The sequence below is a fragment of the Rhodanobacter sp. G2-10 genome, from assembly GCF_055809185.1.
This window is the reverse complement of the sequence record NZ_CM147900.1, coordinates 287,672-402,173: the sequence shown is the minus strand read 5'-3', so window position 1 is coordinate 402,173 and position 114,502 is coordinate 287,672. Positions and strand designations below refer to the sequence as shown.

Below are 114,502 nucleotides of genomic sequence, written 5' to 3'. Positions count from 1 at the left end.
GCGAAAAATCAATCGGAACCAGGATCCTTGAAAGCTTGCCCATGGTTTTGCACCTGACCAGAAGGAGGAACCCACAAGGTCCGAGTGTACGTTGCCCGGGCGACAATCTCGCCCCACGAGTTTTGCTCTCGATGGACGACAACGAAAAGTCGATTCTGACGCCGCTGCCGGTTCGCCGTGGCAAGTCGAATCCATTCGCTGTTCCCCGTCAGTGCGGAAGCAACTCAAGCATGGGCAGTGGTTCGTGCTCCGCTCGCGTCGCAATATCCGGTGCTGGCGCTTCCCAAAGCCCCCGACGCCCGGACAGCCGTTCGGCTTCGCGGTAGCGAATCGCCCTCGTCAGCGCAGCAGCCATGCCTCCTCGCGCGCCGCGCACTGGCCCTTGAGGCCACCGACTACTTCATGGCTTGCGATCAAGCTGATGGCGTGCCGATCGCCGTAGTGTCGACGGACCTCGTCACCGCTCACTGAAAACGGCGCTCCGCTCATCAAACACTGGTCGTAGAAGAACGTCAGCAGCAACTGCGGCGCCGCGCCAGTCAGTGCGGTCAGACGAGCCGCATACCGTTCACGCATGGCTTGCGGCAATGCCACGAGAGCGGCGCGGTCATACACCGCATCGACTGCGCCAAGAGCATCGGCTGACAGGGCAAACAGGTCGCCGACAAAGATATCCAACCCCGCCGCGCTGTAGCGGCGCCCTGTCCGCTCCGGGGCAATGACCGGCGCGACGCCCAATTCGTCGAACAATTGCTCCACCGCCGTCTCCACCAGCTCGGCACCGCATACGCGATAACCCTGGGTGAGCAACCAGGCAATATCCCTGGTCTTTCCGCACAGCGGCAGGAACACCCGACTGCCCGGCGGCAATTCCAGCCTCGCCATGTGCTCGACCAGAAGCGGATTGGCTTCCCTCTGGTGAAAGGCAGTCTCGCCTTTCGCCCATTTCTCGCGCCAGAAATTCGGCTCCATGGGTCGTCCCGTGATGCATGCGATACGCAGTCTGTCGGATTATGCGGGCGCGACGCCGCGGCGTCGCCTCCTTGAGCGCGCGCGAGGCCGCGCGGCAGTCATCCGGAAGTCACGCGTCGCTCGCGCCGACGCCTCTACCCATGGGCGCGGCGCCCGATCCCGAGGTGCTCACCTCGGAGCGCTGCTCTGGGCGCGATTGCGCCCGCCCTGCTTGGCAGCATACAAAGCCATGTCGGCGCGATGAAACAGGCTCTCGACGGTGTCGTCGGGAGTCACGCATGCCACCCCGCAACTGATGCTGAGCAACAGGTCGTTGATGAGTGGCGTCGCGACCACGTGCGCACACAAGGCCCGGGCCTTGCGCAGGGCATCGTCGAGCGCCGCCTCGGGAAGCACGATCACGAACTCCTCGCCGCCCCAGCGGCCCAGCGTGTCGCCATCGCGCAAGGTCTCGCCCGCGCGCACCGCCAGCGCCTTCAACGCGACGCGCTTGCGATTCCGCCCAGCGTAAGGGCCTTCTGCCCGGCCTGGGTTCCGTGGCTGCAATGGAGCGTCCGGCGTCAGCTCCATCGCGGCAGCCCCGCAGCGCGGACCCCCGGCATGCGCACCGGCGATCGTCGGCGATGGCGCGATATCGCCGCTTGCGCCATGGCCTGCTTCATGATCATGCCCCCGATGAATATGGACGACCGCGCAGCCGGGAGGCGTCAGCGGTCATGGCCAAAGCATGCCTTGACCGGACCCAAAAAAGATACTGCCCGGTCATTGCCTGCCAGCCGCACCCTGACCGGCCGAACGCGCCTTGCCAACCAGTGTCCTGAACGCCGTTCCGATTTGCTGGTCGGTAAATTCGCAATGCCCGTCGCCAACGGGCGGGAGGACAGTCAACCACTTGCCGTTGCCAACTGCACGCACCTGATCCGGATAGACAGGATGAAAGCGTGCGGGAATCGTCGGGTCGAAAGCGTTCCACTGCATCACCAGCGGTACGTCAACCCGGCCGGTCAACGTCACGTTGCGCCGGGCGTAGGCCATCGCGGAAGGCGATCCGGTGTAACGATGCACCCGACTGTTGAACCAGGCGTCATCGCCGAACCCGTGATAGATCGTTTTGCGGTTGTCCACCGGCATGCCGCCCGCACGATGGTCGAGCTCACGCAGCACCATGTAGTAGAGCATCAGCGCACCGGGCAGTCGCTCGGGGGTCTCCTGCAGCCGCTTGTCCAGCAGCGCCTCCTGATGCGGGTGTGCCTGCAACGCCTTGGCAAAGACCTCGCGCGGAATGAATGGTGGAGCATCGGTGGCGGCAAGGTCTGGCAGCACACCGGGAATCAGTACATCGAACGCCACCAGCGGCGTGAGCACGGCGCGCGACAGGATTTCGGGTGTCGATACGGTGGCGCCGCACATCACCAGGGCCCCGGTATAGGCGTGGCGGTAGCGCTCGACGCTGGCCACGGTTTCCATGCCGCCCAGCGAGAAACCAACGATATATGTGTGGGCCGGGTTTTTGAACGTCTTGCTGAATTGCTTTCGAAGATGCTCATTGTCCTTGATGGCATCACCGACCGCCCAGCCTTTCGACGCATAGGCGCTCTGCGCCACGGCATAGCCCTGCTCCAGGAAAACGTGGGTGGCGTCCCCCGGACGCATCGGCAGCTTGCGCTGGGAGAACGCAGGCTCGTATCCATGCATCAGCATCACCAGATCGCCGTTCCAACGTGCCGGAATATCCATGCGGTAAGGGGCTCGGTCCAGCACGCCGACACGAACCGTGGGCGCCGCGTCCGTCGCGTCCGCCGGCGAGAAACTGGTCGCCAGGCACCCTGCCATGGCCAGCCACAGCGCGACTGGTCCAAATATCCTGGTTTGCTGACGCATGATGCCACCTCCGCGTTGATGATCCGACAATGCCAACGTGCCGCAACCCGGCTGGCTAATGGTCCCTGACGCCATCGGCTGCGTGAATATCCAGCGAGCTCGGGGTGGTGTTTACCAACGGCACGAAATTGTCGTCCGGGGTCACTTCGCGTTTGCGGTGGATGAAGCGATAGAACGCATAGGCGGCGATCATTCCGTCGAGCACCGCGAACCAGCCAAACAGCAGGCGCGGGCTCAGCAAACTCATGATGGCGCCAGCCAGCAGTGGTCCGATTGCCGAACCCACACCGTTGACCAGCAACACGGTGCTGGATGCCGACAGCAGCTCGTCCCGGTGAACGTAATCCACCAGATGCGCCACCGCAATCGGATACAGCGTAAAGCTCATGCCACCGAACACGAAGATCACCACCATCGCCGCGACACCCCCGGCGCCGGGAAGGAGCAAGTTGATCAGCGCCGCCAGCGCCGCCGTTGCAGCAATCAACGAAAGCGCCATGCGGCGATCGATGCGGTCGGAAAATCGACCCAGTGGCCATTGCAACACCACGCCGCCGGCAATGGCGACGCTCATGTAGGTACCAATGCCGTCAACGCCGAGGCCGCGAGACGCTGCATACAACGGCAGCAGCCCCCAGAAAGCACCGAGCACCAGTCCGGAAAGCAGTGCAGTGAACAGCGCCGTGGGCGCCAGTCTGAACAGGCGCCGGATCTGTACCTGCGGTACCGAACGGATGTGTGGTTGCGGCTGCCGGCTCGCCACCACCGGCAGGCTGGCCGCGCAAAACAGGATCGCCACCACGCAGAACAGCACGAAGCCTTCACCGGGAATGCGCAGCAACTGCTGCGCCGCGGCGCTGGCGCCAAGATTCAGCATCATGTAGATCGCGAACACCGAGCTGCGATGCGACGGCTCCGCAGCAGCGTTCAGCCAGCTTTCGATGATCGCGTACAAGCCGACCAGCAGCAGCCCCTGCAGCACGCGCAAAACAAACCACACGCCATAGGCGGGATCGAGCGCCTGCACCAATACCACCAAGGTCACCAGCGCCGTGCAAAACGCAAAGGTGCGGATGTGGCCGATGCGGTGGGTCAGCCGCGGAATCGTGTAGGTGCCGACCAGGAACCCGGCGTAATAGGCCGACGTCAACACGCCGATCATGCCCACCGAAAATCCGAGCGTCCGCCCCTGCAACGCGATATGCGTATGCAGCAGGCCGACACCCATCAACAGGAATACCGTGCTCAGCAGCAGTGGCGTCGAGGAGCGGAGACTGGTGAGCATGGGGAGTCGGGCAACCAAAGCGCCATTCTACCGCCGTGGCCTCCACGGTTCCGCATGGCAAGGGCCTGACGCCTTGTTTGCATGTCGACTTTCTTGATCACCCAGGCCGGCTCGCCTGAGTTCGGCGATCCCCGGCGCCAATCGTTCAGGCAGACAAACGTGACGGAGGGGGCGGAGGGCTCCATGAACTCACGTCCGTCGCCAGGTCACCGCCGACGGATGAAGACCAAACGCGGCGGTTCCATGGTGCCCATGTCATCCGACAAGCGTCATTGGCCTGCGGTTGCCGATCCCGCGGATCATCCATCGACGGCGAAAACCGGATTGCCGTTCGGCGAAGTTGCACCACACAGAACCAGCACGGTGCAAGCTGACCGCCGGCCGCAGCCCTACTCAGTCCCTGGGCGCGATGCCGTCACCGGTGATGACACCACACGCGATGCGCGGGCCGGCGTTGCCGGAGGGCTGGCTCTTGTAATCGTCCGGCTGCTCGTGAACGATCAGCGCGCGACCGACGACATTCCCGCCGCTGCCGGCATCAAGCGAAATATCGTTCACCAGCACATTCACGTCCGCCACACCTTCAGCATCTGCATGCAGGTTGGGCATGTCGCCGGCGTGGTGCGCATCGGCGCCCATGCTGCCATGGGGCTGTGCAGTCGGGTTGAAATGACCGCCGGCGCTGGTCGCGTCGGGGGCGCTGCAATCGCCATTTTCGTGGATATGAAAACCGTGTTCGCTGTCGGGCTTCAATCCGGTGAGCTCACCTCGGATGCGAACCCCGCCAGCCTCGGCACGCAGCGTCATGGTGCCGGCAGCCGTGTGCCCCTGGGTGGGTTTGAGCACAACTCGCGCTTCGGACACATTCTGGCCGGAGGCGACGGCAGCAGAAGCCGTCGGCGCCGGCGTTGGAGCGGTGGACACGGTGCGTGGTGGCGCGGCACCTTCCGTTGGCGCTGGTGGCGGTGGGGACGAGTTGCACGCCGCCAGCGCCATCGCGGCGGAGGTCAGGGCGGATAGCGCAACAGACAATCGAACAGCAGACATGAGTTGCTCCAGAGCGGGTGAGTGCGTGCGCAAGATAACCGGTGTACTCGTAATCATTCCGTGATATTCGCGAGCGCAGGCGATGCCATTCAGTTGGGGCCGGTCGCGGCCCAGGGAAGAGTCCCTTCACCGCTTCGATCTCGGCGTGGGAACCCTCGCGCAAGGTAGACTCGCGCAAAGCCCGTCTTGTCGCTGGTCGTGATCGTCGTCGTGATCCATCCGCAACATTACGCCGCGTTCCCATTGCTTCCCCGCCAGACACCAGGTTTGAATACAGCCCTCAGGACCCCCATGACCCCTCTCGTCGAAGTACCCCTCTGGATCTGGCTCGCCACGATGGCGGGCGTGGTCGCGCTGCTGGCGCTCAGTTTCTTCACGCACATTCGCAATACCCACGAGCCGTCGACCAGGGAGGCTGGAGCCTGGACCGCGTTTTTCGTGTCGTTGTCGATCCTGTTCGGCTGCGGGCTGACCCTGGTATGGGGCTGGGATCGCGGCCTGGAGTTCTTTGCCGGCTACATCACGGAGTACAGCTTGTCGATCGACAACCTGTTCGTGTTCGTGATCATCATGTCGAGCTTCGCCGTGCCCAGGGCCCTGCAGCAGAAGGTGCTGCTGGTCGGCGTCATCGTCGCGCTGATCCTGCGCACGATCTTCATCCTGCTTGGCGCGGCGGCGATTGCCCACTTCAGCTGGGTGTTCTACATCTTCGGGCTGATCCTGATCCTCACCGCGCTCAAGCTCGCGTTCGAAAAGCACGACAACAACGAAACCTACGAACCCAACTTCATGGTGCGCGTGATGCAGAGAATCCTGCCGGCCACCGATGCCTACGATGGCGCAAGGATGACCACGGTCATCGCGGGCAAGCGCTACATGACGCCGATGATGATGGTGATGCTGGCCATCGGCATGACCGACATCCTGTTTGCGCTGGATTCGATTCCCGCCATCTACGGCCTGACCAATGTGCCCTACATCGTTTTCACCACCAACGCCTTCGCCCTGCTCGGCCTGATCGAGCTGTACTTCCTCATCGGCGGCCTGCTCAAGAAGCTGGTCTACCTGAGCCTGGGACTGGCCGTGGTGCTGGGCTTCATCGGCGTCAAACTGGTGATCGAGGCCATGCACACGAACAGCCTGCCGTTCCTCAATGGCGGCGAGCCGATCCACCTGCTTCCGGCCATCTCCACCTGGTTGTCGCTGGTCATCATCATCTCGATCCTCGCCGTCACCACCATCGCCAGCCTGCTCAAAGGCCGCCGGGACGCGAACGCTTCTGCAAGCGGCTGAGAGCTGTTACAACGATGCCCGCCAAACCCGGGGCGGCTCTCCCTTTGTTCCGCGCCAACGCGAGAGCTGGCGATTTGCATAGCGATTGAGGCCAATCAGCCAAGTTCCCACCACCAGTTCGGCGGTGCGATGGCTATCGATCAATATCGGCCACGTACCCCTTCGTGCGGCGCCTGGCGAGGCCCATCAAGCCTGGCACACCAAGACCGAAGAACCACATGGAGGACGACTCCGGCTGCGACGCCTTGAGCCCACTAGTGCTGAAATTGTCGAAATCTCGTCCGGTGTTCTTCGTCTTGGTACCCGTAAACCAGGGCCGGATCTGGCGGGAGCCACCGCCGCTCGACAGGGCGAAGGTTCATGGATGGCCATTCGGCGTGCTCGCCGAGCACTTCGTGCCCTTCGGGCTGAGGCTGGACGCGACTGAGCGCCGTTCAAGTAGGCCACCACACTCCATTGCTACGAGCCTGCATGGGAACCATGGATGCGCCGGATCTGGCCCGACGTCGCGGAAACGGAATCATTTAACCCACGGCCAAGTAAGGGCCTGGACCACCTCGATCGATGACTTCACCGCCGCTACGCAGAAACCAGATGCCGAGCCCCAGCCCCTTTGGGCCGGATCAGATCGCTCCGGTGGCCAGCGCAGGCCCATGGACAGTTCGATCAGGGGCGACCGGTGAACTGCACCGTGCTGGTAGCGCAAAGTTCGACGAGGCTGTCAGTGAACTGCCTTGACGTTCACGCCATCCGTCGTCAACACGGCCACCGCGGGCGCGTCGGTCGAATCCGTCACGCGCTCCATCGTCGCCGCTGCCCCGGCCGTAGCATCCGCACGGCGCCGCGGCATGAAGGGGTTCAACAATTGGCCGCCAAGCGAGGATGGCATGGCCTCGTCGATGCCGTAGCTGGCAGGCCATTGCTGCGGCGAATGGTAGGTGCCGAACAGATGGTCGATGAACGGAAACATCGCCGCATAGTTGCCGTCACGCCGGCCATCATTGGTGTGATGCCACCGATGGAAGAACGGCGTGGCAATGACGTGCTCCAGCAATCCGAAGCGCCAACGCACATTGGCGTGGATGAAGAAGCCCCAAAGCGTGCCGATCACCAGAACCAGGGCGGTGACCGTCGGGCCACCACCCGTCAGTCCGAACGCGAGCACCGGAATGAAACCGCACATCCGGGTGAACACCATGTCCACCGGGTGCGCCCTGGTGTTGGTCAGAAAATCGATATCCCGAGCGCTGTGGTGAATCGAGTGGAAACGCCAGAGCAAGGGGGTTCGATGGGTGAGGCGATGAGCCCAATAGAAGCCTATTTCCCCGACCAGCAGGGCCAGGGCAAGCCGTGCCCCCCCGGGCAGAGCTGCGACGGCATCCAGCGCCGCTGACGGCAGGAGTTGATGAATGGCGGCACCGATGAAAACCAGCGGTGTACCCAGGACCAGACCCACGAACAGCGAGTTGAGCGCGTAGTAGCCCAAGTCCGTGAGGAATTCCCGGCGGAAGAACGCTTGTCGCCTGACGCCGGCCAGTCGCTCGAGCGGAACGAAAATCGCGCACAGGAGCAATAGCCAGACCGAGAGGTGAAAGGCCTCGACAATCAGCGCATTCACGATGGGTGGACCCCCGAACCGTGATCCGGACGCTTGCACGCCCGGACCACGACTGAATGCTTATCCGATATCGCTGTCACCATCTGCACCGTGACGGCGACGACGCGAATACATGGCCAGCAGCCCCAAGCCCAGCAGACCGCCACCAAACATGGCCAGCACCGGCGGTTCGGGAACCTTGCGGACCACGGACACGTCGCTCAGCAGCGCGAACGGGGGCAAGTTTGCCGGCGTGCCGATCGAAAGGAATTGCAGGATCGGATTGGTCGAGTCGGCCGTGAAGGTCATTGACTCCGCCGTCCAACCAGACCAGCCGTGGGTACCGATATTCTTGGTTCCGGTCAGGAACGACTGGCCACCGAGGGAAACCTTGAACTTTTCCGTGGTATCACCGGTCCGGCTCATCTCCTGGGTGGAGGCCCAGTAGAAGTTGACGGTGTACTTGTCGCCGACGGTCACGTTCGTGAGCGTCTGCTGGATCCAGGTATTGAGATTCGATTGACCATCGAGCCCAACGAAGGTCGATGTACCGGTCGGCGCCGCCGTCACCGCGGGCGGCAGAAACTGGTTCCCGGTGTTGCCGTAGCGTGTGCAGGCCTGAACACCCGATGCCGCCGCCGCGCTGGGATACCAAATCGCGTAGCCGCCGGTGTTCGTGGTCCAGCCGCTGACGAACTCCCCGCCCCAGCTGTTGTTGCCCGATATGCCGCAGGTCCCGGATTGGTTGTTGAACTGTGCCGGCGCGGTGTGGCCCGGCGAGGTCGCACTGAAGTCGCCGTTGGTGACCAAATTCGCATGGGCAAGGCCGATCGAGCCAACGACCAGCGCTGCCGCGAAGCCAAGTGTGATGATTTTCATTGGAACCCCTGTTTGTGTTGGGTGACCGCTTCTGAAGAATTTGCGACCATCGGACAATGCACATTTTGAGCCAAAAGCCTACGTGTAAATGAATCAATATGTTGCATCCTGGCAGCTGCCCTCCACGCGCCGGAAACGTAAAGAAAGTCGACACTTTGCAGCAGAGGCATCAAAGGCCACGCACACACGGCCTGCCGGTCATCGACAATGGCGAGCCGCCCCCATCCGGTTCCAGCTCTCTTTCCGGTTGTCGCTGGCACCGACACTCGCCATCACTGGCCCGGCCGCGCACGAGTCGGCGTGATGCGAATCCTTCCGTGAATGACCGGGAGCCATGGCAAGGCAGGGTTCACTGGCGTCTGCAGGCCAGGGGCCTCGTTCCGCAATCATTTGCCCGGGCCCATCGACTTCCGGCACTGTTTCGTACCCGATCCCGCGCCCACGATAGTCTGCCGCGGTGGGCAGAATGGCCACGACTTGCACCGCGAGCCCGCCCGGAGAGCGAGTGATGCGATTTTGCTGGATTGCCTGCCTGTTTCTGCTCGTGGCGTTGCCACCTGCGTACGCCGACCTGCCGGCAGATTCATTCCATCTGCTCGAACCCGTTCGCGACGCTGCTGGCCATGCGCTGGAGCAGAAGGCGCCGGATGGACGACTGGTGCCTGTGGCCAGGCCGTATCACGGCAACTTCGAACCTGGCCTGCGGGTCGTGCTGAATCAGGGCGCACCCGCGCTGCTGCCGGCCATCGATGCGCAGGCGCGACAGGCCAGTGGTCATCGGATGGATTGTCCGGTGCTCGGCAACGGCATCGCCGTCTATCTCTCCGACGAAGATGGTGGCTTTGCGCGCAAGGATCTCTACGTCGAAACCTCGCCGGGCCACCGCGTATTCTGCGCGGACTATTTCATCGACATCACGCTGGACCTGGCCTCGCTCCAAGACGGCACGTTCGAGGAGGTGCTGTCACATGAATACGGCCACGTGCTGCTGCGTCGTCTGCTCGGCCCCATTCCGCCCACACCGTCCCGGCAGGCGCACTCGGTGCTCACGGTGACTGATCCGGTCACCGCATTCGACGAGGGCTTCGGCATCCAGATGCAGCCGTTGGCAGCGCGATGGTCGGCAACGCCGGGGTTTCGCGCACGGGCGGAGGGGCGTGCCAAGCCTTCGGCTGCGGATTTCTGGCTGAGTCGGCGCGAAACCTGGCTGCGCGAAACCGCCGTGCCGCACAATGATTTCGTTTTCGAATCCACGCCACCCGGCGACGATGACGATGCGTACGCGCGCTGGCTGGACAGCAACACGTCGTTGCCCGCCGACCTGTGCCACCTGAAGTCCGGCAACGCGATGATGGCATCGGAGGGCGTCGCCGCGGCTTTTCTTTATCGGCTGCTGAGCACCGGCGCCGATGCGCGCGCGGTGGAACATCGTTACGCGCAGCTGGTGCGGGTACTCGCGCGCATCGGCCAGTGGCCGGCGCGGGCGCCGCTGGTCACGCTGGCGCAACGCTGGGGCGAAGTATTTCCGCAGGAGCGGAGCGAAGTAAACGGACTGTTTCTCGACATCACCCATGGCGCGACCGCTTCGATGGAGGCGCGTGAGCAGGCCCAGCGCTTGTCCTGCCTGGGCGCGCGCGGATCACTGGCGACCTTTGTTCCAGCGCTGAAGAACTATCGCCACACCATCGCCACCCTGGCAGCGCAAATTCTGGACGGCCAGACGGCCATCGATGCGGCGCTCGGCCCTTCACTGTGGCTGGCCAGTCCGGCGGTAAAGATCGCGGAGCAGCCCGGATCGGATGCACGCACCCAGCCTCTGGTGGTGGATCTCAACACCGCAAGCGAGCCCGCACTCAGCCTGTTGCTGGGGGACCGCTCACTGGCTACGCGCCTGATCGACGCCCGGCGCCAGGGCGTATTCGCCAGCCTTGACGATGCATCCCGACGCGCCGCATTGAGTCGCGCGCAGGCGGCGTTGCTGCGGCAGCTGGCAAGGTCCCGGGCAAGGCTGCCCGCCTTTGTGCGCCGCTGAGCCGAAGAGTCGCCGATGTCAGGCTGCGCTGCGTTGAACATTCCGCAGGAGTCGGGCGATTACGCCAGTGCGGCCACCACGGAATCCGTCGTCGCCACGGTCGCAAACTCCGCGTGCAGCGTGGCCAGATGCGCCCGATGGAGGTCGGCAGCCGGGATCGCGCGCCCAGCCGCATCAACCAGGTCGAAACAGGCGGTGGCGTCGCCCACCACGATCGTGCGATAGCCGAGATTCGCCGCGACCCGCGCGGTGGTCGACACGCACATGTCCGTGGTCAGGCCGAACAGCACCAGTTGCAGGACGCCGAGGCGACGCAGACGCAAGTCGAGGTCGGTGCCGATGAAGGCCGCATTGACCGACTTCGTCACCAATGGCTCGTACTCCACCGGTTCGAATCCCGGTCGCAGGGCATTGCCAGGCAGACCGGGGGCAAACGGCGAGCCTGCTTGAACCGAGTCGTGCCGGACATGGATCAGCGGCAGACCGGCTCGGCGCCAGGCGGCTAGCAAGCGCAATCCGTTGGCTTCCATCGCGGGATTGCTGCTGGCAGGGAGATCGAAGGCCTGCTGCACGTCGATCGGAATCAGGGCGCTGTGCAAATCGAAGGCAAGGGTCATGATGTGTACTCCGGGGGCGGGACGCCACGATGCGCGCTCGCGCGCGCCGGCCTCAACCCGGCAAAATGACGGGTGCACCATCCATCTGCCGGACACCACGTCTGATGAAGACTCTCGACGCTATCGATCGCAAACTGGTCGCCTTGCTGCAGGACAACGCGCGCACCTCGACCGTCGCCCTGGCAAAATCGGTGGGGTTGTCGCGCAGCACGGTGCAGGAGCGTTTGCGCCGACTCGAGGACGCAGGCGTCATCGCGCAGTACACGGTGCGTCTTGGGCAGGGCGGAGATCCGCTGCAAGCCTGGCTTCTGCTGCGCTACGCCGATGGCTTCAGCTGCGATGACGTCATGCCCCTGCTCGAAGCACTGCCTGCCGTGCAACTGTGTCACAGCGTGGCCGGGGACATCGACCTCATGGTGCTGGTGCATGTGGATACGCCAAACGCCCTCGCCGACCTGCGCGAACACATTGCCATGTTCAAGGGTGTGGACGATGTCACCACGGTGCCCGTATTGAGGGTGACACTGGACCGGCGCTAGCAGGATTGCCCATCGATACCTTGGTCGACGCACCCGGCAGCATCCCGCGGTGACGCTCGCGACGCCGCTGACCCACCTAGCCGGAGACCATTGCTGCAAGTCAACGTCGCTCTGACGGGACCTTGCTCGATCAGCCCATCCCAGGTCGGCACGACATGGGCGAAGGTTCAAACCAGCGCGTGCGCATTTCCGGTAACGATGTCGCCAATGAGCGCGCTTGCCCAGGCGATATGCGGGTTGCGCCGGACCTCCGGGTGTATGGCCAGCCACAGCGCGCGTCGCAGGTCGCAAGCAGGCGCCAGGGAAACCAGCCGGGGATCCGTCCGGGCCAGAAAATGAGGCAACAGCGCGATGCCCAATCCCACACAGGCGGCCTCGCGCAGCACAAGCAGGTCGTTGCTCGCAAACGCGACGGCCCGCCCGCGGGCAAACTCCTTGAGCCACCGCGCCGCCTCGCTCTGGCTGTCCGCCTCGCCATGGCGCAGGAAGCGCCATTCCCCCTCCGGCACGTTCTGCCAGCGCGGATGGGCATAGAGTCCGTAACCGAGTTCCGCCAGTGGCCGCCCCGCCAGTCGCGGATCGGCTGGACGCCCCAAGCGCAAGGCAACATCGGCTTCGCGACGAACCAGATCCGCCTCGCGCGCCTCACCCACCAGCTGCAGCTCGATCGCCGACGACTGCAGCAATTTTGGCGCCAGCCTGGGGACCAGAAAGCAGCTTGCGAAGACAGGAGGCGCCGAGATCCGCACCGGTCCGGACGGCGCGCCATGCGAGCGTGCTGCCTGGGCAAGGGCGAGCGCCTCCTCTTCCAGGCGGCGCGCATGAGGGAGCAGCGATGCGCCCTCGTCGGTCAGTTGCCATCCGTTGGGGAGACGGTCGAACAAGTGCAGTTGCAGCCGCCGTTCCAACGCGGCAACCCGCCGCGCCACCGTCGTGTGCTCCACCGACAGCACACGGGCAGCCGCACTCAAACTGCCCAGTCGCGCGAGCTCCAGAAAATAGCGGATGTCGTCCCAATCGGGGATCGACGGAGGCGTCGCCGTGGCCTGGATTGTGTTTTTTTGCACAATCGCTGTGCCCTGATGAGAGTTGTCGCGAATATTCGCACAAGTAAGCTTTCGACAACTCATCACGCGGAACCCACGATGTTCGAGTCCACCACCGAACGCCGCATCGGCCTGACCGGCTACGGCGGTCCCGACCGGCTGCAAATCATTGAGTCCACCTTGCCGCCGCCTGGCCCGGGCGAGGTGCGCATTCGCCAACGCGCCATTGGCGTCAACTTCGCCGACATCTACTTTCGCACCGGCATTTACCAGGTCCCGGCGTTTCCCGGCGGCTTGGGTGTCGAAGCCGCCGGAACCATCGAAGCGGTGGGCGATGGCGTGGATCAATCGTGGTGCGGACGCCGCGTCGCCTACGCGGGTCTGCCGGTGGGCGCCTACGCCAGCGCGCGCAACCTGCCGCTCGCCCGGGTCATGTCGTTGCCGGACGAGGTCGGCGAAGACACGGCTGCGGCCGTGCTGTTGCGCGGACTGACTGCGCACATGCTGTTTGCCCATGTTCGCCCACTTCGAGCCGGTGACATCGTGCTGGTACACGCGGCCGCGGGAGGCCTCGGACTGGTGCTGGCGCAATGGGCGCGCGCGCTCGGCGCACGGGTGATCGGCACCGTGGGGTCGGCGCAGAAGGCCGAGCTCGCGCTTGCCCACGGCGTCGAGCGCGCGGTGGTCCACAGCCGCGAGGATTTTGTCGCCGCCACACGCGAGTTCACCAACGGCCGCGGCGCGGACTTCGTGATCGACGGAATCGGGGGCGACACCTTTGACCGCTCGCTGGATGCCCTGGCCCCATTCGGAATGGCGGCCTCCATCGGCCAGGTCGCTGGGGAAGTCACCAGGATTGATCTGACCCGGCTGCACGCGTCACGCTCCATCGCGGTCTCGCGTCCTGGCGTATTCCGGTTCATCGAGGATGCCGCCCGTTACCAGGAAGCTTGCAAGGCCGTATTGGATCGCCTCGCCGCCGGTCTGCGTGTGCGCATCGGCGAACGCATGCCGCTGGAATGCGCCGCCGACGCGCACAATCTTCTCGAATCCGGACGCAGCGTCGGCTCCCTGCTTCTCGTCCCGTAAAGGTGCCTCATGCTCTACATCATCTTGCTCGCCTACAAGCAACCCCTTCACATCATCGACCGCCATCTCGGCGCGCACCGGACCTACCTTGCCCACCACTACCGCACTGGGCATTTCCTGCTGTCCGGCCCCCTGGAGCCGCGCGACGGTGGTGCGATCCTCGCCCGCGCACCCGATCGCGCAACACTTGACGCCTGGCTCCACGACGATCCCTTTCACGCAAATGACGTTGCGAGCTACACCGTCATCGCATGGACACCCACCTTGCGGGCCGACGACATCGCCGCGCACATTGCACCGCAGGCAGCGACCGTTCCGGCCGCAAGCTGAAGAAGCGGCCAGCGGCAAGGAGTCAGGCCAGCATCCAGTCCACGGCCGCCTGGCAATGCAGCTCGGTGGTGTCCACGCGCGGGATATCCGGCGCGTCGTCGGCCCGCAGCAGCATGCCGAACTCGGTGCAGCCGAGAATCACCGCCTGCGCGCCGGCGTCGTGCATCCGGCGCATGATGGCGATGAAGGTTTCCCGCGACGCCGGCTCCACCCGACCCTTCACCAGCTCGTCGAAGATGATCTGGTGCAGCGCGTCCTGTTCTTCGGGTGTCGGCACGCTGATGGCAAGTCCGTGGTCTTGCAGTCGTTCGCGGTAGAACGGCTGGGCCATGGTGAAGCGGGTGCCGAGCAGTGCGGCGCGTTGGTGACCCGCGGCCAGCAAGGCGTCGGCGGTGATGTCGGCGAGGTGCAGCAGCGGAATGTCGACGGCCGTTTCCACGGCAGGCGCCACCCGATGCATGGTGTTGGCGCAGATCAGCAGCGCTTCGGCGCCGGCCTGTTCGAGGCGCTGCGCGGCATCGGCGAGGATGCGCCCGGCCGCATCCCAGTCGTCGGCGTGCTGCAGGTGCGCGATCTCGGCGAACTCCACGTTCCACAGCAACAGCCTGGCCGAGTGCAACCCGCCGAGGCGTGCGGCGACCAGCTGGTTCAGACGCTGGTAGTAGTGGGCGGTGGATTCCCAGCTCATGCCGCCGATCAGGCCGATGGTTTTCATGGTGCGCGATGCCTCATGGGGAAACGATGTCAGGTTTCGTTGCGGACGACCAGGCAGTGAACCTGATCCTCCCTTCTTCGTTCACGGGTCCTGGGTGTAGCCAAAGGACTTTGCAAAACTCAGGAAGTTGGAATAGTCCGGCTCCCCCTTCGCGGGAAATACCTGGGACACATGGATGTCGATGCACTTTCCATCGCGGAAGCCGTAGTAATTGGTATTGACCGCGACCAATGAAAGCCCTTGATCGCTGCCCTCAATCGCATACGAGACCACTTCGAACTTGTCGTGCCTGGTGGCGAAAATAACGGATTCGCGCACAATCGCCGGATTCCTGAGCGCCCGCTTCCAGTAGTAGTCCTTGCACGCTGCAGCGCTGGTGCCTTTGCCTTCGGCGGGTTCGACGAAGCCGGAGACGATGAAGCCATCCTTTGTCATCCCTTCGAACCGGAAATTTCCGGCGAACGAGCCGGCCTTGCGCGTTTGCGTGATGGTTGGATCGAATTTGAACCCCCAGGTCGCGCCGTCAACCATCACCACGCTGGACGCGAACGACGGGCCTGCGAACAAGAGTGAAATCAGGAACAGTTTCGATCTCATGAATCCCCCAAAGAATCCCATGGAAACGGCGTCGGGTCCGGCTATGCAGCATCGGGAAACGAACCCGACCCCGCTCCTGCACGCAATCGGCCCCGTCGAATTCATCAGAAAACAGCCCCGATCGCGAAGAGCCACGATTGTCGCCCACGCGACGCCGCGAAGAGTGCGTTGCCACCCATAACCAATGACACGATAGCGGTCACCAGCGCAAGCGCGTCGGGCGTACCGTCAATTATCACGTACAACCCCATACCAACGAACACCAGACCCACCGCGGCCTGCAGCAGCCGATAGCCAGCCGTGGCGAGGTACGAATCGTGTTGCGAGCTGTCATCCGGGGCATCGCCCTGATCCGCGTTTCCCCATTTCGCGAGCAGCAAGCCGATCGCGCCGGCCAGAAACGCCCACCAGCTCGCGATACCCAGCGTGGCATGAACAAGCCACAGCACGATCCCCGCAACAAGCAAAAGCAGCCCCGCCACCTCGACCCCGCCGAGCCGCCTGTTGCGGCCACGGCGCGACCCATCGGCACGCCGGTTGATCCGCTGACGAAGCTTGGCGAATGCTTTCATGTTGGTCCTGGCCGCAATGGAATCGCCCTGCCTTTTCGGAAGAGCGTGATGTCGAAACGTGGCGAACGAAGCAAGGTAGAAGCGTTCGAAAGCAGGGTCAGGTCCAGTTACGGAGCACCGGAACGTGGACCTGACGCTGCTCCTTGGCTTCCGCCTGCGCCACCAGCGGCTACCTCTCGCAACGCTTGCTCGGCTGCATTGGCTTCGCGGTGAAATGACCAGACGACAATCGCGACGGGAAAAATGAGACCGCAGGCCAACAGCCAGTGCACCGCGGGCGTGTTCGCCGGCCCAAAAAAGGACAGAGCCAGCGCAGCCGACACAGCCACCGCGTAGATGCCCAGAAACGCGAGGACAAAAAGGGGTGGGCGAAGGTGAACCTGCAGCGAATTTCCCTCAAGCCTGCCAAGAATGACGACGACACTGCCTCTGCGCCGAACGCTTGCACCACGCTCCTGCAAGAGGCCGAGCTTGAAACGCTGGCCGTCGATGCTTCCAACAAAACGCTTGCCCTCGACACCAGCAACCCAATCCGCCATGCGAACAGACGGGAATGGTGTGAAGGCTGCGGCAGGCAAAACCACTGCCACGAGGCGGGAGCCAGGAGTCCCGCCAGGCTCACTCGTCATGATGCGGAACGATCTGCGAAGAAGCATGAGCAAGCCAAGTGTGGATGAAAGATTATGCAGCCTGAGCGCGCGGAGTCTGTGACCTGGGGCAGCGCCTGTCAGGGCACTTGGGCGCGCCGGTAGTGCATGGCGACCGCACCACTGCGGAGCGGCTGCGCCGAAACCAGTTCGAGCCGTCGCGTGCCGGGCAACCCGTCCTGGTACAGGATCGGGCCGTGGCCCGCGATCAGGGGGTGGACGAGGAACCTGTATTCGTCGATCAGATCCAGCCGGTCCAGCGCGGTCGCGAGCTTGCCGCTACCGAGCAGCACGCCGGCCGGGGTCGCGTCCTTCAGCGCCTGCACGCCCGTGCGCAGATCGCCGGCGATGTGATGGCTGTTGCTCCACGAAAACCTCGTTCGCGTCGACGACACCACGTATTTCGGCTTTGTCTCCAGTTTGACCGCCCACTCGCGCATCGCTGCCGGCGCCTCCTCATCGCCGCGAGCGACCGCCGGCCAGTAGCTCTCCATCATCTCGTAGGTGACGCGGCCCCACAGCATCGCCCCGCTTTCGTCCATGAGGCGGGTGAAGAAAGCATGTGTCTCGTCGTCGACGATGCCTTCCCGGTGGTCGACGCAACCGTCGAGAGTGACGTTGATGCTGAAGGTCAAGATTCCCATGGCGGCGCGCCTGTTCCGAGTTGCGGTTCGAAAAGTGCACTCTGATCCTGCGGTTTCTTCACGGTTGTTACATCACTTTTCCTTATGACTAAGGCGTTTCGTCACGAGCCTATCGCCCGAACGGTATCCTTCGACTTAACTAGCCACGTCACCATGAATTGCACGCGGTTACTGAGAGATGGCGGCCTTGATCTTGTCCTTGTCTATGTACTTGTCCAGTTCAGACATGCCTTTCGCCACCTCGGGATTGGAAAAGAGCTCCCGGCCAGCCACTTGTCCGAGTACGTTGAAGCTTGCCGCAAGCGCACCATCCCCCTCATATTTGACAGCGAGTTGCATCTCCGGTTTGCAAGTCACTGTTATGAGGGACTCGAACAACTTGGCCATATTGACATTGAATTCCTTGCGCTTAGCTTCAGGGATCGAAACGTAGCTCGCAACTGACGGATTCAACGACATTGCCGCAAACATCCAATTGACGAGAGTTGCCTTCTGCTCGGAGGTCGTCTTGGAAACCAGACACTTGGACAGGTCATCCGTGTACACGCCTGCGGTTGCAGACGGCGACACAATGGCGCAGAGAATCATTAGTGTCGCAGAAAAAGAGGCAGCGCCATATCGGGTTTTCATGTTCATGGGTGTTGGGTGCTCGCGGTTGGAATATGTAACAAATCGAGTTCCGGAAAGTCGAAAACGGGCTCGGGTTCACTTCCAGATCCTTCATAACTGAACCGGACCCCGTTTCTGGTTTAACTTCTTCCGTCCCGGTTTACGGTCCCGGTTTACGCGAATCTACGCGAATCGGCCTGATCGACGTTGCCGGTGGGATAGAGCATCCATCTCCAGCCATGTTGGCGCAGCCGCCTCACCGGTCATCGCCTGAGAGGCTAAGCCAGCTTCAATCGAGATGCTACGATGATAGACCTGACCCCATGCTCCCAGCCTCTCGGCCACCCTTTTCGTGGTCGACTCAACATGCTCCCAGCCTCCCGGCCACCCTTTCCGTGGTCGACTCAATGTGCGAGCCCTACCTCACCCGCACTTCGAATACCCACAATTCAAGCAAGTCTGGCAGCTATCCATCAACACCAGCGCCTTGGTATTGCACTTGTCACACATCATCGACCCGGCCGGAAACGTCAGCGCCTCGCCTTCCCCCGCATCAGCTTCCGCCGAGCCAGCCTCACCACCGTTCTTCGCCCCAAGCGCCTCATACGCCTTGCGCTTCTCCGCAATCAGCTTCCGCGTCGCCTCATCCATCTCCGGATCATGGATCAGCCCGATGTTCTTCATGTGCTGCTCCACCACCGAGCCGATCTCGGCCACGATGCTGGGCATGTACACGCCGCCGGACTTGAAGTAGCCGCCGCGCGGGTCGAACACCGCTTTCAGCTCTTCGACGATGAAGGTGACGTCGCCGCCCTTGCGGAACACCCAAAACCCAAAACGGGGACGGAGGAAGTTAAACGCAACCAACGAGCCACGAGTCATTTAACTTCCTCCGTCCCGGTTTCCGGGATTCGGAACTCGCGCAGCAGGTGGCCGCCGTGTGCCAGGCCATTGGCCTCACGCTGCCACCCGAACCGCCGCACGTGGTCGGCTGGCAGCTCACGTTATGCACCGAGGGCAACGCGATCGAGCAGCGCGATTTCGACGGCGCCGAGCACGGCTTCGATGACGCGCAGCGCGTCGACGCCGCCTGGCTGGCCCAGCACGGTCAGGACAGCATTAGCCAATGGCTCGCCGCTGCCGCGCAATCGTCGCGGCGCATGGCGTGGGATGACACCTACCGCCGCGCCCTCACCCGGCGCGGATTCTGAGCCGCACCAACAAAAAGCCCCGCGATGCGGGGCTCATTGTCGATTACATGGCGAGGCTTCTATCTCATTTTGCTGGCCACTCTTGCCCAGTACCGGAGCGCATCGATTCGACGTAAATGCCAGGACCACCATCGCACACGCCGAGCGCGAGTTTTCGATCTTTCTCGGTATACCAAAGCACTACCATCCCACCGCCGTCATCAAACTTCGGCTGCTGGAAGGCTCGCCCAGCCACACGCACCTTTTTCCCGTTCCAAAGTTGCGCGTCGGAATAAAAGCTTTCAGGAAGTGCAAGCTTGGCGCACGAATCCCCGTTTTCCACGAGCGCGGCCCACGCCGGTTCTCCTGCTTGTAAATTCAATTTGCCCTCGACAATGCACTCCTCACCAAGAACACAAGCACTGAACCGCTCTGAGCTTCTTTGGTGCGCACAAGCCGAAAGAGTCAAAATTACCGCCGCAGCTAGGACTAGCACTGTGTTGGACTGCATGCGACTCCAGAGCCTCCCTGATTTTGGTTCCACCCGTTGATAGTCGTCTTGATCTCCGATCGCTCCTTGGAATCGAGCCGTACACCATCGATCTGTCTGACCCTGTAACCAACATCGGTCTTTTCTATGCTGAACGCGCCACGTGGGGAAATTACGTACGCAGATTTGCCCGTTACACTCGCCAAGCGCCCATCCTCCGGACCAGGCAAGGGAGAAGTTCTTTCTGTATGCGTGTGACCGCCGCTATCACCAGGGCCAAGAGCTTCGACATTGAATGATCCAACCTCGCGCGTTGAACCATCACTGCATTTCATGCAGCTTGTCTGCATGGGATTCGACGACGTGCCATCCGCCGACGCCTTAAACCCTTGCTCTTTCCCCGAGGGATCAATTTTCGTTCCGTCAGAAAGGCGATCATTTCTAGATGCCGAATGAACTTGGCCATCAACGGCTCGCTGCTGACTTGAAATCGGCGCCTGCTGTGTTGTCCCCGACTCTGTCCTCGGCGAATCGATACAACCGCTCTCCTTCGGCGGACATGCCGCACGTCCATCGGGATCGGTAAACTTGTAGGGATTGTTGTTGGCGTACGCATACCGATTGAAGTTGAACGGATTCCCCGCACTTGGCCCCACTGGATCGGCACTGATGAAGCGCCCCGTACTCGGATCGTAATAGCGCGCCTGCATATACACCAACCCGGTATCCGGATCGTTCACATGCCCGGTATACCCCGGGCCGCTCGGCGGCGTACCCAGCGCCTGACTGCCGTAGGGCGCATAGTCGTAGGTCGCAATGACATTACCCGTCGCGTCCGCCTTGGCCAGCACCGTGCCCTGCGGATCGGTGTAGTAGTAGTGCACGGTGTCCTCGGCGTGCAGCTGGCCGGCGGTCAGCATCAACACGGCCAGCGCGATCTTCTGCCAGATATTCATGGTGCGCCTCCAAACTGGAGCGGCATGGGATTCACGATTTGCGGTGCCCCCTTGCGACTTAATTAGCCACGTCCCCATTAATTCCAAACTCCGCCTGCAACACCTGGCCCGATCCGACATAGGCTGTTGCCACGAGAACATATAGCGAACTGAGGTTGGAAGAGCGAGTGGAGATCCAACGACGACTGGAGTGTGGCGACAGCCTGCGTGCCATCGGACGGTCGCTGGGGCGACGGCGGGCGGATGCGTCACCGCCAGAGTGCTGCTGCCGGCTTAATTAGCCACGTCCCCATTAGTTGATGTATTAGATGAAGTGTCATGCCCATCATTCGGCATTGACAAACTAATTCCGAAGACCCACAAAAATGGAATGCCAATAAATGGCAATATAAGAGTAAACAATATCGCTTTCGATCTATCTCCTTGTGGTATACGGCACCTTATAAACACAACTATCGAAGATATGAATATGACCAATATCAAAAAACAGTAAGAGAAAAACAATACATACAATATATACAACGAAATGTAATGCACATAAAAAAACCGTAAAGCATCGCCATCAGCGATGATAATGCTACAAACAAAGAGGTAGATGGTCGAAGCACCCAAAAGGGCCATGCTCAACTTTGACAGCTTTTTTAATAAGACAGTTTTTTTATTATTTTCTACCATTATCATGGTGACGCACCCTCATTGGGATTGACGCTACTATCTCCCCAGTAGCCAATAGATACAGCCGCCGCGCCCAAATTCAAGTTAGCTGAAAGATGAACTAAAATAATATTAACGTCAAAGCCAACCTTACCACTCTCAAGTTCGGCGTCCCTAAATTGGGCAACGCCATGCCAGGATGGACTATGAGTTTCTGTGTATGGGGCCTCCATACCTAACGGCACCCTTGTCTCCCAGCCACCCCCCTCGGCTCCAATGCCAATTTTACCCATCATCAGTGACCCGGAAGGCCCTTTGCCTGCCATAACAAAATTCAAGTGGCCAGCCGCGTCCACACGAATCGAATCTCCAAGATAGCCAGTACCCAACTTGATCTGGGCAGGTCCTACACGCACCTTGGCGTTGAGCCCCAAGCGCACGCCACCCTCCAACTCAACTGCCTGACCAAGCCAGCCCAAATTTCTCTTAATTTTTTGTGCGATTGTCTTTTCTGAATCCTTGCCTTTTGTACTTATGCAAACGTACAGGCACCTACTAATTCCTGGGACCCTTGAATATATGTCACAATACGAGCCAGCGCAAGGATACTTGCCATCCGGATCCGTATTAACTATTGGATTATTATTGGCGTAATCATACCGATTGAAGCTGAATGCTTTACCCGGTGAAGGCCTCACTGGATCAGCGCTGAGAAACCGTCCGACGCTTGGATCGTAATACCGCGCCTGCATATACACCAATCCGGTATCCGGATCATTCACATGTCCGGTATACCCCGGACCGCTCGGCGGCATCCCCAGCGCCTGACTGCCGTAGGGCGCATAGTCGTAGGTCGCAATGACATTGCCCGTCGCGTCGGCCTTGGCCAGCACGGTGCCCTGCGGATCGGTGTAGTAGTAGTGCACGGTGTCCTCGGCGTGCAGCTGGCCGGCGATCAGCATCAGCACGGCCAGCGCGATCTTCTGCCAGGTATTCATGGCGTGCCTCCCAGCTGGAGCGGCACGGGATTCACGATTTGCGGTGCCCCCTTGCGATCGGTGTAAGTGGTGTTGGGGGCGTTTGTGAAGCCCGAGCAGCCGTTGGCGTTGCAGGCCTGCACCGCGTACTGCAAGGTCTGGCTGGAGGTGGGCGCGGCGATGCCGACGTTGGTCGCCGCAGTACTGGCAATGATGGCCGACCCACCGGTGTCGGTGTTGGTGCGACGCACGTTGTAGGACGTGCTGCCGGACGAGGCACTCCAGCTGACGGTGTAAGCCGTGCCGTGCACGTAGGACGGTGCCGTCACCGATGATGGCGGGGCCGGTGGCTGCGCCACCGCAATGGTGCCGACCGCGCTCCAGGGACCGCAGCCACCGGCATTGCAGCCTTGCACGCGATAGCCGTAGTACCCGGTACTCTTGCCGCTGAACGCGTCACTGGTGGCTCCGCTGCTCTGTGTGGTGCTCCAGCCGCCGCCATTGACCTGCTCCTGCAGGACGTATGTCGTGGCACCATTGATGGCGCTCCAACTGACCGTGTAGCTGCCGTTGGCACTGCTCGTCGGCACGCTCAGGCTCGGTGCGCTGGCCGGCGGTATCGTCACCGCCACCCCGCTGCTGACGCGGAAGGCGCTGCATCCGCTCGCGTTACACGCCTGCACCTGATAAATCCAGGAGCCCGTAGTGGTCTCGCTCCGAAAAATAGGGTCAGAGTCGACTTTCTCCAAGCCTTGCACATTTAAAGTGCACTCTGACCCCTGTTTTCGATTGAAGCGGGCGTGGATCTGCTGCAGGTCCAGCACTGCCTCGGCCACCACTCGATCCTGACCACAGCCAAGTACACCCACCTGACCGAGCGCACCGGCCAGCGCGCGATGGAGCGCATCGACGCCTTGATGGCCGGCTTTGAGATCCGCTGGGGCGCGGTCCGATGATCCCGATGGCCTCGATCATCCGCACCTTCGAGTCTGACCTGTTGGCTCGCCACGGCCGCCAGTTGCTGCCCAGCCAGCACCGCGCCCTACACGCGATGGCGCACTGCCGTACCGCGCGCAGCCCGCGCATGCAGGTGCAATGCGAAGCGTGCGAGGAGCGCCAGTATGTGCCGCACTCGTGCGGCCATCGCGCGTGTCCGCATTGCCAGCATCACGAGAGTGAGCAATGGCTGCAGCGGCAACTCAAACGTCAGGTGCCCGGTGGGTACTTCCTGCTCACCTTCACCGTGCCGGCCGAGCTACGCGCCCTGGCGTGGGCGCATCAGCGCCAGGTGTATGACGCGATGATGACCTGCAGCTGGGAAACCTTGCGCCGCTTCAGCGAAAACGACACACAACTCAAAGGCACGCCCGGCGCCATCGCCGTGCTGCACACCCACTCGCGCCGGCTGGACTATCACCCGCATGTCCACGTGGTGATGCCGGCGGCGGCGATCGATCGCAAGCGGCGACTGTGGCGGGTCAAACGCAGCCGCGGCACGTCGCCGTATCTGTTCTCCCACAAAGCGCTGGCCACCGTGTTTCGGGCTATGTTGCTCAAGGCACTCACCCAGGCCGGGCTGAGCTTGCCCGCGCATTATCCGAAAACGTGGGTGGTGGACTGCAAGGCCGTCGGCAGCGGCACCAAGGCGCTGGTGTATCTGGGCCGCTATCTGTATCGCGGTGTGATCCGCGAGCAAGACATCTTGGCGTGTCGCGACGGCCAGGTCACCTTCCGCTACCTCGACAGCAAAACCCGGCAGTGGCAAACCCGCACCTTGCCCGGGGCCGACTTCCTGTGGCTGGTGTTGCGTCACGTGCTGCCCCGACGCTTCCGGCGAGCGCGCAACTTTGGTTTCCTGCACCCCAACAGCAAGCGTTTGATCCAACTGCTGCAACTGCTACTCAAGGTTAACCTGGCCGCCGCCGCTTACTTCAAGCCGCGCCCCCTACTCACGTGCGCATGCTGCGGCGGTGCCATGAGGGTCATCCACACGCGTCTTGCACCACGACAAACCACGCGTGATCGACCGCCCGATGGAGTCATGGAATGCCCGGTGATGTAACCGCTATAGCCACCGTCAGCGCAGGGAACATCGGCATCCGCAAGCCGCGAAACGCGCGTGCTCGCAAAAGACCGTCGGGCAGCGTGAAAGGGCACGAAAACAGCGTGGCGCATCCGCGCAACCGACTGCCACGCATGTTTCCGCCACCATGGCCGCGTGATCACCGGCCGCTGCGGCTGATCGGCAAATAGCTATCTGCATAGCGTTACTACGGGGACCGGGCTCGTCCAACAAACGGTTCAGATCGCGGCTCGCTTCGCGATCACGATCTAACCTTTCTCGTTGGACAAGCGAAGAACGATGAGCAACCGACCCCCACAAACTACCAGCTCTGAAAGCTGAGGACTTGCCGCGATGCTGCGTGAAATGCTGTTGCGGCGACGGACGACAAGCCAGCGCGAAGCTGGGCGAAACACACCACACGAAGAACCAACACGAGCTACCGACTAACGCCTGAGCTCAGCCGCCGGCAGACCGCGTAGCGGTATGACGGTCGGCTGCAGCGAAATGTTATGCCCCATACCGCAACCTCACATGCAGCCCATGAACGAGGCGCTCAATGTCTTGAGGTATGTGAGCAATGTGCAGGGCACCAAGAATCGACTCCTCGCGTACGATTGCGAACCGAAGCCCGTCGGATCGAGTGAATACCAAGCCAGCGTCGTAGGTTACAGACTCCGCGACGCCGACCTCCCGGCTCTCTAGCAGTTCAATCTTGGCAACTGGTGCGCTTGCGCCAAGTGCTAAATGCACGTGATCAAACTGGTAGTTCGCACCACCCTTCGGAGGCTTGGGGTTGTACTTGATGTCTTTCGGTGACCCTGCGGTACGGACCGACAAACAGTGATAGTCCAAATACTCTTGAGCCGTGTCTTCCCAGTCACTCTCGATGACGACAAAACGCTTCTTACCCAACTGTATCGACACCGACACAACCTGAAGGACAGACTGACCAACCTCGATAGTTGCGCTCTTGCTCAGAAGCTCCTGTACCTCGCAGCCAACAAGGGACTCCAGAGCTTTTTCGGAGTCATGGTCAATTCGCTGAATCGTCTCATTCATGGGGCATAACGCTAAGTAGATTTCAGAATGCAGTCTAATACAGCAGCCTAATCCCGACATCCGGATGTCAGCTCACGCAGCCACCGCAAAAGAATCAAGCACTTGCCCTTCTTCGCGCAGCCTAATCCGTCAATCTAATCACGCCATGTGTTTCACCGGCCCCAAAAACCAAAAAGGGCAGCCTCTCGGCCACCCTTTCCGTGGTCGACTCAATGTGCGAGCCCTACCTCACCCGCACTTCGAATACCCACAATTCAAGCAAGTCTGGCAGTTATCCATCAACACCAGCGCCTTGGTATTGCACTTGTCACACATCATCGACCCGGCCGGAAACGTCAGCGCCTCGCCTTCCCCCGCTTCAGCTTCCGCCGAACCAGCCTCACCACCCTTCTTCGCCCCAAGCGCCTCATACGCCTTGCGCTTCTCCGCAATCAGCTTCCGCGTCGCCTCATCCATTTCCGGATCATGGATCAGCCCGATGTTCTTCATGTGCTGCTCCACCACCGAGCCGATCTCGGCCACGATGCTGGGCATGTACACGCCGCCGGACTTGAAGTAGCCGCCGCGCGGATCGAACACGGCTTTGAGCTCTTCGACGATGAAGGTGACGTCGCCGCCCTTGCGGAACACGGCGGAGAGGATGCGGGTGAGCGCCACGATCCACTGGAAGTGGTCCATGTTCTTCGAGTTGATGAAGATCTCGAACGGACGGCGCTGTTCGTACTTGGTACCGGCGTTGAGCACGATGTCGTTGATGGTGACGTACAGGGCGTGCTCGAACAGCGGCGACTTGACCTTGAAGGTGGAGCCGACCAGGGTTTCCGGGCGCTCGACACTTTCGTGCATCTGGATCACTTCGGCCTGCTTGGGCGCCGCAGGACCCGCCTGCTTCGCCGCGTTGCTGGCCGCGTCGGCGGCAACCTTGTCTTCGGGCTTGACCACGTTGTAGCCGGTGATCTTCTTGTTGATCTTGATTGCCATGGGGTTCGCTTCTTGTTTTCGTGATGGTCCGCGGGGAGCGCGGTGTGTTGCGTGAAAAGCATCCGGCCCGGCACGTCGCCGGGCCGGATGGGTGTGGCTCACTTCTTGTTGCGGGCAGCCTTCTTCTTGCTCGCAGACGCGGCCTTCTTTGCAGCAGGCCGGGCTGCCTTGACGGCTGCCTTCTTGCTGGCAGTGGACCTCTTGGCCGTCGCGCCTGTTTTCCTGACGACGGCTTTCTTGCTGGCGGACTTCTTCACCGCCGCCTTCTTCTTCGGCGCGGCCTTCTTGCCGGCCGCCTTCTTTGCCACTTTCCCGGTGGTCTTCTTCACCGCCTTTTTCGCAGCGGCTTTCTTCTTGGGCGCAGCCTTCTTTGCTGCGGCCTTCTTCTTGGGAGCGGCCTTCTTCGCCGCAGCCTTCTTCTTCGGCGCAGCCTTCTTCGCGGCAGCCTTCTTCTTGGGCGCGGCCTTCTTCGCAGCTGCCTTCTTCTTCGGCGCAGCCTTCTTGGCGGCGGCCTTCTTCCTGGGTGCAGCTTTCTTCGCCGGCGCGGGCGGCGCTACCTCGGGCAGGACCGGCAGCACCACGGCCGGTGCCTCGCCGGCGACGGGATCGTTGCTCGCTTCTACTTCGTTGTCGATGGACATGACTGGTGTTCCCCTCCGATGATTGTCAGTACGTGCCTTGGCCCACGGGGTTCTGCGGCAGTCAGAACTTGCCGTAGTACCCCTCCTTCAAGGCATCGAAAAGGTTGGCGGCCGAGTGCATTTCGCCGTCGTACTCCACCTGCTCATTGCCTTTCAGTTCGACAACACTACCGTCCTCCAGCTCGAAGCGGTAGAGGGTGTTTTCAAGGTCGGAATCCTTGACCAGCACACCCTGGAAAGCGGCCGGGTTGAAGCGGAAGGTGGTGCATCCCTTCAGGCCCTGTTTGTAGGCGTAAAAGTAGATGTCCTTGAAGTCTTCGTAGGGGTAGTCGGTGGGCACGTTGGCGGTCTTGGAGATCGAGGAGTCGATCCACTTCTGCGAGGCGGCCTGGATGTCCACGTGCTGTTTCGGGGTGATGTCGTCGGCGGCCACGAAGTAGTCCGGAAGCTTGTGGGCTGCCTCTTCGGTGAACGCCTGCGCCTGGGCATTGATCAGGGCGCGGTAGGCCAGCAGCTCGAAGCTGAGCACCTCGACTTTTTCCTTGGACTTCTTGCCTTCGCGGATCACGTTGCGCGAGTAGCTGTGCGCGAAGCTGGGCTCGATGCCGTTGCTGGCGTTGTTGGCCAGGCTCAGGCTGATGGTGCCAGTGGGCGCGATCGAGGTGTGGTGGGTGAAGCGCGCGCCGGTTTCGGCCAGCTGCTCGACCAGCTCCGGCGCCACCGTGGCGATGCGCTGCATGTAGCGGCTGTATTTGGCGTGCAGCACGCGGCCGGGGATGCTGTCGCCCAGCTTGTAGCCATCGGCCGCCATTTCCGGACGCTTGCGCAGCATGTCGCCGGTGACTTTGTAGTCGCGCGCCAGCACGGGGGCGGCGCCCTTCTCCTTGGCCAGCTCCAGTGCCACTTCCCAGCCGGCGACCGCCATTTCACGCGAGACCTGCTCGGTGAAGGCGATGGCCTCCTCGCTGCCGTAACGGGTTTTCAGCATGGTCACGGTGGAACCCAGGCCGAGAAAGCCCATGCCGTGGCGGCGTTTGCCCATGATCTCGGTGCGCTGCTGTTCCAGCGGCAGGCCGTTGATCTCGACCACGTTGTCGAGCATGCGGGTGAACACCTTGACCACCTCGCGGTACTCGTCCCAGTCGAAACGCGCCTTGGGGCCGAACGCGTCGCGCACGAACTTGGTCAGGTTGACCGAACCGAGCAGGCAGGAGCCGTAGGGCGGTAACGGTTGTTCGCCGCAGTTGTGTGCGTGCAGGCCGTTGCCGTCGAAAGTGTTGATGCCGGGTACCTGCACGTCGTAGACATCCTCGACGCCATCGGCCTGCAACGAAGCGACGGTGGCGACGAAACGTGCGCGGTTGAGCGTGCGCTTGTAGCTGGCCAGGGCGGACTTGAGGCGTGCCGCCTTGTCGCTGTCGGCAAACCCGATCAGCTCGGCGAAGCGCGCCAGCGACTCGCCGGCAATCACCAGCTCATGCTGGGCCTGGGTGGCGTACGCGCGCGTGCCGCCGTGACCATCGGGCAGACGGGTTTCACCAGCGACGCGACGATCACGATAGATGCGCGAGGGCATGCCCAGGCGTAGCAGCATGCGCTGCACCGCTTCCAGCCGCGGCAGGTCCGATTGGGCCAGGCGTACGGACACGCCCTTGGTCTGACTGCCCTGCACCGAGCCGTCGGCATCGAAGAAGCCGCGCAGGAAGCCACGATACGCATCGCTCGAAGCACGCTCCAGCGCCGGAGTGATGGCCTTGTCACCCACGCGCATGCCGAGCTCGAAAGCCAGATCACGCAGCGCGGAGGATTTCATGCGGAACTCGCCGCGACCGACCACTTCGGACCAGCCGGCAAAATCGGCGCGATGGGGCAGGCTCTGCGCGCACCGCAATGCTTCACTCATCAGAGCAGTAGCGGCGCCTTCGGCCACACCGTTGACGGCAGCGGCATGCGGCCAAACCGACAACACGGCGGCTTCATGCTTCAGCGTGCCGTCGCCGACCAGCATGCCGAGCAGATAACCCTGCTCGGCGGTCAGCGCGCCGGACCATTGCGCATTGGCGCGATGATCGTTGAGCAACACTTTGTCGCCGGGTTGCAGCGCACTGGCGGCGCACCACTCGGTGTCCACGCTCCAACGGGTGAGGCGCGAGACACGGCGCACGCGATGGTCCTCGGTGAGGCGCAGGCGGTGACCTTCTTCCGTCTGCAAAGCCAGCACCGGCTTGGTCGCCGTGCGGAAGAAACCTTCAGCGCCGGTAGCGTGGTCTTTGCCGTCCACGCGAGCCATGAAGCCGTGGCCGAGCAAGTCGCTGACCTGGCGCGGACCTTCGGCGGTCTGCACCCAGGTATCGGCAGTGACGCACGGGTTGGTCGCGCGAATATGCTCGCACCACCAGTTGTTGTTCATCTCGTTGACCTTGTCGATCAGGATGAAACCCGGCTCGGCATAGTCGTAGGTGGACACCATGATCATGTCCCACAGGTGCCGCGCGCGGATCTGGCTGTAGATCTTGCAGGCGACCAGGCCGTCTTCGCGGTCGATGTAGTTCTCGTGGGTGGGCCATTCGCGCCACACGACCTGGGTCGGGTCGTCGAGGTCGATCTCGTCCTTTTCCTTGATGTGCACCGGGAACACCAGCGGCCAGTCCTGGTCGTGCTCGACCGCTTCCATGAAGCCGTCGGTGATCAGCAGGCTGAGGTTGAACTGGCGCAGGCGCCCATCCTCGCGCTTGGCGCGGATGAACTCCTTGGCGTCGGGATGGCTGATGTCGAAGGTGCCCATCTGCGCGCCGCGGCGACCGCCGGCGGAGGACACGGTGAAACACATCTTGTCGTAGATATCCATGAACGACAGCGGGCCGGAGGTATACGCACCGGCGCCGGAGACGTAGGCGTTGCGCGGACGCAGCGTGGAGAATTCATAACCGATGCCGCAACCGGCCTTCAGCGTGAGGCCGGCCTCGTGCACCTTCTCCAGGATGTCGTCCATCGAATCGTGGATGGTGCCCGAGACGGTGCAGTTGATCGTGCTGGTGGCCGGCTTGTGCGCCAGCGCGCCGGCGTTGGAGGTGATCCGCCCAGCCGGGATCGCGCCGCGGCGCAGCGCCCACAGGAAACGCTCGTACCAGTGGCCGCGCAGCTCGTCTGTGGCTTCCACGTCCGAGAGCGCACGTGCCACGCGCTGGTAGGTCTCGTCGATGGTGGCGTCGACCGGTTCGCCGTTCTTGGCTTTCAGTCGGTATTTCTTGTCCCAGATGTCTTGCGACGCGGGTTGCAGCGGAATGTCCACGTTGGCATCACGATCGGTGGATGAAGGGGTGGCTGGGGCACGCGCTGTGCTCATCTTTTGACTGACCTCTCGGTGTGGCCTTGCGGCCCCCGTTGATTTTTATTGGGATGCGACGAATTGGCTGGCGTTGCAGCGGCGCTGCTGATGGTTGGCGGGAGGGCCTCCCAGCCCGCTTGCCACAGGGTTTCCGACAACATTGAATCCCCTCAAGAGTACCGCGATCGGCACCAGTGCTAGTCTCGGCGTTGGTGCTGAAACACAAGATGTTGTGGTTGCTACCGAAGAGGGAAGTTAACCCTGCCGCCGCGGGAAGTAAAGTCCCCATGGCAGGCTTTCGACCACATGGAACCCATGAGTGCCGGATCGGTCGAACCAGCGCCGCCATCACCTTGCCAAGGAGCCTTTCCATGTCGCCACGCCACCTCCGCCTGCCTTCCTGGCTGACCGGTTCGCTGGCCGCCATCGTGCTTGCCTGCGCCCTGTGGCCGGCCCCCGGTCGCGCGGGCAGCCTGCCGGCCGCGGTCGACGGTCAACCGATGCCGTCGCTGGCCCCGATGCTGACCCGGGTGACCCCGGCGGTGGTGAACATCTCCAGCACCACGCGAGTGCCCGTGCGCGACGCCTACTTCGGCGACCCGATGATGCGCCAGTTCTTCGGCCTGCCCCCGACGCCGCGCGAACGGGTGCAGCAGAGCCTGGGCTCGGGTGTGATCGTGGACGCGGCCAAGGGCTACATCCTGACCAACAACCACGTGGTGGCCGGCGCCGACGACATCAGCGTGACGACGGAAGACGGCCGCACCTTCAAGGGCAAGCTGGTCGGCACCGACCCGGCCACCGACGTGGCGGTGGTGCAGATCCACGCCGACAACCTGCATGCGCTGCCGATGGCCGATTCCTCCACCCTGCGCGTGGGCGACTACGTGGTGGCCGTGGGCGAGCCGTTCGGTTTGGGCCAGACGGTGACGGCGGGCATCGTCTCGGCACTGGGCCGCTCGGGCCTGGGCGACTCGAGCTACCAGAATTTCATCCAGACCGATGCCTCGATCAACCCGGGCAATTCCGGCGGCCCGCTGGTCAATCTGCGCGGCGAACTGGTCGGCATCAACACGATGATCTTCTCGCCCTCGGGCGGCAACGTGGGCATCGGCTTCGCGATCCCCAGCAACCTCACCAGCGAGGTGATGAAACAGCTGATCGCCCACGGCAAGGTCGAACGCGGCACCCTGGGGCTGCAGGCGCAGGCGATCACCCCGCGCATCGCCCAGGCACTGAACCTGAAGAACAGCAGCGGCGTGGTGGTGACCAGCGTCAGCGACGACTCGGCCGCCGCGCGCGCCGGCCTGCAGGCCGGTGACGTGCTGACCTCGCTGAACAACAAGCCGCTGCACAGCGTGCAACAACTGCGCAACGCCGAAGGACTGCTGCCGCTGGGCAGCACGCTGCAGATCGGCATCGTGCGCAACGGTCAGCCGCGCCAGGTCAACGCCACGCTCTCGCCGGAAAAACTGGCCACGCTTGATGGCGGCCAGCTCGATCCACGCCTGGCCGGGGTGCGCTTCAGCGAACTGAGCCAGGCCCAGCGCAACCAGGGCTGGTATGGCGCGGGCATCAGCACCGTGCAGCCCGGCAGCCGCGCGGCGCAGGCGGGGCTGAGCCCCGGCGACGTGGTGATCGGCATCGGCAACCAGCGCATCACCAGCCTGCGCATGCTGCGTGGCCTGGCCCGCGTGCACCTGCGGCAACTGGTGCTGGTGGTGGCCGACGCCGACGGCAGCCACTACGTGTTGATCAACTGAGGCGGAACAAACGACGGGCCTGCCGGGGCTGAACCTGAATGGAAAACCGGACCTGGATCGCTGCGCAGACGTGTTCCGGTGCACAACCTGCGCCGGAACATGACTCAAATGCATGAAAGAGCTTGATGTTGTGGGTTCAGGCCGTTGAAATACCCTGTACCGTCTGCGGTGCTGTCGCACCAACGCGCATGCGCCTGTTCCGTGTCACTGTTCATCTTGCTCCGGGGTTGTCCACCATCATGTCTGTACGTCTTGTCCGTTTGCTTTGCGTTGCCCTGGTCGGGGCCTGTCTTTCCACGGGGGTGCTGGCCAAGACCCATGCCGCCACGTCCAAGGGCGGCAACCTGGTCTGGCGTGGCGACGATGCCACCGCCAACGCCGTGATGAGTGAAGTGGCCAAGGCCTGGACCAAGGCCGGCCACGGCCGCATCGAACTGCAGCCGTTCAATACCGCCTCGGGGATCGACGCGGTGAGCAACGGCACCGCCGACCTGGCCGGCAGCGCGCGACCTTCCGATGGCAGTGCGCAGAACGCGCGGCTTACCTTCACCCCGGTGGCCTGGGGCGGCCTGGTGATCATCACCCAGGCTTCCAACCCGATCAGCAACCTCACGCTGAAGCAGGTGCATGACATCTACTACGGCAAGATCCACAACTGGAGCGAGGTCGGCGGCCGCAATGCGCCGATCGACGTGTACGCCGTGGCCAGCCCCGGCGACGGCCTGGAATACAGCCTGCGCAGCCTGCTGTTCGGCCGCGGCAACCAGCCGGTGGCGGCGCCGCGCCTGTACGTCAATACACGCAAGCTGGAGGAAGGCATCGCGTTGAACCCGAACGGCTTCGGCCTGGCCATGCTTAACGGCATCACCGGCAACCCCAAGCTCAAGGCGATTCCGATCAACGGCCGTGCCGCCACTCCGGCCAACATCGCCAACGGCAGCTACCCGTTGTTCATTCCGCTGTATCTGGTGACCAACCCGAACAGCCCGAAGGCGGCCCAGGCGCAGGCCTTTGTCGACTTCCTGCAGAGCGAGCCGGCCAAGGCCGCCTTGCGCCGGCATCAGGTACTGCCCTACCAGGACGGCATGCGCCTGGCCAGCATGGACGCCGAGCGCCGCAGCACCATCCTCGCCGAGGTGGGCGCACGCCGCGCCAGCCAAACCACGCCGCTTTCGGCCCCGGGCGCCACCTACGCCTCGCGCTCGGCGATCGCCCCGACCTCGCCCCGCACCATGGAGGCCAGGGAGGCACTGGAAAATCGCCGCGCCAAGGACAGGAATGACGCCCGATTGAGCAGGGTGCAGGGCAGCATCAGCCACGCCGAGGTCAGCAGCGTGGCGGATGCGAACGGCAGCGCCGTCACCGTCAACCAGACCCAGGGCAAGGACTTCGGGCACGTCACGGCAAGCAGCCACCGTGCTTCCACCACGTACAAGGTGGCTCGCGGCGATACGCTGTCCTCGATCGCACGCCAGTACTCCGTCGACGTGGCCCAGCTGCGCGCATGGAACAAGCTGAAAAGCGACGATATCCAGCTGGGCCAGGAGCTGCGGGTCAGTAACCAGTAAGTGGTCGGCGACGTGTCGATTCGCGCAGTCACGCTGGACCTGGACGATACGCTGTGGCCGGTGCGCCCGGCGCTGGAGCTTGCCGACCATGCAGTGGATGCGTGGTTGCAGCAGCATCATCCGAAGGTGGCTCACGCATGGCCGATCACGGCCATGCGTGAATTGCGCACGCAAGTCGCCGCCGAGCGACTCGACCTGGCGCACGATTTCACCACCCAGCGCCAGCTCACCCTGCAGCATGCGTTCGACACCAGCGGTATCGCCGAGCCTCCGGTCGACACGCTGTGGGAAATCTACTTCGCGGCGCGCAACCAGGTGGAGCTGTACCCGGACAGCCTGCCCGCGCTTGAGCGGATCGCCGCGCGCTGGCCGCTGGCCAGCCTGACCAATGGCAATGCCGATCTCGCGCGCATCGGCATCAAGCAACACTTTGTCCATCACGTATGCGCCCGCGACCATGGCGCAGGCAAGCCCGACCCCGGCATCTTCCTGGCCGCCGTGGACTTGCTCGGGGTCGCTCCCGAGGCCGTGCTGCATGTCGGTGACGACCCGGCGATGGACGTGCGCGGCGCCCGCGAGGCGGGCCTGCGCAGCGCCTGGATCAATCGCGAACGGCGGCCCTGGCCGGCCGACATGGGGCCGCCGCCCGAACTGGACCTGCCCGACATGACCGCGCTGGCCGACTGGCTGGAGGCACATGCGGACGAGCGCTGACCGGCCCGAGTGATTGTGCCGGCGGCGCCACGCGCTCATCATGGGCAATCCATTCTGCAAGGAGCCCGCATGTCCGCCCTGATCGAACGCCGTCCCGGCCAGCGCCATGGCATCGCCATCGAAACCACCGACGCCGCGCATCTCGCCGCGAGTCGCCGACGGCTCAGCGCCGCCCAACGCCGCTGGCTCGGCGAGAGCGGATTCACGGCCGCGCCGGGCGCATTCGCCCTGCTGCCGGACAGCACCGGCAAACTGGCGCGCGTGCTGGTCGGCGTTGGCGCGGATGACGCTCTGGCCGCGCTGGCAGGCCTGCCCTTCAGCCTGCCCGAGGGCAACTACCAGCTGGCCAGCGAAGGCGTGCTGGCCGACCGCTCGCTGGCCATCCTGGGCTGGGCGCTGGGCGCCTACCAGTTCACCCGCTACCGGCAGCCGAAACGCGCCCCGGCGAACCTGATGCTGGAGGCAGACGAGCTGGCCCGGGTGGCGCCGCTGGTCGAGGCCACCGATCGGGTGCGCGATCTGGTCAACACGCCGACCGAGGACATGGGACCCGAGCAGCTCGGTGACGCGATCAAGGCACTAGGCAAGACGCACAAGGCCAAGGTGCGCGACTGGGTCGGCGACGAACTGCTCAAGGCGAACTTCCCGACGATCCACGCGGTAGGTCGCGCCAGTCACCGCGAGCCGCGGCTGATCGAACTGACCTGGGGCAGGAACGACGACCCGAAACTGGTCGTGATCGGCAAGGGCGTGTGCTTCGACACCGGCGGCCTGGACCTCAAGGGCAGCGACGGCATGCGCTGGATGAAAAAGGACATGGGCGGCGCCGCCCACGCGATCGCGCTGGCCGGGCTGATCATGCAGGCGAAACTGCCGGTACGGCTGACCCTGCTGGTGCCGGCGGTGGAGAACTCGGTGGCTGGCAACGCGATGCGCCCCGGCGAGGTGATCACCACCCGCGCCGGCCACACCGTGGAGGTGCACAACACCGACGCCGAGGGCCGGCTGATCCTGTGCGATGCACTGGCCTACGCCGCCGAACAGCAGCCCGGGCTGATCGTCGATTTTGCCACCCTCACCGGCGCGGCACGGGTGGCTTTGGGGCCGGACTTGCCCGCACTCTTCGCCAGTGACGACGCGCTGGCCGCCGCTGCCCTGAAGGCCGGCACCGAGGTGGCCGACCCGCTTTGGCGCCTGCCGTTGTGGCGGCCGTACCGGCGCATGCTGGATTCCTACCTGGCCGACTTCGCCAACGCCGGCAGTTCGCGCCACGCCGGCGCGATCACCGCCGCGCTGTACCTGGAACGCTTCGTGCCGGACGGCGTGCCCTGGCTGCACCTGGACACCTACGCCTGGAATGATGCCGACCGTCCCGGCCGTCCACGCGGCGGCGAGGCGATGGGGCTGCGCGCGATCTTTGCGCTGCTGCAGCAGCGCCACGGCCGCTGAGGTGATCGCACGGTACTGAAGCAACAGTGGGCAACACCCATGACATGTGACCCTGTTTTTTTTCCTGGCCGCGTGTGATGCTTTGACTCGATTCGAGCGTGCCTGCCCGAAGCCCCGCTCCACCGTGATGGTGGACAGGGCGACCCGCAGGACACGGGCGAATGAAAGGCCTGCCTCGGCAGGCAATTACGGAAGTCGGTTCCTGGCGACAGGTGTGCCCGGGGGGGAGGCCATGCTGGTGAGCTGTTTTGACTGCTGCTGGATGCAAAGCGCCGTCGCCTGAAGTGCCGATGCCATCCATCATTGGGGAGAACTTCATGCATTTGGTCATACCTCGCAATCGCCTCGCACTGGCCCTGACCAGCGCCCTCGCCGTCACCCTCTCACTCGGCGCCACCTCCGCACAGGCACAGGATCAGTCGGGCACCCAGAACCAGCCCGACACCAAGACCACCACCAACCTGCAGGCGGTCGAGGTAACCGGCTCGCGCATCAAGGGCGCCGACATGGCGACCCAGGTGCCGGTCATCACCATCACCGCCCAGGACATCGCCAACACGGGCCTGACCAGCATCGGCGACATCCTGCAGCAGCTGAGCTCATCGGGCTCGGCGCTCAACACCAAGTTCAACTCGGCCGGCAATTTCGGCTTCCCGCCGGACGGCAGCGGCGTGGGCTCGGGCTCGGCCACGCTGGATCTGCGCAACCTGGGCGCCAAGCGCGTGCTGATCCTGGTCGACGGCATGCGCTGGGTGAACGAGAGTTCGGCCTCGGGCGTGTCGGCCGCGGTGGATCTGAACACGATCCCGGCCAGCATCATCGAGCGCATCGAGATCCTGCAGGACGGCGCCTCGTCGCTGTACGGCTCCGACGCGATCGCCGGCGTGGTCAACATCATCACCAAGCGCTCGCAGCAAGGCGCGGCGGCAAATTTCTACTATGGCAACTACGCCAACCTGTCCGGCGGCAACACCAAGAACGCCGACATCTCGCTGGGCGGCAAGGGGGATCGCTACGAGTTCTTCGTCGATGTCAGCCATATCGAGCAGGACACGATCAGCGCCAGCGCCTGGGGCCAGGCGAGCAATGAATGCGTACCGGGCACCGGGCTCGACAACTGCAGCTCCGGCACGCCGACCGGCCGCTTCATCTTCACCGACCCGAACACCAACGTCACCCAGGACATCACGCCGAACGGCAGCTTCAGCGGCAAACCGGCCTACCCCGCCGACTACCATGATTTCAGCGGGGCCGACCGCTTCAACTTCGCCCCGTACAACATGCTGCTGACGCCGAGCAAGCGCAGCGCGATCTTTGCGCACACGCGCTACAACGTCACCGACAACATCACCTGGTACATGCGCGGCATCTACAACACGCGCAAGTCGGTCAACCAGGCCGCACCGGAACCGATCTTCCTCGGCCCGGGCGCCGGCACCGGCGGGCTGGCCGACAGCGTCGGCGTGGATGCCACCAATCCGTACAACCCGTTCGGTTTCAGCCTCAACGCCGATCCGGCCACCGGCAACCTGATCCTGATCGGACGACGTCCGGTCGAGGGCGGGCCGCGCGTCTACACGCAGGACGTTGACACCAGCTACCTCGCCACCGGCCTGCAAGGCTCCTTCGGCATGGGCGAGCGCGACTTCTACTGGGACGCGAACCTGGCCCATGGCGACAACAAGGCCACCCAGAGCGTGCATGGCACCTACAACATCGCGCACATCCAGCGTGCGCTGGGGCCTATTGCCGACTGCACCGGCAGTTGCGTACCGCTGAACATTTTCAGTGGTCCGGGTGGCATCACCCCCGAAATGCTGCAGTACATCCAGTACATCGAGCATGACCGCAGCGAGAACTCGATCAACATCGCCTCGGCCAACATCTCCGGCGGCCTGTTCGACCTGCCGGGCGGCGAGTTCAATTTCGCGGCCGGCTATGAGCATCGCAACTACCGTGGCTCCTACGAGCCCGACGCGGTGGTGGTGGCGGGCGAGTCCAACGGCGTGCCTTCGTTGCCCACCTCGGGCAGCTACTCGATCAACGAGTATTACGTGGAGTTGAATGCGCCGCTGCTGAAGGACCTGCCGGGCATCAAGGCGCTGGATCTGTCCGGAGCCACGCGCTACTCGGATTACTCCACCTTTGGCGGCACGACGAACAGCAAGCTGGGCCTGCGCTGGCAGGTGTTCGATGATCTGACCTTGCGCAGCACCGTGGCGCAGGGCTTCCGCGCGCCGTCGATCGGCGAGCTGTACGGCGCACCGGCACGCTTCGATGCCACCTTGCAGGATCCCTGCTCGGCGCCGATCGGCGATCCGCAAACCGCCAGCAACTGCGCGGCGCTCGGCGTTCCGGCCGGCTACGCACAGCCCAATCCGCAGATCTCGGTACGCACCGGCGGCAACCTCAACCTGCAACCGGAAACCTCGCGCAGCTTCACCGCGGGCGCGGTCTACAGCCCGAGCTGGGCCAGCAACGCCGCCTGGGCCAGCCGGCTCGACCTGACCGCCGGCTACTACCGGGTGAAGATCGACAACGCGATCCAGGCCCTCGATGCGCAGACCAAGCTCAATCGCTGCGTGGCAAGCGGCGACAACGGCTCGACCTTCTGCAGCGGCATCCACCGCAACGCCACCGGCAACATCGACGGTTTCGACGCGACCTTGCAGAATCTCGGCACGGTCGACACCAGCGGCTGGGACTTCGGCGTCAACTGGCGTGGGCCGCAATCGTCGTTCGGCGCGTTCAACGTGAACCTGCAGAGCACCTACGTCGACAAGTACAAGGCGGGCAACAAGGCCGGCAGCTTCGAACCGCGCACCATCGGGCTGGAGCTGAATGACAGCGCGATTCCGCGGCTCACCTCGAACCTGACCCTGGGTTGGACCTACCAGGCATGGAAGGTCGACTACACCCTGCGCTACCTCAGCAGCCTCAAGGAAGACTGCGCGGCAGCGGCGGGGTATGCGATCTGCGATCGTCCGAACGAGATCACGCCGACCCGGCCCGACGGCACGCACTACATGGGCTCCACCGTCTACCAGGACATCCGCGGCAGCTGGAAACTGCCGACCAGCCTGGATCTGACCCTGACCGCGGGCATCAACAATCTGTGGAACAAGCAGCCACCGATCTGTGTCTCGTGCTCATTGAACGGCTACGACGCGTCAACCTACGACACGCCCAGCCGCTTCATGTACGTCCAGGCCAGCGTGAAGTTCTGAGAACCACTACGGCACGGGTTGCCTGAGTGACCCGTGCCGCCGTCCCACTCGCCGGCAACACATCGCCGGATAGAAAAAGGCAGCGCCTCGGCGCTGCCTTTTTCTATCGCGGGTGACGCCATCACGCGGAGCGTGACGCAACCGCCTGGCTCAATGTCCTATCGCCGGCGCCACCACCGGGTGCTCGGGTTCGGCCGGCACATCGGCGCTGGCCACGACGCTGAACTTGCCGCCGTAAGGCAGCACCTGGCTGGCCACCTTGGGATCGGCCTTGATCAGGCCGATCGCATCGAACAGGATGTGCGCGGTTTCGTCGAGCTCGACGTCCTTGGCCTTCTTGGCATCCTTTTCTGCCTTCAGCTCACTCTTGATGCTGCGCTCATTCGCGTTCAGGCCGTCGTCCAGGGTCTTGTCCACGTCGATCAGGGCCGCGTCGCTGCCATCGATGGCCACGTGTCTGGCCCGGAAATCAGCCTGGATCTTCTCCTGCTCCTTGCGTTCGGCCTCGCGCGTGGCCAGGTTCAGGGAGATCGTGGTCTTGTTGCGCATCTTCTTGTACTGCGTTAGCTCGTCCAGCATCAGCTTCCACGCCGGCGACTTCGCCACGCGATCGACATGCATTTTCACCAGCTGCGCCAGATAGGCGTTGAGGTTCGCCACCGGCGTGTAGTTCGCCGGGGCGATCCGGGTCCATGGCAGGGCGTTGTCGTAGGTGGACTCGCCGAAATCCTTCTCGTCGCCGTTCTTCGGGTAGTTGATGTCCGGGGTCACGCCCTTGAGCTGGGTGGAACCGCCGTTGATGCGGAAGAATTCCTGGATGGTCATCTTCAACTCGCCAAGCTCGGGCTTCTCGCTGTCGGTCTGCGCAAACTTGTCGAGGTCGACCAGGGTCTGCACCGTGCCCTTGCCGAAGGTGGGTTCGCCGATGATCAGGCCGCGGTGGTAGTCCTGGATCGCCGCGGAGAAGATCTCCGACGCGGAAGCCGTGCCACGATTGACCAGTACCGCCAGCGGACCGCTCCAGGCCATGCCCGGGTCGTCGTCGCCCTGCACCTGGACCTCGCCGTGCGAGCCGCGCACCTGCACGACCGGGCCCTTGTCGATGAACAGGCCGGTCATCGAATCGGCTTCGGCCAGCGAACCGCCACCGTTGTTGCGCAGATCCACCACGATGCCCTGCACGCCTTCCTGCTTCAGCTCGCCGATCAGCTTGGCCACGTCGCGAGTGGTGCTGCGGTAGTCCTTGTCGCCAGCGCTGCGCGCGCCGAAATCGGAATAGAACGAAGGCAGGTCGATCACGCCGATCTTGCGGCTGACATCGCCATCCTTGATGTCGATGACCTTCTTGCTGGCCGCGGCGTCCTCGAGATTGATCTTGTCACGCACCAGGGTGACCAGTTCATGCTTGCCATCCGGGCCGACATCGGCCGGCAGGACCTCCAGCCGCACCACGGTGCCCTTCTTGCCGCGGATCAGCGCGGTCACGTCATCGATGCGCCAGCCGACCACGTCGACCATCGGGCCCTTGTCGCCCTGGCCCACCGCCACGATGCGGTCACCGGGCTTGAACTTGTGCGACTTCATCGCCGGGCCGCCGGGAATCAGCTTCACGATCATGGTGTAGTCGTCGCGCGACTGCAGCTGGGCGCCGATGCCCTGCAGCGACAGGCTCATCGCGATGTCGAAATTCGCCGCCGCCTCCGGGCCGAGATAGTCCGTATGCGGATCGGTGGATTCGGCATAGGCATTCATGAAGGTCTGGAATGCATCGGCGCTGTTGAGCTGCTTGATCCGGTCGATGTAGCCGCTGTAGCGCTTGTCCAGCGTCTTGCGGATGTCGGCATCGTCCTTGCCGGCCAGCTTCAGGCGCAACCAGTCGTTCTTGGTGCGCTTGCGCCACAGGTCTTCGGCCGCGGCCTGGTCCTTCGGCCAGGCGGCATCCTTGCGATCGACGTCGTAGGTTTCGTCGCGCGTCAGGTCGAAGCCGTCTTTCAGCAGGCTGCGCGCATAGGTCATGCGCTGGACCGCACGCTGCAGGTAGAGATTGAAGATCGAGAATGGCGCGGACAGGTCGCTGTTCCAGATCGCGTCGTCAAGCTTGGTCTTCAGCGGCGCGAACTTGTCCATGTCCTGCTGGGTGAAGAACACCTTGTCGCTGTCCAGCATCTTGAAGTAGGCCTTGTAGATGCGCTCCGACATCGCATCGTCCAGCGGCTGCGCGTCGTAGTGGAAGCGGGTCAGGAAGCGCGCGGACAACTGCGCGGCCTGGGTTTGCGCATTGGTGGGCTCAAGCGGCCAGGTGGCCGCCTTGCGCGCCTTGGGGCCGACACCGAGGTCGGCCGCCGACTGCGCGAACACGCAGCTGGCGGAGAGGGCAAACAGCAGGACCAGCGCGGGACGAAATTTCATGGAGGTTCTCAGACTGACTCGGTGACGCCGGCTGCGTGGGCCTGCAGGTCGGCATGATAGGACGATCGCACCAGCGGACCGGAGGCAACGTGATGGAAGCCCATGGCCTCGCCGGCGACGCGCAAGGCATCGAATTCCTCGGGCGTCCAGTACCGCACCACCGGATGATGGTGCGGCGTGGGCTGCAGGTACTGGCCGATGGTGATCATCTCCACGTCATGGGCGCGTAAATCCCGCAACGTTTCCAGCACCTGTTCCTGCGTCTCGCCCAGTCCAAGCATGATGCCGGACTTGGTCGGCACCTCCGGGTGCTGCGCCTTGAAGCGCTTGAGCAGGTCCAGCGACCACTGGTAATCGGCGCCGGGGCGTACCTCGCGGTACAGGTGCGGCACGGTTTCCAGATTGTGGTTGAACACATCCGGCGGGTAGGCCTTGAGCACTTCCAGCGCACGTTCCATGCGGCCCTTGCCGCGGAAATCAGGGGTGAGGATCTCGATCCGGATGTTCGGACTGGAGTGCCGCACCGCGCGGATGCAGCTGGCGAAGTGGGCGGCGCCGCCGTCGCGCAGGTCGTCGCGGTCGACCGAGGTGATCACCACGTACTTCAGGCGCATGTCGGCAATGGTCTGCGCCAGCCGCGCCGGCTCCAGCTCGTCCGGCGGTTGCGGCCGGCCGTGGGCCACGTCGCAGAACGAGCAGCGCCGGGTGCACACTTCGCCGAGGATCATGAAGGTGGCGGTGCCGTGGCTGAAGCACTCGTGGATGTTCGGGCAGGAGGCTTCCTCGCACACGGTGACCAGCGAGTTTTCGCGCAGACGGGCCTTCAGCTGCTGCACCGCGTTGCCTTGCGGCAGGCGCACCCGGATCCAGCTCGGCTTGCGCAGGATCGGCACGTCGGTATCGAAACCGGCACGATTGCGCGCGATCTTGTCGTTGCCAAGCTGCTTTTCGGCAGCCGGCGTACCAGCCACGACCTGGATCGGGATGGACTTGGAGGAAGCGGTGCTTGTTTCACTCATGTAGACAGCTCAGACCGCCGCGCGCGCGGGGAGTTCAGGAATCAGGGGAGCGGCCGGCTCGGCGTCGAAACCGAACTGTCGGCAAAACTCGCCGATCAGCACATCCTCGACCTCCGCCAACCGCGACGGACCGCCCAAGTCTAGCAGCTGCGTGACCGCCAAACCCTTGTAACCGCAAGGGTTGATGCGCTGAAACGGCTCCAGATCCATGGCCACGTTGAAGGCCAGGCCATGGAAACTGCATCCGCGCCGCACGCGCAGGCCCAGCGCGGCAATCTTCGCCTCGCCCACGTATACGCCGGGCGCGCCCTCGCGCCGCACCGCGGCCACCTTCCAGTGCGCCACGGTGTCGATCAGGGATTGCTCGATGCGACGCACCAGCTCGCGCACGCCCACCCCGATGCGACGCAGGTCGATCAAGGGGTAGCCCACGATCTGGCCAGGGCCGTGATAAGTCACCTGGCCGCCACGATCGACCGGCAGCACCGGAATGTCGCCTGGCGCCAGCACATGCTCCATCTTGCCGGCTTGGCCAAGGGTGAACACCGGGTCGTGCTCCAGCAGCCACAGTTCGTCGGGCGTGTCGGCGGTGCGGTTGTCAGTGAATGCACTCATCGCCTGCCAGATCGCCGCATAGGGTTGGCGACCGAGGCGGCGGATGTTCAACGGCAGGGATGGGGGAGTCGGGATTTGGGATTCGTTGGTCACGGGTGATCATGCAGCTTCGCGGTGATTCCAGGAATAAAAGCAGCGCGGCGGACGCCGGATTCGGGCCTGCGCTCTTGCGAATCCCGAATCTCGAATTGCCAATCCCGCCTACAACGTATACCGAACATCCGGATTTTCGCGCAGCACCTTGTGCGCGGCCTCGTACTGCTCGCGGTTTTCGCAGCGGAAGCTCACCGTGACCGAGACGAAGTTGCCGGCGCCGGAGTGGCGATGGCGCACGGTTTCATGCAGTACATGCAAACCGGCGCCCTCGAGCAACTGCGGCACGTGGGTCGGCAGGTTGGCGCTGGCATGGCCCACCGCGGTGATCTCGAACTCACCGGGGAACTGGAAGCCTTTGCCCTCCTGCTTCGCCTTGCTGAAATCGATCGGCTGCATTACTTGTCGCCCGCGGCCTGTTCGGTATTGCCCTTGTCATGATGGAACCACAGCAGGATGCTGTCCCACAGGCGCGAGAAGAAGCCGCCCTGCGGCGCGTCATTCAGGGCCACCAGCGGCACCGATTGCACCGGCTGGCCATCCAGGGTGACCCGCAGCGTGCCGATCTGCTGGCCCTGCTTGAACGGGGCGATCAGCGTGGAAGGAATATCCATGGTCGCCTTCAGCTTGTCGTATTGCCCGGTCTTGACCGTGACCAGCACATCGCTGGCCACGCCAATCGGCAACTGGTTCTTCTCGCCCTTCCATAGCCGCGGCGTGGCCAGCGGCTTGCCGGCCTCGTACAACTTGTGCGTCTCGTAGAAGCGGAAGCCGTAGTTGAGCAGGGCCATCGCCGAGTCGGCACGCGCCTTGTTGGAGCTGGCGCCCATCACCACCGCGATCATGCGCTGGTCGCCGTGCTTGGCCGAAGCAGCCAGGCAATAACCGGCATCGGCGGTATGTCCGGTCTTGATGCCGTCCACCGCCGGATCGCGCCACAGCAGCTCATTGCGATTCTGCTGCTTGATGCCGTTCCACTCGTAATCCTTGATCGCCGAGATCGCGTAGTCATCGGGGAAGTTGTGGATCAACGCACGCGACAGGATCGCGATATCACGGGCCGAGCTGTAATGGTTTGCCACCGGATAGCCGGAAGCATTCGAATAGTGCGTGTTGGCCATGCCAAGCTGCTTGGCGTACGCGTTCATCAAATTGGCGAAGGCGTCCTCGGAGCCCGCGGTGTGCTCGGCCAGGGCGATGGCGGCATCGTTGCCCGATTGCACGATCATGCCCTTGAGCAAATCCATCAACGAGACTTTGCTGCCCAGCTTGAGAAAGCTGGTGGAGCCATCGGTACCGGCACCACCGCCACGCCAGGCATGTTCGCTGATGGTGACCATGTCGTCGGGATGCACCCGGCCATTGGCGATTTCGGCGGAGACCACGTAGTCGGTCATCACCTTGGTCAGCGAGGCGGGCGCGCGGCGGGCGTCCGGGTCCTTCGAGGCGAGGATCTGGCCGGTGGCGTAATCCATCAGTACCCAGCTCGCGCCATCGACATCCGGCGGCGGCGGCACCGGCGCCACCGGCATCACCGGACGCGGTACGGGCGAGGGCCGGGGTGGCGCGGTCTGGGCCACCGCGACACCCGCAAGCAGGACGGCAACGGCGGCAAAAGGCATCAGGGTACGGCGAAGGAAATTCATCGTGTTTTCAAGTCCAGTTTCTGGAGGTCGGCGTTGCGGGCGCCGGAATGAAGGAAAAGCTCGCGCAAATCCCGCTCAGTCTACCGCGACCTGGGGCTGCGGCAGACCCATCTGTTCAATCCGGCGGCTGACCTGATCGGCGCGCTCCACGCTGGACAATGGACCGACCCGCACGCGGCGCAGGTGCCGTCCGTCGACCACGCTGTCGACCACCTGCACCGCGCCAAGCTTGGCTTCGCGCAGGCGCTGCGCCAAACGGTTCGCATTGGCCACATCGGCAAATGCGCCCACTTGCAGGTAGATTCCCGGATGTCCGTCTGTGACCACAGGCGGCGCCGGCAGTTCCTTGCCGGGCTGCGCCGGATCGATACCGCGTACTTCGACCAGGCCGGTGCCCTTCGGCCAGATGCCGATTTTCACCGCGGCGGCATAGGACAGATCGATCAACCGGTTGTCGTGAAACGGACCGCGGTCGTTGACCCGCACGATCACGCTCTTGCCGTTCTCCAGATTGGTCACCCGCGCATAGCTGGGCAGCGGCAAGGTGGTGCTGGCCGCGGTGAAGGCGTACATGTCGTAGGTTTCGAGATTGGAGGTCTTGTAGCCATGGAACTTGTTGCCGTAGAACGAGGCGATGCCGCGCTTGTCATAGCCACGCGCCGTCGACAGTACGCGATAGGTATTCCCGCGCACGGTGTACGGCGACTTGTTTCCATAGCGCGAGCGCGGCTCGACCCTGGGCACCGGCTCGGGCAGTTTGCTGACGTCGATCGGCGGCGGCACGCTGTCGCTGCCCTGGCGGTAGCGACTGGACTGGGGCCGACTGAGATCATCGTGGATGCCGTCGGCACCCGCCGCCGGCACGCTGCCCGCGACCTGGCCAGGCCGGGTGGGCGTGCCCGTCGAAGGCCGACTGCGGTTGCCGCTGCACGCCACCAGCAGCATGCTGGCTAGCAACAAACCGGCGATACCCGCCGCCCTCATTGGGTCGCGTCTGCCTGGGCCACGCCGGCGGCGATCGCCTGGGCAAGCTGGTCGACGGCCATCGCGTACATCGGACTGCGGTTGTAACGGGTGATCACGTAGAAATTCTGGAAGGTGAACCAGTACTCCGGCCCGTGTGCACCATCAAATACCTGCAGGCTGGCGAGCCGGTCCGGTTCCAGCTTCTGCAGCGGCGCGTAGCCCCAGGCCTCGAACTGCTCCACCGGCCACTTGGGCGTGGCGTCCTTCACGTCGACGTGGTGCGCCTGCGCGTCAGGTTGCGCCTGCGCCGCAACGGGTGCATCACGCTGCCAGCCATGGGCATGGAGATAGTTGGCCACGCTGGCCACGATGTCGTCGGCCGAGTCATGCAGGTCGATGCGACCGTCATGGTCTTCGTCCACCGCGAAATCGCGGATGCTCGACGGCATGAACTGGCCCCAACCCTGCGCGCCGGCATAGGAGCCGACCAAGCTATCCACCGGCCCGGCCAGCTTGTTGTCGGGCAGCTCCAGCAGGGTTTTCAACTGCTCGCGGAAAAATGTCGAGCGGGGCGGATAGTAGAAAGCCAGCGTCACCAGCGCATCGAGTACCTTGTAGCTGCCGACGATGCGGCCGTAGTTGGTCTCCACGCCGATGATCGCCACGATGTACTGCGGCGGCACACCATATTCCCCGGCCACCCGGTCAAGCAGCTTGCGGTGCGCCTGATAGAACGCGACGCCGCCATCGATGCGCGCGCGGGTCATGAAAATCGGCCGGTAGTCCTTCCACGGCTTGCCTTCGGCCGGACGACTGATCGCGTCGAGAATGCTCTGTTGCTTGGTGGCGCCATCGAGCAGTGCATTGAGCATTTGCGGGCTCTTGCCCGTATCGCTGGCCACCTCGCGCACCAGTTCCGCCTGGCCCGGATGCGCCGCGGCCCACGCGGTGCTCGCCGCCCCCATCCACAACAACAACATGACCACGTATCGGAACGGACGGGACTGGAAATACTGGGTCATGCGGGGCCTTCGCTGGCGGAAGAACTTGGGTCGTCGAAAGCCTACCATGCAGGCCCCGACAACTCCGGGCCATTCACTGGCACGGTGATGACCGGATTCAGATATGGGTCTTGCGGTTCGCATGGATCGACATCAGTACGCCGAAGCCGGTCAGCAGCGACACGGCCGAGGTGCCGCCATAGCTGACCATCGGCATCGGTACCCCGACCACCGGCAACATGCCGGCCACCATGCCCCCGTTGACGAACACGTAGACGAAAAAGCTCATGCCGATGGCACCGGCGAGCAGGCGCGAATAGGTGTCGCGCGCCTCCATCGCAATCCACAGGCAACGGCCGATGATGAAGGCATACAGGGCGATCAGGGCGCACACCCCGACCAGGCCGAATTCCTCCGAGAACACCGCAAAGATGAAGTCGGTGGTGTGCTCGGGCAGGAAGTCCAGCCGCGACTGCGTGCTGTGCAGCCAGCCCTTGCCGAAGATGCCGCCCGAACCGACCGCGATCTGCGACTGGATGATGTGCCAGCCGTTGCCCAGCGGATCGGATTCGGGATTGAGCAGGGTCAGCACGCGGTCACGCTGATACTGGTGCAGGAAATGCCAGCCGACCGGGACCATGCCGACCACCGCACCGACCAGCAGACCGATGCGCCACCAGGCCATGCCGGACAGGAACAAGGCGAAGGCGCCGGCCGCGGCCACCAGCACCGCCGTGCCAAGGTCCGGCTGCTCGGCGATCAGCCCGACCGGCATGGCAATCAGCAAGCCGACCATGGCGATGTCCCGCCAGCGCGGCGGCAACTGGCGCGGGTGCAGGTACCAGGCCACCATCATCGGCGTGGTCAGCTTCAGCAGTTCGGACGGCTGGAAGCGCATCACGCCCAGGTCCAGCCAGCGCATCGAGCCACGACCCTCGCCAAGGATGGCCACCACCACCAGCAGCGCCGTGCTGCCGGCGTACAACCACGGGGTCCAGTTGCGCAACACCGACGGCGGGATGCGCGAGACCAGCAACAACAACGCCCCACCCAGCACAAACCTGGCCGCCTGGCCGCCCACCAGGGCAAGGTTGCGATCGCCGGCGCTGTAAAGCGTGGCCAGACCGATGAGCGCCAGCAGGAACAATCCGGCGGCCAGCGGCAGGTCGATCCGCCGACGGGCAAGCAGGCGGTGCAGGAACCGCTCGAACCGAACTTGCAGGATGCGGATCATGGCGTCGGTCCTGCTGTCGCGTCTGCGTCCGGAGGCAACGGCGTGTCTGGCGGCGCGTCTTTCTGGGTAGCCTCCCATGCATCGAGAATCTTGCGCGCAATCGGGCCGGCATCGGCTGCCCCCCACGCGCCCGACTCCAGCAGCACGGCCACCGCGATGCGCGGCTCCTCGGCCGGCGCAAACATCTCGAACCAGGCACGGTGACGGCTGGCCAGGTACTCGGTGTTCTTGTTGGTGTTGTAGGCGTCGCTGGTGCGCGAATAGATTTCGGCGGTGCCGCTCTTGCCGGCGATGGTGTACGGAAACCCCTTGCCCAGGCCGTAGCCCGTGCCGCGTGGGTCATTCACCACCATCTGCATGCCTTGCTCCACATCGCTCCAGTGGGCCGGATTGGTGACCAGCGAAGGGCCGCTGGGCGGATTGGGCAACGGCACCTTTGGCGCGTTGATGCCATCCTGCGTGGCCATTACCAGTCGCGGCGCATACGGCACGCCATGGCCGGCCAGCGTGGCGATCGCATGAGCCAGCTGCAATGGCGTGACCGCCCAGAACCCCTGCCCGATGCCCGCGATCACGGTTTCGCCGGGATACCAGGGCTGCTTGTAGTTCTTGGCCTTCCATTCGCGCGAGGGCAAAATGCCGCCGACTTCGCCGATCAGGTCGATACCGGTGGGGCGACCGAAACCGAACTTGCCCATCCAGTCGCTGAGGCGGTCGATGCCCATGTCCAGCGCGAGCTTGTAGAAGTAGGTATTGACCGACCACATGATTGCCTGCTTCATGTCCACCGTGCCGAAGCCGCCGCGGCGGTCGTCCCGGTAACCACGCTTCTGTCCCGGGATGTAGAACGTGCCGGTGGACAGTACCGTGTCGGAGCTCTTGCGCAAGCCAAGCTCGAGACCACCCAGCGCCAACAAGGGCTTGACCGTGGAGCCGGGCGGATAGGTTCCCGTCAGCGCACGATTGAACAGGGGTTTTCCCGGGTCCCTGGTCAGTGCGCTGTAATCGGCGTGGCTGATGCCGTTGACGAACAGATTGGGGTCGAAGGTCGGCACGCTGACCATCGCCAGCACCTGGCCATTGCGCGGATCGATGGCGACGGCCGCGCCCGGCCGCCCGGCCAGCGCTTCCTCGGCCGCCTTCTGCACCCGCACGTCGATGCTCAGGTAGATATTCTTGCCCGGCGTCGGCGAATGGGTTTCCAGCACATGCTGGGTGCGCCCATCGGCATTCACCTCAAGCAACTCGTAACCCGGGGTGCCGTGCAGCACGTCCTCATACGAACGCTCGACCCCACTGCGCCCCACGTGGCTGGTGCCCTGGTAGCGGTCCGGATCGAGCCGTTTCAGGTCATCGGCGTCGATACGCCCGACGTAACCGACCACATGGGCAAACAATCCGCCGAACGGATAGCGCCGTGTCAGGTAAGGCTCCACGTCGACATTGGGGAAACGCCAGCGATTGACCGCGAAGCGGTCGATCTCGTCCTCGGTCAGGCGCATCTTCAGCGGCACGCTGTCAAAACGCCGGCTCTGCTTGAGCTGCTTGTTGAAGGCGTCGATATCGTCCTGACCCAGCGGCACGATCTTGCCCAGCCGGTCGAGCAAGGCCGGCATGTCCTTGACCTGCTCGGGCACCACCTCGAGACGGAACGCGGGCACGTTGTCGGCCAGCACCACCCCGTTGCGATCGTAGATCAGCCCGCGCGCTGGCGGAATCGCGCGTGGCTTCACGCGGTTGTTGGTCGAGCGCGTGACGAACTCGGCGTGGCGCGATACCTGCAACACGACATAGCGCCCCATCAGGCCACCCAGGCCCAGCAGGATCAGCACGAAACCCACCAGCGCACGGCGCCGGAACAGAGCGCTTTCGTCGCGGCCATCCTTGAGGGTTCGCCGAGCCTTCATCTCACTGGAGGCGCAGGCGCGCGCGCAGGTCGTCGAGCAACAGGAACAGGAACGGCCACAGCGCTGCGCCGACGAAGGGCGCGACCCACCAGCTGATCGGAGGCACCGACGCGCCGGCCAGCATGCGCACGATCAACAGCAGGAAGCGGTCGTTCAGCAACAGCGCCAGCACCGCCAGAGCCTGCTGCCACATCGGAAAAAATCGCAGTCGCGAACGAAAACGCAGCGCAATGAAGGTCAACGCACACAGACGCAAGGCTTGTTCGCCCAGCAATACGCCATCGAGCAGATCGGCACCCAGCCCCACGCCGAAGGCCAGGCCCAGACTCACCCGATCCTCCGATTCCAGCGACCAGTAGAGCAGAATCAACGCCGGCCAATAGGGCTTGAACGGAGCGAGCACGCCGGGCAGCGGCACCAGCATCAACAACAGCGCAGCCACCAGCGTGCCGATGAACCACCATTGGTCCAGTCGTTGCCGGCTCATGGTCTGCTCCCCCGGTCGGGCGCCGACTTGTCCGGCGGTGCAGCGGAAGAACCGCTGCCAGCGGGCTCCAGCGTAGTGGGCGGTCCCACCGGCTTGACCAGATCAGGCGGCCCTTCCGGCTCGGCCTGGTCATGCAGCAACAGGACGTCCGTGCTGCGCTCGATGTCTGCGGCAGGCCGGGCCAGCGCAACCTGGAACATGCCGGTGGTGGCAGGCGCCACCTTCTCGATCCGACCCACCGGGAAGCCCGGCGGAAAACGTCCGCCGATGCCGGACGTGAGCAACTTGTCGCCCGCATGAACACTTGCCGCCAGCGGCAGGTTCGGCAAGCTCAGCATGTCGCCGTCGCGCGAACCGTAGGCGACCGTGCGCAAGCCGGTGCGGGCAATCGTCACCGGGATGGCGTGCGAGGGATCGGTGATCAGCATCACCACGGCGGTATGGGGCAGCACCTCGGTCACCTGCCCCATCACGCCGTGGGCATCGATCACCGGCTGGCCCGGCTTGACCCCGTCGCGCGAGCCCATGTTCAAGGTCATGCGATAGCGATACGCGCCCAGGTCCACGCCAATCACGCGCGCCAGCTGCACATTGAGTTCCAGGCTGTGCCGCGTATCGAGCAGCTTCTTCAGATGCTGGTTCTGGACGGCTACCGCGGCCATGCGATTCAACTTGGCGTTGGCCAGCAGCAGGTCCTCGCGCAGGCGCTGGTTTTCCGAGGTGAGATGCTGACGGTCGGCAAAGGCCACGCTGAGGGTGCGGACACCTGCCGCAGGCAGGCCCGCCAGGCGGTAGACCGGTTCGACCACGGCCGAAGCGGTGGAGCGCAGTCGCCACAACCAGCCGTTGCGCTGGTCGAGCACCATCAGCACCACGGCCAGCGCCAGGTAGACGATCAGGCGCAGCGTGCCTGCAGCGTTGCCCGCAAACAGGGGGGAGGATTCATCGCGTGCGCGCGCCATGGCGGCCCCGACTGCCGCGCGCTATTCGGGCGCGAAGAAGTCGCTGCCGTGCTGATCGATCAGCTCCAGCGCCTTGCCGCCACCACGAGCCACGCAAGTCAGCGGGTCGTCTGCGACCTGCACGTGCAGGCCGGTCTCCTCGGAGATCAGTCGATCCAGGTCGCGCAGCAACGCACCGCCACCGGTCAGCACGATGCCGCGCTCGGCCACGTCGGAACACAGTTCCGGCGGGGTCTGCTCCAGCGCCGACTTCACCGCGGCCACGATGCCGGCCAGCGGCTCGTGCAGCGCCTCGAGGATTTCGTTGGAGTTGATCGTGAACATGCGCGGCACGCCCTCGGCCAGGTTGCGACCGGAGATCTCGATCTCCTTGACGTCGTCCTGCGGGAACGCGCAGCCGATCTGCAGCTTGATCCGCTCGGCCGTGGACTCGCCGATCAGGGTGCCGTGATTGCGCCGCACGTAGTTGATGATCGCCTCGTCGAAGCGATCGCCACCGACGCGCGCCGACTGCGAGTAGACGATGCCGTTGAGCGAGATCACGGCCACTTCGGAGGTGCCGCCGCCGATGTCCAGCACCATCGCGCCGCGAGCCTCGTGCACCGGAATGCCGGCGCCGATCGCCGCGGCCATCGGCTCCTCGATCAGGAACACGTCGCGAGCGCCGGCACCTTCGGCCGATTCCTTGATGGCGCGCCGCTCGACCTGGGTCGAGCCGCAGGGCACGCAAACCAGTACGCGCGGACTCGGGCGCAGGAAGCGCGACTTGTGCACCTGCTTGATGAAATGCTGCAGCATCGCCTCAGTCATGGTGAAGTCGGCGATCACGCCATCCTTCATCGGGCGGACCGTGGCGATGTTGCCCGGCGTGCGGCCCAGCATGCGCTTGGCGTCGCCACCGACCGCCGCGATGGTACGTGGGCCGCCTGGGCCGCGATCCTGACGAATCGCCACCACCGATGGTTCGTTCAGCACGATGCCCTGACCACGCACATAGATCAGCGTGTTGGCTGTGCCGAGGTCGATGGAGATGTCGTTGGAGAAGATCCCGCGAAACTTCTTGAACATGGGTCCGCCGTAGTCCGGCCTGATTGCAAATCGAGCTGACCAGTCTAGTCAGCGGGCACCGCTTGCGCAAGGACAATAGCGTTAAGAAATCCTTGCGCAACACGAGCCTAGGCGCATTTCCTTGAACGGAAGTTGAGCTCCGGGCTGGCGTGGAAAGTCGCCAAGCCGAAGCGATGGCGCTACGATTGCACACTTTGGTTGTCGACTCCGACGACGATCATGGACGCCCGCGGCAGTCGCGGCATCTCAAAACTTGCCAAGGGGTTCCCGAACATCATGCCCGCCGTCATTTGTGGATCGTTGGCCTACGACACCATCATGGTGTTTCAGGACCAGTTCAAGAATCACATTCTGCCCGACCAGATGCACATCCTGAATGTGTCGTTCCTGGTGCCGGCGATGCGTCGGGAGTTCGGCGGCTGTGCCGGCAATATCGCCTACAACCTGAAATTGCTCGGCGGCGATCCCTTGCCCGTCGCCGCTGTGGGGCAGGACTTTGCGCCATATCGGCAGCATATGGAGGAGTGCGGCATTCGTCTCGATGGCGTGCGCGTGTTCGACGACCAATTCACGCCGCAATGTTTCATCACCACCGACCTGGACAACAACCAGATCACTGCCTTCCACCCTGGCGCGATGTCCAGCGCGCAGGAAAATCACGTGCGCGACATTCCGCAGATCGATTTTGCGATCGTGGCGCCGGACGGTCGCGAGGCGATGCTGCAGCACGTCGATGACTTTGCCGCGCGGGGTGTCCCGTTCATCTTCGATCCCGGTCAGGCCATGCCGTTGTTCAATGGTGAGGAATTCCGGTCGATGATCGGCAAGTCGACCTACGTGATCGTCAACGACTACGAATCCCAGCTGTTGCAGGCGCGCACCGGCTGGAGTGCCGACGAGATCTCCAGCCATGTCGACGCCTATATCGTGACCCAGGGTCCACGCGGTTCGATCATCCATGTCGGCAGCGAGACCCATCACATTCCACCGGCACGCGAACGCCAGGTGGTGGATCCGACCGGTTGCGGCGACGCTTATCGGGCCGGCCTGATGTTCGGCATCATGCGTGGCAAGGACTGGCCGACGATCGGCCGGATCGCCTCGCTGATGGGTGCGCTGAAAGTCGAGCATCCGGGCACCCAGAACCAGCGCTTCAACTACGCCGAGTTCGCCGCAGCCTTCCTCGATCAGTTCGGTTACGCGCTGGATTGACCGCCACTACCGGATCGCTCGCTGGATTCAGTCGACACGAAACCCGATCGTGGCGTTGACCGCCGCCTGCCAGCCGCCGTACAGGCGCTCGCGTTCGGATTCACCCATCATCGGCTCGAAGCGGCGCTCCAGTTGCCACATGCGGGCAATCTGCTCGCGGCTGTCCCACACCCCCACGGCCAGACCCGCCAGATACGCCGCGCCCAGCGCGGTCGTTTCGCCGATGCCCGGGCGCAAGACCGGCACACCGAGCATGTCGCTCTGGAACTGTGCCAGGAAATCATTGGCGATCGCGCCGCCATCGGCACGCAATTCCTTCAGCGCGATGCCGGCATCGGCCTCCATCGCCGTCAGCACGTCGCGCGTCTGGTAGGCCATCGACTCCAGCGCGGCGCGCACCAGATGCTCCTTTCGCGTTCCCCGGGATAGTCCGAACATGGCGCCGCGCACATCACTGCGCCAATACGGCGCGCCCAGCCCGGCAAAGGCCGGCACCAGGTAGACGCCGTCGGTCGACGTCACGCTCTGCGCACAAGCCTGCGACTGGTCGGCACTGTCCAGCAGGTGCAGGCCATCGCGCAGCCACTGCACCACCGAGCCGGCGACGAAGATGCTGCCCTCCAGCGCGTATTCCACCTGCCCATCCACCTTCCAGGCCACCGTGCTGAGCAGGCCATGCTGCGACGGCACCGCGAGGTTGCCGGTATTCATCAGCATGAAGCAGCCCGTGCCATAGGTATTCTTGACCATGCCCGGCTCGAAACATGCCTGACCGAACAACGCCGCCTCCTGGTCGCCGGCGATGCCGCAGATGGGTACATCGCGACCGAAGAAGTACTTCGCCTCGATGCGGCCATAGACCTCGCTGCATCCACGCACCTCGGGCAACATCGACGCCGGGATCCCGAACAGCTTCAGGAGATCCTCGTCCCAGCATTGCGCGTGGATGTTGTACAGCAGGGTGCGCGAGGCGTTGGTGATGTCGGTGACATGCACCCTGCCTCCAGTGAGGTTCCACAGCAGCCAGGTGTCCACCGTTCCAAACAGCAGCTCGCCCCGACGCGCGCGCTCGCGCACGCCATCGACGTGCTGGAACAGCCAGACCAGCTTGGTCGCGGAGAAATAGGCATCCAGCAACAGCCCGGTGCGCTCGCGTATCAGCGCGTCGACCGCTTCGCCGTGCATGTCCCGGCATATGTCCGCCGAATGCCGCGACTGCCAGACCAGGGCGTTGTACACCGGCTCACCGGTTTTCCGGTCCCATACCACCGTGGTTTCGCGCTGGTTGGTGATGCCGATGCCGGCCACCGCCGACGCGTCGAGGTTGGCCTTGTGCATCGCCTCGGCCAGGGTCACCTGGACGCTGGTCAGAATGTCGCGCGGGCGATGCTCCACCCAGCCGGAGCGTGGAAAGATCTGCTCGAACTCGCGTTGCGCCGACGATACGATGCGCCCCTGTGCGTCGAAGATCAGCGCGCGCGAGCTGGTCGTGCCCTGGTCGATCGCGACGATGAGCCCGGATGCTCCACTCATGCGGGATCTCCTGCCGGTTCGCAAGCTGGCGCACCGATCAGGCCGGAAACGGCTGCATCCAGATAGTCCTGCAGGCGCCGGCTCTCCTCGGCGCTCAGGCGCAATCCCAGCTTGGTACGACGCCACAGAACGTCCTCGCTGCGGCGGGCCCACTCGTGGCAAACGAGGTAGTCGACTTCCCGCTGGTAGAGCTGCGCGCCAAAGTGCAGGCCGAGGTCTTCCAGGCCGGCGGCGTCGCCCAGCAGGATGGCCGTGCAAGTGCCGTAGTGACGGAGCCAGCGGTGTGCCAATGCCGTCGGCAACCACGGCCAGCGCTGTGACCAGGCAGCGATCACGCGCTCGGCGTCGGCGAAATCGCCGCCGGGCAGCGGATCGCCGTGCTCGGTCCAGGCCGGTTTGCGCATGCGCAGTGCGTCGACCAGCCGATCGACCGCCTCTTCCCCGAGGCGCCGGTAAGTCGTGATCTTTCCACCGAAGACATTGAGCAGTGGCGCGCCCTGATCATTGTCGAGCTCAATGTGGTAGTCGCGACTCACCGAGCTTGCGTCACCACTCTCGTCGAGCAACGGGCGCACGCCACTGTAGCTCCACACCACGTCTTCGACCCGTACCGGCACACGGAAGTACTGATTCACGGCGTCGCACAGATAGCGCCTTTCGTCTACCTCGATATGCACCTGGGCAGGGTCGGCGTGGTAGTCCACGTCCGTGGTGCCGATCAGGGTGTAGTCGCTCTCATAGGGGATCGCGAACACGATGCGGCGATCAGCCAGTTGGAAGAGATAGGCGTATTCGTGCTCGAACAGCCGCGGCACCACGATATGGCTGCCCTTGACCAGGCGAACGTCGCGATGATGCGCCCGACCCAGCACGTCGCCCAGAAAGCTGCCCGCCCATGGGCCGCAAGCGTTGACCAGGGCGCGTGCGCGCAAAGTCTGCCGCCGCCCATCGGGGCCTCGCACTTGCGCACGCCACATGCCGTCTTCGACATGGGCTTCCACGCAGCGCGTCTGCACCCTGATGTCGGCGCCACGACGCGCCGCATCCATGGCATTGAGCACGACCAGGCGCGCATCCTGCACCCAACCGTCGGAATAGACGAAGCCACGCGAATAGATATCCTTCAGTGGCCCGCCGCTGACGTGCTGGCGCAAGTCCACGGCGTGCGAATCCGCCAGGGTCCGATGTCCTGCGCCAAGACTGTCGTACAGCAGCAGCCCCAGTCGAATCATCCACACCGGTCGCAGATGTGATTCGTGCGGCAGCACAAACAACAGTGGCCAGGTAATGTGCGGCGCCAGGCGCAGGATGACTTCGCGCTCGGCCAACGCCTTGGCCACCAGCCGGAACTCATACTGCTCCAGGTAGCGCAAACCGCCATGGATCAGCTTGGTACTGGCGCTGGAGGTGTGTGCGGCGAGATCGTCCTGTTCGCAAAGCGTGACCGAAAGCCCACGCCCAGCCGCATCCCGCGCGATACCTGCACCGTTGACGCCACCACCGACCACCAGAATGTCCGTGTCGCCGTGCAAGCCGGTCCTCCTCACGTGCCACATCAGTCGCGCCACCATGAAAGCTAACACGCACTGGCGGGCTCCGGCCACGCATCGCGGGATGTGGTCTGCGATCGCCACAGCCCAAAAAGAAAAGCCCCCACCGATTCCGGTGAGGGTTGATCAGGACAAAGCCCGTGGCGGTGATCTGTTGCGGGATGCGATCTGCGATCGCCACAGCAAACACGAAGTCCGCGATGTGCGCCTCACAAAGAAAAACCCCCACCGTTTCCGGTGAGGGTTGATCAGGATAAAGCCCCTGGCGGTGACCTACTCTTGCATGGACGAGCCACACTACCATCGGCGCATGCGCGTTTCACTTCTGAGTTCGGGATGGGATCAGGTGGGACCACGCCGCTATGGCCGCCAGGGAAGGGGTGGGAGCAGCGCGTAGGCGCCGGCTCCACATTGGTTGAAGAGTCGGCCTGGCAGCCGGCTCTCCCGCGGAGATTCCCTCGGAGAGTTGAAGAGTCCGCCATGGACGGCGGGGTGTTGACTCTTCTTCTCGTGAGAAGGATCTCACGTGAAATAAGTTGTAAACGAGTGACAAGCGTCGAGGTCGATCGAACTATTCGGCAAATGCTTCGGAACGATCGCTCTTTCGATGAGTCCAGCCATGGATGGCTGGGCTTTTCGCAGAGGGATCTGCACGTGTGAAGCCACTTGGGGTTATATGGTCAAGCCGCACGGCTCATTAGTATCAGTTAGCTCAACGCATTGCTGCGCTTCCACACCTGACCTATCAACCACCTGGTCTTGATGGTGCCTTAAGGAGAGTCAAGCTCTCGGGAGATCTCATCTTGGGGCGTGCTTCCCGCTTAGATGCTTTCAGCGGTTATCACTTCCGTTCATAGCTACCGGGCAATGCCATTGGCATGACAACCCGAACACCAGCGGAACGTCCACTCCGGTCCTCTCGTACTAGGAGCAGCCCCCCTCAAATCTCCAACGCCCACGACAGATAGGGACCGAACTGTCTCACGACGTTCTGAACCCAGCTCGCGTACCACTTTAAATGGCGAACAGCCATACCCTTGGGACCGGCTACAGCCCCAGGATGTGATGAGCCGACATCGAGGTGCCAAACACCGCCGTCGATATGAACTCTTGGGCGGTATCAGCCTGTTATCCCCGGAGTACCTTTTATCCGTTGAGCGATGGCCCTTCCATACAGAACCACCGGATCACTAAGACCTACTTTCGTACCTGCTTGATCCGTCGATCTCGCAGTCAAGCACGCTTATGCCTTTGCACACAGTGCGCGATGTCCGACCGCGCTGAGCGTACCTTCGTGCTCCTCCGTTACTCTTTGGGAGGAGACCGCCCCAGTCAAACTACCCACCATACACGGTCCCTGATCCGGATTACGGATCGAGGTTAGAACGTCAAGCACTTCAGGGTGGTATTTCAAGGATGGCTCCACCAGAACTGGCGTCCTGGTTTCAAAGCCTCCCACCTATCCTACACAGAAGAACTCAACGTTCAGTGTAAAGCTATAGTAAAGGTTCACGGGGTCTTTCCGTCTTGCCGCGGGAACGCTGCATCTTCACAGCGAATTCAATTTCACTGAGTCTCGGGTGGAGACAGCGCCGCTGTCGTTACGCCATTCGTGCAGGTCGGAACTTACCCGACAAGGAATTTCGCTACCTTAGGACCGTTATAGTTACGGCCGCCGTTTACTGGGGCTTCGATCAAGAGCTTCGCCTTGCGGCTGACCCCATCAATTAACCTTCCAGCACCGGGCAGGCGTCACACCCTATACGTCCACTTTCGTGTTTGCAGAGTGCTGTGTTTTTGATAAACAGTCGCAGCGGCCAGGTTACTGCGACCCTTCAATGCTCAGTCACGCACGTGACCACATCGAAGGGCGCACCTTCTCCCGAAGTTACGGTGCCATTTTGCCTAGTTCCTTCACCCGAGTTCTCTCAAGCGCCTTGGGATTCTCACCCTGCCTACCAGTGTCGGTTTACGGTACGGTTCTTCTATAGCTGAAGCTTAGTGGCTTTTCCTGGAAGCGTGGTATCAGTCGCTTTGCCCAATAGGGCTCGTCTCGGTGCTCGGCATAAAGGGTCCCGGATTTGCCTAAGACCCATGCCTACCGCCTTTCCCCGGGACAACCAACGCCCGGTAGACCTAACCTTCTCCGTCCCCACATCGCACTATAGAAAAGTGCAGGAATATTAACCTGCTTCCCATCGACTACGCATTTCTGCCTCGCCTTAGGGGCCGACTCACCCTGCGCCGATGAACGTTGCGCGAGGAAACCTTGGGCTTTCGGCGTGGGGGCTTTTCACCCCCATTATCGTTACTCATGTCAGCATTCGCACTTCCGATACCTCCAGCATGCTTTACAACACACCTTCACAGGCTTACGGAACGCTCCTCTACCGCGTACACACAAGTGTGCACACCCCGAGCTTCGGTGCATGGCTTAGCCCCGTTAAATCTTCCGCGCAGACCGACTCGACCAGTGAGCTATTACGCTTTCTTTAAAGGATGGCTGCTTCTAAGCCAACCTCCTGGCTGTCTATGCCTTTCCACATCGTTTTCCACTTAGCCATGACTTGGGGACCTTAGCTGCGGGTCTGGGTTGTTTCCCTTTTCACGACGGACGTTAGCACCCGCCGTGTGTCTCCCGGATAGTCTGTCCTGGTATTCGGAGTTTGCCATGGTTTGCTAAGTCGCGATGACCCGCTAGCCATAACAGTGCTCTACCCCCAGGAAGATTCGTCCGAGGCGCTACCTAAATAGCTTTCGAGGAGAACCAGCTATCTCCGAGTTTGTTTAGCCTTTCACTCCTATCCTCAGCTCATCCCCATCTATTGCAACAGATGTGGGTTCGGTCCTCCAGTGCGTGTTACCGCACCTTCAACCTGGCCAAGGATAGATCACTCGGTTTCGGGTCTACTGCCTGAGACTATGCGCCCTATTCAGACTCGATTTCTCTTCGCCTCCCCTATACGGTTAAGCTTGCCACAGACAGTAAGTCGCTGACCCATTATACAAAAGGTACGCAGTCACCCTTGCGGGCTTCCACTGCTTGTACGTATACGGTTTCAGGGTCTATTTCACTCCCCTCTCCGGGGTTCTTTTCGCCTTTCCCTCACGGTACTAGTTCGCTATCGGTCAGTCAGGAGTATTTAGCCTTGGAGGATGGTCCCCCCATGTTCAGACAAGGTTTCACGTGCCCCGCCTTACTCATTTTCATATCAAGTGCCCTTTCGTCGACTGGGCTATCACCATCTATGGCCGGCCTTTCCATGCCGTTTGACTAGAACACAAGATACTTTTGGGCTAGTCCGCGTTCGCTCGTCGCTACTGACGGAATCTCGGTTGATTTCTTTTCCTCCGGGTACTTAGATATTTCAGTTCCCCGGGTTCGCCTTGCATGACTATGTATTCATCATGCAATACCGCTTGCGCGGTGGGTTTCCCCATTCGGACATTGCCGGATCAAAGCTTGTTGCCAGCTCCCCGACACTTTTCGCAGGCTGCCACGTCCTTCATCGCCTCTGACTGCCAAGGCATCCACCGTATACGCTTAGTCGCTTGACCATATAACCCCAAGTCGCCTCGGGGCACGCCCCCTCCTCAGGGGCAGCCAAGTTACTTCGTTTTCGTGCCTTAACACTTGCCTCGGTTCGGTTTCGAACCAAGACGCTTGTCACTCGTTTACGTGTTTTCAAAGAACATCGTACCGGCCTCAATGCCGGACGATTTCAAAAATCTTTGGTGTGCTGATACTTCACGCGTCCGAGTCCTTGGTGGAGCCTATCGGGATCGAACCGATGACCCCCTGCTTGCAAAGCAGGTGCTCTCCCAGCTGAGCTAAGGCCCCAAGGAACCCTTGGAATGGTGGGTCTGGGTGGACTCGAACCACCGGCCTCACCCTTATCAGGGGTGCGCTCTAACCACCTGAGCTACAGACCCATGAAAGGTGAACCCCAGAACCCGCGAGCCAATCACTCTAGTTACCCCTTCGAAGCGGTCGTTAGCTCCGTTCGAAGCGGCTGTTGTGAAGAGTCCGGCCATGGATGGCCGGTCTTGATGTTCGCTCTTCGCAACAGGGAGGTTGCGTCAAGCAAACCCTTCGCGTGAAGTACAGGTGTCTTGTGTGGACGTCTTGCAACTTTACGTTGCGACTGCCATTTCTTGAAAGGAGGTGATCCAGCCGCACCTTCCGATACGGCTACCTTGTTACGACTTCACCCCAGTCATGAACCACTCCGTGGGCGTCGTCCTCCTTGCGGTTAGACTAACGCCTTCTGGAGCAACCCACTCCCATGGTGTGACGGGCGGTGTGTACAAGGCCCGGGAACGTATTCACCGCGGCATAGCTGATCCGCGATTACTAGCGATTCCGACTTCACGGAGTCGAGTTGCAGACTCCGATCCGGACTGGGATCGGCTTTCTGGGATTGGCTCCACCTCGCGGTTTCGCAACCCTCTGTACCGACCATTGTAGTACGTGTGTAGCCCTGGCCGTAAGGGCCATGAGGACTTGACGTCATCCCCACCTTCCTCCGGTTTGTCACCGGCAGTCTCCTTAGAGTTCCCGACATTACTCGCTGGCAACTAAGGACAAGGGTTGCGCTCGTTGCGGGACTTAACCCAACATCTCACGACACGAGCTGACGACAGCCATGCAGCACCTGTGTTCCGATTCCCGAAGGCACTCCCGCATCTCTGCAGGATTCCGGACATGTCAAGGCCAGGTAAGGTTCTTCGCGTTGCATCGAATTAAACCACATACTCCACCGCTTGTGCGGGCCCCCGTCAATTCCTTTGAGTTTCAGTCTTGCGACCGTACTCCCCAGGCGGCGAACTTAACGCGTTAGCTTCGACACTGATCTCCGAGTTGAGACCAACATCCAGTTCGCATCGTTTAGGGCGTGGACTACCAGGGTATCTAATCCTGTTTGCTCCCCACGCTTTCGTGCTTCAGCGTCAGTGTTGTCCCAGATGGCCGCCTTCGCCACTGATGTTCCTCCCGATCTCTACGCATTTCACCGCTACACCGGGAATTCCACCATCCTCTGACACACTCTAGCTCGCCAGTATCCATTGCCATTCCCAGGTTGAGCCCGGGGATTTCACAACAGACTTAACGAACCGCCTACGCACCCTTTACGCCCAGTAATTCCGATTAACGCTTGCACCCTTCGTATTACCGCGGCTGCTGGCACGAAGTTAGCCGGTGCTTATTCCTCAGGTACCGTCAGCCCCATAGGGTATTAACCCGTGGTATTTCGTTCCTGATAAAAGTGCTTTACAACCCGAGGGCCTTCTTCACACACGCGGCATTGCTGGATCAGGCTTGCGCCCATTGTCCAATATTCCCCACTGCTGCCTCCCGTAGGAGTCTGGGCCGTGTCTCAGTCCCAGTGTGGCTGATCATCCTCTCAGACCAGCTAGCGATCGTCGCCTTGGTAGGCCATTACCCTACCAACTAGCTAATCGCACATCGGTCCGTCCAACCGCGCGAGGCCCGAAGGTCCCCCGCTTTCTCCCGTAGGACGTATGCGGTATTAGTCCCGGTTTCCCGAGGTTATCCCCCACGTCTGGGTAGGTCCCGATGCATTACTCACCCGTCCGCCACTCGCCATCAAGAGAGCAAGCTCTCTCATGCTGCCGTTCGACTTGCATGTGTTAGGCATGCCGCCAGCGTTCAATCTGAGCCAGGATCAAACTCTTCACTTAAGTTTTCGACAACCTCACCCTTGCGGGCTTGGCCATCTATCTTTCTGAAGCGTCTGTTCCCAACCAAGGCAAAACTCATTACTGACTTTCTACTTGGTGGGACGCTTGCATTGCTTGGACAGGTCGTAACCTTCCATCGCAAGACGTCCACACAATTCACCTGCGCACACTGTCAAAGATCTTTTCGCTTGCAGCCTGTTTCCAGCCTGCGCCCCGTGACCTTTCGTCCCGGGTGAGCCGCCCATTCTACATCGCTTTTCGGGGTCGTCAACACCTTTGCGCGAATATTTCCCGGCATGGTTTGTTGCAGACAGCTCCGAAGACAGGGCATGTCGTCGGAGGGGCGAGCATCATAGCGCCGCCTTGCTCCCGTGGGAAGGGTCTGGGTGAAATTCCCGGGTACTTCCTGTCGTGCCGGGCTGTGCCGCGCCCCCCCACAATGCATGACGGGGCGGACATGCGTCCGTCCCGTCGTGGAGGTCGATCCGGGGTTATGCGCCTGAACTGCCCGCATTCCACGCCAGCGCTGCCGAGGTGGCGGCGGGCGTCGGGAGCGTCATGGCACTCCGGGTGTGCGTTGATACCGACACCGCCTCCGCCGGCTCCGGCAACAACCCGACGCGGTAGGGGATGAGATCCTCCGGGCGCAGGCGTTCCAGTGCGTCCCAGTCGTCTTCAAATGGAATGAACTGCAGCATGAGATGCTCCTCGTCTGGCGCGCTACCGATCGTGCGCAGGAACATCAAAACATCTGATCCGGCCGATGCACTGACGGAATCTGACTGTTTGCGGGCGAGATCCGGCGCTCAGTCGATCTCGATCATTTCGAAGTCGTCCTTGGTCGTGCCGCAGTCCGGGCAGGTCCATGTTTCAGGGACGTCTTCCCAACGTGTACCGGCCGGAATGTCTTCGTCGGGTACGCCTACTGCCTCGTCATAGATGTAGCCACAGACGACGCACATCCATTTGCGCGAGGCGGTGGCTTCGGGGGAACTCTGGCTCATGGTCGGGCTTCTTCGGATCACCAAGGGAATAGGACATTCTCGCAACTCGACCGACAATACGAAAGCGCGACGATCCCACCATGCCCACAAACGCCCATGACGGAGACCCCTACTTGAACACTCTTGCCCCACTCGCAGGCGGCGGCCTGTATGCGATCACCAACGGCCCGCGTGCCGATTTGCTGGATGTCGTGGCACAGGCGCTGGCTGGCGGGGCCCGCTTGTTGCAGTACCTGGATGAGGAATCCGGCGATGCTCGCCGCCATGACGAAGCGACTGCGATCCTGCAGTTGTGCCGCTCACACGGCGTGCCACTGATCATTCATGAGGATCTCTCGCTGGCGCAGGCGATCGGCGCCGATGGCGTGCATCTGGCGCACTCGGAGGACAGGATCCGCGAGGCGCGTGCCCTGCTCGGCCCCGCGGCCATTGTCGGTGCTGCCTGTCGAGACTCCCTGGAAGATGCACGGGCCGCGGCGCAGGCGGGGGCGAGTTACGTGTCATTCGGCGCCATGTTTCCCTCGCCGACCAAGCCGACGGCAACCATCGCTCCGCTTGAGTTGCTGAGGCAAAGCGCCGCGCTCGGCGTGGCCCGGGTGGCGATCGGCGGCATCACGCCGGACAATGCCTCATTGTTGATCGAAAGCGGTGCCGACTACGTCGCCTCGATTTCCTCGCTGTTCGGAGCAGCCGATGTGCGCCACGCGGCGCAGCGCTTCGCCCAGCTGTTTCCCCACTCCAGCCATTGAGAACCTGATGACGAATCACGAACTGTTCCAGCGTGCCCTTCCACTGATGCCCGGCGGCGTGAATTCGCCGGTGCGGGCCTTCAAGTCGGTCGGCGGCGAGCCGTTTTTCACCGAACGTGCTGACGGGCCGTATCTGTGGGATGTCGAAGGCAAGCGCTACATCGACTATGTCGGCTCGTGGGGGCCGATGATCGTCGGCCACAATCATCCCGCCGTGCGCGAAGCGGTGGAGCGCGCCATCCGGCACGGACTCTCGTTCGGCACGCCCTGCGCCGCCGAAGTCGACATGGCCGAGACGATCACCCGCCTGATTCCTTCGATCGACATGGTGCGCATGGTCAATTCCGGCACCGAGGCCACGATGTCGGCCATCCGGCTAGCCCGCGGCGCCACCGGGCGCAGCAAGATCGTGAAGTTCGAAGGTTGCTACCACGGTCACGGCGACAGCTTCCTGGTCAAGGCCGGTTCCGGCGCATTGACCTTCGGCGTACCGACCTCGCCGGGTGTGCCCGCAGGCAATGCCGACCTCACCCTGACCCTGCCCTACAACGATCTCGACGCCGCCAAGGCCCTGTTCGCCGAACAGGGGCGCGAACTGGCGGCGCTGATCATCGAACCCGTCGCGGGCAACATGAACTGCATCCCGCCGCTGGATGGCTATCTGCAGGGTCTGCGTGAGCTGTGCACAAGGTCAGGCACCGTGCTGATCTTCGACGAAGTGATGACTGGTTTCCGCGTGGCGCTCGGTGGCGCCCAGGCGCACTACGGGGTCACCCCGGATCTCACGACATTCGGCAAGATCATCGGTGGCGGGATGCCCGTCGGGGCCTATGGTGGCCGACGCGATCTGATGGAGCAGATCGCACCGTCCGGCCCGATCTACCAGGCCGGCACGCTGAGTGGCAATCCGGTGGCGATGGCGGCGGGTCTGGCCATGCTGGAGCTGATCCAGGCACCGGGCTTCCATGCACAATTGGCCGCACGCACTCGCCTGCTGACGGACGGACTGCAAGCGGTCGCCGACAGCGCCGGCGTCGCCTTCAGCACCAATCGGGTCGGCGGCATGTTTGGACTCTTCTTCGGCGCGCAGACGGTGGACAGCTACACCAAGGCAGTCGCCTGCGACAGCGATGCGTTCAACCGGTTCTTCCACGCCATGTTGAAACAAGGCGTGTTCCTTGCGCCGTCCGCCTTCGAGGCCGGCTTCATGTCCAGCGCACACGACGACGGCGTCATCGCGCAGACGCTTGACGCGGCGCGGACAGCGTTCCAGATACTGCGCCCATGACCCAGTCACCCCAGGCGGAACAATTGCCGGAGCGGCACGCGAACTTTTTCGAGAGGGAATTTCAGCCAGCGAGCGAGCAGCCCTGGCGCAATCTCTGGTATCGGCTGGTTTTTCACCACGAGACGCCCGCCGAACGCAATTTCGATCTGCTGCTGATCCTGGCCATCCTGGCCAGCGTGGCGGTAGTCATGCTCGACAGCGTCACCGACATCAAGGCCCGCTGGCACCAGGTACTGTTCATTGCCGAATGGGTGTTCACGATCCTGTTCACCGCGGAGTATCTGCTGCGACTGAGCGTGGTGAAGCAGCCATGGCGCTATGCGACCAGCTTTTTCGGCGTGATCGATCTGCTGGCGATCCTGCCCACCTATCTGTCGCTGGTGCTGGTCGGCAGCAACTACCTGATCGTGGTGCGGGTACTGCGCCTGCTGCGCGTGTTTCGCGTACTCAAACTGGTGCAGTACTCCAGCGAAGCCGGCGTACTGATCGGTTCACTGGCACGAAGCGGGCGCAAGATCTTCGTTTTCATCTGCGCGGTGATCACCATCGTGATCATTTTCGGCGCGCTGATGTACGTGATCGAGGGTCCGGGAAACGGCTTCACCAGCATTCCCACCAGCATGTACTGGGCGGTGGTGACGATGGCCACCGTGGGCTTCGGCGACATTGCACCGCACACGCCGCTGGGCCGCTTGATCACCTCGATCCTGATCCTGATCGGCTACAGCATCATCGCGGTGCCCACCGGCATCTACACGGCCGAACTGGCCAATACCTTGCGTCCGAAACGTCGCAGCATCGTGTGCACGCAATGCATGTTGCCGGAACATGAGCTCGATGCCTTGCATTGTCGGCGCTGCGGGCATCGGCTGCCGGATCCGACATGACTCTGCCTATTGCCCGGGTCTCGACTCGATAGCGCGGAAAACAAGCGCGAGGTGGCGCAGTCGGCTACCAGCTTCCGTGATTCGGCATCGAGGCCCACGGTTCCCGCGCGGGCAGATGACCATCCTGCAGCAGCTCGATCGAGATCAGGTCGGGAGAACGCACGAAGGCCATGTGTCCATCCCGTGGCGGCCGGTTGATGGTGTAGCCCATCGACTGCAATCGCTCACAGGTGGCATAGATGTCACTCACCTGAAAGGCGAGATGGCCGAAATTGCGTGCCGAACCATAGTCTTCCTGCGAGCCCCAGTTGAAGGTGAGCTCGATTTCGGCCTCCGGGCTGTCCGGCGCGGACAGAAACACCAGGGTGAACTTGCCTTCGGGTACCTCGCGACGCCGGACCTCGCGCAGACCCAGCCCCTCGCAGTAGAAGCGCAGCGAAGCTTCCAGATCACGTACGCGCACCATGCTGTGCAGGTATTTCATTGCGGGCCTCCTCGGCGACAGCAGCGTCACCACGGCTTCAGTCTGCGACAAACGCGCTCAAGGCCGCGTGCAGGCGCGCCAGTCCTTCGGCCAGTTCCTGGTCGGTGATGGTAAGCGGTGGCACGAAACGCAGCACATCCGGCCCGGCCTGCAACAGCAGCAGGCCGTGTGCCGCTGCGTGGTCGACGATGACGCCAGCCTTGCCTGCGTAGGCGGGAGCCAGTGCCGCGCCGATCATCAGGCCGCGGCCACGCACCTCGGCGAACAGTTCGCCTTCGTGATCGACTTTCGCAAGACCCGCGCGCAGATCGTTCGCCTGGCGCTCCACGTTGGCCAGCACCGCTGGCGAGGCGAGTTTGGCCAGCGCTACTCGCGCCACGGCTGCCGCCATGGGATTGCCGCCGAAGGTGGTGCCGTGCGCGCCGACCTGCATCACCTCGGCCACCTTCGGGCCGGCCAACATCGCGCCGATCGGAAAACCGCAGCCGAGTGCCTTGGCCAGGGTGACGATATCCGGCGTGATGGCCTCGTCGGTGTGGGCAAACAGGCTGCCGGTGCGACCCATGCCGCACTGGATCTCGTCCAGCACCAGCAGCGCGTCGTGCGCATCGCAGAGTTTGCGCACGCGCTCCATGAAACCCGGCGCCGCCGGCACCACGCCACCTTCGCCCTGCACCGGCTCCAGCATCACCGCGGCAATGCCGCCCTCGGTGAAGGCCTGCTCCAAGGCCGCCACATCGTTGAAGTCGAGATAGCGGAAACCGCCTGGAAGCGGCTCGCAACCCTGCTGATACTTCGGTTGAGCCGTCGCGGTGACGGTGGCAAGCGTGCGGCCGTGAAACGACCCTTTGAACGTGACGATCGTGCGCTGTTCCGGCGGCCGCCCTTTGGACGAGGCCCAGCGCCGTACCAGCTTGATCGCGGCCTCGTTGGCTTCCGCGCCCGAATTGCACAGAAAGACGCGCTTGGCGAAGCCGGAAGCCTTGACCAGTTCCTCGGCCAGTCGCAATGGCGGCTCGGTGTAGAACACGTTGCTGGCATGCCAGAGTTTGTGTGCCTGTGCCGTCAGCGCCGCGAGCAGGTCCGGGTCCTGGTGGCCCAGCGCGTTCACCGCGATACCGGCACCGAAGTCGATGTAGTCGCGACCCTGCGTATCCCACACTCGCGCACCCTTGCCATGGTCAAGCACCAGCTCGCGCGGCTGGTAGACGGGCAGCCAGTAGCGCTTGCCGAGATCAATCAGAGCCGAGACATCGTCCTTATCCGGTGCGTGCGACATGGCGATCAGTCCAGGAACAAATCCGGCAGCAACGCGGCACCGGGCTGTACCGCGTAGTGGTCGAAGTCGGTCACGCCGGTTTCGCCCAGCACGTCGTCGTCGATCGCGAAATGACCGGTGTATTCGCGCGACGGACGCGTCAGCATCACATGCGCGGCATCGGCAACGATGTCCGGTTTGCGGCAGTGTTCGGCGGTGACGCCGTCGATCATGCCGATCGCCGCGGTGGCGATCACGGTGCGCGGCCACAAGGCATTTACCGCAATGCCCAGCTCGGCAAATTCGGCACTCATGCCGAGCACGCACAGGCTCATGCCGTACTTGGCGATGGTGTACGCGGTGTGTGGCGCGAACCACTTCGGGTCGAGGTTCGGCGGTGGCGACAGCATCAGCACGTGCGGATTGTCCGCCTGCTTCAGGTACGGCAGGCAGGTCCGGGTGACCAGGAACGTGCCGCGACTGTTAACCTGGTGCATCAGGTCGTAGCGTTTCATCGGCGTGTCGGCGGTACCGGCCAGCCAGATCGCGCTGGCGTTGTTGACCACGATGTCGATGCCGCCGAAGTGCTCGGCCGCTTGGGCTGCCGCAGCGACGACTTCGGCCTCCTCGCGGATGTCCACCTGCAAGGCCAGCGCCTTGCCGCCTGCCGCCTCGATCTCGGCAGCGGCAGTGTGGATGGTGCCGGGCAGTTTGGGGTTTGGCACGGCGCTCTTGGCCGCAATCACGATATTGGCGCCATCGCGCGCAGCGCGCAGCGCGATCGCCAGCCCGATGCCGCGCGAGGCACCGGTGATGAACAGGGTCTTGCCAGCCAGGGTGCCCATGCGATCGGCTCCGTCAGAAAGACTCGTAGTCTAGCGGAGCGGGCACATCAGGGCTTCTGGAACCGCGGCAGGATGTCGCGCAACTCGGCCAGCCGTTGCAACGGATCGGTCAGCTCCAGCATGTGCTGCTGTTCGCCGCAATCCAGCGGCAGCAATTCGGCCAGACGAAAACCGAGCCAGCTGGCATCCTCGTAGTTGCTGCGCGGCGCTTGCCGCCACTGGGGCGCCATCGTCTCGATCAAGCGTTCGAGGATGCTTTGCAGCAAGGCAAACTCCACCGGCACCTCGACGTTCGGCTCGCACGGCCAAAGTTCGGCGTCGCCACGCAGCTGGCCGTCGGCACGAATCCGGCTGCGCGCCACGCGAAAACGCGATCCGCCCTCGGCCACGATACCCAGCAGACCATCTTCGTCGCGATGGAAGTCGCTGATCCGCGCCAAGGTGCCGATCGCCGCAGGGACGGCCGGCTCGCCTGTCTCCTGCCCGGCGAGGATGAGACACACGCCGAACGCGCTGTCGTTGCGACTGCACTCGCGCACCAGGTCGAGATAGCGTGGCTCGAAAATGCGCAAATGCAGTCGTCCACCCGGAAACAGCACCGATCCAAGCGGAAACAACGGCATATCGAGCTGGGCGGACTGGGTAGCCATCGGCCGAGTGTAACCAGTGCCGGTGCGCGCGGTCTGCGGGCGCGGCCTCGAACCGGACTCAGACGTCGCGCAAGCTCTCGACGAAGCGACGTGGCGCGGCCTCGAAACCGCCGTTGGACATGAAGATCACCTGATCGCCTGGCCGGACCTGCGCGCGCAGGGTGGAGATCAAGGCGTCCACCGTCGACACCGTCGTACCGTGACCAGTCAACGCCGCTGTCACGGCGGCAGCGTCCCACGACAACTCGGGACGCTGCAGAAACACCACCTGATCGGCATCGGCCAGCGAGGGCGCCAGCGCCGCCGCATGCGCACCCTGGCGCATCGAGTTCGAACGCGGCTCCAGCGCTACCCAGATCCGCGCGCCCCCGACCTTCGCGCGCAGCCCGGCCAGGGTGGTGGCGATCGCGGTGGGATGGTGGGCGAAGTCGTCGTAAACGCGTACGCCGCCCACCTCGCCCACCAATTCCATCCGGCGCTTGACGCTTTCGAATGTGGCGAAGGCCGGCAGCAAGGCTTGCGGATCGGCACCTGCCGCCGCCGCAGCCGCCAGCGCGGCCAGCGCGTTCATCACGCTGTGCCGGCCCAGCAGTGACCAGTGGATCTCGCCGATCAACCGACCGGCGTGATGCACGCTGAAAGCGGAGCCGTCCGCTTCGATCAGGCGGGCTTGCCAGTCACCTGCACCGATGCCAAAGGTTTCCACCGGCGTCCAGCAGCCCATCGCCAGCACTTCGGCGAGGCGCTCATCATGCGCATTGACGATCAATCTGCCGTTGCCCGGCACGGTACGCACCAGATGATGGAACTGGCGCTGGATCGCGGCCACGTCGGGGAAGATGTCCGCATGGTCGTATTCGAGATTGTTGAGAATCGCGATGCGCGGGCGGTAGTGCACGAACTTGGAGCGCTTGTCGAAGAACGCGGTGTCGTATTCGTCGGCTTCGATGACGAAAGGCGGGGATTCGGGGAAAAGGGGGTCAGAGTCACTTTTCTGCGCAGCTCGATCTTCGTGGGGCAATACGGAAAAGTGCCTCTGACCCCCTTTTCCCATCCGCGCCGACACCCCGAAGTTTCCCGGCACGCCCCCAATCAGGAATCCCGGTTCGTGCCCGGCGCTGTCAAGCAGATGTGCCAGCAGGCTGCTGGTGGTGGTCTTGCCGTGGGTACCGGCCACGGCGAGCACATCGCGGCCGGCCAGCACCGTTTCGCCCAGCCACTGCGGCCCGGAGATGTACCGCAGCCGGGCATCCAGCATGTATTCCACGGCCGGATTGCCGCGCGTCATGGCGTTGCCGACCACGACCAGATCGGGTGGCGGCTGCAGATGGCTGGCTGCATAGCCGCTCATCAGGCCGATGCCCAGCGATTCGAGTTGCGTACTCATCGGCGGATAGACGTTGGCGTCGGAGCCCTCGACCGTGTAGCCGAGTTCACGCGCCAGCGCGGCGACGCCGCCCATGAAGGTGCCGCAAATGCCAAGGATATGCAGACGCATCGGAGTCAACTCATGATGCCCGCGTGCGGCGGGATGCGATCAGCCAGCAGCTGCCGATTCGTTCTGCAGTGCCTGCCGGATCCGGGCGGTGACCTGGTCCAACTCACCCACGCCGTCGACCACCTGCAGCTTGCCCCGGCGCGCGTAGAAATCGGCGACCGGCGCGGTCTGCTCGGCATAGATGGCCAAGCGCTTGCGCACCGTTTCCGGGTTGTCGTCGGCACGGCCTTCAGCCTTGAAGCGGATTTCGCAGCGACCGATGATGGTCTCGTTCGGCACTTCGAGCTTGATCACCGCGTCGAGCGGCTGGCCGATCTTGACCAGCAGGTGATCCAGCGCATCGGCCTGGGCCAGATTGCGCGGATAGCCATCGAGGATGAAGCCGGCCTTGGCATCATCCTGCGCCAGTCGATCCTCCAGCATGCCCAGCAGAATATCGTCGGACACCAGCTGCCCCGCGTCCATCACGGCTTTCGCCTTGAGCCCCATCGCCGTGCCGGCGGCCACGGCCGCACGCAGCATGTCGCCAGTCGAAATATGCGGTACGCCCAACGCCGTCTTCAAACGGGCAGCCTGCGTGCCTTTGCCCGAGCCGGGCGCACCAAGTAGGACGAGTCGCATAATGCTCCACAAGTCCGGCCCGCTGCCGCACACTGCGGCAGTCCGACCGATTCAAGAATTGGCCGTCAAATTAGCGGCTGTGCCCGATGCCGTCAAACGGCAGCGACACGCGCAAACTGGCAAGCCCTTGTCGTCCAAGGAAATTGCCGCCGAGCGTCCCGTCAGTCATTCGTCGATTCGAGGTTACCCATGAGCCCTGCACGCCGCCACCCCACCACCACCGGCAACCTGTTGTACGCCCAGTCCGGAGGTGTCACCGCCGTCATCAACGCCACGGCCGCGGGCGTGATCGAGGCGGCGCGGGCGAAGAACATCAAGGTCTATGCCGCGCGCAACGGCATCCTTGGCGCCCTGCGCGAGGAACTCATCGATACCTCGAAGGAATCCGCCGCTGCCATCACGGCATTGCGTCACACGCCCGGCGGCGCATTCGGTTCGTGTCGCTACAAGCTGAAATCACTGGAGGACAATCGCGCCGAGTACGAACGCCTGATCGAGGTGTTTCGCGCGCACGACATCCGCTGGTTCCTCTACAACGGCGGCAACGACTCGGCCGATACAGCGCTCAAGCTGTCGCAGATCGGCAAGAAGCTCGGCTACGACATCCGCTGCATCGGCGTCCCCAAGACGGTGGACAACGACCTCGTGGTCACCGATTGCTGCCCGGGTTTCGGCTCGGTAGCGAAATACACCGCGATCTCCACGCTGGAGGCGAGCCTGGATGTGGCTTCAATGTCCGAAACCTCGACCAAGGTGTTCATTCTCGAGGTGATGGGTCGCCACGCCGGCTGGATCGCCGCCGCGGCCGGCCTGGCCGGGGAAGGAGCCGATGCCGCGCCGCACCTGATCCTGTTCCCGGAGAAGCCGTTCGACGAGAAGTCTTTCCTGGCCAAGGTCAAGGCCACCGTCGAGCGCGTAGGCTGGTGCACGGTGGTCGCCTCCGAGGGTGTGCGCGACGCGACGGGACAGTTTCTTGCCGATGCCGGCACCCACGACGCATTCGGACACACCCAACTCGGCGGCGTGGCGCCGGTGCTGGCGGCTCTGGTCAAGCAGAAGCTCGGCTACAAGTACCACTGGGCCCTGCCCGATTACCTGCAGCGCTCGGCGCGGCACGCCGCGTCGAAGGTCGATGCCGAGCAGGCCTATGCCGTCGGCAAGGCCGCGGTCGACTACGCACTTCAAGGAATGAATGCGGTGATGCCGGTGATCGTGCGCATCGCCGACGCGCCCTATCGCTGGAAGATCGAGCCGGCGCCGCTGGCCAGGATCGCCAATCGCGAAAAGAAGATGCCGAACAACTTCATCACCCGTGACGGTTTCGGCATCACTGCTGCCGCCCGCCGCTATCTCGCGGCGCTGATCCGGGGCGAGGCGCCGCTGCCTTACGGCAAGGAGGGCCTGCCCCACTATGTGCGCCTGAAGAATGTCGCCGTGAAGAAATTGCTGAAGGACACCGAACAGTGAGGCTGCAGCTGGTACCGCAAGGATTTGCCTGAGCCGCAGCTGAAACCTCCACACGCCGGCCGGACTACGTTCAGGCGCAGGTTTCTACGGTGATATCGCAAGAGTCACCCGCCGCATGCCGCGGCAGCGACCTGAGGAGGAATCCGCGATGCCACTCATCACCCGCCTGCTTCTCGCTTTTGCCCTGCTGGGCACCAGTGGCCTGGCGCTCGCCGAACGTCACGGCCATGGTGATCATGACCGGCGAGGCCAGCAGCACAGTCAACGCGACCATCGCCAGCATCGCAGCCAGGTGGAACGGCGCCATGTCGACTACCGTCGCCACGACAGTCGCCGCGACTACCGTCACGACCGCCGCTACTACGGCAGCCGCCACGACTATCGTCACGACCGTCATCGCTACGGCTATCGCCCGGTGTATCACCCGCACTACCGGCACACGCGGTGGGTTCGCGGCCATCGCTATGGCGGGCCGACGTATGTGGTGCGCGACTACGGCTATTACCGCCTGCGTCCGCCACCGCGCGGCTACCACTGGGTACGTGCCGACAACGATTTCCTGTTGGTGGCAATAACCACCGGCATCATCCTGGATCTTGCGCTGCGCTGATTCACGCTTGGCGCTGCGGGACCGAAACCAATCAGGGCCATGCCTTCGTGCATGGCCCTGACTCGTTTCGGAGGGTTCCGGACGCCCAATGCTGCGACGCACAACGGCCGCGTCGACAAGGTCTGCTTATACTTCGTCGGACCGCCCGTTCTGGACGGCCACGAACAATACATGGGGAGGTTCCGATGCTGCAGCAGTATGGCTGGATCGTTCTGGCGTGTGCGGTAGTGGCGATTCTGTACGGCGCGTTGTCCGCGCGCTGGATCCTGGCGCAGTCGCCGGGCAACGAGCGGATGCAGGAAATTGCGGCCGCCATTCAGGAAGGTGCCCGGGCCTACCTCAACCGCCAGTACGCCACGATCGGCATGGTCGGCGTGGTGTTGCTGCTGCTGATCGGGTTTTTCCTCAACTGGCACACCGCGATCGGATTCCTGATCGGTGCGGTGCTGTCCGGGGCGGCCGGCTACATCGGCATGAACGTCTCAGTGCGGGCCAACGTGCGTACTGCCGAAGCAGCACGCAACGGCCTGAGCCCGGCCATGAACGTGGCATTCCGCGGCGGCGCGATCACCGGCATGCTGGTGGTCGGCCTGGCACTGCTCGGCGTCACCGGTTACTGGCTGGTGCTCAACCATCTCGGCGTCACCGGTGAGGTGGCGCTGCACGCGCTGATCGGGCTGGCGTTCGGCAGTTCGCTGATCTCGATCTTCGCGCGCCTGGGCGGCGGCATCTTCACCAAGGGTGCCGATGTCGGCGCCGACCTGGTCGGCAAGGTCGAGGCGGGCATTCCCGAGGACGATCCGCGCAACCCCGCGGTGATCGCCGACAACGTGGGCGACAACGTGGGCGACTGCGCCGGCATGGCAGCCGACCTGTTCGAGACCTACGCGGTGACGGTGATCGCCACCATGCTGCTGGCCGGTCTCACCTTCGCCAACGACATGCAGGCGCTGCTGTACCCGCTGATGCTCGGCGCGGTGTCGATCATCGCCTCGATCATCGCCACGTTCTTTGTTCGGGTGAAACAGGGCGGCTCGATCATGGGCGCGCTGTACAAGGGCGTGATCATCTCGGCCTTGCTTTCCGCGATTGCGTTCTGGTTCGTCACCGGCAACCTGTTGCCGCAGGGCCTGACCGAAACCGACGGTACGGTGATCTCCAAACTTGCCTTGTTCGAATGTTCGCTGATCGGTCTGGTGCTGACCGGGCTGATCGTGTGGATCACCGAGTACTACACCAGCACCGACTACAAACCCGTGCAGCACATCGCTGCGGCATCGACCACCGGGCATGGCACCAACATCATCGCCGGGCTCGGCATCTCGATGAAGTCCACGGCCTGGCCGGTGATCGTGATCTGCGCGGCAATCTGGAGCGCCTACGCGCTGGGCGGCCTGTACGGCATCGCCATCGCGGCAACCGCGATGCTCTCGATGGCGGGCATGATCGTGGCGCTGGATGCCTATGGCCCGATCACCGACAACGCCGGCGGCATCGCCGAGATGAGTGACCTGCCGCCGGAAGTGCGTGGCGTCACCGATCCGCTCGATGCGGTCGGCAACACCACCAAGGCGGTGACCAAGGGTTACGCGATCGGATCGGCCGCGCTGGCTGCTCTGGTGCTGTTTGCCGACTACACGCACAACCTGAAGACACACTTCGGCTTCGAGACCACGTTCGACCTGTCCAACCACTACGTGATCATCGGCCTGCTGATCGGCGGGCTGATCCCGTACCTGTTCGGTGCGATGGCGATGGAGGCGGTCGGCCGCGCGGCAGGCGCGGTGGTGGAGGAAGTGCGCCGTCAGTTCCGCGACATCCCCGGCATCATGGAGGGCACCGGCAAGCCGCAGTACGACAAGGCGGTGGACATGCTGACCAAGTCGGCGATCAAGGAAATGATCGCGCCGTCGCTGTTGCCGGTGCTGGTGCCGGTGGTGGTGGCGTTCGGCTTCAAGTGGCTGGCCGGCTCCTCCGAAGCGGGCGCGCAAGCGCTGGGCGGCGTACTGATCGGCACCATCGTCACCGGCCTGTTCGTGGCGATCTCGATGACCACCGGCGGCGGCGCGTGGGACAACGCCAAGAAGTACATCGAGGACGGCCACCACGGCGGCAAGGGATCGGAAGCGCACAAGGCCGCCGTCACCGGCGATACCGTGGGCGACCCGTACAAGGACACCGCCGGCCCCGCCGTGAATCCACTGATCAAGATCATCAATATCGTGGCGTTGCTGCTGATTCCGCTGCTCTAGATCCAAGCGACTTCCGCACGGCACCTTCGCCCCTCTCCCGCGACGCGGGAGAGGGGGACGGGGTGAGGGGCGCCGCAGGCGCGGATCAAGATCATCAATATCGAGGCGCTGCCGCTGATTCCGCTGCTCTGGCCCCACGCGTCAATGACAACAGGAATCCCGCTGCGGCGGGATTCTTGTTGTCTGGGTCGCTGAACCCGAGCATGCATCACATGCCGCACGCGGCCGGGAGCGTTAGTCTTGACCGACGGCACGCCCATCCCACGAACACAATTGGAGAGACACCATGAAACCGGTCTGGCTGATACTGGCGCTTGGCGCGACACTGGTGGGCATGAACCAGGCCGACGCGACCGACAAGAAACCCGCTCAGACACCAACCGATCAAGCCGCCAGCGACGACCCCTTTCTGTGGCTCGAAGACATCCACGGCGAGCGCCCGATGGCCTGGGTGAAACAGGAAAACGCACGGACCCTCAAGCGCTTCGCCGACAATGCCGAGTTTGAAAAGACCCGGAACGAGATCCTCGAGGTACTCGATTCGGATGCGCGGATTCCCTACGTCAACCGCATGGGCGGGAAGCTCTACAACTTCTGGCGTGACCAGGCGCATCCCCGCGGGATCTGGCGCCGCACCACCCTGGTCGAATACCGCAAGGCCGCACCGAAGTGGGAAGTGCTGCTGGATGTCGATGCGTTGAACAAGGCCGAGGGCAAGCGCTGGGTATTCAAGGGAGTGGAGTGCCTGAAGCCGAAGTACGAGCGCTGCCTGGTCCTCCTCTCACCGGATGGCGGCGATGCGGTGGCGGTGCGCGAGTTCAGCATTCCACAGAAGGCATTCGTGAAGCACGGGTTTGAGCTCCCAGTCGCCAAAACCGAGGTCAGCTGGATCGACGAGGACACGATTTACGTGGGCACGGACTTCGGCCCCGGTTCGATGACCGAATCCAGCTATCCACGCATCGCCAAGGAATGGAAGCGCGGGACGCCGCTGGCCACGGCCAGTACGGTGTACGAGGGCAAGCCCGACGATCTCGCGGTCAGCGCATTCCACGACCGCACGCCGGGCTACGAACGGGACTTCGTGTCGGTGGCCAAGGACTTCTTCCATTCACAGTTGTTCCTGCGCCGCGGCGACAAGCTGACCCGGGTCGACGTGCCGACCGATGCCCGCGCCGATGCACACCGCGGCTGGCTGCTGGTGCAAACGCGATCGCCGTGGACGGTGGCGGGCACGACCTACGCCTCCGGCACGCTGCTGGCCACGCGCTTCGACGATTTCATGGCCGGCAAGCGCCAGTTCACCGTGTTGTTCCAGCCGGACGAACACACCGCCCTGTCGAGCTATGCCTGGACCAGGCACCACCTCATTCTGGACGTGCTGGACGATGTCCAAAGCCGGCTCAAGGTCCTGACGCCGCCACAGATGGCCGGCCCCGACAACGGCTGGCAACCCCGGGCGTTGCCCGGTGCGCCGGCGCTGAGCACGATCAGCGTGGTCGATACCGATCCCGATCAAAGCGACGAGTACTGGCTCGACGTGGCCGGATTTCTCAGCCCGTCATCGCTGCAGCGCGGCGTGCTCGGCAGCACCCCAGCCGAAACGATCAAGCAGGAACCCGCTTTCTTCGATGCCTCGAAGTTCACTGTCAGCCAGCATTTCGTGACCTCGACGGACGGCACCCGCGTGCCCTACTTCGAGATCGCCCCGAAGGACCTCAAGCTGGACGGCTCCAATCGCACCCTGCTGTACGGTTACGGTGGTTTCGAAGTGTCCCTGTTGCCGCACTACAGCGGCAGCATCGGCCGTGCCTGGCTCGATCGGGGCGGCGTTTACGTGGTGGCCAATATTCGCGGCGGTGGCGAGTACGGGCCGCGCTGGCACAAGGCCGCACTCAAGGCGAACCGACCACGCGCTTACGAGGATTTCGCGGCGGTGGCGCAGGACCTGATCAAGCGCGGCGTCACTTCGGCCAAACACCTCGGTGCCGAAGGCGGCAGCAATGGGGGCCTGCTGATGGGCAACATGCTCACCACCTATCCGCAGCTGTTCGGCGCGATTGCCTGCGAAGTACCGCTGCTCGACATGAAGCGCTATTCGCACCTCTCTGCCGGTGCGTCGTGGATGGCCGAGTATGGCAACCCGGACACCGCGGACTGGAACTACATCAAGACGTTCTCGCCGTACCAGAACGTGAACAAGAGCGGCCACTATCCGCCGGTGCTGTTCTACACCGCCACCAGCGACGACCGCGTCGGCCCGGTGCAGGCCCGCAAGATGGCGGCGAAGATGCAGGCGCAGGGCCATCCGGACGTGTGGTTCTACGAGAATCTCGAGGGCGGCCACGGCGCCGGTGCGGACAACAAACAGTCGGCGCACATGCACGCGATGGCCTACGACTTCCTGTGGGACCAGCTGAAATAAGCGCGAACGGCCGCGCGCCGGCGATGCCGGCGTGCGGGCACCTCGGGCGCTGAAGTATGCTTTGGTGCCTGTCCCCGCCGTTGTTGCGTCCCGCCATGCCTGCACGCGTCACCATCAGTCCCGAATTGCGCGAATGGATTCTTGTCACCACCCGGGCCGGTCACGGCGTGCCGGAGGTGCTGCGGCTGATGAAGGACAACGGCTACGATCCGCGCCAGAGCCGCAGCATCGTTGCCGAGGTGCTCAAACTGCCGCTGTCTGCACTTACCGCAAGCACGGAGAAGCCCGCGCCACGCGGGCTGCGCACGCGGCATCCCGAAGCCCCCTCCGTCCGCATCGGCGGGCACGCCATCGATGTGTCGCTTTCCGTGGACGCACCGCCGCTGCGCGTGCTCGAAGGCATGCTCGGCGAGGCGGAATGCGCCGAACTGATCGAGCTGGCCCGCCCGCGCCTGCAACGAGCAATGACGGTGGACGACAACGGCAAGCACCAGGTGGACCAGCGGCGCACCAGCGAAGGCATGTTCTTCTCGCTCGGCGAGTTGCCGCTGGTCCGGCAGATCGAACAACGCCTCGCCGATCTGCTGGGTTTGCCGGCAAACCACGGCGAGGGGCTGCAGATCCTGCACTACGAGCCAGGCCAGGCCTACGAGCCGCATTTCGACTGGTTCGACCCCGAGCTGCCCGGCTACGAAACCATCACCCGGTCCGGCGGCCAGCGCATCGCCAGCGTGGTGATGTATCTCAATACCCCCGAACAAGGCGGCGGCACGGCGTTTCCCGAGCTTGGGCTGACGGTCACCGCCCGGCGTGGCTCGGCCGTGTATTTCGCCTACGAAGGTGGCGACCAGAGCTCGCTGCATGCCGGGCTGCCAGTGCTCCGTGGCGAGAAGTGGATTGCCACCAAGTGGCTGCGCGAACGCCCGTATCGGAACTCGGCGCGCGGCTGAGCTGGGCGGCTGTGCTGGTTGATCGACGCATCGGTTGCTGCGATGCAGCAGCGTTTGGCGTATCCTAGCCGACTGCGTTTTCCCTAACTTGTCTCGAGGATTCCCATGGGTTTGCATCTTGTCCCCGCCGGTAGCGACGTGCCGAACGAAATCAACGTCATCATCGAAATCCCCAAGGATGCCGAGCCGGTCAAGTACGAAGTGGAAAAGGTGAGCGGCGCGATTTTCGTCGATCGCATCCTGTCCACGCCGATGCGTTACCCCTGCAATTACGGCTACGTCCCGGGCACCCTGGGTGGCGATGGCGATCCGCTGGATGCGTTGGTGATCCTGCCGTTGCCGCTGACCGTCGGCTCGGTGATCCGCTGCCATCCGGTCGGCATGTTGCAGATGAGCGACGAGGCGGGCAGCGATGAGAAACTGGTGGTGATCCCCTCACCCAAGGTGTTTCCGGGCTACGCGCACATCAATGACATGAAGGGCGTTTCGCCGCACTGGCTGGAGCGCATCGGCCACTTCTTCGAGCACTACAAGGATCTGGAGAAGGGCAAGTGGGTCAAGGTCGAGGGCTGGGCCGGTGCCGACGAGGCCAAGGCGGAAATCGTTGCTGGCGTCGAACGCTACAACGCAGTCAAGGCCTGATCGCCCGACACGTCAGCGGCGCGCCACCCGACGGTGACGCGCCGTTTTCATGTTTGCGGCCAGCGCTGACACTCAACCGCGCTTGAGCAGCTCGCGCAATTCGATCAGCGCCGCGTTTGCACGCGATACGTAGTTGGCCATCACCAGCGAGTGGTTGGCGAAGAACCCGAACGGCGAACCATTCAACACCATCGGGCTGTGCAGCGGGCGCTGCGCTTCTTCCAGTTCACGAATCACCTGATCCAGGCTGACCGCGGCGTGTTTGCTGCGCAGGATGGGTCCGAAATCGGTCTGGAACGCTTTGAGTTGTTCAAGCAGAGTCCAGGTGTAGCCGCGCGCTTCGTAGAAGTTGTCGTCGATCCTGGTCCATGGCGTCTTCACCATGCGGCCGCTACCCGGCGCCTGCACGCTGGCCGCGCTGGCCGGATCGGAGGCATCCACGTCGCCAACACGTATCTGTCCCACGCTGGCCGACAACCGCTGCGACAGCGAACCCAGTCGTGACGAGGCCAATTGCAGGTAGTCGGCGAGGTTGTCCGCGCGCGCGTAGAAATGCGCGCTGCTGTCGTCGGTATCGCCCAGACGCGCGAGATAGCCGTCCAGATACTTGATCGCCTTGCGGTACTGGCTCTCCGAGCTGGGCAGCAGCCAGCGATCATTCGGGCTGTTGAGCAGGGGATCGGCCCCGGTCAGATCCTTGTCCTCGGTCGATTGCGTCTGCGAACGGCTGAAATCGTTGCGCAATGCGCGAACCAGATCACGCGACGCGGTCAACGAGCCGAATTCCCAGTTGGGCACGTTGTCCATCCACACGCCCGGCGGCAACTTGTCGTTGCTGAGGTAGCCGCCGCGTTTGTCCAACAACGTTCGTACTGACGTGATCAGGGTCACCGTGGTGGTCGCCCCGGTCACGACCGGGCGGTTCAGTTCACGCATCTGCGCCTGGGTGACCGCCACCGGATCGAACAGCGGCGGCTCGGCGTCCCACCACCACATCAGGCCGGCAATCAGCAACACCAGCAGCGCGATCAGCGCCAGCACCGCGCGGCGAATACCTCGACGTGGCTGGTTCAAGGTGGCCTGGGGAGGCATGGGACGACTCCTGCATGTGGGCGGCTGTGTACGACTAGCTTACAGCCCCTCACCATGATGCCACCCGATGCCTTCACGCTGTTGGCCGGGCACGGTTCGCAGCCGCCGCTCGCGGCCGCGCGCCCACGCCTCGACCCCACAATCAGCGACCCTTGGAACCCGCCGACTTGCGGGTCGGGCGCGGCTTGGCCGGTTCGCCCTTCTTGCCCAGTTGCTCCAGCAGCGTGTTCATGTCCTCGGCGTGCTCCTCCTCCATCGCCAGGATGCCTTCCAGCATGCGACGGGTGGTCGGATCATCGGTGCCGACGTAGTTGATCATTTCGCGATAGCTGTCGATGGCGATGCGCTCGGCGACCAGGTTTTCCTTGATCATGTCGACGATGTCCTCACCTTCGACGTAATCCGAATGGCTGCGGCTGAGCAGACCTTCGGGTGACAGGTTCGGCTTGCCCTCGAGCTGCGTGATGCGCTCGGCGAGCAGGTCGGCATGCCCCTGTTCTTCATTGGCGTGCGCGAGGAACTCCGCCTTGATTGCCTGCGAATTGATGCCCGAAGCCATGTAGTAGTGGTACTTGTAGCGCAGCACGCAAACCAGCTCGGTAGCCAGGGCGTGGTTGAGCAGCTTGACCACCGTCTGGCGATCCGCGCTGTAGCCCGCCGTCATGGCGCCTTTCTCGATCTCCTTGCGGGCGCGCTTGCGGATGTTTTCGATATCGGTGACGAACGGCTTGGTCTTGGCCATGGCTTGCTCCTGCGCTGGACGGTGTGGTGGTTCGCGGCGTAGCTGTCGATGACGCCACAATCCCGCACAGCCTAGGCATGCGCATGGAAAAGCAAGGTGAAGGCCGGAAATCCTGCGACGGTGTAGCGCCCTTGGCACTTGGCGTCCGTGGTGACCACCACGCCCATCACGCTGGCCGCGAGAGAGGAAGCGTCCCCGCCAGGATTGGCGCGCGCGATTGACCTGTGACTCAGCGTGCGCGGGGGAGAAAGGCGCGCAGAAAGGTATCAACGCCGGCGCGCGCCGTGGCCTCGATCTCCTGCAGGTAGCTCTCCGGACAATCCGTGCAACCGAACATCTGGCGCATCATCAGGTTGCCCTTGATCAGGGTGAGAAACTGCATGCTGGCGCGCGGAACGTCTTCGATGTCCAGCTGGCCGGCATCCACGGCCTGCTGCAGCAGGCTCTCCATCAACCCGTGCGTGCGCGTTGCGCCTTCCTCCCAGATCAGCTTGCCGTAGCGAGGATTGCCCTGGCGACAGTCGCTGAGGATCGCGCGGAACGTACCGACGGTTTCGGCATTGCAATCCAGATGGGCGTGGGTCAACGCCACCCGCAGCAAGGTCTCGCGGATGTCGGCTTGCGGGTCGAAACGATAGGTCTCTTCCGGCAGCAGATCCTGGATGCGCGAGCGGATCACCTCCCGAAACAGGTTGTCCTTGTCACCGAAATGACTGTAGACGGTGAGCTTGGACACCCCGGCGTCCGCTGCGATGGCATCCATGCTGGTGCCGCCGAAAGCGTTGCTGATGAACAGGGCCTTGGCTGCCGCCAGGATAGCCGCACGCTTCTCCATGTCCTTCGGGCGACCGGGACCCTGGGCCCTGATTGGCGCGCTGGTACTCATGCCTCCACCTTCACAAACGGGAATCTGACCTTTATTATACGTCGCAGTTCATTTATTTGCCATGCGGACCCCAGCGCGGTGCCCGTGGCGAGCGCGCATGCGGCGCGGCACATGACTTCCGTCAGTATCGGCCGATGACTTCCGGCACTTCGTGGACTGCCACACAGCCGGCAGGCTACGCATCAGACGTGTATGTCATTGTGGGACCGGATGGCAGCGCTTATCCTTCCGGGTTCTTTAGATCACGCGGGACACAGGCAATGGCGATGAATTTCGAGCAGGCTCGGGCCAACATGGTGGAAAACCAGGTACGCCCGTGGGAAGTACTGGACGGCCGCGTGCTCGACGTGATCAGCCGCGTGCAGCGCGAGGATTTCGTGTTGCCGGAGCATCGCCAACTGGCCTACGCCGACCTGTGCCTGCCGATCGGGCACGACGAGGTGATGATGAAACCGGTGGTCGAAGGTCGCGTGCTGCAGGCGCTCGATCTGCAGCCGACCGATCATGTACTGGAAATCGGCACCGGTTCGGGCTACCTCAGTGCCTGCCTGGCAAGCCTGGCGGCACAGCTGACCAGCGTGGACATCCATGCCGATTTCACGGCCGCCGCCTCGCAGCGCCTGCGTGATGCCGGCATGACCAATGTCAGCCTGGCAACCGGCGAAGCCGTCCACGCCTGGCAACCGGATGAACTGTTCGATGCCCTGGTGGTGACCGGTGCGGTCGCGGAGATTCCCGCGCGCTGGCTGGCCTGGCTCAAACCGGGCGGGCGTGCACTGATCGTGCGCGGTCAATCCCCGGCACAGCGCGCCACCTTGCTGACCCACGAGGATGCCGGCCGCTACCGCGAAGAAGCGCTGTTCGAGACCGACCTTCCCTACCTGACCCATGCCGAACCGGCCGCACGGTTCATTTTCTGATTCAGCCCCCGACCGATTGACACGAGGCTTTCCATGCACCTGAAGCTGCTCACCCTGGCCCTGGCTCTGGCCGCCGTATCGTTGCCCAGTCACGGTGAGGACCTGGTTGATGCCTATCGCGACGCCCGTGCCAACGACCCGGTGCTCGCGCAAGCCGATGCCACCCGGCTGGCCACCAGCGAAGGTGTACCGCAGGCGCGCGCCCAGCTGTTGCCGCAGATCGGCGCGTCGCTCTCGTTGTCGCAAACCAACAATGGCCAGAGCGGATTCAACCAGAGCGGATTCGGCACGGGCACGGACAACTATTTGTGCAGCGGCATTGCTGCGGGCGTCGGCAACTACAATTGCACCGGCCCGCTCGCGTCCGGTGGCGCCCAGGCGGACACTGGTCATGTGCGCACGCGCAGCATCAACGGCACGCTGAGTCAGACCGTCTTTGACTTCAGCAAGTACGCCAATCTCAAGGCTGCACACTCGGCCGCGGACGCACAGGACGCGACCTACCAGGCCGCTGCGCAGAACCTGCTGGTGCGGGTCACTGCCGCTTACTTCACCGTACTCAACGACGAAGACCAGCTGACCTTCGCCAAGGCCAACGAGGACGCTTTCAAGCGCCAGTACGACCAGGCTGACCAGCAGTACAAGGTCGGGCTTTCGGCGATCACCAACGTGTACCAGGCCAAGGCCTATTACGAGAACGCCAAGACCCAGACGATTGCCGCGCAGAACACGCTCGACAACGACAAGGAAGCACTGCGGGTGATCACCGGCAAGCCGGTCGGCGAGCTGAAGAAGCTGCGCGACGACCTGCCGATGCAGCCGCCGGCGCCGAACGACCCGGAGGCCTGGGTGAAGCAGGCCATGCAGAGCAATCCCACGCTGCAGGCACAGAAGGACAACGTGGAGACCGCCGAACACAACATCACCGCGGCACGCTCCGGCCATCTGCCCACCATCACGGCCAGCGTCAATTACGGCAAGAGCAACAGCTGGTACCAGAATCCCGTCACCATCGGTTCCAACCGACCGGCTTCCACCACCGTCGGACTCACCCTGAACGTGCCGATCTTCTCCGGTGGTGCAACCCAGTCGCGCGTGCGCCAGTCCATCTATCAGCGTGACGCAGCAACCGACGCGATGGAACTGCAGCGTCGCCAGGTGGTGCAGAACACGCTCAACTACTACCGCTCGGTCTTGGCCGGCATCTCGCAGGTCGAATCAGGCAAGGCCTCGGTCGAGTCCGGCCAGAAGGCGCTGGAAGCGACGCGCGCAGGCTTCGAGGTGGGTACGCAAACCTTCACCGACGTGTTGCTGGCGATCCAGACGCTGACCCAATCGGAGAGCGCGTACTCGCAGGCGCGCCACCAGTTCATCCTGAACAAGCTGCTGCTGCAGCAGGCCGCCGGAACGGCCGATTTCAAGGACATCCAGGAGATCAACGCGCTGCTGCAGTAATGCACGCCACCGATCGGCGGCCTATTCCTGCAGCAGGCCGTCGATCAATTGCATCACCCGCTTCACCGCACCGCGCTCGCGTTCGAAAACCTGCTGCGCCGCCACGCCCATCTGCTCCCGTCGGGCAGGATCGAGCAACAGCCTCAGCACTTCCGGGCCAAGCTGCGCGGCATCGGACACCACCTCCGCACCACCTTGCCCGATCAGGCTGCGGGTGATCTCCTCGAAATTGAAGGTATGCGGCCCGACCAGCACCGGCACCGAAAGCGCCGCCGGTTCCAGCACGTTGTGGCCGCCGATCGGTACCAGGCTGCCGCCCACGAATGCCACGTCGCTGCCCGCGAAGAACGGCATGAGCTGACCCATCGCGTCAATGACACAGACCTGGTGCGTCGTCGCCGGCACACCATCGGCGCTGCGCGTGGCGACACTGAAGCCCAGGCTGCGCGCGGCGTGCTCGACCAGGCGGAAGCGCTCCGGGTGGCGCGGCGCCAGCAGCAGCAGCGCATCCGGCAATCGCCGCAGCACATGCAGGTGCGCCTCGAGCACTTCCAGGTCCTCGCCCTCGTGGGTGCTGGCGGCCATCCATACGGGGCGTCGGGAACCCCACTGTTCACGCATCTCCACCCCGGCGGCCAGCACGGCGGCGGGTATCGGCATGTCAAACTTCATGTTGCCGCTGACCAGGATTTTCTGGGGGTCGGCGCCCAGCAAACGATAGCGTGCGGCATCCGTGCGTGACTGCGCTGCAATCTGGTCCACGCAGCGCAGCGCGGAGCGGGCCAGTCCGCGCATCGGCTTGTATCCGCGCATCGAGCGCTCGGACAGGCGTGCATTGACGATCATCAGCGGAATGCCGCGCCGCCGGCAGGCAAAGTAGAGATTGGGCCAGATCTCGGTCTCCACGATCAGCGCCAGCCGCGGCCGTATCCGGTTCATGAAGCGGCGCACCGCAAACGGGAGGTCGTACGGCAGATACACGTGAAACACGCTGTCACCAAACAACTGCTGCACCCGCGCGGTGCCCGTCGGGGTGACCGTGGTGATCACTACCGGCGCCTTCGGATAGTCGCGCTGCAAGGCTTTGATCAGCGGCTCCGCGGCGTTCACCTCGCCCACGGAAACCGCGTGCACCCACAAGCTGCCGCGAATGCCGGGGTCATCGAAAAATCCGAAACGCTCCGGCCAACGGCGGTGATACGGTCGCGAACGCAAGCCACGCGCAAGCAACCGGAGCACCAGCAGCGGGGTCACGAGAAACATGGCCAGGGTATACAGGAGGCGCAACGTCGAATCCTTGCAATCAACGCGCGAGTATAGCGAGAGCAGCCGATGCAAGCCCGGGCGCAAACAGCCCGGTACAATGCCGACGATGCCCGGCATGCCTCGTCCCGAATTCAATCGATCTCTGCTCGCCCCGCGTCACTGGCCGGCGTGGCTCGGGGTGGCCGTGATCTGGCTGGTCGCGCAGTTGCCCCAGGCGGCATCGCTGTGGCTTGGTCGCCGCTTCGGTGCGCTGGTGCTGCGAATACCGTCGGCGCGACGGCGCATTGCCGCCGCCAACATCGCGCTGTGCTACCCCGAACTCGATTCAGCCGAACGCGACGCGCTGGTCGACGCCAACCTTCGCGATATCGGACTGATGCTGGTGGAGTTCGCGCTGGGCTGGATGACCAGTGATCGCCGCATGGCTTCCATCGCCACCCGCATGGAGGGGCTCGAACACCTCGAACAGGCCCGCGCCCAGGGCAAGGGTGTGCTGCTGGTGGGTGGCCATTTCTCGCATCTGGAACTGTGCGCGCGACTGGTATCCCAGCGCATCCGCATCGCCGGCATGTACCGGCGCATGGATTCGAGCGTGTTCGAATGGGTGGTGCTGCGTGCGCGACTGCACTATGCCGCGGCCATGTTCGACAAGGACGACATCCGCGGCACCGTGAAGTACCTGCGCAGTGGCGGCACACTCTGGTACGCCCCGGATCAGGACATGCGCAGCAAGGACACCGTATTCGTGCCGTTCTTCGGCGTACCCGCAGCCACCATCACCGCCACCCACCATCTGGCACGCCTGTCGGGCGCCGTGGTCATCCCGTTCTTCCATCGGCGCCTGCCGGGCAATCAGGGTTACGTACTGCGGCTGGGCGCGCCGCTGGCGGATTTTCCCGGTCCCGACGTGCTGCACGATACCGCGCGGGTCAACGCATGCATCGAGCAAATGGTGCGCGAAGCCCCCGAGCAATACCTGTGGGTACACAAGCGATTCAAGACCCGGCCCGAAGGGCAGCCACCGGTCTACTGATCGCGCCCTGCACGGCTGCCCTCGCCTCGGCGCGCTTCGTGCAACTTGGCATATTTCAGGAACGCGTAGAACGCGTGGACTCGCGCGGCGATGAAGCCGGCCCAACCCGAGCGCCAATGTCCACGCAAGAAATAGAACCGGGTGAAGGCGACCATCGGGTAGGCCACCATCCGCAGCCGCAACCAGGAGGTGGAGCGCTGACCCAGATCCGCCAGTTGCAGACTGGAATAGCGATTGGCCTTGGCCACGCGACCGGCGATATCGGGCTCACCGTAGTGATCGATGACGATGTCGAGCACGCCGATCGAACCTTCGACCTGTACCGACTCGTGCACCTCATGCCCGCTCATGCGCGCACGCTTCCGATCGAACAGCCGCACATAGTGGTTGAGCCGTGCCTGTGACGATTGCCAGCGCCAGAACTGCCATTCGCGCCGCCACAACTGGTAACCGGCGTGCACGGGCGCGTTCAATGTCTGTCGCAACAAGACGGCAGCATTCGCCGGCAACGACTCGTCCGAATCCAGCAGCAGCACCCAACGATGGTTGGCGAGATCGATCGCCGCCTGCTTCTGTGCGCTGTAGCCGGCGAACGGCTGCGCGTGGACACGCGCCTTGTGGTGCGCGGCGATGGCCAGGGTCGCATCGGTCGAACCGGAGTCCAGCACCACGAGCTCGTCGGCCCAGGCCACGCTGCGCAAGCATGCGTCGAGCGTATCGGCACTGTTGAACGTGGTCACCACGACCGACAGCCGCTCACGCTCCATCGTGGCTATCCCGAGGGTGTGCTTTCTTGAGCAATCCGGCAGGGACATCGGTTTCTGCTGTGCCGGCAGGGATGCCGGCAACGAACAAGCTGGCGCACCACAAGCCGAGCAGCCACGCAAACAACAATCCCCACCACGCCGAGTAGAACGCCAGATGGGAGTTCAGCGGAAACAGCATCACCCCCAACGCCAGCGTCACCGGGAAAGCGCGTGCGCGTGCGGCCGCTCCCACACGTCGCCATGCCCGCCAAGCCCATGCCACCGCGGCCAACCACAGCAGCAGGCCGAGCGCACCCGTTCCGGTGAGTATCTCCAGCACCAGCTGGTGCGGGTGGCACGCGCCCTGCCCCACGCCGCAGGCTTCGCCGGAAACCACAAAATGGTCGTCGGCCGGCGCGTAGTGCGGATACGCATAGCGGAAGCCTCGCACCCCCACGCCGTTGACGGGATGCGCCGCGATCATGTTGACGCTGGCGTTCCAGATATCGAGCCGGCCGCTGAACGCGGTATCCACGGATTGATCAGTGCCCTGCAGCACCAGCAGCGTGCGAGCCATCCGGTCGTGGAATCGCGGCGAGGTTTTCCAGGCGATTTCGCCGGCCAGCGCCAGAATGACCGCGGCCACCACGCAACAAAGCATGAAGCGCCACGCGGAGCGCAGTTCATGCCAGGCGAACCCCAGAAGCACGAGCACGTAGCACAGCCACGCCGAGCGAGAGCCCGCCAGAAGCACCGGCCCCAGCACCAGCACGCTGGCCAGCAGCAGACCGGCACGTCCCCAACGTTGTCGCGCTGCCCACAATGCGAACGGCGACAGCACGGCCAGGGTCGGCCCCAGCTTCAGGTTGTCCGCACCGAAGATGCCGGAAACGCGTTCGGCCTCGGGGTGCCCGCCGAGGCTCCATCCGGTGAATGCCTGCAACCAGGCATCGGCGCACCACAGCGCGAGCACCGCGGCGACGGCCATGTACAGCGCGTGCAGCTTGCCCTCCCGGCGTATCGCAAAACAGGCGTACAGCCCCAGCGGCACGTAGCGGAGCAAGCCCGCCACCGTACCCCAGCTCTTGCCGGGCCGAATCGCATCGACAGCCGAAAACAGGGCTGCCGCCACGTAGGCAGCCAGCAACCACAACAGCAATTGCGCGCCAGGATGTTGATGCAATGCCCGGGGATCGCGCGCGAACAGCATGATGACGCCGAGCAGGCACAGGAAGGTACCCAGTTCGGCACTGCGACCGAACGGCAGCAGCGCGATCACCAGCCAGAACGGCAGCAGCGGTGAACGCAGTGCGCCCTTGAGCGAAACGGTGAGAGAATTCATGCACGAACCGGGGCGATGAAGTTCCGAGCATTGTAGGCGACCGCCAGGCTGGGCGAACTCCAGGAACGCCCTTATCTATTTCAGAACACGCGGCCAGCCTGCCTTCGCCGGCGCGCCACCCGGCGTGAGCAGACCCAGCCGGTGACGCCTGCGTTGAATGGGTCGTAGCATCCCTAGCGCTGCAGCTGACTCACTTCTTCGTACAGTGCGAGGGTGGCGCGCTGCATGTCGCTGAGCCGGTAACTCTGCAGCGGCGGAATCGGCGGCGCGACCCGCAGCAACTCCGCGGCACGCTCCACCAGCCGCTCGCGATCACCCAGCGGCACGCGGCCGGCCGGATAAAGCTCGGCCAGCAGTTCGCCGACGCCGCCATGGGCATAGCCCAGGACCGGCCGGCACAGCGACAGCGCCTCGACCACCGTGCGCCCGAATGATTCGGGTTTGTTCGAAAGCTGCAGCACCAGTGCCGAGACCGCGTAGATGTCGCGGATATCATCGCGTGGCGGCGACAGCACGACCTGCGAGGTCACCCCGCGCAGGCGGATCAGTTCCTGCAGCTCGGCCACGTAGGCCTCGCGGCCGGGCTCGATCACACCCAGCAGCAGCAGGCGCGCCTCGATGCCGCGGCGCTTCAGGTCGGCCAGCAACTCGATCGCATCATGATGGCCTTTCAGGCGCGTACCGCGGGCCGGCATGGTCAACAGCGGCGCGCCGTTCAAAGCCGGAAACTCGGCAAAAAAAGCCTTGTGCCAGGCGTCGTCCGGCCGATGTCCGTAGGGGAAGGCTTGCGGATCGATACCGCGTGGAATCACCCGTACCCTGGACGGTTCCAGCCAGCGATAGTGGCTGAGCACGTAGTCGCGCAGGGTCTGCGAGACAACCACCACGCGTTCGCCGCGCAACAGGATCGCACTGTAACGCCCCGGCGAATTGAAGCCGTGCACCGTGGTGACAAAGTGCGGCCGCGGGGCCATGCCCTTGAGTGCCCACCAACCCATCCACGCCGGCAACCGCGAGCGCGCATGCACGATGTCGGGCTTGATCTCGCGAAGAATCCGACGCAGTGCGCCGAGCCGACCCAGCGTGCTGAGCGACTTGCGTCCCAGATCCAGCGTGATGTGTTCGCTACCCTCGGCCTGCAGCTGCTGCACCAGGCGCCCGCCCGCGGAAATCACCACCGAACGATGCCCCGCGTTGACCAGCGCACGCGCAATCTCCAGCGCCGAACGCTCCGCACCGCCGGAGCGCATTGCGGGGATCAGCTGGATCACGGTCAGCAATTTGGCGGGAGCGGCAATGCTGGACATGAGCTCAGGGCTGGAGGCTTTCATGGCAAGAACAAAGCAAAAAAAATGCCACGGCTCGTATCCGGTGCACCGTCGTGTTCAGTCGCGCAGGACGTAATGCGCGCCACAGTAGGCACAGGTTGACTCGCCGCCATCATCGACGATCGGCAGGTACACCTTGGGGTGCGAATTCCACAGCTCCATGCCGGGCATCGGACAGGACAGCGGCAAGTCGCTCCGCGTCACTTCATAACGATTTTCGGCATTTGCCGGCACCAAGGGCACGGTCGCGGCTAAAGAGGTCGGCATCGGCAAACTCCGGACAGGACAGAACAGCTAGCGGTAAATGGTAGCAGGCTGGTGGCGTGTGTCGGCAAACTGGTGACAGGGAAGAAAAATGCCTTGCCGGACTTCGCCAACAGGCGACCGGCCGGCCTATGATGCAAATGGGGATATCACTCACCACCTGGCGCATGACGCCGGATTCACGGCACCTGATCGAGGAGCAGACCATGGATTCCGCAAACATCGTTGCACGCATCAAGAATATCCTGAGCACACCCAAGACCGAGTGGCCGGTCGTCGCCGCGGAGCAGGCTACCGTCAGTGGCCTGTATACCGGGTATATCGCCATCGTGGCGGCACTGCCGGTGATTGCCCAATTCATCAAGGGCAGCCTGATCGGCACTAGCTTCCTTGGCGTCACCGTACGCAGCTCCATCGGCGCCGGCATCGGCCGGTTGGTGCTGAGCTACATCCTGTCGTTGGTGCTCGTCTACGTGGTGGCATGGATCATCAATGCATTGGCTGGAAGCTTCGGCGCCCAGGCGAACCAGGTGCAAGCGCTGAAAACCGTGGCCTACACCTGGACGGCGGCGTGGATTGCCGGCATCGCGGTGATCATCCCTTGGCTGGGCTTCCTGATCATGATCGCCGGCGGCATCTACAGCATCTACCTGCTGTATCTGGGGCTGCCGCACACCATGAAATGCCCGCCGGAAAAGGCGGCCGGCTATACCGCGGTCAGCGTCATCATCGCGATCGTGCTGGGCTGGATCGTCAGGCTGATCGTCGGACTGCTTTTCATCGGCACGATGGGCAGCGCCGCCATGAGCGGAATGCAGATCACCAACAGTCACGGCGACAAGGTCAGCATCGACGCCAACAGCGCCCTGGGCAAGCTTGCCGCAATGGGCCAACGCGCCGAGCAGGCAAGCAAGGAACTGCAGGCCGCGCAGGAATCCGGCGACAGCAAGGGGCAATCGGCGGCGATGGGCAAGATGATGGGAGCGATGTCGGGCAGCGACGGTACCGTGGAGGCACTGGCACCTGACCAGATCAAGGCATTCCTGCCCGACAGCATCGCCGGCATGAAGCGCACCAGCGTGTCAGCCAAGCGCAGCAGCGCGATAGGCATGCAGGTCTCCGAGGCCAGCGCCGACTACAACGATGACGACAACGAGCGCATCACGCTGGAGCTGAGCGATACCGGCGGCGCCAAGGGCTTCGTCGCGATGGCCGCGGCAATGGCGCCCGAAGAAGAGAAGGAAACCGAGCACGGCTACGAGAAGACCTACAGCGCCGGCGGCAACCTGGTGCACGAAGAATGGGACAACCAGTCCAAGTTCGGCGAGTACAGCGTGATCGTCGGCAAGCGCTTCACGGTCAAGGCCAGCGGCAACGCCGCCAGCATCGATCAACTCAAGCAGGCGGTGAACAGCGTCGATCTGGACAAGCTGGAATCGATGAAGGATGCCGGGGTGAAATCGGAGTAATCCGGCACGAACCCGGTGCCGTTCAGGGCAACAAGAACCGCGTCGGCAGTGGCGCGGTTCTTGTCGTGACCGAAACTACTGGCGCGCAGCGTCCGCCTTCGGTACCGAGCCTTCGGTGGTGATCCGGACATGGACTTCGTCGCTGACGTTCGGCACGTAGGCGCCGACACCGAAGTCCGAACGCTTCAGGCTGGTCGTGGCGTCGAAGCCGATCGATGGCGTCTTGCTCATCGGGTGCGGGCCAACCCGGTTGAGCGTCGCATCCAGCACCACCTGCCGGGTCACGCCGTGCACGGTGAGCTCGCCGGTGACCTTGAATTTGTGCTCGCCGAGCGGTTCGACCTTGGTGCTCTTGAAAGTGATCACCGGGTACTTCGCCGCATCGAAGAAATCGGGCTTCTTGAGGTGGCTGTCCAGCGCCTCGACGTGGGTGTCCAGCTTCGCCAGCGGCAGGGTCACCTCCACGCTGGACTGCGCCGGATTCTCTTCGTCGAACACGACCGTGCCCTGGCCCAGGCCGATGTCGGCGGTGGGATTGGAGTACCCGAAATGATTCCAGCTGAACAGCACCATCGTGTGATTCGGATCCAGCTTGTAGGTCACCGGTGCGGCTTGCACCGACACCGCGGCGCCCAGCAGAGTGGCTAGGGCAAGGTATTTCAATGGGGACATGACTCAGGACTCCGTGGGGGTGGTGGTCGGCGGCGGTCGAAGGTGAGCCAGGGATTGGTCGAAACGGCCCTGCTCGTCAGTCGCCGGATGATCATGCGGTTGATCGATGTCGCGGACGGGAGATCACACCGACAACAGCTTTGCGTTGTGGCAGTGTATAGCCCGGCGCCGAAAGAAGGGCGTCAAGACGGGGAACGCACTGTGTCCATGGGTGAAACAATCTCGCGACCCCCGCGCCCATGCTGAGTCTGGACGGCGAGTGCTGGGTCATCACCGACGAGGCCGCCGGCAATCAGCGCCAGGCATTGGCGTTGGCGGAACAGCTGGGGATGGCAAGCCGGCACCTGGTGCTGGAACCGCGACCGCCGTGGTCGTGGCTGGCGCCTCGGCTGATGCTGGGTGGGCGACTGGCCCTGCCTGCTGCCCAGCGCACATGGTTTGCCCCACCCTGGCCGACCGTCGCGATCGGTTGCGGCCGAGCTGCCGCCCTGTTCACGCGCATGTTGCGACCGCTGTCGGCAGGCCACTGTCATACCGTGCAGATTCTCGATCCGCGACTGGACCCCGGCTTGTGGGACACGGTGATCGCACCGCGGCATGACGGCCTTGAAGGCGCCAATGTGCTGCGCCCGCTCGGGTCGCTCAACACCGTGGATGATCAGTGGCTGGCCGACGGCCGCGACGCCTGTTCGCACTTCGAGGAGCTTCCGCAACCGCGTGTGGGCGTGCTGCTGGGCGGGCCACGTCGTGGCATCGCGCTGGACGCCGGCTATGCCCGCGCGCTGGGCATGCGGCTGCTCGAACGTCGGCGCCAGGAAGGCGGCAGCCTGCTGGTGCTGGCCTCGCGCCGGACTCCCGCCGCGCTGATCGAGACCCTGCGCCCCATGCTCGGGGGTATTCCGGGCCTGCTCTGGGCCGGGCGCGCGGATGGCCCCAACCCCTATCCCGGCGTGCTTGGCTGGGCCGATCGCCTGGTGGTCACGCCCGATTCGGTGAACATGCTCTCCGAGGCCTGCGCCGTGGGTTGCCCGGTTCTCACGTTTGCAAACGAGCCGCTACCGGCAAAGATCCTGCGCTTTCACCAGGCACTGCGCGATGCCGGCCTGTTGCACGATGTGGATTCGCCAGGTTCGGCGGCACAGTCACCACTGCGCGAAACGATGCGCATCGCCGCGCTGGTCCGTGCGCGGATCGGCGCGCCGCTGCCGTCACCCGACTGACTCGGCACTTCGGAACCGACCGATCACGCGCCCGCGCGACTCACGTCCGGCGGCTCAGGAATCCGGGTGAATCCAGCGCAGCTGACCTGCCGCGAGCAAGGTGTCGAGTTGCGCTGCGAACGGGCGCTGCAGGATCTCGGCCGAAATCGGCGTCGTCACCAGCAAGCCCACGCACCGGTTTCGCCCGAGATGCTTGGCGCGATACAGCGCAAGATCCGCCAGCTCGATGGCGGCATCGAAGGTCGTTCTGTCGGCACGACTGGCCAGCGGATGCATGCTGAATCCGATCGAGCAAGTCAGCCGGAGCACGCCGCCGCGACCATCCTGGAAATCCCTTTGCGCAATGTCGCGACGCAGCCGTTCGGCGATGAGCATGGCGCCAGCGGCATCGACATCCTGCAGCAACAACAGGAATTCCTCGCCACCCCAGCGCACGGTGATGTCGCTTTCGCGGCGCAGCGCAGCAAGCTTGGCGCCGAGCTCACGCAAGACCGAATCACCCACCGCATGACCGTAGCTGTCGTTGATCTGCTTGAAATGGTCGATGTCGATCTGCAACACGCCGATGCGGGTATCGCCCGAAAGCACGCTCGGCAGTTGCGCCATCAGGTAACGCCGGTTGTGCAATGCGGTCAGCGTGTCGGTGTGGCTTTCCTCGGCCAGCGCGAGGTTGGTGACACGCAGGCGCTCCAGCGCCCGCGACAGTTCGCCGGTACGTCGCTCGACCTGCTCCTCCAGCCACGCATTGCGGCGACGCTGTCGGCGCATGCTCGAGCGCACCAGCAGGTAGGCCAGCAGGCAGAATGCCAGCAAGGCGGCGGCGCGCACATCCGTGCGCTCATACCAGAGTGGCCTGACCTGGATGCTGATGCTCGCCTCGGGCCCATATCCGGCGGCGCCCGGCAACGTGGCGGCTACCCGAAACCGGTAATTCCCCGCTGGCAGATGCGTGTAAAAGGCCTCACGCCGAAGGTCGGCGTTCTGCCAGACCTTGTCGTAGCCATCCAGCCGATAACGAAAGCGCAAGGTACCCGTGCTCAGGTAAGGGGCGGTGTAGTTGATGGTCAGATCGCGCGTGCCGTCATTCAGCCCGAAGGACGATCCGAAGAAGGTCTTGCCATCGTGCTCGACGGACACCACGGTCGCCGGGGGAGCGGTCGGCAATGCGCCGAGCGCACGCGTATCCAGGCCGAGTATGCCGTTGGTGGTGCTGTACCAGATGACATGTCCGTCGACCGCACTGCGCGAGCTGGCGCCGCCGTTGCAGCAACGCAGATTGTTGACGCTGGTGGCTCGCTGCTCGCCGACCAGCCGTTGTGGCGATACCACGCGTTCGGGCGACCCCGGTACGGGCAGTTCGGCGAGAGGGAGCCGCCACGCACCCACGACCGAGCTGACGTAAAGCTCGTCGCCAAGCAGATTGAAGATCCACGCATTGTTGCTGGGCAGGCCCTCCTTCTCGGTGGTCATGCGCAGGCGGCCGTTGACCACCACTCCCATGCCCGCGTCGCCGGTGGCCACCCCCAGCATGCCGGGCTTGATCATCGCCAGGCGCGTCACGAAACGCCCGTGCAACGGCTTGGCCCATGCTGGCTCGGTGATTTCGCCGTCATGCCATTCGCGCACACCGTCTTCGGTGCCCAGGTACAAGTGGTCGGGCGTCAACGGCAGGATCGAGCGAATGATGGCTTCCGCCGTCGAGGCGTCCGGGTCGGCGCGGGTCAGTTTGCCGTGTCGCCAGCGATACAAACCGCCGGAGGTGCCAATCCAGAAATCGTCCGGGGCCACTTCCCGAACGTCGTCGATGCGCCAACTGCGCAGCACGGACAATGCCGCAGGTGTGACATCGCGACCCTGATCGAACACCGCGATGCCACCGCGGGTACCCACCCACAAACGGCCTCGTCGATCGTAGTAAAGCTCGTACGCTGACGGGTTGGGCAAGGCACTGCCTGGAATCAGCGTCCTGACATGCTTGCCGTCGAACACTTCCACGTCCGAATTGGTGCCGAACACGATTTTTCCATCGGGCGCCTTCACCACGCTCCACACCAGCGGATCGGCAACCCCGTCGCGCACCGACACCTGCCGTGTCCAACCGTTCCAGACCCGGTACAAGCCGAGGGTATGCGTGCCCAGCCACAGGTTGCCGCTGCGATCCTCGTACAGCACCTGCACCCACGGGCGCTGCGCGATGTCCTCGTCACCCACCCGCTCGAGGGTGCCGTCAGGCAGCCGTCGATACAACGCTTCCACGGTGCCGATCCACAACACGCCATCGCTGTCGGTGAGCAGGCTCTCGATCGCGGTGGAGTCCAGTTCGGCGCCCAGCCCGGCTGGCACCAGCCGGTCGCCATCCATACGCATCAACCCGCGCTGGGTACCCAGCCATAGCTGCCCCTTCTGCAAGGCCAGATGCCGTACGATGACGCTCTGTTGCTCCGCATCGACCACGACGCAGCGCGGCGCCGCCGAGTGGACTTTGTCGTCACGCCGACATACGCGGCCGACCCCGCCGATCCACAGTGTCGAATCCTCGCGCAGCAGGCTGAACGCCGGCCCGTCATAGCCCTCCACCGGCTCGACGCGGCCATCCTTGACGCGCTTCAGTCCATCCGTGGTGGCAAGCAAGGGAGTGCCGTCGCCGGCATCGATGATCTCGTTGACGGCGGGCCCGCCCAGTGAGGTGAACTGGCCGTCGCGCTCGCGCAGTACGCCATGGGTGCCGCCGAACCAGACGCCACCCTGCGGGTCCGCCCAGGCAACTCCCAGCATGCCGGTATCGACGCCGGTGGTCGCGCGGTCATAAGTCACGAAACGTGAGCCGTCGAAGCGCGCGACCGCCGATTGCGTGCTGACCCAGAGGTATCCGGCACGATCCTCGGTCATGTCGAGCACGGTGATCTGCGGCAAGCCCTGCTCGACACTCCAGTGATCGAGACCGTAGGAATAGAACGGCTGCTGCGGATTCATTGCCGCGGCCGTGCGCATGCCGAGCAGGCATGCGACCAGGCCGAACGCGATCGCGACCCGCGCGCACGCCTTCTTCTTCCATGTCGCGTGATCAGTCATCCCGCTGTTACGTCCCCCAGTTCGCTTGATGTTGCCTGTCCGCTGACCGGCGTTCAAGTTTCGCCAGCCAGCCATGCTTCGGTACGGCTCACCCGGATGATGCGACCGGACCATCGCCGGGGGCAAAGCCGAAGCCAAGCGCATCGGTGATTTCGCGCACACCGTCACATAGATGTTGCAATGATGCATCACGCGGCGTGATGCGTGAACGCAAATCAAGCGTGCAGGCCAGCGCACGTTGCAAAAGGTGGGCATGGGCATGGGCCAGGGCTGCGGCTTGCCTGTCATCGAGCAAACCGGCGGCACGGCATGCCTCGATCAACTTCGCGTTGGCGGTGACCTTCAGCAACTCGGGATGCGCTTCCGCGTGCGCCAGCACCAACCCCTGCAGCGCGAATTCGATGTCGAGCAGGCCGCCGTGGCCCTGCTTCAGATCAAACTGGTGCTGGTCGGAACGGTCGCGTTCGGCGCGCCAGCGTTGGCGCATGCTGCTGACCTCGGTCAATACCGTGGCACGCACTCGCGGCGCGCCCAGGATCGTGCGGCGCACCTTGGCCAGCTCCTGATGAAGCGCGGGATCACCCGCCACCGGACGTGCGCGCAGCAGCGCCTGATGTTCCCATGTCCAGGCACGACTCTGCTGGTAGGCAATGAATGCCTCCAGGCTGCTCACCAGCAGGCCTTTGGAACCGTCCGGTCGCAGCCGTGTGTCCACCTCGTACAAGCGCCCGGCGCGGGTCAGCATGGTGAGCCAGTTCATCACGCGCTGTGCCAGTCGCTGATACCAGCGGAATCCTTCCAGTGGCCGCTCGCCATCGCTCATGACCTGCGCGCGGCTGCCATCGAAAACGAAAACCAGGTCCAGGTCGGAGGCAAAGCCCAGCTCCTCGCCGCCGAGGCTGCCGTAGCCGAGCACCGCAAAACCGGAGCCTTCGCCGGGCAACCGTCCGTGCCGGGAAATCAGGTCGCGCTCGGCCAGCGCCAGCACCGCGCCCACCACCGACTCGGCCAGCGCGGCGAGGCGACGGGCGGTGGCAACCGCCTCGACGCGGTCATCGTTGAACGCCAGGCCGAGGCGAAAGGCCGTGGACGAGCGGAACTCGGTGATCCGCTCCAGCTCGGTCTCCGCATCGCGCTCGTCCAGCGTACCCAGCACGCGCGTGATCTCGGCGGCGATATCCGCGCGCCGGAACGGCAGTTGATCGATGCGAGGGTCGAGCACATCGTCCAGCAGCAGCGGCTGCGCGATCACGCGCTCGGCCAGAAACGCGCTGTCGGCGAACAACCGGACCAGCCGCTGGCGCGCCGCCGGCTGCTCGTCCAGCAAGGCGAGATAAGACGATCGCCGGGCGACCGCCTGCATCAACCGGCACAGGCGAAGCAGACTGGACACCGGCGCCGGCGTAGCGCGAGCGGCGCCGAGCAGCTGCGGCAACAAGCGGTCCAGCCGCTCCCGCGAGCGTGGCGACATCGCCCGCACCTGCGAGGCCTGCGGCAGCTTCAGCAGGGCATCGGCCAACTCGGTCGCCGGCACGAAACCGGAGGCCTCCAGCGTGGCCACGTCGAGCGACTCGTCGCAAGCCAGTTCCCACAAGCGCACGTCGGCCACCGGCGCGCCCGTGGTCCGGCCGTGGTCAGGCATCAACACGGCAGCGAACTCCTCGCTGACAATGGCACGTTGCGTCATCAGCGCCTGGTTGAGCAGGTCCCAGTCCGCGTAATCCAGACTCAGCGCGATACGCTCACGACTCAAGCCATCGTCGGGAATGTCGTGGGTCTGCGCGTCACGCAGCATCTGCACCCGGTTTTCGACCCGACGCAGCAGCAGGTAGGCTTCGCGCAGACGCCGCGCGCGGCGGGCGCCGATGTGCCCACGCGCCTCGCAGGCCGCCAGCGCCGGCAGCAAGCCGCGCACGCGAAGGGAAGGCTCGCGGCCGCCACGAATCAATTGCACCAGCTGCACAATGAATTCGATCTCGCGGATGCCGCCGGGACCCAGCTTGAGGTTGTCGGCCAGGTCCTTGCGTGCCACTTCGGCGTCGATCAGCACCTTCATTTCGCGCAAGCCGGCGAAGGCGGTGTAGTCGAGATACTTGCGATAGACGAACGGCCGCAGCAGCTCCTGCAGTTGTTTGCCCGCCGCACGATCGCCAGCCACCAGACGCGCCTTGATCCATGCGTAACGCTCCCAGTCGCGCCCTTCGCTCTGGTAGTACTGTTCCATCGCGGCAAACGACAGCGCCAGGCGTCCGGACTGGCCAAACGGCCGCAGGCGCATGTCGACCCGGGCACAGATCCCGTCCATCGTCGGTTCGTTCAACAGCCGCACCAGCTGTCGACCGAGCCGAACGAAATACTCGCTGTTGTCGAGCGAACGGGCGCCATCGCTGTGCCCGCCCTGCGGATAGGCGAACAGCAGGTCGATGTCGGAGGAGAAGTTGAGCTCGCTGCCGCCCAGCTTGCCAAAGCCGAACACCAGCAGCCGCTGCAGCTCACCCTCCGCGTTGCGGCTGTGGCCGTAGCGGGCCGCCATCGCGTTGGTCGCCCACCCCAGCGCCGCCGACAGCAGGGATTCATACAGAACGCTGGTGGCCGACAGGGTCTCCGGCAGGTCGTCCAGGGCGTTGACGTCGCGGAACACCAGGCGCAAGGCCTCGGCATGACGAAAGCGGCGCAGCGTGGCCATGCAACCCGTCTCGTCGTCGGGCAGGGTCAGCGCACCCAGACGTGCACTCGCGTCATTGCCGGAGCGCAGCCGCTCCAGCCCCTGCGGCGAGAGCAAATCCGGCTGGCGGCACCAGACATCGAAGGCGAAGTCGCTGGCCAGCAGCGTACGGCGAATCCGTTCGGCCACACCGGCATCGTCATGCAGCGGCACGCCAGCGGCACGACAACGCGCGCTCAACTCGCGGTAGCGGTCGTCGATCAGGGCGCGCAGGTCGGCGGATTCGGGGTGGCTCATCGGGTCATTGTGCCGCAGTGCGTGCGCGCTGCCGACTGCGCCGTGCACGGAAGAACAGCCGGCGCGTTGATTTGCTGTCGCCAAGCCCCGAAACTCGCCGTTCGGCGCCCACGTGCCGTTCATCCAGGCCTGATTACATTGGCGAATCCACTCAAGACGACACGCGCAGGAGCGGCATGTCCCTGAAATTCCCCAACGCCAGCGGTGACTGGCGCCCGCTGATCTCGCGCACCGCGATGGTGCTGCTGTTGATCCTGGTCTTCGTCCTGTTGACCGGGCTGGTCGACGGCGGCGTGGGCGTGACCGCGACGCAGCTGATCAAGCAAACCCGCTTCCCACTGGCCAACGCCCTGCCCGGCTTGCTGCTGGCCGGCGCACTGCTGCTGTGGACCCGTCGCGCGCTGTTCTCGTTCGGCCTGGCATTCGCGCTCCAGGCCGTGATCTACGGCGTCAACCAACTCAAGGTCGCCAACCTCGGCACGCCGCTTTTGCCTGACGATTTCCGCATGATCGGCCAACTGCGCAAAGGCGGACTGCACGTGCTGGCCGGCTACCTGCCGCACAGCCCATGGCCCTATCTGGCCATGCTCGCCGTGCTGGCGCTGGTCGTGCTGGCCTGGCGACTCGAGCCGCCGCTGCTGCCCAAACGGCGTGCCGGCAAACGTGTGGTCGCGGGCGGCGTGCTCGTTGCCATATTGATCAGCATCCTTGCCGGCCTGTCCGCATGGGGCAAGATCTACAACTCGCGCGTGCTTTGGCTGGAACCCTGGTCGGCCCGTTCCACCGCCAACCACTCCGGCCTGATCAGTTCGCTGGTGCTGTTCCATCTGCATTTTGGCGGCAGCCATCGCAAGCCCGACCGCGCCGCCGCCGAACAGCTGATCACCCAAACCACCCCGGCCTTGCTGCAGGCCATGCAGCAACCGGCAGCTTCCAGCGAACTGCCTGACATCGTGGTGGTGCAAAGCGAGTCCCTGTTCGACCCCACCATCATGCGCGGCTTCGAGCACACCGACTTCACGCCAAACCTCCGCCGGCTGGCCGCCCACGGCATCAGCGGCAAGCTGCATGTGCCCACGTTCGGCGGCGGCACCATCCGTACCGAGTTCGAGGTGCTCACCGGCCTGTCGCTGCGCTACTTCGACAACCTGCAGTTTCCGTATCTGCAGATGAGCCACAAATCGCTGCCCAGCCTGGTTCGCACCCTGGAGCGGCATGGCTACAGCACGCTGGCCCTGCACGGCAACGATCCTGCATTCTGGAACCGCACCACCGCATTCAAGGCGATCGGATTCGATCGCTTCGTGTCGAAATCGGGCTTCCCCGATACCGCGTCGAATGACGGCAAGTACATGACCGACAGCGCCATGACCGACAAGATCATGGATCTGCTGAAGGACAGCGGCCCGCCGCAGTTCATCTTCGCCATCAGCATCGAGGCGCACGGTCCGTACGACATCGAGCCGGCCCACGTCGCCGAGCGCGACGCGATTCCCGTCCTCGCGGAAATCACCGGCCGCGACAAGCTGGAAATGCAGACCTACCTCTATCACATCAAGCACGCCGACGCCGAGCTGGGTCGACTTGTGGCGTGGCTCGCAAAGCGGCAGCGCCCCAGCCTGGTGCTGTTCTACGGCGACCACCTGCCTGCACTCACCGGCAGCTTTCACACCACCGGCTTCGTGGATGGCCGCGACATGCTGAGCCAGGCCGGCATCTGGCTGATGGTCAACCCGCACGCCAAGGGCAAACCCGTAGACGAGGACACCGCCGCGTGGCTGCTGCCAGGCCAGCTGCTCGAGCAGGCTGGCATCCACGACGACCCCTACTTCGCCCTCACCCAACTCGTCGGCCCGAAGTTGGCCGCACTCACCATGGCGCCCGGCGCACCACCAAAACCCGAAGATCCCGAGCGGGAAAAGCTCGATCTGGCGATGCGCAGCATCGACCAGTTGCGCATCGACGGGAAACTGGACAAGCTGCTGCCGACCCCGCTGTCAGTGCCCACCCATGGCGTCGCTGCCAATGACGCTGGCGCTCCGCCGCACGCGAAGTCGGGAACGCTGCGCTGACGGTGTCGTGGCAGCCGCAACGAGTGACAAGGCAACTAGACTATCGGATGCCGCAAGGTGGTCGATACATCCTTCAATTACATTGTGCTTTAAGTTGAATCTGCTCTGCAGCACTGCCCAGCACGTCCACATCCACCATCGCGCTGACGCTGCTCCGCTACAGCACCCTCTCAAGTGCTGAGACGCCTCCATGCTGTAGTAGCCGTCGTGCCGATGATCGGCAGAAGCAAAGCGCATGGCTTAGAAATCCATCGTCAAGGAAACCTCATGACCGGTGCAATCGATGTGTCGCCAGATGCCTTTCGCGGCACGGGCAACTGGACGCCGGAACAACTCAAGTTGGCATTCAACTTCTACTGCCAGACGCCGTTTGGACAGCTACACAACAAGAATCCACGCATTGTCGAACTGGCCAGACTGATTGGCCGCACGCCAAGCGCGGTGGCAATGAAGCTGGTCAACTTCGCGAGCCTCGACCCGTCGATCACCAGTACAGGGCGCAGAGGGCTTAACGGTGCTTCGGCACTTGACCGGAAAATTTGGAATGAATTTCACGCCGACTGGGAGCGACTTGCCGTCGAATGCGCACAACTGCACCAGTACTTGTTACAAGAGCATGACCTCAAACCCGAGACCACCAGCGATGCCACTGACGGATTCGCATCCATCGATTTCACTGGCGAAACACGCGCAGCACTCGTGCAACAGCGCATCAAACAGAACTTCTTCCGCCGTGCCGTACTCGCCAGCTATCGAGGCCGCTGCTGCATTTCTGGGGTCAGCGATCCACGACTTCTCGTCGCCAGTCACATTGTTCCGTGGAGTGTAGACAAGAGAAATCGACTGAATCCAAGCAATGGTCTCTGTCTCTCTGCGATCCATGACAAGGCATTCGATAGTCACTTGTTCACGCTTAGTGACGACTTCTGCGTACTTCTTTCCGAACAACTCAAGGTCGCCAAGGACAAATTCCTGCGTGCAGTCTTCTGGGTTGCGGCAGACAAACCCATTGACTTGCCAGAGCGATTTTTCCCGAGCCACTCCTTTATCGCGCAACATCGCAACGTCACATTGGATTCAACCACATGACCGGGTACCAAGTGATGAATCATCTCTTTATTTCCGAGGATCAGTTCTGGGATGAATGGGGTGTCATCCAGAAGTCCGACGGCGAGATGTTTTACTACGACGATGTGAAGGATCAACCGCCTGAACATGTATGGACGATCATTGATACAGGCTGCTACGAAGATGAAAACTTGTACGCATCACCCGGCTTCCATATCGTCAACAACCTTGGATATGTCATGACACAGCGTGCATGGGATTCCGATACGCCGGACGCGATTTACTACCTGCATGAAGACATCGACGATGGCAGTCGAACCGTTTTCGTCTACCAATACCGCGATGCCTCAAACTACAAAGCCTGCGGCATGCTGCTTTTGCATGGCGACTCTACCGGCATTGAAGATGACTTGATTCGCGAAGTTTGTGATGCGGGCATCTACTTTGTTGCCGAACAGGTTGGGGTGCCCACCCTGTGCCATCAACTCTACGCGTTTAGCGATGGTCCGACCGACGACGACCACGCTTTTCATGAATACCAAGGCCTCCGCGAAGCGACTTCTGAGGAAGTTTCCACACTCCCGTTGTCGGGTAGCCTCAGGGCGCTGACTTGTCGGTTCCTCAAGGTGGATGGGCAATGGGACTGCACACTATCGCCCAATTGCTTTTAGCGGATACGTCAGGTCGTCCCCCTCACGCCGCCGAGACCGTCACCTCAAGCCGACACCCCAGCGCATTGAGCGCAGTCTCCACTTGTTCCAATTTCGAGCGGTGGCGCAAATCCAGCAGTCGATCGACCTGCGGCAGGTGCACGCCGAGCATGCGCGCCAGATCGGCCTTGCGCAGATGCCGGGCCTGCATGGCTCGATACAAGCCGAGTTTTGCGACCGCCAGTGGCGGCAGGGTCACCAGATGGTGGCCACGTTTGCACACGCCGGGGAGGGGAATATCGCGACGATCCTGAATGTATGTCTCCAGCGTGCTTTCGATGCCGTCAACGGCTTCGCGCAGGGCCTCATCCTTGCTGCCGCCGACGCTGGAAAACTCGGGGAGGGCTGGACAGGTCACCATCACCACGCCATCGGCGTCGGTCAATTTGACTGGATATTGCATGCCTGACTCCTGCACGAAGTGGGTTGCGAACGAGGGTTCAAAGCCCGAGGTCCTTGAGAATTTTCTTGCGCAAGGGCTCGGGTATATCTTTCGAACCGTGGAACGGGAACACTGAAACCTTTCCTTTGTATCGAGCGATCCGATGGCTGCCTCTGCCTGGTTCGAAGCTCACGCCTTGCTGCTTGAGCCAGCGCAGAAACTCGCTGTATTTCATCAGCCCCATCCTTGTCGGCAGAAAGCCCAGTTTAGCAACATTTTTGTTGTGTACTTGCATGACCAGACGAATCGGCGGCGGGCACGAGTCGAGCAGATCACGGGCACGCTGCGAGCCCCCAAAGAAAAACCCCGCCGAAGCGGGGTTTTCTTGTTGCAAAGACTCTTGCGGGGCAGCGCGACCACGCGGGGTCGCGCCTTGATACTCGCCACCAAGGATGATGGCGAGTAGCGCGTGCTTAGAAGCCCATGCCGCCCATACCGCCCATGCCACCCATGCCGCCGGCGTCGCCGCCGCCGTGGCTGTGGCCTTCGTCCTTCTTCGGCGCTTCGGCAACGATGGCCTCGGTGGTGATGGCCAGGCCAGCCACCGACGCGGCGTGCTGCAGGGCCGAACGGGTGACCTTGGTCGGGTCCAGGATGCCGAACTCGATCATGTCGCCGTACTCGCCGGTCGCAGCGTTGTAGCCGAAGTTGCCCTTGCCTTCCTTGACCTTGTTCAGCACCACGGACGACTCGTCACCGGCGTTGGCGACGATCGAGCGCAGCGGCGCTTCCAGCGCACGGCGGGTGATCGCGATGCCGTGGTTCTGGTCGACGTTGTCGCCCTTCAGGCCTTCGACGGCCTTCAACGCGCGGATCAGCGCGACGCCACCACCGGGGACCACGCCTTCCTCGACCGCTGCGCGCGTGGCGTGCAGGGCGTCTTCGACGCGGGCCTTCTTTTCCTTCATTTCGATCTCGGTGCCGGCACCGACCTTGATCACGGCAACACCGCCGGCCAGCTTGGCCACGCGCTCCTGCAGCTTCTCGCGGTCGTAGTCGGACGAGGTCTCCTCGATCTGCGCCTTGATCTGGCCGATGCGCGACTGGATCTTCTCGGCTTCACCGGCACCGTCGATGATGGTGGTGTTTTCCTTGGTGATGACGATGCGCTTGGCGCGACCCAGATCGTTGATCGTGGTCTTCTCCAGCGACAGGCCGACTTCCTCGGACACGACCTGACCGTTGGTCAGCACCGCGATGTCTTCCAGGATCGCCTTGCGACGGTCACCGAAGCCCGGCGCCTTCACGGCGGCGACCTTGACGATGCCGCGGATGGTGTTGACCACCAGCGTGGCCAGCGCCTCGCCCTCGACTTCCTCGGCCACGATCAGCAGCGGCTTGCCGGCCTTGGCCACGGCTTCCAGCACGGGCAGCAGCTCGCGCACGTTGGAAACCTTCTTGTCGTGGATCAGGATGTACGGGTCATCCATTTCGACCTGCTGCGAGGTCTGGTTGTTGATGAAGTACGGCGACAGGTAGCCGCGATCGAACTGCATGCCCTCGACCACGTCCAGCTCGTTGTCCAGGCCGGAGCCTTCCTCGACCGTGATCACGCCTTCCTTGCCGACCTTCTTCATCGCGGTGGCGATGATGTCGCCGATGTCGGTGTCGGAGTTGGCCGAGATCGTGCCGACCTGGGCGATTTCCTTGTCGTTGGCGGTCGGGTTGGACAGCTTCTTCAGCTCACCGACGGCGGCCGAGACGGCCTTGTCGATGCCGCGCTTGAGATCCATCGGGTTCATGCCGGCGGCAACCGCCTTGAGGCCTTCCTGGATGAACGCCTGCGCCAGCACGGTGGCGGTGGTGGTGCCGTCGCCAGCAACGTCGGAAGTCTTGGAAGCGGCTTCCTTGACGATCTGCGCGCCGAGATTCTCGTACTTGTCAGCCAGCTCGATCTCTTTGGCGACGGACACGCCGTCCTTGGTGATCGTGGGGGCGCCGAAGCTCTTCTCGAGCACGACATTGCGGCCCTTGGGACCGAGGGTCACCTTGACCGCGTTGGCCAAGGTGTTGACGCCCTTGAGCATGCGGGCGCGGGCGTCTTCGCCGAAACGGACTTCTTTAGCGGACATAATTTTTTTGCCTCAAAAAAATTGAAATAAGAATGGAAAATCGTGCGAAAAAACTGCCAGAAGGAGCCAACGGCGACTGGCGTGCGCGCTTTTGACCTTCAATCGCGCTCAACCACCCGCAGCCCCAACCAATCAGCCTTCGATCACAGCCACGATGTCGTCTTCCTTCAGGAACACGAGATCTTCGCCGTCGATCTTGATTTCCTGACCGGCGTACTTGCCGAACAGCACCGTGTCACCTTCCTTCAGCGACATCGGACGGACCTTGCCGTCGGCCATGATCAGGCCGGTGCCGGCGGCGACAACCTTGCCGCGGGTGGGCTTTTCGGTGGCGCTGTCGGGAATGACGATGCCGCCAGCGGAAACGCGCTCTTCTTCGAGACGCTTGACGATGACGCGATCATGCAACGGACGCAGTTTGCTCATGGAAGGACTCCGATGTCGATTGAGGTGGGACGAGGCTTGCAAGACCCGATTCGCCGATCTTGTTAGCACTCATGGTAGGTGAGTGCTAATTTTAGCGGTACAGATCGCCGCTGCAAGAGCTTTGAAAGGGGAACGAACAGCTAATTGGGTGGATCGGGGCGGGTTTCAAGGGCTGCCGCTCAGTGACTTTCGCGGATCAGCAGTCGGTCGACTGATCTGGGCCCACCCAAACGCCGCAGCAAGAGCCGGCAGGCGCAACCCCGAGGCACAGCGAGGGTGCCGCCACACCTTCTGAATCAGGATATTGACGTCACCACCAGCCCGGATCAGCCGCAGAGCTGGGTTTGCGGCCGGTGCGGGGGTAGGCTGCGGGGCATGTCAGAAGCCGTCCTGCTTTGCTATTGCACCTGTCCCGACACCGCCAGCGCGCAGCGGATCGCCGAAGCCCTGGTGGGCGAGCGGCTGGCAGCCTGCGTCAACCAGTTGCCCGGCATCCGTTCGACCTATCGCTGGGAAGGAGCCGTGCAGACCGACAGCGAGCAACTGCTGCTGATCAAGACCACCAGCACCCGCCTGCCCGCGCTGGAACGTCGCCTGCTGGCATTGCATCCCTATGACGTGCCGGAGTTGATCGCCGTGTCGGTGAGCCAGGGCCATGAGGCCTATCTCGACTGGGTTCGCCAGCAAAGCCGGGACTGATCGGCTCCACCCTGCGGTCCAGGCGCGGCGAAATGAAGCAAGCTGCGGCCAGGGGACACTCCTGGGCCATAATGGGCCGATGCCTGCGTCGCACAGGTTTTCGTTGCTGGAGTCGTGATGCGTTCGTTGTCCATCGGCCGAATGGCCACCCGTCTGCTCGTCTGCCTGGGCCTGCTGTGCGTCGCCCTGCCCGCGTTCGCGCAGGAAACCGACGGGCTGCTGCCGGTCACCGAGGCCTACCAGCTCAGCGCCGACGCGGCGACCCCGGGCGTGCTGAAGCTGCACTGGACCATCGCGCCGGATTACTACCTCTATCGCGGCCGCATGAAGTTCAAGGCCGGCGAAGGGGTGAGCCTGGGCGAAGCGCAACTGCCCGACGGCGAAAAGCACCACGACGAGTACCTCGGCGACGTCGAGACCTATCACCATAGCGTCGACGCCAGCATTCCCTACAGCGTGGCAGCCGGAGTCACGCGGCTGCGGCTGAGCGTGCAGTACCAGGGCTGCCACGAGGTCGATCCGAAAATCTGCTACCCGCCGCACACCGAGCAACTCGATCTGGCCCTGCCCGCAGGCACCGGTGCGGATGCCGCGGACACCACGACGCCCGGCGCCGGTTCGCTGGGTGCCGCATTGAAAGCCATCGGCAGCTCCCCTGCCGGCGGCGTCGATGACGCCGCCCTGCCGCCGGAACAGGCATTCCGATTTGCCGCACTGGCACAGGGCCCGCATCAGTTGCTGCTGCGCTGGACCATGCCGAAAGGCTACTACCTGTATCGCGACCAGACCACGCTCCGCCTCGCGGACGCGCCCGGGCTCGTGCTGAAACCGGCGTGGCCGGCAGGGGTGGCGCATCACGACGAGCACTACGGCGATGTAACCGTGTATTTCGACGAGGTCGAGCTGCCGGTGAAGATCGAAGGTGACCTCGCCGGACATAGCCAACTGAAGCTGGAGGCGAGTTTCCAGGGCTGCCAGCAAGGCGGGCTGTGCTATCCGGTGATGAACCGCGGCGTGACCATCGATCTGGGCAACGCCAGCGCCACCAGCGGCAAGACGCTGCCCCCCAGTGCGCCGCCCCCTGCGGCAGGCACCGGCAGCAATCCATGGCAGATCGGCCTGTTCGCCGCCTTGCTGCTGGCACTGGCCGGCGGCCTGATCCTGAACCTGATGCCCTGCGTGCTGCCGGTGCTGTCGATCAAGGCAGTCAGCGTGCTGGAAGGCGGTGAGAACCCCGCCACGCGACGCAGCCACGCCCTGTTCTACACCGCCGGCGTGCTGGCCAGTTTCGCCGCGCTGGGGATGGGCATCCTGGCGATGCGCGCTTCCGGTCATGCGCTGGGCTGGGGCACGCAGATGCAGCAACCCCTGCTGGTCGGCGTGCTGGCCTGCGTGATGCTGGCGGTGGGTTTGTCGATGTCCGGGGTGGTGCAGTTCGGTGCCTCGCTGGGCAATACCGGCGCCGGCCTGGCCCGCCGCGCCGGACCCGCCGGCGACTTCTTCACCGGCGTACTGGCCGTCGTGGTGGCCACACCCTGTACCGCGCCGTTCATGGGCAGCGCGCTGGTCTATGCATTCACGGCGCCGATGTTGTCGGCCTTCCTGGTATTCCTGGCCCTGGGCCTCGGCCTGGCGCTGCCCTTCCTGGCGATCGGGTTCGTGCCGGCGCTGGCACGTCTGCTGCCGAAACCCGGTCGCTGGATGGAAACCCTGAAGCAGGTGCTGGCCTTCCCGATGTACCTCACCGCGGTGTGGTTGGTCTGGGTGCTGGCCAACCAGCGTGGCGCCGATGCGGTCGGCCTGGTGCTGGTGGCGATGGTGCTGCTGGCGATGACCTTGTGGTGGTTCGAACGCAGCCGCTCGCGCGGCGCGATCAGCAGACTTGCCGTCGCGGTGCTGGCGATCGCCACGCTGGTACCGATGGTGTTGCTGACCCACGTGCCGCCACCGTCCAGCACCGGCTTGACCGAGGATGGCGTGGTCGCCTACAGCCCGCAGAAGCTGGCCGAACTGCGCGCTGCCGGCACGCCCGTATTCGTCGACATGACGGCCGACTGGTGCGTCACCTGCAAGGCGAACGAACACACCGTGCTGGATACCCAGCGCTTCCGCGACCTGTTGCAACGCACCGGCGCGGTGTACATGAAGGGCGACTGGACTGACGTGAACCCGACCATCAGCGCCTTCCTCGCCCAATACAACTCGCCCGGCGTGCCGCTGTACGTGGTGTTTCCGAAACACGGCGGACCCGGCCGACAACTGTCCACCGTGCTGACTTCCTCGATGGTCGAGCAGGCACTCACCGACGCGGCCCGCTGATGTTCGATCGCGGCACCAAGATCATCCTGGCACTGGCGGTGCTGGCGGCGATCATCGGCGGACTCATCCAGCAGCACCCACGGCAGGCACGAACGGGCGTGGATGGCGATCCGGCCATCATCGGCAAGCCTGTGCCTGCGCTGGTGCTTTCCGATCTGCAGGGGCGTACCCATGCGCTGACCGACTACCGCGGCCGGCGCGTGCTGCTGAATTTCTGGGCCAGCTGGTGCGGCCCGTGCCTGGAGGAAATGCCGACGCTCAATCAGGCCCAGGAAAAGTTCGGCGAACATGGGGCGATCGTGCTCGGAATTGCCATGGATGATGCCGATCGCGTTCGTACCTTTCTCGCCGCACATCCGGTGAGTTACACGATTTTACTGGGTCAACTGGACGCCCCGAGCACGTCGCTGCAACTGGGTGATACGCGCGAAATACTGCCTTATAGCGTATTTATAGGCGAAGATGGCCGCATTATTGCCACGCATGCGGGTGCCCTGTCACCAGCCCAGCTGGCCGCGTGGCTGGCGCCCGCGGCAACCCAGCCATAGCAAGGCCGCAGACATACGCCAGCGCAGGGCAAACCCGCGCTTCTCCGTCAAACATCGCCGATCTGCAGTGAACTGGACAACATCGCCCGGTGCGCGCACACTGCGCACGGTACCGGGCTATCCGGACGCAAGCTGGACGACTCGTGGCCAAGATCCTGGTCCTGCATGGACCCAATCTCAACTTGCTGGGTGCCCGCGAACCGCAGATCTACGGTCGCGAGACCCTGGCCGCAATCAACGAGTCACTGGCCGAGCGCGCGCAGGCGGCGGGCCACGAGCTGGTCTGGTTCCAGTCCAATGCCGAGCACGAGTTGATCGGTCGCATCCATCAGGCGCGTGACGACCGGACTGCGTTGATTCTCTGCAATGCGGGCGGCCTGACCCACACCAGCATCGCGCTGCGCGATGCATTCGCGGCGGTGGCGATCCCGTTCATCGAAGTGCACCTGTCGAACGTGTTTGCGCGTGAACCGTTCCGACACCATTCGCATCTCGCCGACCTGGCCGTTGGCGTAATCTGCGGCTTCGGCCGCACCAGCTATGCATTGGCGCTGGAGGCGGCGATCCAGCGGCTTGAGGCCACCCCACCCGCCACGGCCTGAACCTCACGGCCGGCAACCCTATTCGATTCCAGCCACTCACCGTGGCATGACTGACCAAAGGCTGATCCGATGGATTTGCGCAAAATCAAGAAACTGATCGACTTGCTCGAGGAATCCAACCTCGCCGAACTGGAGATCAAGGAGGGCGAGGAAGTCGTCCGCCTGTCGCGTGTACCCAAGAATGCCGCGCCGGTGGCGGCACCGGCTGCACCGGCTCCCGCCGCTGTCGCCGTCGCACCGGCCTCGGCGCCCGCGCCAGCACCTGCCGCTGCCGAAGCCCCCGCCGCCGACGCGCTGCCCGCCGGACACGTGGTGAAAGCGCCGATGGTCGGCACCTTCTACGCCGCCGCCACGCCGGGCGCCGCCCCGTTCGTCAAGGTCGGCCAGCAGGTGAAGGCCGGCGACACGCTGGGCGTGATCGAGGCGATGAAGATGTTCAACCAGATCGAAGCCGAAGTTGCCGGCACCGTGCAGGCCATCGTGGTCGAAAACGGCCAGCCGGTGGAGTTCGACGAACCGATGTTCGTGATTGCCTGAGGGGACGGGATTCGGGAATGGGGATTCGAGATTCGTTCAAGCGGCCGCGTGAGGGATTGCTGGTCTGGCAGGACGCCATGGGGCTTGTCGAAATCATCTACGCATTTTCCGCACCCTTTCCCGACACCGAACGATTCGGACTCATATCGCGGGTTCGCCGCGCCGCCGTCAGCATCCTCGAACATTGCCGAAGGCGCGGCGCGACGATCCAGTCCTGAATACCGTCGTTTTCATTCCATGGCTCGTGGTTCATTGTCCGAACTCGATACCCAATGCCAGATTGCAGTTCGACTGGGTTATGCAGAACAGTCATCGACCTCGAACGAATTGATCAACCGCGTATTTGCCCGGCTCACTGCCTTGATGAATGCGTTGAACCAACCCAAAGGTGCGTCATGACAAGGCTTGCCGACATCCGATTCCCCATTCCCGACTCCCTATTCCCATGTTAGAAAAAGTCGTCATCGCCAACCGCGGCGAAATCGCCCTGCGCGTGCTGCGTGCCTGCCACAGTCTGGGCATCAAGACCGTGGCGGTACATTCCACGGTCGATCGCAACCTGAAGCACGTCGGCCTGGCCGACGAGGCCATCTGCATCGGACCCGGACCGTCGGCGGACAGCTATCTCAATATCCCGCGAATCATCGCGGCGGCGGAGATTACCGACGCCCAGGCGATCCATCCGGGCTACGGCTTTCTGTCCGAGCGGGCGGATTTTGCCGAGCAGGTGGAGCAATCCGGTTTCGTGTTCATCGGGCCGACCGCGGAGGTGATTCGCCTGATGGGTGACAAGGTCGAGGCGATCCGCGCCATGAAGGCGGCCGGCGTGCCATGCGTGCCCGGCTCCGGCGGGCCGCTCGGCGAGAACGTGGACGCCAACATCAAGATCGCACGCGAGGTCGGCTATCCGGTCATCATCAAGGCCTCCGGTGGCGGCGGCGGTCGCGGCATGCGTGTGGTGCGCACCGAAGCGCACCTGGGCAATGCCATCACCATGACCAAGGCCGAAGCCAAGGCGGCGTTCGGCAATGATCAGGTGTACATGGAGAAGTTCCTGGAGAATCCGCGTCACGTGGAAATCCAGGTACTGGCCGATGGCCAGGGCAACGCCATCCATCTGGCCGAACGCGACTGTTCGATGCAGCGCCGCCATCAGAAAGTGGTCGAAGAGGCCCCCGCGCCCGGCATCACGCCGGAGCTACGCGCCGAGATCGGCAAGGTCTGCGTGGACGCCTGCATCCGCATCGGCTACCGCGGCGCGGGCACCTTCGAGTTCCTGTTCGAAAACGGCCGCTTCTACTTCATCGAGATGAACACCCGCATCCAGGTCGAGCACCCGGTGACCGAGTTGATCACCGGCGTGGACCTGGTGCGCGAGCAGTTGTTGATTGCCGGCGGCGAAAAGCTCTCGCTCAAGCAGGAGGACATCGTGGTCCGCGGCCATGCGATCGAATGCCGCATCAATGCCGAGGACCCGGACACCTTCATGCCCAGCCCAGGCACAGTCAAGCGCTTCGAGGCGCCGGGCGGCCCGGGCGTGCGAGTGGACACCCATTTGTACGACGGGTACAAGATTCCGCCGAATTACGATTCGATGATCGGCAAGCTGATCGTGCACGGTCCCGACCGCGAAACCGCCATCGCGCGCATGCGTCTGGCGCTGGCCGAGACCGTGATCGAAGGGGTCAAGTGCAACGTCCCGCTGCAGCAACGGATCATGGCCGACGCCGGCTTCCATCACGGCGGCCAGAACATCCACTATCTCGAAAAACGCATGGCGGAGCAGAAAGAGAAAGCCGCGGCCGGGAGTGGCCAGAGCCAGGAGTGAGGGAAGAGGAGTGAGAGGTGGGAGAGAGCCGGCGTTTCGGCGCCTCACACGAACTCGCTCCCCGCGCATTCCTCACGCTTCTGCCTTTCTCTCTCCACTCACTCCTCTCCCCTCACTACTCGCCCTACGCGGCCCCGATCGTCTGCACTGAAGCGCAATCGGGTGCGGAAGATGCGCCGAAGAACCTCGACGCGAAGCACCAAGCCGCAAGCTTGCGATAGT

Annotated in this window: 99 protein-coding genes, 2 tRNA genes, 3 rRNA genes and 2 pseudogenes (1 of these 106 only partly in view); 39 read left to right on the top strand and 67 right to left on the bottom strand. The window is 63.5% G+C overall.

Annotated features, from left to right (window positions below; genetic code table 11):
- The 6 genes from AC0L58_RS01780 to AC0L58_RS01755 all read right to left on the bottom strand — a co-directional run.
- On the bottom strand, positions 1-43 hold the 5' portion of the coding sequence (locus AC0L58_RS01780) for a universal stress protein (protein WP_473686080.1). It extends 845 nt beyond the left edge of the window; the window shows 43 of its 888 coding nt (coding positions 1-43); the start codon lies at positions 41-43; its stop codon lies beyond the left edge, outside the window.
- A gap of 296 nt (positions 44-339) precedes the next feature.
- The gene (tmpT, locus tag AC0L58_RS01775; RefSeq protein WP_473686078.1) at positions 340-972 is read right to left on the bottom strand and encodes a thiopurine S-methyltransferase; all 633 of its coding nucleotides are present in this window, start codon (positions 970-972) and stop codon (positions 340-342) included.
- Between the two features lie 168 nt (positions 973-1,140).
- Positions 1,141-1,542: a GGDEF domain-containing protein gene (locus AC0L58_RS01770; protein WP_473686076.1), complete on the bottom strand. Its 402-nt coding sequence runs from the start codon at positions 1,540-1,542 to the stop codon at positions 1,141-1,143.
- A gap of 192 nt (positions 1,543-1,734) precedes the next feature.
- Entirely contained in the window at positions 1,735-2,853 is a 1,119-nt protein-coding gene (locus AC0L58_RS01765) for a hypothetical protein (protein WP_473686074.1), read from the bottom strand.
- Between the two features lie 55 nt (positions 2,854-2,908).
- Positions 2,909-4,138, bottom strand: coding sequence for an MFS transporter (locus AC0L58_RS01760; RefSeq protein ID WP_473686072.1), 1,230 nt, complete (start codon positions 4,136-4,138; stop codon positions 2,909-2,911).
- Between the two features lie 393 nt (positions 4,139-4,531).
- Positions 4,532-4,945, bottom strand: coding sequence for a superoxide dismutase family protein (locus AC0L58_RS01755; protein WP_473686070.1), 414 nt, complete (start codon positions 4,943-4,945; stop codon positions 4,532-4,534).
- Between the two features lie 531 nt (positions 4,946-5,476).
- Between AC0L58_RS01755 and AC0L58_RS01750 the strand changes: the two genes are divergently transcribed.
- On the top strand, positions 5,477-6,478 hold the full coding sequence (locus AC0L58_RS01750) for a TerC family protein (RefSeq protein WP_473686068.1): 1,002 nt from the start codon (positions 5,477-5,479) through the stop codon (positions 6,476-6,478).
- 721 nt (positions 6,479-7,199) lie between these two features.
- Here AC0L58_RS01750 and AC0L58_RS01745 read toward each other — a convergent pair.
- Positions 7,200-8,096 carry a sterol desaturase family protein gene (locus AC0L58_RS01745; protein ID WP_473686066.1) on the bottom strand — a complete coding sequence of 299 codons (897 nt, stop codon included), beginning with the start codon at positions 8,094-8,096 and terminating at the stop codon, positions 7,200-7,202.
- Positions 8,097-8,156: 60 nt separating this feature from the next.
- Positions 8,157-8,954: a carbohydrate binding domain-containing protein gene (locus AC0L58_RS01740; protein WP_473686064.1), complete on the bottom strand. Its 798-nt coding sequence runs from the start codon at positions 8,952-8,954 to the stop codon at positions 8,157-8,159.
- A 508-nt stretch (positions 8,955-9,462) separates the two neighbouring features.
- Here AC0L58_RS01740 and AC0L58_RS01735 point away from each other — a divergent pair.
- The gene (locus AC0L58_RS01735; RefSeq protein ID WP_473686062.1) at positions 9,463-10,986 is read left to right on the top strand and encodes a ComEA family DNA-binding protein; all 1,524 of its coding nucleotides are present in this window, start codon (positions 9,463-9,465) and stop codon (positions 10,984-10,986) included.
- Between the two features lie 59 nt (positions 10,987-11,045).
- Here AC0L58_RS01735 and AC0L58_RS01730 read toward each other — a convergent pair whose 3' ends face one another.
- Positions 11,046-11,603: a cysteine hydrolase family protein gene (locus AC0L58_RS01730; protein WP_473686061.1), complete on the bottom strand. Its 558-nt coding sequence runs from the start codon at positions 11,601-11,603 to the stop codon at positions 11,046-11,048.
- 104 nt (positions 11,604-11,707) lie between these two features.
- On the opposite strand from AC0L58_RS01730, the gene AC0L58_RS01725 reads away from it, so the two are divergent.
- Positions 11,708-12,142, top strand: coding sequence for an Lrp/AsnC family transcriptional regulator (locus tag AC0L58_RS01725; RefSeq protein WP_473686059.1), 435 nt, complete (start codon positions 11,708-11,710; stop codon positions 12,140-12,142).
- 167 nt (positions 12,143-12,309) lie between these two features.
- On the opposite strand, the gene AC0L58_RS01720 is transcribed toward AC0L58_RS01725, so the two are convergent.
- Positions 12,310-13,272, bottom strand: coding sequence for a LysR family transcriptional regulator (locus AC0L58_RS01720; protein WP_473686057.1), 963 nt, complete (start codon positions 13,270-13,272; stop codon positions 12,310-12,312).
- A 15-nt stretch (positions 13,273-13,287) separates the two neighbouring features.
- On the opposite strand from AC0L58_RS01720, the gene AC0L58_RS01715 reads away from it, so the two are divergent.
- Together AC0L58_RS01715 and AC0L58_RS01710 are read left to right on the top strand one after the other, a co-directional pair.
- Entirely contained in the window at positions 13,288-14,277 is a 990-nt protein-coding gene (locus AC0L58_RS01715) for a quinone oxidoreductase family protein (RefSeq protein ID WP_473686055.1), read from the top strand.
- Between the two features lie 9 nt (positions 14,278-14,286).
- The gene (locus tag AC0L58_RS01710; protein WP_473686053.1) at positions 14,287-14,607 is read left to right on the top strand and encodes a YciI family protein; all 321 of its coding nucleotides are present in this window, start codon (positions 14,287-14,289) and stop codon (positions 14,605-14,607) included.
- Between the two features lie 22 nt (positions 14,608-14,629).
- Here AC0L58_RS01710 and AC0L58_RS01705 read toward each other — a convergent pair whose 3' ends face one another.
- The 7 genes and pseudogenes from AC0L58_RS01705 to AC0L58_RS01675 all read right to left on the bottom strand — a co-directional run.
- On the bottom strand, positions 14,630-15,322 hold the full coding sequence (locus AC0L58_RS01705; RefSeq protein ID WP_473686051.1) for an aspartate/glutamate racemase family protein: 693 nt from the start codon (positions 15,320-15,322) through the stop codon (positions 14,630-14,632).
- An 81-nt stretch (positions 15,323-15,403) separates the two neighbouring features.
- Positions 15,404-15,919 (bottom strand): hypothetical protein, encoded by a 516-nt coding sequence (locus AC0L58_RS01700; RefSeq protein ID WP_473686049.1) that lies wholly within the window; start codon positions 15,917-15,919, stop codon positions 15,404-15,406.
- Between the two features lie 104 nt (positions 15,920-16,023).
- The gene (locus AC0L58_RS01695; RefSeq protein ID WP_473686047.1) at positions 16,024-16,491 is read right to left on the bottom strand and encodes a hypothetical protein; all 468 of its coding nucleotides are present in this window, start codon (positions 16,489-16,491) and stop codon (positions 16,024-16,026) included.
- 107 nt (positions 16,492-16,598) lie between these two features.
- Positions 16,599-17,081 (bottom strand): hypothetical protein, encoded by a 483-nt coding sequence (locus tag AC0L58_RS01690; RefSeq protein ID WP_473686045.1) that lies wholly within the window; start codon positions 17,079-17,081, stop codon positions 16,599-16,601.
- A 137-nt stretch (positions 17,082-17,218) separates the two neighbouring features.
- The gene (locus tag AC0L58_RS01685) at positions 17,219-17,782 is read right to left on the bottom strand and encodes a dihydrofolate reductase family protein (RefSeq protein ID WP_473686043.1); all 564 of its coding nucleotides are present in this window, start codon (positions 17,780-17,782) and stop codon (positions 17,219-17,221) included.
- Between the two features lie 168 nt (positions 17,783-17,950).
- On the bottom strand, positions 17,951-18,418 hold the full coding sequence (locus AC0L58_RS01680) for a hypothetical protein (RefSeq protein ID WP_473686041.1): 468 nt from the start codon (positions 18,416-18,418) through the stop codon (positions 17,951-17,953).
- A gap of 396 nt (positions 18,419-18,814) precedes the next feature.
- Positions 18,815-19,216, bottom strand: a pseudogene (locus tag AC0L58_RS01675) (TSCPD domain-containing protein); the annotation flags it as partial.
- A gap of 113 nt (positions 19,217-19,329) precedes the next feature.
- Here AC0L58_RS01675 and AC0L58_RS01670 point away from each other — a divergent pair.
- Positions 19,330-19,602: a hypothetical protein gene (locus tag AC0L58_RS01670; RefSeq protein ID WP_473686039.1), complete on the top strand. Its 273-nt coding sequence runs from the start codon at positions 19,330-19,332 to the stop codon at positions 19,600-19,602.
- 64 nt (positions 19,603-19,666) lie between these two features.
- Here the strand turns inward: AC0L58_RS01670 and AC0L58_RS01665 are convergent, their stop codons facing one another.
- Entirely contained in the window at positions 19,667-20,092 is a 426-nt protein-coding gene (locus AC0L58_RS01665) for a hypothetical protein (RefSeq protein ID WP_473686037.1), read from the bottom strand.
- Positions 20,071-21,027 (bottom strand): RHS repeat-associated core domain-containing protein, encoded by a 957-nt coding sequence (locus AC0L58_RS01660; protein ID WP_473686035.1) that lies wholly within the window; start codon positions 21,025-21,027, stop codon positions 20,071-20,073. Before AC0L58_RS01660 ends, AC0L58_RS01665 begins: the two co-directional genes overlap by 22 nt.
- Before the next feature lie 149 nt (positions 21,028-21,176).
- Between AC0L58_RS01660 and AC0L58_RS01655 the strand changes: the two genes are divergently transcribed.
- Positions 21,177-21,308, top strand: a complete 132-nt coding sequence (locus AC0L58_RS01655) for a helix-turn-helix domain-containing protein (RefSeq protein WP_473688524.1) — start codon at positions 21,177-21,179, stop codon at positions 21,306-21,308.
- A 396-nt stretch (positions 21,309-21,704) separates the two neighbouring features.
- On the opposite strand, the gene AC0L58_RS01650 is transcribed toward AC0L58_RS01655, so the two are convergent.
- Together AC0L58_RS01650 and AC0L58_RS01645 are read right to left on the bottom strand one after the other, a co-directional pair.
- Positions 21,705-22,679, bottom strand: coding sequence for an RHS repeat domain-containing protein (locus AC0L58_RS01650; RefSeq protein ID WP_473686033.1), 975 nt, complete (start codon positions 22,677-22,679; stop codon positions 21,705-21,707).
- Entirely contained in the window at positions 22,676-23,248 is a 573-nt protein-coding gene (locus AC0L58_RS01645; RefSeq protein ID WP_473686031.1) for a hypothetical protein, read from the bottom strand. The genes AC0L58_RS01650 and AC0L58_RS01645 overlap by 4 nt, the downstream gene beginning before the upstream one ends.
- A gap of 210 nt (positions 23,249-23,458) precedes the next feature.
- Between AC0L58_RS01645 and AC0L58_RS01640 the strand changes: the two genes are divergently transcribed.
- Both AC0L58_RS01640 and AC0L58_RS01635 read left to right on the top strand, forming a co-directional pair.
- Positions 23,459-23,614, top strand: a complete 156-nt coding sequence (locus tag AC0L58_RS01640; protein ID WP_473686029.1) for a hypothetical protein — start codon at positions 23,459-23,461, stop codon at positions 23,612-23,614.
- Positions 23,611-24,720 carry an IS91 family transposase gene (locus tag AC0L58_RS01635; protein WP_473686027.1) on the top strand — a complete coding sequence of 370 codons (1,110 nt, stop codon included), beginning with the start codon at positions 23,611-23,613 and terminating at the stop codon, positions 24,718-24,720. The genes AC0L58_RS01640 and AC0L58_RS01635 overlap by 4 nt, the downstream gene beginning before the upstream one ends.
- Before the next feature lie 510 nt (positions 24,721-25,230).
- Here the strand turns inward: AC0L58_RS01635 and AC0L58_RS01630 are convergent.
- The 4 genes from AC0L58_RS01630 to AC0L58_RS01615 all read right to left on the bottom strand — a co-directional run bounded on the left by AC0L58_RS01630 (position 25,231) and on the right by AC0L58_RS01615 (position 30,750).
- Positions 25,231-25,782, bottom strand: a complete 552-nt coding sequence (locus AC0L58_RS01630) for a hypothetical protein (protein WP_473686025.1) — start codon at positions 25,780-25,782, stop codon at positions 25,231-25,233.
- 228 nt (positions 25,783-26,010) lie between these two features.
- Positions 26,011-26,763 carry a TSCPD domain-containing protein gene (locus tag AC0L58_RS01625; RefSeq protein ID WP_473686023.1) on the bottom strand — a complete coding sequence of 251 codons (753 nt, stop codon included), beginning with the start codon at positions 26,761-26,763 and terminating at the stop codon, positions 26,011-26,013.
- Positions 26,764-26,861: 98 nt separating this feature from the next.
- Positions 26,862-27,341, bottom strand: coding sequence for a hypothetical protein (locus AC0L58_RS01620; RefSeq protein WP_473686021.1), 480 nt, complete (start codon positions 27,339-27,341; stop codon positions 26,862-26,864).
- A 124-nt stretch (positions 27,342-27,465) separates the two neighbouring features.
- Positions 27,466-30,750, bottom strand: a complete 3,285-nt coding sequence (locus AC0L58_RS01615) for an LAGLIDADG family homing endonuclease (RefSeq protein WP_473686019.1) — start codon at positions 30,748-30,750, stop codon at positions 27,466-27,468.
- Between the two features lie 353 nt (positions 30,751-31,103).
- On the opposite strand from AC0L58_RS01615, the gene AC0L58_RS01610 reads away from it, so the two are divergent.
- The 5 genes from AC0L58_RS01610 (at position 31,104) to AC0L58_RS01590 (ending at position 39,453) form a co-directional block, all read left to right on the top strand.
- Complete coding sequence (locus AC0L58_RS01610; protein ID WP_473686017.1) at positions 31,104-32,495, top strand: Do family serine endopeptidase; 1,392 nt, start codon at positions 31,104-31,106, stop codon at positions 32,493-32,495.
- A 239-nt stretch (positions 32,496-32,734) separates the two neighbouring features.
- Positions 32,735-34,063 carry a substrate-binding domain-containing protein gene (locus AC0L58_RS01605; RefSeq protein WP_473686015.1) on the top strand — a complete coding sequence of 443 codons (1,329 nt, stop codon included), beginning with the start codon at positions 32,735-32,737 and terminating at the stop codon, positions 34,061-34,063.
- Between the two features lie 12 nt (positions 34,064-34,075).
- Complete coding sequence (locus AC0L58_RS01600; RefSeq protein ID WP_473686013.1) at positions 34,076-34,777, top strand: HAD family hydrolase; 702 nt, start codon at positions 34,076-34,078, stop codon at positions 34,775-34,777.
- Between the two features lie 69 nt (positions 34,778-34,846).
- Positions 34,847-36,226: a leucyl aminopeptidase family protein gene (locus AC0L58_RS01595; RefSeq protein WP_473686011.1), complete on the top strand. Its 1,380-nt coding sequence runs from the start codon at positions 34,847-34,849 to the stop codon at positions 36,224-36,226.
- Positions 36,227-36,543: 317 nt separating this feature from the next.
- Positions 36,544-39,453 carry a TonB-dependent receptor plug domain-containing protein gene (locus tag AC0L58_RS01590; protein WP_473686009.1) on the top strand — a complete coding sequence of 970 codons (2,910 nt, stop codon included), beginning with the start codon at positions 36,544-36,546 and terminating at the stop codon, positions 39,451-39,453.
- A 150-nt stretch (positions 39,454-39,603) separates the two neighbouring features.
- Here AC0L58_RS01590 and AC0L58_RS01585 read toward each other — a convergent pair whose 3' ends face one another.
- The 12 genes from AC0L58_RS01585 to AC0L58_RS01530 all read right to left on the bottom strand — a co-directional run bounded on the left by AC0L58_RS01585 (position 39,604) and on the right by AC0L58_RS01530 (position 52,860).
- Positions 39,604-41,862: a carboxy terminal-processing peptidase gene (locus AC0L58_RS01585; RefSeq protein WP_473686007.1), complete on the bottom strand. Its 2,259-nt coding sequence runs from the start codon at positions 41,860-41,862 to the stop codon at positions 39,604-39,606.
- Positions 41,863-41,870: 8 nt separating this feature from the next.
- Positions 41,871-42,881, bottom strand: a complete 1,011-nt coding sequence (lipA, locus tag AC0L58_RS01580) for a lipoyl synthase (RefSeq protein WP_473686005.1) — start codon at positions 42,879-42,881, stop codon at positions 41,871-41,873.
- 9 nt (positions 42,882-42,890) lie between these two features.
- A complete protein-coding gene (lipB, locus tag AC0L58_RS01575; protein ID WP_473688523.1) occupies positions 42,891-43,553 on the bottom strand; it encodes a lipoyl(octanoyl) transferase LipB in 663 nt (220 codons plus the stop codon).
- 144 nt (positions 43,554-43,697) lie between these two features.
- Entirely contained in the window at positions 43,698-43,988 is a 291-nt protein-coding gene (locus tag AC0L58_RS01570; protein WP_473686004.1) for a DUF493 family protein, read from the bottom strand.
- A complete protein-coding gene (locus tag AC0L58_RS01565) occupies positions 43,988-45,235 on the bottom strand; it encodes a D-alanyl-D-alanine carboxypeptidase family protein (RefSeq protein WP_473686002.1) in 1,248 nt (415 codons plus the stop codon). The genes AC0L58_RS01570 and AC0L58_RS01565 overlap by 1 nt, the downstream gene beginning before the upstream one ends.
- 75 nt (positions 45,236-45,310) lie before the next feature.
- Entirely contained in the window at positions 45,311-46,219 is a 909-nt protein-coding gene (locus AC0L58_RS01560; protein ID WP_473686000.1) for a septal ring lytic transglycosylase RlpA family protein, read from the bottom strand.
- Positions 46,216-47,223, bottom strand: coding sequence for a lytic murein transglycosylase B (gene mltB / locus AC0L58_RS01555; RefSeq protein ID WP_473685998.1), 1,008 nt, complete (start codon positions 47,221-47,223; stop codon positions 46,216-46,218). Before mltB ends, AC0L58_RS01560 begins: the two co-directional genes overlap by 4 nt.
- Positions 47,224-47,320: 97 nt before the next feature.
- A complete protein-coding gene (gene rodA / locus AC0L58_RS01550) occupies positions 47,321-48,436 on the bottom strand; it encodes a rod shape-determining protein RodA (RefSeq protein ID WP_473685996.1) in 1,116 nt (371 codons plus the stop codon).
- The gene (mrdA, locus tag AC0L58_RS01545; protein WP_473685994.1) at positions 48,433-50,343 is read right to left on the bottom strand and encodes a penicillin-binding protein 2; all 1,911 of its coding nucleotides are present in this window, start codon (positions 50,341-50,343) and stop codon (positions 48,433-48,435) included. Before mrdA ends, rodA begins: the two co-directional genes overlap by 4 nt.
- 1 nt (position 50,344) lies before the next feature.
- Positions 50,345-50,830 carry a rod shape-determining protein MreD gene (gene mreD / locus AC0L58_RS01540; protein WP_473685992.1) on the bottom strand — a complete coding sequence of 162 codons (486 nt, stop codon included), beginning with the start codon at positions 50,828-50,830 and terminating at the stop codon, positions 50,345-50,347.
- A complete protein-coding gene (mreC, locus tag AC0L58_RS01535; protein WP_473685990.1) occupies positions 50,827-51,792 on the bottom strand; it encodes a rod shape-determining protein MreC in 966 nt (321 codons plus the stop codon). The genes mreD and mreC overlap by 4 nt, the downstream gene beginning before the upstream one ends.
- Positions 51,793-51,813: 21 nt before the next feature.
- Positions 51,814-52,860, bottom strand: coding sequence for a rod shape-determining protein (locus tag AC0L58_RS01530; RefSeq protein WP_473685988.1), 1,047 nt, complete (start codon positions 52,858-52,860; stop codon positions 51,814-51,816).
- A 276-nt stretch (positions 52,861-53,136) separates the two neighbouring features.
- Between AC0L58_RS01530 and AC0L58_RS01525 the strand changes: the two genes are divergently transcribed.
- Complete coding sequence (locus tag AC0L58_RS01525) at positions 53,137-54,072, top strand: carbohydrate kinase family protein (protein WP_473685986.1); 936 nt, start codon at positions 53,137-53,139, stop codon at positions 54,070-54,072.
- A gap of 27 nt (positions 54,073-54,099) precedes the next feature.
- Here AC0L58_RS01525 and glpK read toward each other — a convergent pair whose 3' ends face one another.
- The 9 genes from glpK to AC0L58_RS01480 form a co-directional block, all read right to left on the bottom strand.
- The gene (gene glpK / locus AC0L58_RS01520; RefSeq protein ID WP_473685984.1) at positions 54,100-55,605 is read right to left on the bottom strand and encodes a glycerol kinase GlpK; all 1,506 of its coding nucleotides are present in this window, start codon (positions 55,603-55,605) and stop codon (positions 54,100-54,102) included.
- Complete coding sequence (glpD, locus tag AC0L58_RS01515; protein ID WP_473685982.1) at positions 55,602-57,161, bottom strand: glycerol-3-phosphate dehydrogenase; 1,560 nt, start codon at positions 57,159-57,161, stop codon at positions 55,602-55,604. Before glpD ends, glpK begins: the two co-directional genes overlap by 4 nt.
- A 254-nt stretch (positions 57,162-57,415) precedes the next feature.
- Positions 57,416-57,529, bottom strand: a 5S ribosomal RNA gene (gene rrf / locus AC0L58_RS01510).
- 302 nt (positions 57,530-57,831) lie between these two features.
- Positions 57,832-60,713, bottom strand: a 23S ribosomal RNA gene (locus tag AC0L58_RS01505).
- Positions 60,714-60,920: 207 nt separating this feature from the next.
- Positions 60,921-60,996, bottom strand: a tRNA-Ala gene (locus tag AC0L58_RS01500).
- A 15-nt stretch (positions 60,997-61,011) separates the two neighbouring features.
- Positions 61,012-61,088: transfer RNA gene (locus AC0L58_RS01495), tRNA-Ile, on the bottom strand.
- Between the two features lie 225 nt (positions 61,089-61,313).
- Positions 61,314-62,858, bottom strand: a 16S ribosomal RNA gene (locus AC0L58_RS01490).
- The 16S, 23S and 5S rRNA genes sit together here with 2 tRNA genes alongside, the layout of an rRNA operon.
- A 491-nt stretch (positions 62,859-63,349) precedes the next feature.
- Positions 63,350-63,556: a hypothetical protein gene (locus AC0L58_RS01485; RefSeq protein ID WP_473685980.1), complete on the bottom strand. Its 207-nt coding sequence runs from the start codon at positions 63,554-63,556 to the stop codon at positions 63,350-63,352.
- Between the two features lie 108 nt (positions 63,557-63,664).
- Entirely contained in the window at positions 63,665-63,862 is a 198-nt protein-coding gene (locus tag AC0L58_RS01480) for a rubredoxin (RefSeq protein ID WP_473685978.1), read from the bottom strand.
- Positions 63,863-63,975: 113 nt separating this feature from the next.
- On the opposite strand from AC0L58_RS01480, the gene thiE reads away from it, so the two are divergent.
- Genes thiE through AC0L58_RS01465 form a run of 3 tightly spaced genes read left to right on the top strand, consistent with a single transcriptional unit; the run spans position 63,976 to position 66,786 of the window.
- Positions 63,976-64,611, top strand: coding sequence for a thiamine phosphate synthase (gene thiE, locus AC0L58_RS01475; protein WP_473685976.1), 636 nt, complete (start codon positions 63,976-63,978; stop codon positions 64,609-64,611).
- A 7-nt stretch (positions 64,612-64,618) separates the two neighbouring features.
- Positions 64,619-65,899, top strand: a complete 1,281-nt coding sequence (gene hemL / locus AC0L58_RS01470; RefSeq protein WP_473685974.1) for a glutamate-1-semialdehyde 2,1-aminomutase — start codon at positions 64,619-64,621, stop codon at positions 65,897-65,899.
- Positions 65,896-66,786, top strand: a complete 891-nt coding sequence (locus tag AC0L58_RS01465; protein ID WP_473685972.1) for an ion transporter — start codon at positions 65,896-65,898, stop codon at positions 66,784-66,786. The genes hemL and AC0L58_RS01465 overlap by 4 nt, the downstream gene beginning before the upstream one ends.
- 64 nt (positions 66,787-66,850) lie before the next feature.
- Here the strand turns inward: AC0L58_RS01465 and AC0L58_RS01460 are convergent, their stop codons facing one another.
- From AC0L58_RS01460 to AC0L58_RS01435, 6 genes are read right to left on the bottom strand one after another with little or no spacing between them, the layout of a single operon-like run.
- Positions 66,851-67,270: a lactoylglutathione lyase gene (locus AC0L58_RS01460; protein ID WP_473685970.1), complete on the bottom strand. Its 420-nt coding sequence runs from the start codon at positions 67,268-67,270 to the stop codon at positions 66,851-66,853.
- A gap of 37 nt (positions 67,271-67,307) precedes the next feature.
- Positions 67,308-68,549, bottom strand: a complete 1,242-nt coding sequence (locus AC0L58_RS01455; protein ID WP_473685968.1) for an acetylornithine/succinylornithine family transaminase — start codon at positions 68,547-68,549, stop codon at positions 67,308-67,310.
- A gap of 5 nt (positions 68,550-68,554) precedes the next feature.
- Positions 68,555-69,373, bottom strand: a complete 819-nt coding sequence (locus tag AC0L58_RS01450) for an SDR family oxidoreductase (protein WP_473685966.1) — start codon at positions 69,371-69,373, stop codon at positions 68,555-68,557.
- Positions 69,374-69,420: 47 nt separating this feature from the next.
- Positions 69,421-70,023: an LON peptidase substrate-binding domain-containing protein gene (locus AC0L58_RS01445; protein ID WP_473685964.1), complete on the bottom strand. Its 603-nt coding sequence runs from the start codon at positions 70,021-70,023 to the stop codon at positions 69,421-69,423.
- 58 nt (positions 70,024-70,081) lie between these two features.
- Positions 70,082-71,521, bottom strand: a complete 1,440-nt coding sequence (mpl, locus tag AC0L58_RS01440; RefSeq protein ID WP_473685962.1) for a UDP-N-acetylmuramate:L-alanyl-gamma-D-glutamyl-meso-diaminopimelate ligase — start codon at positions 71,519-71,521, stop codon at positions 70,082-70,084.
- Between the two features lie 39 nt (positions 71,522-71,560).
- On the bottom strand, positions 71,561-72,142 hold the full coding sequence (locus AC0L58_RS01435; RefSeq protein WP_473685960.1) for an adenylate kinase: 582 nt from the start codon (positions 72,140-72,142) through the stop codon (positions 71,561-71,563).
- Between the two features lie 189 nt (positions 72,143-72,331).
- On the opposite strand from AC0L58_RS01435, the gene AC0L58_RS01430 reads away from it, so the two are divergent.
- The 6 genes from AC0L58_RS01430 (at position 72,332) to ppa (ending at position 80,488) form a co-directional block, all read left to right on the top strand.
- The gene (locus AC0L58_RS01430) at positions 72,332-73,609 is read left to right on the top strand and encodes a 6-phosphofructokinase (RefSeq protein ID WP_473685958.1); all 1,278 of its coding nucleotides are present in this window, start codon (positions 72,332-72,334) and stop codon (positions 73,607-73,609) included.
- Positions 73,610-73,757: 148 nt separating this feature from the next.
- Positions 73,758-74,219 (top strand): RcnB family protein, encoded by a 462-nt coding sequence (locus AC0L58_RS01425; RefSeq protein WP_473685956.1) that lies wholly within the window; start codon positions 73,758-73,760, stop codon positions 74,217-74,219.
- A 185-nt stretch (positions 74,220-74,404) separates the two neighbouring features.
- Positions 74,405-76,471 (top strand): sodium-translocating pyrophosphatase, encoded by a 2,067-nt coding sequence (locus tag AC0L58_RS01420; protein ID WP_473685954.1) that lies wholly within the window; start codon positions 74,405-74,407, stop codon positions 76,469-76,471.
- Positions 76,472-76,757: 286 nt separating this feature from the next.
- A complete protein-coding gene (locus AC0L58_RS01415; protein ID WP_473685952.1) occupies positions 76,758-78,896 on the top strand; it encodes a prolyl oligopeptidase family serine peptidase in 2,139 nt (712 codons plus the stop codon).
- A 95-nt stretch (positions 78,897-78,991) separates the two neighbouring features.
- A complete protein-coding gene (locus AC0L58_RS01410) occupies positions 78,992-79,846 on the top strand; it encodes a 2OG-Fe(II) oxygenase (protein WP_473685950.1) in 855 nt (284 codons plus the stop codon).
- A 105-nt stretch (positions 79,847-79,951) separates the two neighbouring features.
- Positions 79,952-80,488, top strand: a complete 537-nt coding sequence (ppa, locus tag AC0L58_RS01405) for an inorganic diphosphatase (protein WP_473685948.1) — start codon at positions 79,952-79,954, stop codon at positions 80,486-80,488.
- Between the two features lie 72 nt (positions 80,489-80,560).
- On the opposite strand, the gene AC0L58_RS01400 is transcribed toward ppa, so the two are convergent.
- The 3 genes from AC0L58_RS01400 to AC0L58_RS01390 form a co-directional block, all read right to left on the bottom strand.
- Positions 80,561-81,580, bottom strand: coding sequence for a DUF2333 family protein (locus AC0L58_RS01400; protein ID WP_473685946.1), 1,020 nt, complete (start codon positions 81,578-81,580; stop codon positions 80,561-80,563).
- 142 nt (positions 81,581-81,722) lie between these two features.
- Positions 81,723-82,322, bottom strand: coding sequence for a ferritin-like domain-containing protein (locus AC0L58_RS01395; protein WP_473685944.1), 600 nt, complete (start codon positions 82,320-82,322; stop codon positions 81,723-81,725).
- Positions 82,323-82,551: 229 nt separating this feature from the next.
- Positions 82,552-83,208, bottom strand: a complete 657-nt coding sequence (locus AC0L58_RS01390; RefSeq protein ID WP_473685942.1) for a TetR/AcrR family transcriptional regulator — start codon at positions 83,206-83,208, stop codon at positions 82,552-82,554.
- A 260-nt stretch (positions 83,209-83,468) separates the two neighbouring features.
- On the opposite strand from AC0L58_RS01390, the gene AC0L58_RS01385 reads away from it, so the two are divergent.
- Positions 83,469-84,128: a protein-L-isoaspartate O-methyltransferase family protein gene (locus AC0L58_RS01385; protein WP_473685940.1), complete on the top strand. Its 660-nt coding sequence runs from the start codon at positions 83,469-83,471 to the stop codon at positions 84,126-84,128.
- A 33-nt stretch (positions 84,129-84,161) separates the two neighbouring features.
- Entirely contained in the window at positions 84,162-85,583 is a 1,422-nt protein-coding gene (locus AC0L58_RS01380; protein ID WP_473685938.1) for a TolC family outer membrane protein, read from the top strand.
- A 21-nt stretch (positions 85,584-85,604) separates the two neighbouring features.
- Here AC0L58_RS01380 and waaA read toward each other — a convergent pair whose 3' ends face one another.
- Positions 85,605-86,846, bottom strand: coding sequence for a lipid IV(A) 3-deoxy-D-manno-octulosonic acid transferase (gene waaA / locus AC0L58_RS01375; protein WP_473688522.1), 1,242 nt, complete (start codon positions 86,844-86,846; stop codon positions 85,605-85,607).
- Positions 86,847-86,964: 118 nt separating this feature from the next.
- Here waaA and lpxL point away from each other — a divergent pair, with 118 nt between their 5' ends.
- Entirely contained in the window at positions 86,965-87,882 is a 918-nt protein-coding gene (gene lpxL / locus AC0L58_RS01370; RefSeq protein WP_473685936.1) for an LpxL/LpxP family Kdo(2)-lipid IV(A) lauroyl/palmitoleoyl acyltransferase, read from the top strand.
- Here lpxL and AC0L58_RS01365 read toward each other — a convergent pair.
- From AC0L58_RS01365 to AC0L58_RS01350, 4 genes are all read right to left on the bottom strand, one after another.
- The gene (locus AC0L58_RS01365; protein WP_473685934.1) at positions 87,876-88,649 is read right to left on the bottom strand and encodes a glycosyltransferase family 2 protein; all 774 of its coding nucleotides are present in this window, start codon (positions 88,647-88,649) and stop codon (positions 87,876-87,878) included. The two genes, lpxL and AC0L58_RS01365, sit on opposite strands and share 7 nt — an antisense overlap.
- On the bottom strand, positions 88,639-89,970 hold the full coding sequence (locus AC0L58_RS01360) for an O-antigen ligase family protein (RefSeq protein WP_473685932.1): 1,332 nt from the start codon (positions 89,968-89,970) through the stop codon (positions 88,639-88,641). The genes AC0L58_RS01365 and AC0L58_RS01360 overlap by 11 nt, the downstream gene beginning before the upstream one ends.
- Positions 89,971-90,143: 173 nt before the next feature.
- Positions 90,144-91,277 (bottom strand): glycosyltransferase, encoded by a 1,134-nt coding sequence (locus AC0L58_RS01355; protein WP_473685930.1) that lies wholly within the window; start codon positions 91,275-91,277, stop codon positions 90,144-90,146.
- 78 nt (positions 91,278-91,355) lie between these two features.
- The gene (locus tag AC0L58_RS01350; protein WP_473685928.1) at positions 91,356-91,565 is read right to left on the bottom strand and encodes a zinc-finger domain-containing protein; all 210 of its coding nucleotides are present in this window, start codon (positions 91,563-91,565) and stop codon (positions 91,356-91,358) included.
- A gap of 56 nt (positions 91,566-91,621) precedes the next feature.
- Between AC0L58_RS01350 and AC0L58_RS01345 the strand changes: the two genes are divergently transcribed.
- Positions 91,622-93,031, top strand: coding sequence for a Yip1 family protein (locus tag AC0L58_RS01345; RefSeq protein ID WP_473685926.1), 1,410 nt, complete (start codon positions 91,622-91,624; stop codon positions 93,029-93,031).
- Between the two features lie 75 nt (positions 93,032-93,106).
- On the opposite strand, the gene AC0L58_RS01340 is transcribed toward AC0L58_RS01345, so the two are convergent.
- Positions 93,107-93,703, bottom strand: coding sequence for a YceI family protein (locus AC0L58_RS01340; RefSeq protein WP_473685924.1), 597 nt, complete (start codon positions 93,701-93,703; stop codon positions 93,107-93,109).
- A gap of 239 nt (positions 93,704-93,942) precedes the next feature.
- On the opposite strand from AC0L58_RS01340, the gene AC0L58_RS01335 reads away from it, so the two are divergent.
- Positions 93,943-94,923 carry a mitochondrial fission ELM1 family protein gene (locus AC0L58_RS01335; protein WP_473685922.1) on the top strand — a complete coding sequence of 327 codons (981 nt, stop codon included), beginning with the start codon at positions 93,943-93,945 and terminating at the stop codon, positions 94,921-94,923.
- Positions 94,924-94,977: 54 nt separating this feature from the next.
- Here AC0L58_RS01335 and AC0L58_RS01330 read toward each other — a convergent pair whose 3' ends face one another.
- Positions 94,978-97,995, bottom strand: a complete 3,018-nt coding sequence (locus AC0L58_RS01330; protein ID WP_473685920.1) for a diguanylate cyclase — start codon at positions 97,993-97,995, stop codon at positions 94,978-94,980.
- Between the two features lie 88 nt (positions 97,996-98,083).
- Entirely contained in the window at positions 98,084-100,957 is a 2,874-nt protein-coding gene (gene glnE / locus AC0L58_RS01325) for a bifunctional [glutamate--ammonia ligase]-adenylyl-L-tyrosine phosphorylase/[glutamate--ammonia-ligase] adenylyltransferase (RefSeq protein WP_473685918.1), read from the bottom strand.
- Between the two features lie 176 nt (positions 100,958-101,133).
- On the opposite strand from glnE, the gene AC0L58_RS01320 reads away from it, so the two are divergent.
- The 3 genes from AC0L58_RS01320 to AC0L58_RS01310 all read left to right on the top strand — a co-directional run bounded on the left by AC0L58_RS01320 (position 101,134) and on the right by AC0L58_RS01310 (position 104,768).
- Positions 101,134-103,029, top strand: a complete 1,896-nt coding sequence (locus AC0L58_RS01320) for an LTA synthase family protein (RefSeq protein WP_473685916.1) — start codon at positions 101,134-101,136, stop codon at positions 103,027-103,029.
- Between the two features lie 267 nt (positions 103,030-103,296).
- Entirely contained in the window at positions 103,297-104,118 is an 822-nt protein-coding gene (locus AC0L58_RS01315; protein ID WP_473685914.1) for an HNH endonuclease, read from the top strand.
- Positions 104,119-104,132: 14 nt separating this feature from the next.
- On the top strand, positions 104,133-104,768 hold the full coding sequence (locus AC0L58_RS01310) for a hypothetical protein (RefSeq protein ID WP_473685912.1): 636 nt from the start codon (positions 104,133-104,135) through the stop codon (positions 104,766-104,768).
- Positions 104,769-104,790: 22 nt separating this feature from the next.
- On the opposite strand, the gene AC0L58_RS01305 is transcribed toward AC0L58_RS01310, so the two are convergent.
- From AC0L58_RS01305 to AC0L58_RS01290, 4 genes are all read right to left on the bottom strand, one after another.
- On the bottom strand, positions 104,791-105,210 hold the full coding sequence (locus AC0L58_RS01305) for a type II toxin-antitoxin system HicB family antitoxin (RefSeq protein WP_473685910.1): 420 nt from the start codon (positions 105,208-105,210) through the stop codon (positions 104,791-104,793).
- A 37-nt stretch (positions 105,211-105,247) separates the two neighbouring features.
- On the bottom strand, positions 105,248-105,697 hold the full coding sequence (locus AC0L58_RS01300; RefSeq protein ID WP_473685908.1) for a type II toxin-antitoxin system HicA family toxin: 450 nt from the start codon (positions 105,695-105,697) through the stop codon (positions 105,248-105,250).
- On the bottom strand, positions 105,663-107,321 hold the full coding sequence (groL, locus tag AC0L58_RS01295; protein WP_473685906.1) for a chaperonin GroEL: 1,659 nt from the start codon (positions 107,319-107,321) through the stop codon (positions 105,663-105,665). The genes AC0L58_RS01300 and groL overlap by 35 nt, the downstream gene beginning before the upstream one ends.
- Before the next feature lie 132 nt (positions 107,322-107,453).
- Positions 107,454-107,747, bottom strand: coding sequence for a co-chaperone GroES (locus AC0L58_RS01290; RefSeq protein ID WP_077514513.1), 294 nt, complete (start codon positions 107,745-107,747; stop codon positions 107,454-107,456).
- A gap of 375 nt (positions 107,748-108,122) precedes the next feature.
- Between AC0L58_RS01290 and cutA the strand changes: the two genes are divergently transcribed.
- The 7 genes and pseudogenes from cutA to accC all read left to right on the top strand — a co-directional run bounded on the left by cutA (position 108,123) and on the right by accC (position 114,280).
- Positions 108,123-108,446, top strand: coding sequence for a divalent-cation tolerance protein CutA (cutA, locus tag AC0L58_RS01285; protein ID WP_473685903.1), 324 nt, complete (start codon positions 108,123-108,125; stop codon positions 108,444-108,446).
- 117 nt (positions 108,447-108,563) lie between these two features.
- Positions 108,564-110,765 (top strand): protein-disulfide reductase DsbD family protein, encoded by a 2,202-nt coding sequence (locus AC0L58_RS01280; protein WP_473685901.1) that lies wholly within the window; start codon positions 108,564-108,566, stop codon positions 110,763-110,765.
- A complete protein-coding gene (locus tag AC0L58_RS01275; RefSeq protein WP_473685899.1) occupies positions 110,765-111,313 on the top strand; it encodes a TlpA family protein disulfide reductase in 549 nt (182 codons plus the stop codon). Before AC0L58_RS01280 ends, AC0L58_RS01275 begins: the two co-directional genes overlap by 1 nt.
- Before the next feature lie 143 nt (positions 111,314-111,456).
- On the top strand, positions 111,457-111,915 hold the full coding sequence (gene aroQ, locus AC0L58_RS01270; RefSeq protein ID WP_473685897.1) for a type II 3-dehydroquinate dehydratase: 459 nt from the start codon (positions 111,457-111,459) through the stop codon (positions 111,913-111,915).
- Positions 111,916-111,984: 69 nt separating this feature from the next.
- Entirely contained in the window at positions 111,985-112,452 is a 468-nt protein-coding gene (gene accB / locus AC0L58_RS01265; protein ID WP_473685895.1) for an acetyl-CoA carboxylase biotin carboxyl carrier protein, read from the top strand.
- 17 nt (positions 112,453-112,469) lie between these two features.
- Positions 112,470-112,851: pseudogene (locus AC0L58_RS01260) on the top strand (four helix bundle protein).
- 46 nt (positions 112,852-112,897) lie between these two features.
- Positions 112,898-114,280, top strand: a complete 1,383-nt coding sequence (gene accC, locus AC0L58_RS01255; RefSeq protein ID WP_473688521.1) for an acetyl-CoA carboxylase biotin carboxylase subunit — start codon at positions 112,898-112,900, stop codon at positions 114,278-114,280.
- Positions 114,281-114,502: the final 222 nt, after the last annotated feature.

What these genes read in the sequence shown, in the direction of transcription:
- accC (WP_473688521.1), top strand. Translation starts at nt 112,898, where the DNA reads ATGTTAGAAAAAGTCGTCATCGCCAACCGCGGCGAAATCGCCCTGCGC.
- AC0L58_RS01415 (WP_473685952.1), top strand. Translation starts at nt 76,758, where the DNA reads ATGAAACCGGTCTGGCTGATACTGGCGCTTGGCGCGACACTGGTGGGC.
- AC0L58_RS01560 (WP_473686000.1), bottom strand. Translation starts at nt 46,219, where the DNA reads ATGAGGGCGGCGGGTATCGCCGGTTTGTTGCTAGCCAGCATGCTGCTG.
- AC0L58_RS01725 (WP_473686059.1), top strand. Translation starts at nt 11,708, where the DNA reads ATGAAGACTCTCGACGCTATCGATCGCAAACTGGTCGCCTTGCTGCAG.
- AC0L58_RS01525 (WP_473685986.1), top strand. Translation starts at nt 53,137, where the DNA reads ATGCCCGCCGTCATTTGTGGATCGTTGGCCTACGACACCATCATGGTG.
- AC0L58_RS01305 (WP_473685910.1), bottom strand. Translation starts at nt 105,210, where the DNA reads ATGCAATATCCAGTCAAATTGACCGACGCCGATGGCGTGGTGATGGTG.
- glpK (WP_473685984.1), bottom strand. Translation starts at nt 55,605, where the DNA reads ATGAGTGGAGCATCCGGGCTCATCGTCGCGATCGACCAGGGCACGACC.
- AC0L58_RS01705 (WP_473686051.1), bottom strand. Translation starts at nt 15,322, where the DNA reads ATGAAAACCATCGGCCTGATCGGCGGCATGAGCTGGGAATCCACCGCC.
- AC0L58_RS01755 (WP_473686070.1), bottom strand. Translation starts at nt 4,945, where the DNA reads ATGACGCTGCGTGCCGAGGCTGGCGGGGTTCGCATCCGAGGTGAGCTC.
- ppa (WP_473685948.1), top strand. Translation starts at nt 79,952, where the DNA reads ATGGGTTTGCATCTTGTCCCCGCCGGTAGCGACGTGCCGAACGAAATC.
- AC0L58_RS01650 (WP_473686033.1), bottom strand. Translation starts at nt 22,679, where the DNA reads ATGAATACCTGGCAGAAGATCGCGCTGGCCGTGCTGATGCTGATCGCC.
- AC0L58_RS01275 (WP_473685899.1), top strand. Translation starts at nt 110,765, where the DNA reads ATGTTCGATCGCGGCACCAAGATCATCCTGGCACTGGCGGTGCTGGCG.
- AC0L58_RS01310 (WP_473685912.1), top strand. Translation starts at nt 104,133, where the DNA reads ATGAATCATCTCTTTATTTCCGAGGATCAGTTCTGGGATGAATGGGGT.
- AC0L58_RS01625 (WP_473686023.1), bottom strand. Translation starts at nt 26,763, where the DNA reads ATGGCAATCAAGATCAACAAGAAGATCACCGGCTACAACGTGGTCAAG.
- AC0L58_RS01385 (WP_473685940.1), top strand. Translation starts at nt 83,469, where the DNA reads ATGGCGATGAATTTCGAGCAGGCTCGGGCCAACATGGTGGAAAACCAG.
- AC0L58_RS01740 (WP_473686064.1), bottom strand. Translation starts at nt 8,954, where the DNA reads ATGAAAATCATCACACTTGGCTTCGCGGCAGCGCTGGTCGTTGGCTCG.
- glpD (WP_473685982.1), bottom strand. Translation starts at nt 57,161, where the DNA reads ATGTGGCACGTGAGGAGGACCGGCTTGCACGGCGACACGGACATTCTG.
- mreD (WP_473685992.1), bottom strand. Translation starts at nt 50,830, where the DNA reads ATGAGCCGGCAACGACTGGACCAATGGTGGTTCATCGGCACGCTGGTG.
- AC0L58_RS01665 (WP_473686037.1), bottom strand. Translation starts at nt 20,092, where the DNA reads ATGCAGTCCAACACAGTGCTAGTCCTAGCTGCGGCGGTAATTTTGACT.
- AC0L58_RS01695 (WP_473686047.1), bottom strand. Translation starts at nt 16,491, where the DNA reads ATGAAAGCATTCGCCAAGCTTCGTCAGCGGATCAACCGGCGTGCCGAT.
- AC0L58_RS01710 (WP_473686053.1), top strand. Translation starts at nt 14,287, where the DNA reads ATGCTCTACATCATCTTGCTCGCCTACAAGCAACCCCTTCACATCATC.
- AC0L58_RS01445 (WP_473685964.1), bottom strand. Translation starts at nt 70,023, where the DNA reads ATGGCTACCCAGTCCGCCCAGCTCGATATGCCGTTGTTTCCGCTTGGA.
- AC0L58_RS01460 (WP_473685970.1), bottom strand. Translation starts at nt 67,270, where the DNA reads ATGAAATACCTGCACAGCATGGTGCGCGTACGTGATCTGGAAGCTTCG.
- AC0L58_RS01360 (WP_473685932.1), bottom strand. Translation starts at nt 89,970, where the DNA reads ATGAATTCTCTCACCGTTTCGCTCAAGGGCGCACTGCGTTCACCGCTG.
- AC0L58_RS01585 (WP_473686007.1), bottom strand. Translation starts at nt 41,862, where the DNA reads ATGAAATTTCGTCCCGCGCTGGTCCTGCTGTTTGCCCTCTCCGCCAGC.
- AC0L58_RS01340 (WP_473685924.1), bottom strand. Translation starts at nt 93,703, where the DNA reads ATGTCCCCATTGAAATACCTTGCCCTAGCCACTCTGCTGGGCGCCGCG.
- mpl (WP_473685962.1), bottom strand. Translation starts at nt 71,521, where the DNA reads ATGCGTCTGCATATCCTTGGCATTTGCGGCACCTTCATGGGCGGCGTC.
- mltB (WP_473685998.1), bottom strand. Translation starts at nt 47,223, where the DNA reads ATGACCCAGTATTTCCAGTCCCGTCCGTTCCGATACGTGGTCATGTTG.
- AC0L58_RS01720 (WP_473686057.1), bottom strand. Translation starts at nt 13,272, where the DNA reads ATGAGTTGTCGAAAGCTTACTTGTGCGAATATTCGCGACAACTCTCAT.
- AC0L58_RS01320 (WP_473685916.1), top strand. Translation starts at nt 101,134, where the DNA reads ATGTCCCTGAAATTCCCCAACGCCAGCGGTGACTGGCGCCCGCTGATC.
- AC0L58_RS01315 (WP_473685914.1), top strand. Translation starts at nt 103,297, where the DNA reads ATGACCGGTGCAATCGATGTGTCGCCAGATGCCTTTCGCGGCACGGGC.
- waaA (WP_473688522.1), bottom strand. Translation starts at nt 86,846, where the DNA reads ATGTTTCTCGTGACCCCGCTGCTGGTGCTCCGGTTGCTTGCGCGTGGC.
- hemL (WP_473685974.1), top strand. Translation starts at nt 64,619, where the DNA reads ATGACGAATCACGAACTGTTCCAGCGTGCCCTTCCACTGATGCCCGGC.
- AC0L58_RS01565 (WP_473686002.1), bottom strand. Translation starts at nt 45,235, where the DNA reads ATGAATTTCCTTCGCCGTACCCTGATGCCTTTTGCCGCCGTTGCCGTC.
- mreC (WP_473685990.1), bottom strand. Translation starts at nt 51,792, where the DNA reads ATGGCGCGCGCACGCGATGAATCCTCCCCCCTGTTTGCGGGCAACGCT.
- AC0L58_RS01280 (WP_473685901.1), top strand. Translation starts at nt 108,564, where the DNA reads ATGCGTTCGTTGTCCATCGGCCGAATGGCCACCCGTCTGCTCGTCTGC.
- AC0L58_RS01435 (WP_473685960.1), bottom strand. Translation starts at nt 72,142, where the DNA reads ATGCGACTCGTCCTACTTGGTGCGCCCGGCTCGGGCAAAGGCACGCAG.
- AC0L58_RS01685 (WP_473686043.1), bottom strand. Translation starts at nt 17,782, where the DNA reads ATGGGAATCTTGACCTTCAGCATCAACGTCACTCTCGACGGTTGCGTC.
- AC0L58_RS01635 (WP_473686027.1), top strand. Translation starts at nt 23,611, where the DNA reads ATGATCCCGATGGCCTCGATCATCCGCACCTTCGAGTCTGACCTGTTG.
- AC0L58_RS01660 (WP_473686035.1), bottom strand. Translation starts at nt 21,027, where the DNA reads ATGAATATCTGGCAGAAGATCGCGCTGGCCGTGTTGATGCTGACCGCC.
- lpxL (WP_473685936.1), top strand. Translation starts at nt 86,965, where the DNA reads ATGCCTCGTCCCGAATTCAATCGATCTCTGCTCGCCCCGCGTCACTGG.
- AC0L58_RS01610 (WP_473686017.1), top strand. Translation starts at nt 31,104, where the DNA reads ATGTCGCCACGCCACCTCCGCCTGCCTTCCTGGCTGACCGGTTCGCTG.
- AC0L58_RS01595 (WP_473686011.1), top strand. Translation starts at nt 34,847, where the DNA reads ATGTCCGCCCTGATCGAACGCCGTCCCGGCCAGCGCCATGGCATCGCC.
- AC0L58_RS01605 (WP_473686015.1), top strand. Translation starts at nt 32,735, where the DNA reads ATGTCTGTACGTCTTGTCCGTTTGCTTTGCGTTGCCCTGGTCGGGGCC.
- cutA (WP_473685903.1), top strand. Translation starts at nt 108,123, where the DNA reads ATGTCAGAAGCCGTCCTGCTTTGCTATTGCACCTGTCCCGACACCGCC.
- accB (WP_473685895.1), top strand. Translation starts at nt 111,985, where the DNA reads ATGGATTTGCGCAAAATCAAGAAACTGATCGACTTGCTCGAGGAATCC.
- AC0L58_RS01530 (WP_473685988.1), bottom strand. Translation starts at nt 52,860, where the DNA reads ATGTTCAAGAAGTTTCGCGGGATCTTCTCCAACGACATCTCCATCGAC.
- AC0L58_RS01590 (WP_473686009.1), top strand. Translation starts at nt 36,544, where the DNA reads ATGCATTTGGTCATACCTCGCAATCGCCTCGCACTGGCCCTGACCAGC.
- AC0L58_RS01570 (WP_473686004.1), bottom strand. Translation starts at nt 43,988, where the DNA reads ATGCAGCCGATCGATTTCAGCAAGGCGAAGCAGGAGGGCAAAGGCTTC.
- AC0L58_RS01730 (WP_473686061.1), bottom strand. Translation starts at nt 11,603, where the DNA reads ATGACCCTTGCCTTCGATTTGCACAGCGCCCTGATTCCGATCGACGTG.
- AC0L58_RS01750 (WP_473686068.1), top strand. Translation starts at nt 5,477, where the DNA reads ATGACCCCTCTCGTCGAAGTACCCCTCTGGATCTGGCTCGCCACGATG.
- AC0L58_RS01700 (WP_473686049.1), bottom strand. Translation starts at nt 15,919, where the DNA reads ATGAGATCGAAACTGTTCCTGATTTCACTCTTGTTCGCAGGCCCGTCG.
- rodA (WP_473685996.1), bottom strand. Translation starts at nt 48,436, where the DNA reads ATGATCCGCATCCTGCAAGTTCGGTTCGAGCGGTTCCTGCACCGCCTG.
- lipA (WP_473686005.1), bottom strand. Translation starts at nt 42,881, where the DNA reads ATGAGTGAAACAAGCACCGCTTCCTCCAAGTCCATCCCGATCCAGGTC.
- AC0L58_RS01410 (WP_473685950.1), top strand. Translation starts at nt 78,992, where the DNA reads ATGCCTGCACGCGTCACCATCAGTCCCGAATTGCGCGAATGGATTCTT.
- AC0L58_RS01430 (WP_473685958.1), top strand. Translation starts at nt 72,332, where the DNA reads ATGAGCCCTGCACGCCGCCACCCCACCACCACCGGCAACCTGTTGTAC.
- glnE (WP_473685918.1), bottom strand. Translation starts at nt 100,957, where the DNA reads ATGAGCCACCCCGAATCCGCCGACCTGCGCGCCCTGATCGACGACCGC.
- AC0L58_RS01760 (WP_473686072.1), bottom strand. Translation starts at nt 4,138, where the DNA reads ATGCTCACCAGTCTCCGCTCCTCGACGCCACTGCTGCTGAGCACGGTA.
- groL (WP_473685906.1), bottom strand. Translation starts at nt 107,321, where the DNA reads ATGTCCGCTAAAGAAGTCCGTTTCGGCGAAGACGCCCGCGCCCGCATG.
- tmpT (WP_473686078.1), bottom strand. Translation starts at nt 972, where the DNA reads ATGGAGCCGAATTTCTGGCGCGAGAAATGGGCGAAAGGCGAGACTGCC.
- AC0L58_RS01335 (WP_473685922.1), top strand. Translation starts at nt 93,943, where the DNA reads ATGCTGAGTCTGGACGGCGAGTGCTGGGTCATCACCGACGAGGCCGCC.
- AC0L58_RS01735 (WP_473686062.1), top strand. Translation starts at nt 9,463, where the DNA reads ATGCGATTTTGCTGGATTGCCTGCCTGTTTCTGCTCGTGGCGTTGCCA.
- AC0L58_RS01480 (WP_473685978.1), bottom strand. Translation starts at nt 63,862, where the DNA reads ATGAGCCAGAGTTCCCCCGAAGCCACCGCCTCGCGCAAATGGATGTGC.
- AC0L58_RS01630 (WP_473686025.1), bottom strand. Translation starts at nt 25,782, where the DNA reads ATGAATGAGACGATTCAGCGAATTGACCATGACTCCGAAAAAGCTCTG.
- AC0L58_RS01290 (WP_077514513.1), bottom strand. Translation starts at nt 107,747, where the DNA reads ATGAGCAAACTGCGTCCGTTGCATGATCGCGTCATCGTCAAGCGTCTC.
- AC0L58_RS01465 (WP_473685972.1), top strand. Translation starts at nt 65,896, where the DNA reads ATGACCCAGTCACCCCAGGCGGAACAATTGCCGGAGCGGCACGCGAAC.
- AC0L58_RS01350 (WP_473685928.1), bottom strand. Translation starts at nt 91,565, where the DNA reads ATGCCGACCTCTTTAGCCGCGACCGTGCCCTTGGTGCCGGCAAATGCC.
- mrdA (WP_473685994.1), bottom strand. Translation starts at nt 50,343, where the DNA reads ATGAAGGCTCGGCGAACCCTCAAGGATGGCCGCGACGAAAGCGCTCTG.
- AC0L58_RS01455 (WP_473685968.1), bottom strand. Translation starts at nt 68,549, where the DNA reads ATGTCGCACGCACCGGATAAGGACGATGTCTCGGCTCTGATTGATCTC.
- AC0L58_RS01680 (WP_473686041.1), bottom strand. Translation starts at nt 18,418, where the DNA reads ATGAACATGAAAACCCGATATGGCGCTGCCTCTTTTTCTGCGACACTA.
- AC0L58_RS01425 (WP_473685956.1), top strand. Translation starts at nt 73,758, where the DNA reads ATGCCACTCATCACCCGCCTGCTTCTCGCTTTTGCCCTGCTGGGCACC.
- AC0L58_RS01420 (WP_473685954.1), top strand. Translation starts at nt 74,405, where the DNA reads ATGCTGCAGCAGTATGGCTGGATCGTTCTGGCGTGTGCGGTAGTGGCG.
- AC0L58_RS01615 (WP_473686019.1), bottom strand. Translation starts at nt 30,750, where the DNA reads ATGAGCACAGCGCGTGCCCCAGCCACCCCTTCATCCACCGATCGTGAT.
- AC0L58_RS01330 (WP_473685920.1), bottom strand. Translation starts at nt 97,995, where the DNA reads ATGACTGATCACGCGACATGGAAGAAGAAGGCGTGCGCGCGGGTCGCG.
- AC0L58_RS01380 (WP_473685938.1), top strand. Translation starts at nt 84,162, where the DNA reads ATGCACCTGAAGCTGCTCACCCTGGCCCTGGCTCTGGCCGCCGTATCG.
- AC0L58_RS01390 (WP_473685942.1), bottom strand. Translation starts at nt 83,208, where the DNA reads ATGAGTACCAGCGCGCCAATCAGGGCCCAGGGTCCCGGTCGCCCGAAG.
- AC0L58_RS01395 (WP_473685944.1), bottom strand. Translation starts at nt 82,322, where the DNA reads ATGGCCAAGACCAAGCCGTTCGTCACCGATATCGAAAACATCCGCAAG.
- AC0L58_RS01485 (WP_473685980.1), bottom strand. Translation starts at nt 63,556, where the DNA reads ATGCTGCAGTTCATTCCATTTGAAGACGACTGGGACGCACTGGAACGC.
- AC0L58_RS01365 (WP_473685934.1), bottom strand. Translation starts at nt 88,649, where the DNA reads ATGGAGCGTGAGCGGCTGTCGGTCGTGGTGACCACGTTCAACAGTGCC.
- AC0L58_RS01765 (WP_473686074.1), bottom strand. Translation starts at nt 2,853, where the DNA reads ATGCGTCAGCAAACCAGGATATTTGGACCAGTCGCGCTGTGGCTGGCC.
- AC0L58_RS01450 (WP_473685966.1), bottom strand. Translation starts at nt 69,373, where the DNA reads ATGGGCACCCTGGCTGGCAAGACCCTGTTCATCACCGGTGCCTCGCGC.
- AC0L58_RS01770 (WP_473686076.1), bottom strand. Translation starts at nt 1,542, where the DNA reads ATGGAGCTGACGCCGGACGCTCCATTGCAGCCACGGAACCCAGGCCGG.
- AC0L58_RS01400 (WP_473685946.1), bottom strand. Translation starts at nt 81,580, where the DNA reads ATGCCTCCCCAGGCCACCTTGAACCAGCCACGTCGAGGTATTCGCCGC.
- AC0L58_RS01355 (WP_473685930.1), bottom strand. Translation starts at nt 91,277, where the DNA reads ATGTCCAGCATTGCCGCTCCCGCCAAATTGCTGACCGTGATCCAGCTG.
- AC0L58_RS01715 (WP_473686055.1), top strand. Translation starts at nt 13,288, where the DNA reads ATGTTCGAGTCCACCACCGAACGCCGCATCGGCCTGACCGGCTACGGC.